Origin of the sequence: Paraburkholderia bryophila, from assembly GCF_013409255.1 — a bacterium.
GTDB lineage: Bacteria > Pseudomonadota > Gammaproteobacteria > Burkholderiales > Burkholderiaceae > Paraburkholderia.
The window spans coordinates 3,444,868-3,533,816 of the sequence record NZ_JACCAS010000002.1 but is presented as its reverse complement, the minus strand read 5'-3'; the positions used below and the strand labels follow the sequence as shown (position 1 = coordinate 3,533,816).

77 protein-coding genes, 1 pseudogene and 1 riboswitch (1 of these 79 running past the window's edge) are annotated in these 88,949 nt (G+C 63.9%); of the genes and pseudogenes, 46 read left to right on the top strand and 32 right to left on the bottom strand.

Annotated elements, in window-relative coordinates; translation table 11 throughout:
• A partial coding sequence (locus tag GGD40_RS36610) for a GNAT family N-acetyltransferase (RefSeq protein ID WP_179746993.1) occupies window positions 1–471 on the bottom strand: 471 nt, incomplete at its 3' end.
• Window positions 472–548: 77 nt separating this feature from the next.
• Entirely contained in the window at window positions 549–1,829 is a 1,281-nt protein-coding gene (locus GGD40_RS36605) for a DUF445 domain-containing protein (RefSeq protein ID WP_179746992.1), read from the bottom strand.
• 201 nt (window positions 1,830–2,030) lie between these two features.
• Here GGD40_RS36605 and GGD40_RS36600 point away from each other — a divergent pair, with 201 nt between their 5' ends.
• Genes GGD40_RS36600 through GGD40_RS36590 form a run of 3 tightly spaced genes read left to right on the top strand, consistent with a single transcriptional unit; the run spans window position 2,031 to window position 6,671 of the window.
• Window positions 2,031–3,173, top strand: a complete 1,143-nt coding sequence (locus tag GGD40_RS36600) for a metallophosphoesterase family protein (protein WP_179746991.1) — start codon at window positions 2,031–2,033, stop codon at window positions 3,171–3,173.
• Window positions 3,170–5,794: an AAA family ATPase gene (locus GGD40_RS36595; RefSeq protein WP_179746990.1), complete on the top strand. Its 2,625-nt coding sequence runs from the start codon at window positions 3,170–3,172 to the stop codon at window positions 5,792–5,794. The genes GGD40_RS36600 and GGD40_RS36595 overlap by 4 nt, the downstream gene beginning before the upstream one ends.
• A 52-nt stretch (window positions 5,795–5,846) precedes the next feature.
• The gene (locus tag GGD40_RS36590; protein ID WP_179746989.1) at window positions 5,847–6,671 is read left to right on the top strand and encodes an alpha/beta hydrolase; all 825 of its coding nucleotides are present in this window, start codon (window positions 5,847–5,849) and stop codon (window positions 6,669–6,671) included.
• Window positions 6,672–6,711: 40 nt separating this feature from the next.
• Here GGD40_RS36590 and cobJ read toward each other — a convergent pair whose 3' ends face one another.
• The 4 genes from cobJ to cobG are packed head-to-tail and all read right to left on the bottom strand — an operon-like array spanning window position 6,712 to window position 11,408.
• Window positions 6,712–8,517, bottom strand: coding sequence for a precorrin-3B C(17)-methyltransferase (gene cobJ / locus GGD40_RS36585; RefSeq protein WP_179746988.1), 1,806 nt, complete (start codon window positions 8,515–8,517; stop codon window positions 6,712–6,714).
• Window positions 8,514–9,245, bottom strand: coding sequence for a precorrin-2 C(20)-methyltransferase (locus tag GGD40_RS36580; protein ID WP_179746987.1), 732 nt, complete (start codon window positions 9,243–9,245; stop codon window positions 8,514–8,516). The genes cobJ and GGD40_RS36580 overlap by 4 nt, the downstream gene beginning before the upstream one ends.
• The gene (locus GGD40_RS36575) at window positions 9,246–9,872 is read right to left on the bottom strand and encodes a precorrin-8X methylmutase (protein WP_179746986.1); all 627 of its coding nucleotides are present in this window, start codon (window positions 9,870–9,872) and stop codon (window positions 9,246–9,248) included. It abuts the gene before it with no gap.
• A gap of 9 nt (window positions 9,873–9,881) precedes the next feature.
• A complete protein-coding gene (cobG, locus tag GGD40_RS36570; RefSeq protein WP_179747174.1) occupies window positions 9,882–11,408 on the bottom strand; it encodes a precorrin-3B synthase in 1,527 nt (508 codons plus the stop codon).
• 118 nt (window positions 11,409–11,526) lie between these two features.
• Window positions 11,527–11,705, bottom strand: a riboswitch (cobalamin riboswitch).
• An 84-nt stretch (window positions 11,706–11,789) separates the two neighbouring features.
• Between cobG and cbiE the strand changes: the two genes are divergently transcribed.
• The 3 genes from cbiE (at window position 11,790) to cobM (ending at window position 14,696) form a co-directional block, all read left to right on the top strand.
• Window positions 11,790–13,103 carry a precorrin-6y C5,15-methyltransferase (decarboxylating) subunit CbiE gene (gene cbiE / locus GGD40_RS36565; protein ID WP_179746985.1) on the top strand — a complete coding sequence of 438 codons (1,314 nt, stop codon included), beginning with the start codon at window positions 11,790–11,792 and terminating at the stop codon, window positions 13,101–13,103.
• On the top strand, window positions 13,100–13,822 hold the full coding sequence (locus GGD40_RS36560) for a cobalt-precorrin-6A reductase (RefSeq protein WP_179746984.1): 723 nt from the start codon (window positions 13,100–13,102) through the stop codon (window positions 13,820–13,822). The genes cbiE and GGD40_RS36560 overlap by 4 nt, the downstream gene beginning before the upstream one ends.
• Before the next feature lie 148 nt (window positions 13,823–13,970).
• The gene (cobM, locus tag GGD40_RS36555) at window positions 13,971–14,696 is read left to right on the top strand and encodes a precorrin-4 C(11)-methyltransferase (protein WP_179746983.1); all 726 of its coding nucleotides are present in this window, start codon (window positions 13,971–13,973) and stop codon (window positions 14,694–14,696) included.
• An 80-nt stretch (window positions 14,697–14,776) separates the two neighbouring features.
• On the opposite strand, the gene GGD40_RS36550 is transcribed toward cobM, so the two are convergent.
• Window positions 14,777–15,877, bottom strand: a complete 1,101-nt coding sequence (locus tag GGD40_RS36550; RefSeq protein WP_179746982.1) for a polyamine ABC transporter substrate-binding protein — start codon at window positions 15,875–15,877, stop codon at window positions 14,777–14,779.
• A gap of 59 nt (window positions 15,878–15,936) precedes the next feature.
• Window positions 15,937–16,899: an agmatinase gene (gene speB / locus GGD40_RS36545; protein WP_257030683.1), complete on the bottom strand. Its 963-nt coding sequence runs from the start codon at window positions 16,897–16,899 to the stop codon at window positions 15,937–15,939.
• A 190-nt stretch (window positions 16,900–17,089) separates the two neighbouring features.
• On the opposite strand from speB, the gene GGD40_RS36540 reads away from it, so the two are divergent.
• From GGD40_RS36540 to GGD40_RS36530, 3 genes are all read left to right on the top strand, one after another.
• Window positions 17,090–17,980, top strand: a complete 891-nt coding sequence (locus GGD40_RS36540) for a LysR substrate-binding domain-containing protein (protein WP_179746981.1) — start codon at window positions 17,090–17,092, stop codon at window positions 17,978–17,980.
• A gap of 137 nt (window positions 17,981–18,117) precedes the next feature.
• Entirely contained in the window at window positions 18,118–18,405 is a 288-nt protein-coding gene (locus GGD40_RS36535; RefSeq protein WP_373565433.1) for a GyrI-like domain-containing protein, read from the top strand.
• A gap of 2 nt (window positions 18,406–18,407) precedes the next feature.
• A complete protein-coding gene (locus GGD40_RS36530) occupies window positions 18,408–19,553 on the top strand; it encodes an alpha/beta hydrolase family protein (protein ID WP_179746980.1) in 1,146 nt (381 codons plus the stop codon).
• 19 nt (window positions 19,554–19,572) lie between these two features.
• Here the strand turns inward: GGD40_RS36530 and GGD40_RS36525 are convergent, their stop codons facing one another.
• Entirely contained in the window at window positions 19,573–21,069 is a 1,497-nt protein-coding gene (locus GGD40_RS36525) for an MDR family MFS transporter (protein ID WP_179746979.1), read from the bottom strand.
• A 218-nt stretch (window positions 21,070–21,287) separates the two neighbouring features.
• Here GGD40_RS36525 and GGD40_RS36520 point away from each other — a divergent pair, with 218 nt between their 5' ends.
• The 6 genes from GGD40_RS36520 to GGD40_RS36495 all read left to right on the top strand — a co-directional run bounded on the left by GGD40_RS36520 (window position 21,288) and on the right by GGD40_RS36495 (window position 26,171).
• On the top strand, window positions 21,288–21,548 hold the full coding sequence (locus GGD40_RS36520) for a DUF1488 family protein (protein ID WP_035557515.1): 261 nt from the start codon (window positions 21,288–21,290) through the stop codon (window positions 21,546–21,548).
• 308 nt (window positions 21,549–21,856) lie between these two features.
• Entirely contained in the window at window positions 21,857–23,008 is a 1,152-nt protein-coding gene (locus tag GGD40_RS36515) for a porin (RefSeq protein ID WP_179713313.1), read from the top strand.
• A 158-nt stretch (window positions 23,009–23,166) separates the two neighbouring features.
• The gene (locus GGD40_RS36510; protein ID WP_179713315.1) at window positions 23,167–23,475 is read left to right on the top strand and encodes a DUF4148 domain-containing protein; all 309 of its coding nucleotides are present in this window, start codon (window positions 23,167–23,169) and stop codon (window positions 23,473–23,475) included.
• A 432-nt stretch (window positions 23,476–23,907) separates the two neighbouring features.
• Window positions 23,908–24,543, top strand: coding sequence for a carbonic anhydrase (locus tag GGD40_RS36505; protein WP_035563251.1), 636 nt, complete (start codon window positions 23,908–23,910; stop codon window positions 24,541–24,543).
• Between the two features lie 186 nt (window positions 24,544–24,729).
• Entirely contained in the window at window positions 24,730–25,413 is a 684-nt protein-coding gene (locus GGD40_RS36500; protein ID WP_179713317.1) for a type 1 glutamine amidotransferase domain-containing protein, read from the top strand.
• Between the two features lie 38 nt (window positions 25,414–25,451).
• Entirely contained in the window at window positions 25,452–26,171 is a 720-nt protein-coding gene (locus tag GGD40_RS36495; protein ID WP_179746978.1) for a carbonic anhydrase, read from the top strand.
• Here GGD40_RS36495 and GGD40_RS36490 read toward each other — a convergent pair.
• A complete protein-coding gene (locus tag GGD40_RS36490; RefSeq protein ID WP_179747173.1) occupies window positions 26,168–26,749 on the bottom strand; it encodes an alpha-ketoglutarate-dependent dioxygenase AlkB in 582 nt (193 codons plus the stop codon). The two genes, GGD40_RS36495 and GGD40_RS36490, sit on opposite strands and share 4 nt — an antisense overlap.
• An 859-nt stretch (window positions 26,750–27,608) precedes the next feature.
• Window positions 27,609–29,930, bottom strand: a complete 2,322-nt coding sequence (locus GGD40_RS36485) for a PA14 domain-containing protein (protein ID WP_373565411.1) — start codon at window positions 29,928–29,930, stop codon at window positions 27,609–27,611.
• A 368-nt stretch (window positions 29,931–30,298) separates the two neighbouring features.
• Here GGD40_RS36485 and GGD40_RS36480 point away from each other — a divergent pair, with 368 nt between their 5' ends.
• Window positions 30,299–31,198, top strand: coding sequence for a DMT family transporter (locus GGD40_RS36480; protein ID WP_179746977.1), 900 nt, complete (start codon window positions 30,299–30,301; stop codon window positions 31,196–31,198).
• A gap of 318 nt (window positions 31,199–31,516) precedes the next feature.
• Complete coding sequence (locus GGD40_RS36475) at window positions 31,517–32,464, top strand: DUF4148 domain-containing protein (RefSeq protein WP_179746976.1); 948 nt, start codon at window positions 31,517–31,519, stop codon at window positions 32,462–32,464.
• Between the two features lie 27 nt (window positions 32,465–32,491).
• Here GGD40_RS36475 and GGD40_RS36470 read toward each other — a convergent pair whose 3' ends face one another.
• Both GGD40_RS36470 and GGD40_RS36465 read right to left on the bottom strand, forming a co-directional pair.
• Entirely contained in the window at window positions 32,492–33,232 is a 741-nt protein-coding gene (locus GGD40_RS36470) for an LrgB family protein (protein ID WP_179746975.1), read from the bottom strand.
• A complete protein-coding gene (locus tag GGD40_RS36465; RefSeq protein WP_179746974.1) occupies window positions 33,229–33,600 on the bottom strand; it encodes a CidA/LrgA family protein in 372 nt (123 codons plus the stop codon). Before GGD40_RS36465 ends, GGD40_RS36470 begins: the two co-directional genes overlap by 4 nt.
• Window positions 33,601–33,740: 140 nt before the next feature.
• Here GGD40_RS36465 and GGD40_RS36460 point away from each other — a divergent pair, with 140 nt between their 5' ends.
• From GGD40_RS36460 to GGD40_RS36450, 3 genes are all read left to right on the top strand, one after another.
• The gene (locus GGD40_RS36460) at window positions 33,741–34,904 is read left to right on the top strand and encodes an epoxide hydrolase family protein (RefSeq protein ID WP_179746973.1); all 1,164 of its coding nucleotides are present in this window, start codon (window positions 33,741–33,743) and stop codon (window positions 34,902–34,904) included.
• A 233-nt stretch (window positions 34,905–35,137) separates the two neighbouring features.
• Window positions 35,138–36,493: a sigma-54 dependent transcriptional regulator gene (locus tag GGD40_RS36455; protein ID WP_179746972.1), complete on the top strand. Its 1,356-nt coding sequence runs from the start codon at window positions 35,138–35,140 to the stop codon at window positions 36,491–36,493.
• Between the two features lie 286 nt (window positions 36,494–36,779).
• Window positions 36,780–37,754 (top strand): hypothetical protein, encoded by a 975-nt coding sequence (locus tag GGD40_RS36450; protein WP_179746971.1) that lies wholly within the window; start codon window positions 36,780–36,782, stop codon window positions 37,752–37,754.
• Window positions 37,755–37,820: 66 nt separating this feature from the next.
• Here GGD40_RS36450 and GGD40_RS36445 read toward each other — a convergent pair whose 3' ends face one another.
• Window positions 37,821–38,594, bottom strand: coding sequence for a YkgJ family cysteine cluster protein (locus tag GGD40_RS36445; protein WP_373565410.1), 774 nt, complete (start codon window positions 38,592–38,594; stop codon window positions 37,821–37,823).
• A 289-nt stretch (window positions 38,595–38,883) separates the two neighbouring features.
• Here GGD40_RS36445 and GGD40_RS36440 point away from each other — a divergent pair, with 289 nt between their 5' ends.
• The gene (locus GGD40_RS36440; protein WP_179746969.1) at window positions 38,884–39,498 is read left to right on the top strand and encodes an HAD family hydrolase; all 615 of its coding nucleotides are present in this window, start codon (window positions 38,884–38,886) and stop codon (window positions 39,496–39,498) included.
• 619 nt (window positions 39,499–40,117) lie between these two features.
• Window positions 40,118–42,292, top strand: a complete 2,175-nt coding sequence (locus GGD40_RS36435) for a M1 family metallopeptidase (protein ID WP_179746968.1) — start codon at window positions 40,118–40,120, stop codon at window positions 42,290–42,292.
• A gap of 134 nt (window positions 42,293–42,426) precedes the next feature.
• Here the strand turns inward: GGD40_RS36435 and GGD40_RS36430 are convergent, their stop codons facing one another.
• The 3 genes from GGD40_RS36430 to GGD40_RS36420 are packed head-to-tail and all read right to left on the bottom strand — an operon-like array spanning window position 42,427 to window position 45,007.
• The gene (locus tag GGD40_RS36430; protein ID WP_179713340.1) at window positions 42,427–43,074 is read right to left on the bottom strand and encodes a glutathione S-transferase family protein; all 648 of its coding nucleotides are present in this window, start codon (window positions 43,072–43,074) and stop codon (window positions 42,427–42,429) included.
• A 44-nt stretch (window positions 43,075–43,118) separates the two neighbouring features.
• Window positions 43,119–44,234, bottom strand: coding sequence for an alkene reductase (locus GGD40_RS36425; protein ID WP_179746967.1), 1,116 nt, complete (start codon window positions 44,232–44,234; stop codon window positions 43,119–43,121).
• 26 nt (window positions 44,235–44,260) lie between these two features.
• The gene (locus tag GGD40_RS36420) at window positions 44,261–45,007 is read right to left on the bottom strand and encodes an SDR family NAD(P)-dependent oxidoreductase (protein ID WP_179746966.1); all 747 of its coding nucleotides are present in this window, start codon (window positions 45,005–45,007) and stop codon (window positions 44,261–44,263) included.
• A gap of 330 nt (window positions 45,008–45,337) precedes the next feature.
• On the opposite strand from GGD40_RS36420, the gene GGD40_RS36415 reads away from it, so the two are divergent.
• The 4 genes from GGD40_RS36415 (at window position 45,338) to GGD40_RS36400 (ending at window position 49,035) form a co-directional block, all read left to right on the top strand.
• On the top strand, window positions 45,338–46,282 hold the full coding sequence (locus tag GGD40_RS36415; RefSeq protein WP_179746965.1) for a metallophosphoesterase family protein: 945 nt from the start codon (window positions 45,338–45,340) through the stop codon (window positions 46,280–46,282).
• A 32-nt stretch (window positions 46,283–46,314) separates the two neighbouring features.
• Complete coding sequence (locus GGD40_RS36410) at window positions 46,315–46,659, top strand: cupredoxin domain-containing protein (protein ID WP_179746964.1); 345 nt, start codon at window positions 46,315–46,317, stop codon at window positions 46,657–46,659.
• A 428-nt stretch (window positions 46,660–47,087) separates the two neighbouring features.
• Window positions 47,088–47,906 carry a hypothetical protein gene (locus tag GGD40_RS36405; protein ID WP_179746963.1) on the top strand — a complete coding sequence of 273 codons (819 nt, stop codon included), beginning with the start codon at window positions 47,088–47,090 and terminating at the stop codon, window positions 47,904–47,906.
• Window positions 47,907–47,973: 67 nt separating this feature from the next.
• Complete coding sequence (locus GGD40_RS36400; RefSeq protein WP_257030681.1) at window positions 47,974–49,035, top strand: GGDEF domain-containing protein; 1,062 nt, start codon at window positions 47,974–47,976, stop codon at window positions 49,033–49,035.
• A gap of 19 nt (window positions 49,036–49,054) precedes the next feature.
• Here the strand turns inward: GGD40_RS36400 and GGD40_RS36395 are convergent, their stop codons facing one another.
• Window positions 49,055–49,264: a DUF1289 domain-containing protein gene (locus GGD40_RS36395; RefSeq protein WP_179714024.1), complete on the bottom strand. Its 210-nt coding sequence runs from the start codon at window positions 49,262–49,264 to the stop codon at window positions 49,055–49,057.
• 240 nt (window positions 49,265–49,504) lie between these two features.
• On the opposite strand from GGD40_RS36395, the gene GGD40_RS36390 reads away from it, so the two are divergent.
• Window positions 49,505–50,383 carry a phytochelatin synthase family protein gene (locus tag GGD40_RS36390; RefSeq protein WP_179746961.1) on the top strand — a complete coding sequence of 293 codons (879 nt, stop codon included), beginning with the start codon at window positions 49,505–49,507 and terminating at the stop codon, window positions 50,381–50,383.
• Window positions 50,384–50,402: 19 nt separating this feature from the next.
• On the opposite strand, the gene GGD40_RS36385 is transcribed toward GGD40_RS36390, so the two are convergent.
• Entirely contained in the window at window positions 50,403–51,050 is a 648-nt protein-coding gene (locus GGD40_RS36385) for a glutathione S-transferase family protein (protein ID WP_179746960.1), read from the bottom strand.
• Window positions 51,051–51,302: 252 nt separating this feature from the next.
• On the opposite strand from GGD40_RS36385, the gene GGD40_RS36380 reads away from it, so the two are divergent.
• Window positions 51,303–53,213: an FAD-binding oxidoreductase gene (locus GGD40_RS36380; RefSeq protein ID WP_257030680.1), complete on the top strand. Its 1,911-nt coding sequence runs from the start codon at window positions 51,303–51,305 to the stop codon at window positions 53,211–53,213.
• Here GGD40_RS36380 and GGD40_RS36375 read toward each other — a convergent pair.
• The 5 genes from GGD40_RS36375 to GGD40_RS36355 form a co-directional block, all read right to left on the bottom strand.
• Window positions 53,202–53,483, bottom strand: coding sequence for a hypothetical protein (locus GGD40_RS36375; RefSeq protein ID WP_179746959.1), 282 nt, complete (start codon window positions 53,481–53,483; stop codon window positions 53,202–53,204). The two genes, GGD40_RS36380 and GGD40_RS36375, sit on opposite strands and share 12 nt — an antisense overlap.
• Before the next feature lie 181 nt (window positions 53,484–53,664).
• Complete coding sequence (locus GGD40_RS36370) at window positions 53,665–54,054, bottom strand: VOC family protein (protein WP_179746958.1); 390 nt, start codon at window positions 54,052–54,054, stop codon at window positions 53,665–53,667.
• Between the two features lie 100 nt (window positions 54,055–54,154).
• Window positions 54,155–55,798, bottom strand: coding sequence for a glycogen synthase GlgA (glgA, locus tag GGD40_RS36365; protein WP_179746957.1), 1,644 nt, complete (start codon window positions 55,796–55,798; stop codon window positions 54,155–54,157).
• A gap of 309 nt (window positions 55,799–56,107) precedes the next feature.
• The gene (locus GGD40_RS36360; protein ID WP_179746956.1) at window positions 56,108–57,580 is read right to left on the bottom strand and encodes a sodium:solute symporter family protein; all 1,473 of its coding nucleotides are present in this window, start codon (window positions 57,578–57,580) and stop codon (window positions 56,108–56,110) included.
• Window positions 57,577–57,795: a DUF3311 domain-containing protein gene (locus GGD40_RS36355; RefSeq protein WP_035557426.1), complete on the bottom strand. Its 219-nt coding sequence runs from the start codon at window positions 57,793–57,795 to the stop codon at window positions 57,577–57,579. The genes GGD40_RS36360 and GGD40_RS36355 overlap by 4 nt, the downstream gene beginning before the upstream one ends.
• A gap of 298 nt (window positions 57,796–58,093) precedes the next feature.
• On the opposite strand from GGD40_RS36355, the gene GGD40_RS36350 reads away from it, so the two are divergent.
• From GGD40_RS36350 to GGD40_RS36340, 3 genes and pseudogenes are all read left to right on the top strand, one after another.
• The gene (locus tag GGD40_RS36350; RefSeq protein ID WP_035557423.1) at window positions 58,094–58,771 is read left to right on the top strand and encodes a MarC family protein; all 678 of its coding nucleotides are present in this window, start codon (window positions 58,094–58,096) and stop codon (window positions 58,769–58,771) included.
• Window positions 58,772–58,862: 91 nt separating this feature from the next.
• A pseudogene (locus tag GGD40_RS36345) lies at window positions 58,863–59,057 on the top strand (class II glutamine amidotransferase); the annotation flags it as partial.
• Between the two features lie 92 nt (window positions 59,058–59,149).
• The gene (locus GGD40_RS36340) at window positions 59,150–60,010 is read left to right on the top strand and encodes an MBL fold metallo-hydrolase (protein ID WP_179747170.1); all 861 of its coding nucleotides are present in this window, start codon (window positions 59,150–59,152) and stop codon (window positions 60,008–60,010) included.
• A 36-nt stretch (window positions 60,011–60,046) separates the two neighbouring features.
• On the opposite strand, the gene GGD40_RS36335 is transcribed toward GGD40_RS36340, so the two are convergent.
• Both GGD40_RS36335 and GGD40_RS36330 read right to left on the bottom strand, forming a co-directional pair.
• The gene (locus GGD40_RS36335) at window positions 60,047–61,795 is read right to left on the bottom strand and encodes a cobaltochelatase CobT-related protein (RefSeq protein ID WP_179746955.1); all 1,749 of its coding nucleotides are present in this window, start codon (window positions 61,793–61,795) and stop codon (window positions 60,047–60,049) included.
• 11 nt (window positions 61,796–61,806) lie between these two features.
• The gene (locus tag GGD40_RS36330) at window positions 61,807–63,030 is read right to left on the bottom strand and encodes an AAA family ATPase (protein ID WP_179746954.1); all 1,224 of its coding nucleotides are present in this window, start codon (window positions 63,028–63,030) and stop codon (window positions 61,807–61,809) included.
• 376 nt (window positions 63,031–63,406) lie between these two features.
• Here GGD40_RS36330 and GGD40_RS36325 point away from each other — a divergent pair, with 376 nt between their 5' ends.
• The 8 genes from GGD40_RS36325 (at window position 63,407) to tkt (ending at window position 72,151) form a co-directional block, all read left to right on the top strand.
• Entirely contained in the window at window positions 63,407–64,516 is a 1,110-nt protein-coding gene (locus tag GGD40_RS36325) for a porin (RefSeq protein WP_179746953.1), read from the top strand.
• A gap of 204 nt (window positions 64,517–64,720) precedes the next feature.
• The gene (locus GGD40_RS36320) at window positions 64,721–65,170 is read left to right on the top strand and encodes a sugar dehydrogenase complex small subunit (RefSeq protein WP_179747169.1); all 450 of its coding nucleotides are present in this window, start codon (window positions 64,721–64,723) and stop codon (window positions 65,168–65,170) included.
• Between the two features lie 2 nt (window positions 65,171–65,172).
• Window positions 65,173–66,807 (top strand): GMC family oxidoreductase, encoded by a 1,635-nt coding sequence (locus tag GGD40_RS36315; protein WP_179746952.1) that lies wholly within the window; start codon window positions 65,173–65,175, stop codon window positions 66,805–66,807.
• 2 nt (window positions 66,808–66,809) lie between these two features.
• Window positions 66,810–68,096: a c-type cytochrome gene (locus GGD40_RS36310; RefSeq protein WP_179746951.1), complete on the top strand. Its 1,287-nt coding sequence runs from the start codon at window positions 66,810–66,812 to the stop codon at window positions 68,094–68,096.
• 279 nt (window positions 68,097–68,375) lie between these two features.
• On the top strand, window positions 68,376–68,621 hold the full coding sequence (locus tag GGD40_RS36305) for a DUF6723 family protein (RefSeq protein WP_111934353.1): 246 nt from the start codon (window positions 68,376–68,378) through the stop codon (window positions 68,619–68,621).
• 205 nt (window positions 68,622–68,826) lie between these two features.
• Window positions 68,827–69,135 carry a hypothetical protein gene (locus tag GGD40_RS36300; RefSeq protein ID WP_218901412.1) on the top strand — a complete coding sequence of 103 codons (309 nt, stop codon included), beginning with the start codon at window positions 68,827–68,829 and terminating at the stop codon, window positions 69,133–69,135.
• A gap of 89 nt (window positions 69,136–69,224) precedes the next feature.
• Complete coding sequence (locus GGD40_RS36295) at window positions 69,225–69,770, top strand: cupin (protein WP_179746950.1); 546 nt, start codon at window positions 69,225–69,227, stop codon at window positions 69,768–69,770.
• A gap of 302 nt (window positions 69,771–70,072) precedes the next feature.
• Window positions 70,073–72,151: a transketolase gene (gene tkt / locus GGD40_RS36290; protein WP_179746949.1), complete on the top strand. Its 2,079-nt coding sequence runs from the start codon at window positions 70,073–70,075 to the stop codon at window positions 72,149–72,151.
• Between the two features lie 103 nt (window positions 72,152–72,254).
• Here the strand turns inward: tkt and zapE are convergent, their stop codons facing one another.
• Both zapE and GGD40_RS36280 read right to left on the bottom strand, forming a co-directional pair.
• Complete coding sequence (zapE, locus tag GGD40_RS36285; RefSeq protein WP_179746948.1) at window positions 72,255–73,319, bottom strand: cell division protein ZapE; 1,065 nt, start codon at window positions 73,317–73,319, stop codon at window positions 72,255–72,257.
• Window positions 73,320–73,508: 189 nt separating this feature from the next.
• Entirely contained in the window at window positions 73,509–75,839 is a 2,331-nt protein-coding gene (locus GGD40_RS36280) for a hybrid sensor histidine kinase/response regulator (protein ID WP_179746947.1), read from the bottom strand.
• Here GGD40_RS36280 and GGD40_RS37180 point away from each other — a divergent pair.
• A complete protein-coding gene (locus tag GGD40_RS37180) occupies window positions 75,833–75,955 on the top strand; it encodes a hypothetical protein (RefSeq protein ID WP_257030679.1) in 123 nt (40 codons plus the stop codon). The two genes, GGD40_RS36280 and GGD40_RS37180, sit on opposite strands and share 7 nt — an antisense overlap.
• 175 nt (window positions 75,956–76,130) lie before the next feature.
• Here the strand turns inward: GGD40_RS37180 and GGD40_RS36275 are convergent, their stop codons facing one another.
• Both GGD40_RS36275 and GGD40_RS36270 read right to left on the bottom strand, forming a co-directional pair.
• On the bottom strand, window positions 76,131–77,033 hold the full coding sequence (locus tag GGD40_RS36275) for a YihY/virulence factor BrkB family protein (RefSeq protein WP_179746946.1): 903 nt from the start codon (window positions 77,031–77,033) through the stop codon (window positions 76,131–76,133).
• A 109-nt stretch (window positions 77,034–77,142) separates the two neighbouring features.
• Window positions 77,143–78,689 (bottom strand): IS3 family transposase gene (locus GGD40_RS36270; protein ID WP_373565409.1). Its coding sequence is split into 2 segments (ribosomal slippage): window positions 77,143–78,224 and window positions 78,224–78,689, totalling 1,548 coding nucleotides; the frame shifts between segments, so codons are not numbered across the junction.
• 344 nt (window positions 78,690–79,033) lie between these two features.
• On the opposite strand from GGD40_RS36270, the gene GGD40_RS36265 reads away from it, so the two are divergent.
• The 3 genes from GGD40_RS36265 (at window position 79,034) to GGD40_RS36255 (ending at window position 82,558) form a co-directional block, all read left to right on the top strand.
• Window positions 79,034–80,227 carry a ligase-associated DNA damage response exonuclease gene (locus GGD40_RS36265; RefSeq protein ID WP_373565432.1) on the top strand — a complete coding sequence of 398 codons (1,194 nt, stop codon included), beginning with the start codon at window positions 79,034–79,036 and terminating at the stop codon, window positions 80,225–80,227.
• A complete protein-coding gene (locus tag GGD40_RS36260; protein WP_179746945.1) occupies window positions 80,224–81,906 on the top strand; it encodes an ATP-dependent DNA ligase in 1,683 nt (560 codons plus the stop codon). Before GGD40_RS36265 ends, GGD40_RS36260 begins: the two co-directional genes overlap by 4 nt.
• Window positions 81,907–82,117: 211 nt before the next feature.
• Entirely contained in the window at window positions 82,118–82,558 is a 441-nt protein-coding gene (locus GGD40_RS36255) for a response regulator (RefSeq protein WP_218901410.1), read from the top strand.
• Window positions 82,559–82,733: 175 nt separating this feature from the next.
• Here the strand turns inward: GGD40_RS36255 and GGD40_RS36250 are convergent, their stop codons facing one another.
• Complete coding sequence (locus GGD40_RS36250) at window positions 82,734–83,138, bottom strand: PRC-barrel domain-containing protein (RefSeq protein WP_179746944.1); 405 nt, start codon at window positions 83,136–83,138, stop codon at window positions 82,734–82,736.
• Between the two features lie 177 nt (window positions 83,139–83,315).
• Between GGD40_RS36250 and glgX the strand changes: the two genes are divergently transcribed.
• From glgX to GGD40_RS36235, 3 genes are all read left to right on the top strand, one after another.
• Window positions 83,316–85,559 (top strand): glycogen debranching protein GlgX, encoded by a 2,244-nt coding sequence (glgX, locus tag GGD40_RS36245; protein ID WP_179746943.1) that lies wholly within the window; start codon window positions 83,316–83,318, stop codon window positions 85,557–85,559.
• A 131-nt stretch (window positions 85,560–85,690) separates the two neighbouring features.
• Entirely contained in the window at window positions 85,691–85,930 is a 240-nt protein-coding gene (locus GGD40_RS36240; RefSeq protein ID WP_179713430.1) for a DUF2934 domain-containing protein, read from the top strand.
• A gap of 6 nt (window positions 85,931–85,936) precedes the next feature.
• Complete coding sequence (locus tag GGD40_RS36235; protein WP_179746942.1) at window positions 85,937–88,051, top strand: AI-2E family transporter; 2,115 nt, start codon at window positions 85,937–85,939, stop codon at window positions 88,049–88,051.
• 79 nt (window positions 88,052–88,130) lie between these two features.
• On the opposite strand, the gene GGD40_RS36230 is transcribed toward GGD40_RS36235, so the two are convergent.
• Window positions 88,131–88,949: the 3' portion of an FAD-dependent oxidoreductase gene (locus GGD40_RS36230; RefSeq protein WP_179746941.1), read on the bottom strand. The gene runs 756 nt beyond the window's last position; only the last 819 of its 1,575 coding nucleotides appear in the window; the start codon falls outside the window, past its right edge — the gene reads right to left on this strand; it ends in the stop codon at window positions 88,131–88,133.

Genomic DNA, 88,949 nt, shown 5'->3' with positions numbered 1-88,949 from the left:
GACTTCCGCGCCCGTTATCCGTTCGTCTGTCAGGTAGACGTAGTGACGATAGCCATGCTCATCGTGCGTATAGCTAAAGCCCGCTTTTTCATACAGACGGCGAGCCGGATTGTCGGCCTTCACGCCCAGCGTTAGTTTGCTAAAACCCTGCGCACGGGCATCGGCGATGAACTGCGCGAGCAGTTGCTGACCGAGCCCATTGCCACGCCGATCCGGGACGACATAAATCGATGCGAGAACCGCGGCCTCACCGTGGATTTCCCAAAAGAAATAGCCCACCGGCGCGTCACCCGATTCGGCGATGAACATGCGATCGAGATCGTTCGTCCATTGTTTCAGATGAAATGGCATCCCACCCACCCAGCGTGTTTCCTGCTGCGGCTCGATCTGCCGGATGTAGTCCAGCTCACCGAGATAGATTGTCGGTAGATCGGTGGGGCGGGCACGGCGAATCGAGTAAAGGCTCGTCATTAGTAGATTGAGTACACATCAAGTGGTGGAAAGAAACAAAGCAACGTCTCTTGCCTGATAAGGTCGCGCTCAGCAAATCACTGAATGTGCGCGCGCAGCACCTCAAACAGCAACGAACTCCCATACAGTAACAAACCAATAAACCCACCGACAATCGTCCCATTGATCCGGATGTACTGCAGATCCTTGCCGATGTTCAGCTCGATCTGCCGCGACATCTCATGCGAATCCCAGTTCTTGACTGTATCGCTGATATGACGCGTGAGGAACTGCGCGAACTCCGGCGCCATCGCGCGTGCCGCGTCTTCCAGGTGATCGTTCAACGATTGCCGCAGCGCAGGATCGTTCGCAAGTTCACGACCGACCCATTGGCCCATTGCCATCACACGCGCATGCAAAGCGGAATCAGGGCTCTGCAGGTCGCGCTTGAGCCACGCGCGCAATTCGCCCCACATGTCTTTCACGTAGGTGCCGAGCGCTTCGCCTTCCACCAGATAGCGCTTCAGGTCTTCGCCTTTCTGCAGGAACGCTGGATCGGTTTTCAGTTTGACGATCAGCTTGTGCGCGGCCTCGTCGAACCGGTTGCGCAATTCGTGCGTGGGGTTGTCGCTGATCTGCTGCAGCATGCGGTCCACCGTATTGGCGATCGCTTCCGCGCCTTTCTCGCCGAGCCACGCGGACGGCAGAATCTTCTCCATCTTCGGATACTCGTTTTTGACCCAGTCGACGATCCGCTCGGCGATAAACTCGCGCGCCTGCGGTTCGCGCAGCAGCATCACCACCTGTTCGATGCCGGCGTCGAGCAACTCCTGGTGACGGCCGTCTTTGGTGAGCGTGTCGAGAATCGAGCCCATCGATTGCGACAGATCCACCTTGGTGAGCACGTCGCGTAGCGCGTCCTTGATGAAGCTCTGAATCCGCACGTCGTCGGTCAATTCCAGAATGCCGCCGGTGAGCTTCACGACGTAGTCGCCGAGGCGCGCGGTATTGGCTGGCTCGGTCAGCCAGCCGGTGATGCTCCGGGCCGGATCGTGCCGCTTGATCAGGCCGACCAGCGAGGACACATCGAGGAATTTGTCCTGCACGAACACCGCGAGGTTGTCGGCGATCTTATGCTTATTGCGCGGAATGATCGCGGTATGCGCGGAGACGATCGGAATCGGCACACGGCGAAACAGCGCGGCCACCGCGAACCAGTCGGCGAGTGCGCCGACCATTGCGGCTTCGGCCACGGCCTTGATGCCATCCACCCACACACCACGCGGCATGAACGCGGTCACCACGAAAACGCAGGCGGCCGCGAGCAACAAGAGTAAGGGCGTGCGCTTGGCCTGTTTCAGTTCGATTGCTTTATTCATCGGCGATTAGGCAGGGTTCGGGTCTGATGCAATGAGACGGCACGGTCGGTACACGTCCGGACACGCGAGTGTAGCGCCGCTCGTGGGTCAATGCGCCAACCGCGCGGCGCGGGACTAGCTTTACTGCGTCGGCGCGGTAACATTCGCGGTTAGACTGCGAGGTCGTGTAATAGAACGCAACGTGAACGCCATGGAGGCACAGTGATCAGGTTTCTGCACACCGCGGATTGGCAGATCGGCACGCAATTCGGCCAGTTCGAGCCGGACGAAGCCGCGCATCTCGCGGAAGCGCGTTTCGAAACCGTGCGCCGCATCGCGACGGAAGCCGCCGCGCGCAAGGTCGACGCGGTGCTCGTCGCGGGCGACGTATTCGATCTGCAGACCGTGTCGGACACGGTTATCCGCCGTCTGTTCGGCGCGCTGCAGGCCTTCAGCGGAACGTGGATCATGCTACCGGGCAATCATGACGCGGCGCTGGTGGAGAGTGTGTGGACCCGCGCGCAGCGTTTGAATTGCATCGCGCCGAACGTGCGCGTAGTGCTCGAACCCGGTGTGGTGCTGCTCGACGATTGCCGCTGCGCGTTGCTGTGCGCGCCGCTCACGCAACGCATCACGTACGACGACACCACCGGCTTCTTCGATACGACCGAGACGCCGCCGGGTTATCACCGCATTGGCCTCGCACACGGCAGCGTGAGCGGCATTTTGCAGGAAGGCATCGACTCGTCGAATCCCATCGCGCCGACGCGCGCCGTGAGTGCGCGTCTCGACTATCTCGCGCTGGGCGACTGGCACGGGCATCTGCGCGTCGACGAGCGCACCTGGTACGCCGGCACGCACGAGCAAGACCGGTTCCGCGCCAACGATCCGGGCTTCATGCTCGACGTGACCGTGAGCGAGCCAGGCGCGGCGCCGGTCGTCGAGGCGGTGCGGGTCGGTCAATATCAGTGGCATCGCTGGGACGAAACGATCGCGGTGCCGACCGACGTGGACGCGCTCAAAACGCGGCTCGCGGCGCTCGGCAGCCATGACGTGCTGCGCGTGGCCGTGAGCGGCACGACCGCGCTGGCGGACGCCGAAGCGATTCATGTCGCGGTCGAAGAAGCCCGCGCCCGCGTGCGCGCGCTGCGCGTCGATCTGAGCGGCCTGCAAGTGCTGCCCACCGCCGACGACCTCGCGGAGCTCGGCGCGCAAAGCGGTTATCTCGCGAAAGTGGTGGCGCGTCTGCGTGGCTTGCAGGAAGACCCGCAGTCCGACCCGCAACAGGTCAAGCGCGCGGCGGAAGCGTTGTTGCTTCTGGCGCGTTTTCAACGTGAACTGCCGCGCGAAGCGAGGTCCGCATGAAGTTGGAACGTATCGCGATTCAGGAATTCAAGCAGTTTGCGGGACGGATTGTTATCGACGATCTGGAGCCGGGACTCAACCTGTTCGTCGGGCCGAACGAGGCGGGTAAAAGCACGATTGCCGAAGCCGTCCGCGTGGTGTTTCTGGAGCGCTACAAGGCTTCGCATCTGAAGGATTTATTGCCGTGGGGCAAGGCGAGCGGACAACCGTCGGTTGAAGTCAGTTTCAATCTGGACGGCACCGCGTGCCGGTTGTCGAAGCAGTTCGTCACGCGGCAGCGCTGCGAGTTGACGATCGGCCAGAGCGTGTTCGGCGAAGACGAAGCCGAAGACAAACTCGCTGCGTTGCTCGGTTTTTCGCGTGCCGCGCGTGGGCCGTTGAAAGCCGAGAACGCGGGCGTGCCCGGTTTGTTGTGGGTGCAACAAGGCGGCACACAGGAAATGCGCGATTCCACCGGCCACGCGGCGCAGTATCTGCGCGACGCGTTGTCGCAACTGTCGGGCAGCAACGAATCGGCCGGCGAGGACGCGTTGATCGTCGCCGTGCAGCGCGAACTCCGGCAATTGCTCACGGCGCGCACGCAGAAATCCACCGGACCGCTGGCCGAAGCGGAGCAGACGCTCGCCGGTTTGACTGAAGATCGCGACGAACTGGAGCAGCAGCGTCTGCAGTTCGAAGAGAACATTGCACGCCTCGCGACGCAGCAGGAAACGTTCGAAGACACGGAGCGCAAGCGTCCGTGGGAACTTCACGAGCAGAAGGCCGTGCTGGCGCAACAGCGCGCCGAGGCCGCCGCGGAACTGGAGCGTGGGCTAGAGGGATTGGTGCACGCGTTGAAATTAGGCGAAGCGGAACTCGCGCTGTCGTTGCAACAGGAGCAGAACGCTGTAGAACTGGAATCGACCGTTGCACGCGAGCGGCAGCAGCTCGATTTGGCACGAGCCGGCGTAGCCTCCATACAAGCCGAATATGCGCAAGCCGCGGCAAACGTCACGCAATTCGAGCAGGCATCCGTAGCGGCCGACCGTGCGCTCGACCTGGCGAACGCGGCGGTGACCGCAGCCGACTTGCGCAATCAGATCGGCCTCTATGAGACCGAAAGCCAGCGGCTCGAAGTGGCCATCCAGGCCGCCGGCCAGGCGAATGAAGCCGTGCTCGAAGCCGCTCGTGCAGCGGCAGCCGTCGAAATCGACGAGACGAAACTGAAACAGCTTGCCACGCTCGACGGCGAATTGACGGTTTTGCGCGCCCGCACCGAAGCGGCGATGACGCGCATCGAATACAAGCTGACCGGCGCGCTGTCCGTCAACGAGACGACGGTGAGTGGCGACGGCGTGCTGCGTGTCGACGAAGAAAAGCTGATCGGCCTCGGCGAACTCGGTGAATTGCGGGTAATTCCGGGCGTCTCGGACCTGTCCGCGCAGTTGACCGAACTGGCGTCGCTCGAAGCGCAGCATACGCAGTTGCTGCAAGCGCTCGGCGTGGCGTCGCTCGTGGAAGGCGAACTCAGGCGCGAACAGTGGAAGACGCTCGTCGCGCAGCAAAAAAGCCACGCTGGGATTCTCAAGGTCCACGCACCGCAAGGCATCGACGCGCTGCGTGCGGCGTTGGCTTCGGCGGCCGCGCGTTGGCAGGCGTCGAACGACCGGCTGAAGAACTTGCCCGACGTGTCCGCTGCGCCACCGCTCGACGAAGCACGCCGCAACGCCGGGATCGCGCGCGACGCGTTGGAAGCGGCGCGCAAGCTGTTGTCGCTGGCAACGGAGAAAAGATCGACCGGCGTCGCCAACGCGGAATCGCTTGCTGTGCAATTGCAGCGCAAGGAAGCGCAGTTGAGCGATGAAACCTTCTGCCGCAACCGCGCGCAATGGCAGACTAAAATCGTCGAACAGCGCGTCCAGGTCGACGCGCAGCGCAAGCAGCACGAAGCACGCGAGCGCGAATTGCAGGCGGCGCGGCTCGACGATCCGGTGGCGGAGGCGAAGCGTTATCGCGCGTCGGCGGATCTCGCGCGTGGAGAACAGCATCAGCGTCAGTTGCGGATCGCGGAGTTGCGCAGCCAATTGGAAACCGTCGGCGCGTCCGGGCTCGGTGAACGGCTGGCGGCGCTGGAGGCGCGCGTCGAACAGGCCACGCGTCGCAAGGAAGAGTTGAGCCTGCGGGCCGGCGCATTGAGTTTGCTCGACGAAGTACTCGTCGACGAACGCGACTCAGCGGTCGCGCAATTGCGCGCACCGTTGACCGAGCGGCTCGGCTATTACTTGCGCCGAATTTTCCCGCAATCGACGATCGCGCTCGGCGACGATCTGAGTCCCGCGACGCTAGACCGCTACGGCCGCGCGGATACGCTCGACGCGCTGAGCTTCGGCACACGCGAGCAACTCGGCATCCTGACGCGGCTCGCTTACGCGGACCTGCTGAAGGCGTCAGGCCGTCCTACTTTGCTGATGCTCGACGACGCGGCCGTGCACACCGACGCCACGCGTCGCGATGCGATCAAGCGCGCGTTGCTCGACGCGGCCACGCGGCATCAGATTCTGGTGTTCACCTGTCATCCGGAGTTGTGGGACGATCTGGGCGTGCGGCAACGGGCTATCGACGATTTGAAGGTGGCGGTCTAGGCTTTTTAAGCGTGTCGTCCGGCACCGAGGCAGTAAATCATTCAGGAACATCATGACCGAGCTTTACCGTGGCATGGATCGAACGGCATTGCGCGCCGCCTACGACAACGTGGCGGCGGTGGCGGACGTCGCCGAGCGCATGCTCAACTTTCAAGCGCGCAGCACGGCGCTGTATGAGGCCGTGCCATGCCGGCGCGATCTTCGTTACGGGCCGCTGCCGCGCCAACGCTTCGACTGGCTACCGTGCGGGCAGGCCGACGCGCCGGTTTTCGTATTCATCCACGGCGGTTACTGGCAGGCCCGCAGCAAGGAAGATTTCGCGTTCGTCGCGAGCGGGCCGCTGGGTTGCGGCTTCAATGTCGTGCTGGCCGAATACACGCTGGCACCCGAGGCGTCGATGACGCAGATCGTCGGCGAGATCGACGCGTTGCTCGCCGCGCTCGCGGCCGATCGCGACGGACTCGGCACGCGCGGTCCGATCTGCCTCGCGGGACACTCAGCGGGCGGCCAATTGAGCGCGCTGTACCGGGCGCACGAATCAGTGGTCCACGCCATGCCGATCAGCGCGCTGGTGGATCTCGAACCGATTGCGCTGTCATGGCTCAACGACAAACTGCAACTCACGCCCGCTGAAATCGCGGCTTATAGCCCGATGCGACACATCGGCAAAGGCGTACCGATGACGGTCACGGTCGGTACTGCGGAGTTGCCGGAACTGGTCCGGCATTCGGAGGACTATGTGGCGGCCTGCCGGCAGGCGGGCGAAACGGTTGCGTTCGTGCCGTTGCCGGCGTGCAATCACTTCACGATTCTCGACGACCTGGCGCGGGCTGACGGCGTACAGATGCGCGCGTTGAACGAAGGGATGAAGCGATGACGCGGCGGCTGGTTTTTTGTATCAGCCAGCGCATCCCGTCTCACTCATACCATCGCGGCGTATAAACCCATTCGCCACCTTCAACACCTTTCGCAAAGCGCCGCGTCGTCGATGAACCGACGATCACCATCGTGCGCATATCCACGTCGGACGAGCGCAGTTCGCCCAGCGTGACCGTACGCAGCGTGCTGCCGGGCCGGCCGATATCGCGTCCCAGCACCACCGGGGTCGCCGCCGCGCGATACGCCCGCACGATATCCAGCGCCTTATCCAGTTGCCACGGACGCGCGCGCGAAATCGGGTTATAGAACGCCATCACGAGATCCGCTTCGGCGGCGTGCCGCAGGCGCGTTTCGATGATGCTCCACGGTTTCAGATTGTCCGACAGCGACAGCATGCAGAAGTCGTGACCCAACGGCGCACCGGCTTGCGCGGCGGTCGCGAGCGCTGCTGACACGCCAGGCACGATGGCGAGTTCGACCGCGGACCACGCGTCGTTCGCAGCGGCTTCGAGCGCTTCGAGCACCGCGGCCGCCATCGCGAATACGCCCGGGTCACCCGACGACACCATCACCACGGAACGTCCCGCGCTGGCCAGTTCGAATGCGTGACGCGCGCGTTGCAATTCCTCGCGATTATCCGTGCCATGGACCCGCTGTTCGGCGCGGAACGGGCCGGCCATTTTCACGTAGGTCTCGTAGCCGAGGATATCGGTCGCATGGTCGAGCGCGAGGCGGGCGGCGGGCACCATCAGCTCGGCGCTGCCTGGGCCCAGGCCGATGACGGTCAGGCGGCCGCGTCCCATGCCGATCGTGTTCGCGTCGATGGCGAGCGGCGTGAGGGCCAGCGCGACGCCCGCGTCGGGGTCGTCGTGCAGGGTTTCGTAGGGGAGGCGCAACGCTGCGTGCAGCAGGTTGCTGGGCGGGGCGCCGTCTTCGGGACGGGTTTGGGCGAAGCGTAGTGGGACGTTCAGGCTCGCGGCGGCTTCGGCCAATGCAGGGTCCGTCATTCGATCCGAGGCGGCGAGCAGGGCGGCTAATGAAAGCGTCGCGAGGCCATGTTCGTTCAATGCGGCGCGTACGTTTGCTGCAATCCCGGCGCTTGATGTGTATGCACTCGCGGCCCCGGTACTAGCAGCCACACCAGCACTCGCGGAACCCGCAGCAGAACCCGCAGCACCATCCGCAGCAGCACCGGCACCGGCCCCGCCACTCACCGCTACCACCACGCTGCGCGGATGAATCACCAACTCATCGTCACGCCCATCCCAAGCACGCGGCGTCACGCGAATGGCGAGACGCGCCGATGCCGAGCGCGGCAATTGCGCGTCGTCGAGCCACGGCGCTTCACCTTCGACACGCGTGCTTTCCCCCGCCAGCAGGTCCGACACGAAGCGTTTGCCTTGCCCGATATCCGCCAGCGCGTAACCTTCCGGCGGATTGAGCACACAGGTACCGAAGCGCAACTCACCACTCGTCGTAATCGCGGGCGACACGTTCAACGCGGCGGCAATCTCGCGCGCCATTACATTGACACCGGCAAGACCGCCGAGCAGCGGCACGACCGCGCTGCCATCTTCGGCCACCGCCAGCACCGGCGGCTCGACACCCTTGTTCGCCAACAACGGCGCGACGCAACGAATCACAATGCCGGCCGCGCACAACGCGACGATCGGCGTGCCGCTCGCATACAGCTCGCGCAATTGCGCGCCGAGTTCGGTGTACGGCACGTCGGCGGCCACACGGCCTTGCAGCGCATACACCTGGCTACCCGCATACAGCATCTGAATTCGCCGCGCGGTTTCCAACGCGCCCGCGCCGAGAATCACAATGGCGGGTGCGTTCATCCTTGCCATTTTTCCCCCGGCACGACCAGCAGCGAAAAATACGGCGACGCCATCGGATCGACGTCGGCGAGCGGCACGATGCGCTGGTTGCCCATCGTCGCGCGTTCGACGTACAGCGCACGATCCGCGAGACCGAGTTCGCCCAGCACGCGCCGCACCTTGCCGAAATTGCGGCCGAGTTTCATCACGACGGCGGCGTCGGCATCGGCGAGACGGCGGCGCAATTCGGCTTCGGGCAGCACGCCGGAGAGCACCGACAAGCTCTGATTCCGGTACACCAGCGGCGCGCCGAGCACAGCCGCGCCACCGAGCATCGAGCACACGCCCGGCACGACTTCGCTCTCATAGCGCGCGGCGAGCCGGTCGTGCAGATACATGTAGGAGCCGTAGAAGAACGGATCGCCCTCGCAGATCACGGCGACATCGCGGCCCGCATCCAGATGGCCCGCGACGATCTCCGCCGCGCCGTCGTAGAACTCGGCGATGATCGCTTCATACGAGAGCGGCGGTTCGAGCGCTTCGGTCGTGACGGGATAGACCAGCGGCAAATGCTGCTGCGTGTCGTGCAAATGCGCTTCGATAATGCTGAACGCGTTGCCTTTCTTGCCCTTCGCGACGAAGTACGCGACCACCTGCGCCGCCTTCAGCAGACGCAGCGCTTTGAGCGTAATGAGTTCCGGGTCGCCGGGGCCGACACCGAGTCCGACTAGACGTCCTCGCACGGTCATTTACTCGACCTCCGTGGCCAGCGCGTTGACGGCGGCGGCAGCCATCGCGCTACCGCCGCGCCGGCCTTCGATCGCGACATAGGGCACACCGCGACTATCTTGCGCGAGCAGCGCTTTCGATTCCGCCGCGCCGACGAAGCCGACCGGAAAGCCGAGAATCAGCGCGGGCTTCGGTGCGCCGTCATCGAGCATGTCGAGCAGATGGAACAGGGCGGTCGGCGCATTACCGATCACGACGACGCTGCCCGCCAGATGCGGGCGCCACAATTCGAGCGCGGCGGCCGAGCGCGTGTTGCCGAGTTCGCGCGCGAGCGACGGCACGTCCGGATGCGTGAGCGTGCAGATCACCTCGTTGTTCGCCGGCAAGCGCGCGCGCGTGATGCCTTGCGCGACCATGCCCGCATCGCACAGAATCGGCGCGCCTTGCGCGAGCGCCGCGCGGCCTGCCGAGCCGGCGCCTTCGGAAAACCGCAGCGCGTCGATTACGTCGACCATGCCGCACGCGTGGATCACTCGGACCGCGAGCTTGTCGAGGTCGGCGGGAATGCGCGACAAATCGGCCTCCGCGCGGATCGTCGCGAAGGATTGGCGATAGATCTCCTGACCGTCGCGGATGTAATCAAGCATCGAGGTTACTCATGGGTTTCGCTCGTGGATGTCGTCAATATGGGCGGGTATGGAGGCGTCTCTTGATGCGTCGATATCGGTCGGGCATGCGAGCGTGTCGGCGGCCTGGTCGATCGTTAGCCGGTGCGCGACGCAGGCGCCGAAGCCGGGCTGGCCGTCGCGTCGATACAGGTCGTAGGCGCCGGGCGCGACCGCCAGCAGCGTGTACGGCGCGCAATGCGCGGCGGCGCACGAACGCGGACAGCCGCTCAGATGCACGTCGATGCCGGCGAGCAGGCGCGGCGCGAGTTGCAGCGCGTCGGCTTTGGTGTCGGCGAGACTTTTGGCGCAGCCGGTCGAACCGGCGCAGGCGATCAGACGCGTGATGGCTTGCGCGGGGTCGGTGGCGAGGCCGAGTTCGGTTAGGCCCGTCAGCACGGCAGGCACGTCGTGTGTTGCGATGTCGGGCAGCAGGACGCTTTGCCAGGGCGTCATGCGCAATGTGCCGTCGCCGTGCTGTTGGGCGAGCGTGGCGAGGCCGTGCAGGGTGGCGGCGTCGAGGCGTCCGAGCGGCGGCTGGCCGCCTGCGTGCCATGTGTCCGGCTGGCTTTGTTTTTGTGCGCCGAGCCGTAGCGTCGCGTCGGCGGCTGTGCCGCGTTGCCAGTCGACTAGCGACGCATCGCGCGACAGCGGGAAATCGACGTAGCGTTGCGCGTGGTGCAGGAGCGCGTCGGCGGAATGGGTGGCGAGCAGGTGACGCATACGCGTGGCATCGGCTGCGGCGAGGTCGAGAAACGTGTGCAGCAACGCGCGGATCAGCGCGCAGACTTGTGACGGGCGGACGGCCGCTAAAGCGCCGGTGTAGTCGGCGTGCTGCGATCCGGCTTCAGGCGGGCAACCCGCTAGGCCAACGACAAACCGCACGCCATCGGAACCTTGCGTCGCCGCCAGCCACACGTCGTGTGGATGATCGATACGCGCAAGCCGTTCGCCACCATCCAGCAACAGTGCGAATTTCGGCGACAGCGCCGCGAAACGCGGTTCGCTTTGCAGTAGCGCGAGTAATTCGGCGCAAAGGGGACCTGTATCGAACAACGCAAACGGATCGCGTCCCGCGGCGGGGCTGATCATCACGTTGCGGACGTCATCGGCGGCGAGGGTGGTCGCTGCGTACGCGGCGGCTGGATCCAGGTGGCCAGTTTCCGCGGCTGCCACGTTCCGCGTCGGCCCAGGCGCCGCCTCGATCAACGCGTCGCTCGGCTCAAGCCCAGCCTCAATCAACGCGCCGGTCGGCCCAAGTCCCGCCTTAATCAACGCCTCGATGAAAGCCGCCTCCTGCCCGCTGCGCACACCACGCACCTGCAGATTCGCCCGATTGGTCACCTCAATCGCGCCTGCGGCGTGCAGCAAGCTCGCATCGGCAATTGCGCGCGCCTGGGCTGCGCTCAACGCGCCGCCGGGCAGCTTGATCCGGCACAGCCCTCCGTCGCGCGCAACAACGATCCGCAGCAGCCCCGGACAGGCCGACGGCCGCAGCGCGAGCGCCGCATGATGCATAACGGGAGAGGACGAAGCTTGCTTCAAAACGGACACCGGGTAGCGTCGCGCGGTGGCCCGAGCAAGCCTGGAAGCGGGCGTTGCTGCGGCATCGGTACACCCCGCCCGATGTTGGCTGGCACGAACAGTCTCGCCGGCAGGTCTCCTGGCTGGCAGGTCAAAGTCCGTCGCGGCCTTCCCGGTCGAACCAGTGGCGCGCAGCGCGGGCGGACTCGCTGCATACAGTTGCGGGGGCAGCCACAGTGACACTGTGTTCCCTCTTAGGCCCCGAAGGGCGCCGGCGGCTGTATTATGCCTTTTTTCGAACAGCATAACGAGGCTGGACGCCTTGATCGGCGTGGCTCAGCGCATTATTTGAAGATACAGAATAAGGATGGTCGGATGCCGGTATGGCTGACCGTGGTAGGCATTGGCGACGACGGCTTCGCCGGTTTGGGGCGGTCCGCGCGACGTGCGTTGCTGGAGGCGTCGGTGGTGTATGGCGGCGAGCGGCATCTGGCGATGCTGCCCGCGCGTCTCGCGGCGCGGCGGGCCGCGTGGCCGCGTCCGTTCGATCTCGCGCCGTTGCTCGCCGAGCGTGGCGGCGCGGTGTGCGTGCTGGCGAGCGGTGACCCAATGCTGTTCGGCGTCGGCGCGACGCTCGCGCGTCAACTGCCGGCGGACGAGTTGCGGGTGCTGCCGGCGCCGTCGTCGTTGTCGCTGGCGGCCGCGCGTCTCGGCTGGCCGTTGCAGGACGTCGCGACGGTGTCGCTGGTGGGCCGTCCGCTGCCGACATTGAACGCGCACTTGCATCACGGCGCGCGCGTCTTCGTGCTGAGCGCGGACGGCCGCACGCCCGCGGCGCTGGCGGCGTTGCTGAACGCGCGCGGCTTCGGCGCGACTCGCATGATCGTGCTGGAGCATCTGGGCGGGGAGTTGGAGCGCCGGATCGATGGTCGCGCGGATCAATGGTCCGCGGGCGAGGTGGCCGCGTTGAATCTGATCGCGCTCGAATGCCGGGCGACCCAGGGTGCGCCGCGTCTGCCGCTCACTGTCGGCTTGCCCGACGATGCGTTTCGCCACGACGGCCAGTTGACCAAGCGCGATGTGCGCGCCATCACGCTCGCGCGTCTCGCGCCGACGCCCGGCGAGTTGCTGTGGGATGTGGGCGCGGGCAGCGGCTCGATCGGCATTGAATGGATGCGCGCGCATCCAACGTGCCGCGCGATCGCGATTGAAGGCCACGCGGAACGGCAGCGCTTTATCGAACACAATCGCGATGCGTTGGGCGTGCCGGGCCTGCAGCTCGTGGCCGGTCGCGCGCCGGATGCGTTACGGGGCTTGCCGGCGCCGGATGCGGTGTTCATCGGCGGCGGCGTAACTGTGCCGGGCGTGCTGGAAGCGTGCTGGGCGAGTTTGCGCGAAGGCGGTCGGCTGGTTGCCAATGTGGTGACGTTGCAGGGCGAGGCGGCGCTGGTCGCGTGGCGCGAGCGGTTTGGCGGCACGCTGACGCGTATTGCGTTGGCGGATGCGCAACCGCTCGGCGGTTTCGATACGTGGCGGCAGGCGTTGCCGATCACGCTGCTGGAGGTGGTGAAGCCGGCGCGTGAGGTGGACGTGGCAAGCGGCGGAAGCCAGGCAAGCGGTGCAAATAGCGCAAGCGATGCCAGCACCACAACCGCAGTCAGCGCGTCAAACAGCGGAGCCGCACAATGACGCGAATCCTGTTGCTAGGCGGCACCGGCGACGCATTGCGCATCGCGCGTCAACTCGATTCCACGCACGTGTACAGTCTCGCGGGTCTCGGCAAGGTGCCCGACGATCTGGCGTGCGCGGTGCGTGTCGGCGGTTTCGGCGGTAGCGAGGGCATGGCGCAGTACATCGCGGACGAACGCATCAGCATGGTGATCGACGCGACCCATCCGTACGCCGCGCAAATCAGCGCGAACGCCGCGCACGCCAGCCGTGCAGCGCATGTGCCGTGTTGGGCGCTACGCCGCCCGGCCTGGCAGCCGCAAGCCGGTGACGATTGGCGAATGGTCGGCAATTGGAACGAGCTCACGGCGGCGCTCGCACCGTTCAGAAAGCCGCTATTCACGCTCGGCCGCGAACCGCTCGCGCACCTCGACGAAATTCCTGTGCATCAGTTCTGGACCGTACGTTGTCTCGATCCGCACCAGGACGCCACGCGCGCGAGGATCATCGCGACGCGCGGCCCATTCACGCTCGAAGGCGAGCGCGCGTTGTTCGCGCTGCAAGCCTTCGATGTCGTGGTCAGCAAAAACAGCGGCGGCGGCGCGACGGAAGCGAAACTTGAGGTAGCGCGCGAACGTCGCTTGCCGGTCGTGATGTTGCGCCGGCCCGACTTGCCGGCGGTGGATCGTGAGTTCGACAGCGTTGACGATCTGCTCGACGCGTTGAGAGTGCTCGCGTGAGCCGTGCCCTTAACGGCGGCTTGAGCCGTAGCGCGAGCCGCAGCCGCAGCTCAAACAGCGGCCTGAGCCACAACATGAACTTGCACCGCGCACACGGAACCGGCCACCCAAGCGGCACACGCCACCCCAACCAATCACGGAGCAGTAAATGACGGTGTTTTTCATCGGCGCGGGTCCAGGCGACCCGGAACTGATCACAGTAAAAGGCCAGCGCCTCGTACGCAGTTGCCCAGTGATCCTGTACGCCGGATCGCTCGTGCCCGACGCAGTGCTCGAAGGTCACACGGCCGAACTCGTGGTCAACACCGCCGACCTCGATCTCGACCAGATCATCGCGCTGCTCAAGACCGCGCACGACAACAACCAGCACGTCGCGCGCGTGCACTCCGGCGACCCGTCGTTATACGGCGCGATCGGCGAGCAGATCCGTCGCCTGCGCGAGCTGAACATTCCGTACGAAATCGTGCCGGGGGTGACGGCAACCGCTGCCTGCGCCGCGACGCTCGGTTGCGAACTCACGCTGCCCGATGTTTCGCAGACGCTGATTCTCACGCGCTACGCGAGCAAAACCCGTATGCCCGAAGGCGAACAACTCGCCGACCTCGCACGGCACCGCGCGACGATGGCGATCCACCTGGGCGTGCGGCACCTCGCGCGGATCGTCGATGAACTGCGGCCGCATTACGGCGGCGCGTGTCCGATCGCGGTGATCTATCGCGCGAGCTGGCCCGACGAGGAGAAGATCGCCGGCACGCTCGACGATATCGTCGGCAAGGTGCAGTCGACATCGATCGAGCGGACCGCGTTGATCCTGGTCGGCCAGGTGCTGGCCGCCGAAGGTTTCGCGGACTCGACGTTATACGCGAAGGATTGAACCGGCCGCGTCGTCATCCGACGGCACGAGTCAAACGCGAAGGCGGCCCATAAAAGAGCTAAATAAGCCGCCGTCCGCCTCTACGACCCCGACTTCAACTGCGCCCACAACCTGCCTTCCAGCCGCTTGATCGGTGCAGGCAACGGCTTCAGCAGAAACAGCGTTTTCAACACCGGCTCAGGCGGATACACGGTCGGATCGTTGAGAATATCCGCGTTCACGAATTTACGCGCGGCCGCATCCGCGTTCGGATAGAACACCGTATTCGTAATCGCCGCGTGAACCTCGGGGCGCTCGATATAGTTGATCCACTCCAGCGCCGCCTGCGGATGCGGCGCATCTTTCGGGATCGCCATCATGTCGAACCAGACCGGCGCGCCGCCTTGCGGAATGAAGTACTTGACCTGGTAGCTCTTGTTGGCCTCGCGCGCGCGATGGCTCGCCATCGACACATCCCCCGACCAGCTCAGCGCGAAACAGATATCGTCGCCCGCGAGGTCGTTGATGTAGCTCGTCACATTGAACTGCGTGATATACGGGCGAATCTTCTTTAGCGCTTCATACGCGGCCTGATAGTCGGCCGGATTTTCGCTGTTGGGGTCGCGGCCGAGATAGTGCAGCGTGACCGCGAACACGTCGGTCGGTGCATCGAGCATGGACACGCCGCAGCTCTTCAGCTTGCTCAGATATTCCGGTTTGAACAGCACGTCCCAGCTATCGAGCGGCACGTTGTCGCCGAGAATCTTCTTTACCCGCGTGACGTTGTAGCCGAGCCCGGTCGTGCCCCACGCCCACGGCACCGCGTACCGATTGCCGGGATCCGCGTCGGCGACGAGTTTCATCAGCGTTGGATCGAGGTTCGCCAGATTCGGCAGCTTCGACTTGTCGAGCTTCTGATAGATACCGGCTTCGATCTGCTTGGCCAGAAAGTTCGAGGTTGGCACTACGACGTCGTAGCCGGTCGAACCGGTCAGCAGTTTCGCCTGCAAGGTCTCGTCGCCGTCGTACTCGTCGTAGCGCACCTGAATGCCGAACTCCTTCTGGAAGTTCGGTACGGTGTCTTTCGCGATGTAGTCGCCCCAGTTGTACAGATTGAGCTGCTTGTCGTCGGCGTGCGCCGCAGTGCCGAAAGCGCACATCAGTAAGGCGGTCAGGATCGGTTTCGTGGCGGTGTGGGGCATGGTCGTCGGATCGTCCGCTAGGGGTTCGTGAGGGTTTTTCGTCAATGCGTGTGAGGGGGCTACCCGCGCTGCTGGCGTTGCAGCTTCTGGTTGCGCATCAGGCACAGCATGTCGGACGCGAGGTGCGCGGCGGCGAGCGCGGTGACGTCGCTGTGATCGTAGGGCGGCGACACTTCCACCACGTCGGCGCCCACCAGATCCACGGCGCCGAGCTCCCGCACGATCTCCAGCGCCTGCGCGGAACTCAGGCCGCCCGCCACCGGCGTACCCGTGCCGGGCGCGAACGCGGGATCGAGGCAGTCGATGTCGAAGGTCAGATAAGTCGGCGCGGCGCCGACGATCTTCAGCACTTCGTCGATCGTGGCCTGAATGCCGTTGCGGTGAACCCACGGCGCGTCGAGAATGCGCACGCCCATGAAGTCCTCATTCCACGTGCGAATACCGATCTGCACCGAGCGCGCCGGATCGATCAAGCCCTCGCGGATCGCCTTGTAGAACATCGTGCCGTGGTTCAGCGAGGCGGGGTTGTCGTCGGGCCAGGTGTCGCAGTGCGCGTCGAAGTGGATCAGGCTCAGCGGCTTGCCGTATTTCTCGGCGTGCGCGATCAGCAGCGGATACGTGATGTAGTGGTCGCCGCCGAGCGTCAGCATGCGCGTGCCGGTCGCGAGAATGCCGCGTGCGTGCGCGACGATCGCGTCGCGAATCCCGAGCGGGTTGTGCGCGTCGAACCAGCAGTCGCCGTAGTCGACCACGTTCAACTGGTCGAACGGATCGACGCCCCACGGAAACGCGCCGAGTTCGGCCAGTTGGACCGAAGCGGCGCGCATGGCGGCCGGCCCGAAACGGGTGCCGGGGCGGAACGTGGTCGCGAGGTCGAGCGGCACGCCTGAGACGGCGACGTCGACGCCCGTGAGGTCGCGCGTATAGGGACGGCGCATGAACGACAGCACGCCGGCGTAGGTGGGGGCGGCAGACAGTTCGCTGCCGGGCGCGTGCGGATTGGGGTAGAGATCCAGAGTCATGCTTGTCGGTCCAGTGGGTTCAGCCGATTTAAGTGGGGCGCCCGTCGCACAAATATTTCTCATGTCTGCTGAAACGAGAAAACGTGTGGAGGGCAACTGGAGCTATGATTGCGGGGAAAAATTCCCGCGAAAAGCGAAGAATCTTGCTGGAAGTATCGATATTTTTAATATCTGACTAGGACCGCCGCCCATGCGTAGACTGCCCCCGTTGCAAGCCTTGCTCGCCTTCGACGCCGCCGCGCGCGTCGGCAGCTTCACGCGCGCGGCGCAAGAACTCGCGCTGACCCAGTCGGCGATCAGCCATCAGATCCAGCAACTGGAGGAGTGGACCGGGCAGCCGCTGTTTCGGCGGATCGGCCGTGGCGTCGCGTTGACCGCCGCCGGGGTGCTGTACGCGCAAACCGTCACGACGGCGCTCGCCACGCTCGCCGACGGGCGCGACCGGATCGAACCGTACGGCAATCCGGATTCGGTGATCCTCGTCTGCGCGCCGCAGTTCGCCTCCGGCTGGCTGATGCCGCGCATGCGGCAGTTCGCCGAGGCGCTGCCGACGCTCGAAATCTGGCTCGTGACCGACGAGGAGGTCAACGAGATCGATCGCGTCGATGTCGACCTGGTGGTGTCAGCGAGGCCGATCCGCACGCCGGAAGTAGCGTGCGAGCTGTTGCTCGACGAAGAGGCGGTCGCGATCTGCGGACCGGAAACGGCAGGCCGTCTGCGCGACGCGCCGTTTCCCGAGGTGCTGACGCAAGCGCCGCTGCTGGTTCACGAAGCGCGTCCGGAATGGGCGCCGTGGCTGCCGGAACTCAGGCGCGGCGGTTTGCGCACGCGCCGGGCGCTGACGGTCAGCGATCCGCGCTTCGTCGTGGCGGCGGCGGAACAGGAGGCGGGCATCGCGATGGTGTCGCGACTCACGGCGGGAGACGCGTTGACGAGCGGCCGCGTGGAAGTCTTGCCGCAGGTTCCGGGCTTCGCGTTGGCGCCGCTCTGGCTGATGCGCTCGGCGCAACCGGCGCGTTCGGCCGCGGTCGACGCCGTGCATGCGTGGATGATCGGTCTGTGCCGGCCCGCCGAGCTATAAAAACGATTCGATCGACATGAACCTCACGTCGAGCCGACTAGTGGCATGACGCGCGGCAGCGTCACCGTGAGCTCGCAATGAAATTTCGCAAGCTCTGCACCGTATTGTGGCGACGAGGCCGCTATCCTAGCGCCATGATGAAAGCCAGCACTGAACTCGATTATCGTCGGCGGATCGCTCGTGTGATCGAGGCGATTCTGCTCGAACCGGGCGCGCCGCATACGCTCGACAGTCTGGCGGCGGTCGCGCATCTGTCGCCGTATCACTTTCATCGCATTTATCGCGCGCTGTACGGTGTCTGGCTGCCGCAAAACGGCTATGCGCTCGATACCCGTCCGGCGCTCGAGTTGTACCGCAGTGCGCCGCGCGCCGGTTTGCAGCGCGCCTGTGTCACGGATCTGATGATCCCCATTCGAAAGGACTGACCATGTTTCGCAGATGCGGTGCCGCGCTCCTATGTGCGGCGGCTTTGTCGTGGGCGGACGGCGCTGTATCGGCGGAGGCTGCCGGCGCCGGCTGGCATGTGGGCGAGACAGTGCGGATCATTCATCCGCCTGTCACGCGCAATTGGCGCGGCGCGGCCACCGAGGCGCTGGTGACGCGTATCTGGTATCCCGTCGATCCGTCCGTGCCGGAGCAGCCGCATGACGTCGGCGCGCCCGGCGATCCGTTGTTCGTGGGGCATCCCATCGCCGACGGCGCGCCGCTGTCAACCGCGCGTGCCAAGTATCCGTTGCTGGTGCTGTCGCACGGCACCGGCGGCAGCGTGGACAGTCTCGACTGGCTCGGCGCCGCGCTCGCCGCTCACGGCTATATCGTGGCGGGCGCCAATCATCCGGGCAACAACGAACTCGAACCGCTGACCCGCGACGGTTTCATGCTGTGGTGGGAACGCGCGACAGACGCCAGCGAAGTGCTCGATGGCGTGCTGGCGGACCCGAAGCTGGGGGCGCATGTCGACCGCGACAGGATCGGCGCAGTGGGCTTTTCTCTGGGCGGCTATACGGTTCTGGAACTGGCGGGGGCGCGCACCGATCTGGCGGGCTTCGAGCGGTTCTGCACGTCGCCGGCGGCCGATGCGATCTGCCATCCGCCGGAAGCGGCGCGGATTCGTGATGCGTCCGGCGCGGCGGTATCGTTGCTCGACAGGTCTGCGGACGATGCGGCGTCGCCGGAGACGAAGGCGTCGCGCGCTCGCTCGGGTGCGTCGTATCGCGATCCACGTGTCAAGGCGGTCTTCGCGATCGCGCCCGCGCTCGGCGAGGCGCTGACCGCCGAGTCGCTCGCCGCCATCGCGATTCCCGTTTCGCTGGTGGCAGGTGGGGACGATGTGACGGCGCCAGTGGACACCAACATCGAGCGCATCGCGGCATCGATGCCCAAGGCCAGCGTGACGCTCGTGCCCGGCGCGTGGCACTACACGTTTCTCGACACCTGTTTGCCGGCGGTGGCCAAGCGTCTTGCGCACATCTGCCGGGACAACCCCGGCGTGGACCGTGACGCGGTGCATGCGAAGACAGCGGCGCAGGCGATTGATTTTTTTGCCGCGACGCTGCCGGCGAAACAACCTTAAAAGCAGCCTTAGCCGACGGTCAATCTTCCAACGGCGACAACGCTTCGAGCGGCATGGGTCTCGCGGTGCGAATGCTGACCGGCGGCACGAACGCAAACAGCACGACCACAAAAATCGCGATCACGAACAGCGAGATGAACGTGAGGTGCAGCGACTGATGCAACACCATGCGGATCATGTCGCTGTCGCCGAGACTCGCTGCCTGATTCTGCAGCAGCGCCTTCAACTGATCCGACGTGACCACCACCAGACTCTTCGAATGCGTCAGCCCGAAGTTGAGCACGGCGCCGAACAGCGTTGCGCCCAACGTACTGCCGAGATTGCGCGAGAACAGATTCGACGCGGTGGCGCTGCCGCGTTCGTCCATGCCGACGATCTCCTGAATCAACACCAGCGAGCTGACGCTGGACGTGCCCATGCCGAAGCCCATGATCAGCGAGCCGAATGCCGCGATCAACGGCGACGCGCCGGGCGACAGGAACAGCAGCAGCGCCGCGCCGATCGGCACGAACGCGCTGCCACCGATCAGAATGCGCCGCAAGCCAAGGCGATGAAACGACTTCGCCGCGAGCGTGGCGCCGGTCGGCCAGCCGACCATCATCATCGTGAGCGCGAGGCCGGCGACCACCGGCGAGCGATGCAGCACGCCCTGCACGTACATCGGCAGAAACGTGGTGGCGCCCATCAGGATCATGCCGGACAGCAGCGTCGAGCCGTTGCAGGCGGCGATCGGCCGGCGGCTCCACAGCGCGAACGAAATCATCGGCTCGGCCGCGCGACGCTCCTGCGCGACGAACAACAGCACGCACAGCAGGAAAGCGCCGCCCGCCAGCGAGGCGCGCGCGATTTCGTCGTCGCCCGCGTAGGTCAGCGCCATCATCAACGCGGCGATTGCCGCCATGAATAGCGCCGCGCCGGCGAAGTCGATGGACGGTCGCGCGTGTCGCTCCGACTCGCGCAGGAACGCAATAAAGCCCGCTGCGGACGCGAGGCCGATCGGAATGTTCATCCAGAAGATCCACGCCCACGACAGGTTATGGATGATGAAGCCGCCGACCATCGGTCCGACCACTGCTGAAATCGCCCAGACGCTCGCGAGATAACCTTGCACCTTGCCGCGTTCATGAGCCGGATAGAGATCGGCGACGATGGTCAGCGTGACCGGCTGGATCGCGCCCGCGCCGACGCCTTGAATCAGGCGGAACACGATCATGGCGGGCATCGACCACGCGAAGCCGGCCAGCACCGAGCCGATCAGGAAGATCGCGATACCGATCAGCATGATCGGCTTGCGACCGTACAGGTCGGCGAGCTTGCCGAACACCACCGTCATAGCGGTTTGCGTGAGCAGGAACGACGAGAACACCCAGCTATACAGATGCAGGTCGCCGAGTTGCGCGACGATTTGCGGCATCGCGGTCGAGACGATGGTGGCTTCAATGGCGACCATCGCCATTGAAGCCATGACCGCGGCAATGACTAGAGGACGCGACGATTGTGGGTTGCGGGAGGACATGGGGCGTTAGTATTAGGATGTCAGGCACGTCGCACGGCAGGAACGGCGGCCATGCCGCGACGCATCAGCGCGGCCGCGCGAAAGCGGCCGAGGGTCGAGTATGCACCTTGCGGAGAAAGCGCGCAGCGCTTCAATCGCGCCGGCAGGGCCTGACGGTTGGTCCTGGTTTGGCACGGCGTTTGCGCGTTCAACGCTACTTTCACACATGGAGGGTCACTATGAGGATCGAATTCACCGGACGCCGCGAAGTGGTAGCCGCGGCGCGCGTCGCCTTCGAAGCCAATGTCGACGGGGCCGACGTCTGGTGCAGCGTGTCGCTGGATGCGCTGAACAATCATTTCGGCAACGACGGCCCATCGGCCCATCATCTGGTCAATACGTTCGAGGCGAATCGCGCAAGGATTGAAAACGCTACGCGCCGGGTCCTCGAAAAAAACGGCGGACAGTCCGTGGAACTCGAGACGGACGACTTCAACTAGGGCAAGGAGAGTCCGGCGCTTGCGCGCCGGGCTTTTTTTCGCGGCATGCTTGCCGCTCGCGTTCCTCACCGTTCCTCGCCGTTGTTCACACACCACCCCGCGCGCCATCCCGGCACGCCGCGCATGCCGATCACCCCGTCGAAACATCGCGTCAAGGCGCACCGCGCCACGATTGCGACTTCTCCGTGACCGATTGTTCCTGATTCGATAAAGGACTCCTCCAGGCCGCGGGCATTCGTTTTCGAAGGCCGCGTTTTTATACTCCGCGTCGCTGTTCAACCCCACACTCAGCTACGTAGGAGCATCAAGTGAAAAAGATTTCGGCCGCGGTCGCGGCGTTCGCAGGACTCGCCGGTACGCTCGCGCATGCGCAAAGTTCGGTCACGCTATACGGCCTCATCGACGCCGGCGTGATGTACACCAACAACGTCAAGAAGGGCGGCACGCAAGGTGCGCTGGTGCAGGCGACCAGCGGCAACGTCAACGGCAGCCGCTTCGGTTTGCGCGGTGGCGAGGATCTGGGCGGCGGCCTGCAAGCGGTATTCGTGCTTGAAAACGGCTACAACGTACAGAACGGCAAGCTCGGCCAGAACAGTCGTCTGTTCGGACGTCAGGCGTATGCGGGCTTGAGCAGCCAGCAGTTCGGCACACTCACGCTCGGCCGTCAGTACGATTCGCTGGTCGATTTCGTCGCGCCGCTGTCGGGCACAGCGGGCACGTTCGGCGACACCGGCTTCGCGCATCCGTTCGACAACGACAACCTGAACCACTCGGTGCGGATGAGCAACGCCGTCAAATACACCAGCGCGAACTACGCGGGTCTGAAGTTCGGCGGCCTCTACGCGTTCTCGAACAACAGCGATTTCGCGGTCAATCGTGCGTACAGCGCGGGCGTGAGCTATAGCAATGGGCCGTTCAAAGCGGCCGCGGGTTATCTGCAGATCAACGGCTCCAGCTCCACCACGAACACCGCGGGCGCGGTCGATCTCGGCGAATCGACGGCGAACGGCACGGGTGGCTTCCAGCTCGGCGCTGATGTTCAGCGCACGGCCGGCGCCGCGTTGAGTTATGGCTTCGGTCCCGTGACGGCCGGCTTCGTCTATACGCATAGCCAGTTTCAGAACACCGCGTCGTTCGGCGCCACGCACGGCTCGATGCGCTTCGACAACTACGAAGTGAACGGCAAGTACAAGGTGACGCCGGCGTTCAGCCTCGGCGCGGCCTACACGTACACAGACGCGCACGTGGGCGGCACGACGAGTTTCGGCACCGATCCGAAATGGAACCAGGTGAATCTGCAAGCCGTCTATGCGCTCTCGCTGCGTACCGACGTGTACGCCGAAGCGATGTTTCAGCACGTGACCGGGCAGGGTTATACCGCGTTCATCAACACGGCGGGCGGCGCGTCGTCGACCGGGAATCAGGTGGTCGGCACCGTGGGGTTGCGTACCCGCTTCTAAGCACCAGCCTTGAGCGCGACTTCTCCAGATCCAACAACAATCCCTTCGATGAGCGCCCATTATTCTCCGACGAATCGACGCCTATATTGAGTCCTGCGGTGACGGCGAGTCCGACTCGAAGCACCGCAAACCATCAATAACCGGAGGTTGTTTTTATCATGAAGTCTTTGCTCAAGGCCGTTGTTATCGTCGCTTCGCTCGCGGCTTCCGCCACGGTGTTTGCCCAGTCGAGCACCCGTATCACTCGCGAGCAGGTTCGCGCCGAACTGGTTCAACTCGAACAGGCCGGCTATCACGTCGGCGACGGCGATCAGGCGCATTATCCCGACGCGATTCAGGCCGCCGAAGCGCGCGTGGCCGCGCAAAACAGCAACGTCAGCGGTTATGGCGGTAACGCGATCGGCGCGTCGGAAAGTGGTCGCCCGGCGGTGTCCAAGGCGGATTGGAATGCGATGTATAGCCGTTGATTCAGCGTGCTTTATCCGACGAGGCGCGATGCAATCGCAGTGAATGTCGAGCGGCCTGGTTGTGTTGCGCTTATGCGTGTCCGGTGTTGAAACCGCGCATTAGCGCAACGCTTCGAGAGTGAGCCGCGATGGAAATGACTCTTCCAGCGCGGCACCTATATCCGCTTCGTCGACCCAGATACAGTAGTCATGCACGCACGGTTCCGGTGTGCGAGCGAGAGAGTTGGCCCCGGCTGGTAACAGTCGGGGCTTTTTTTATGGGCGCGGCCGTCAGATCAAAACGCTGTGATGGTTGCGCGCACGATGCGCCATCTCGCGAGGCCGGTGAGCCGGACGCCGGCTGCGGTATAGTCCCGCCAACAGACAGCCGACTCGCGCCGCTAAACCGGTGCGGGCGCTGCAGACCTAAGCTTCGACTATCTGGAGATCATCGTGCAGGAAATCATCGAAGGTATCATCCGCTTTCAACGTGACGTCTTTCCGCAGCAGAGTGCGTTGTTCAAGCGCCTATCGGCCGCGCAAAGCCCGAATACGCTGTTCGTGACCTGTTCCGACAGCCGCGTCGTGCCGGAGTTGCTGACGCAGACCGAGCCGGGCGCGCTGTTCGTGATCCGCAATGCGGGCAACATCGTGCCGTCGTATGGTCCGGAGCCGGGCGGCGTGTCGGCCACGGTCGAATACGCGGTGTCGGTGTTGGGCGTGCGCGATATCGTGATCTGCGGGCATTCGAACTGCGGCGCGATGACCGCGATCTCGACCTGCACGAATCTGGATCATCTGCCGGCGGTGGCGAGCTGGCTGCGTCATTCGGATGCCGCCAAAGCGATCAACGCGTCACGCACGTATCACTCGGACGCCGAGCGGCTGTCCGCGCTGGTGAAGGACAACGTGATTGCGCAGTTGTCGAATATCCGCACGCATCCGTCGGTGGCGGTCGGGCTCGTGAATAAAACGCTGCAATTGCACGGCTGGATCTTCGACATTGAAAGCGGCACGATGCTAGCGCTCGACGGGCGCACGGGCCAATTTTTGCCGCTGGTCGACAACCCCAATATTTACGCGGTCTGACATCGCGTTTTTCGATGCGAGCGGCCTGCTGACGCGGCCCGCTCGCGCGGCAAGAAATCCTCTTCGGCGCCACGCAACGTCACCCGGCGCCACCTATACTGCCAGAGCGCCTGGAGCGGGTCACGCCACTCCAGCGCCGTCTGGCGCGCGCAAGCCGGGCGAACCGAAACCGCTTCCGAGGTCGATATGGAAATTCTGGTGGTCTTGACGTCCCACGATCAGCTCGGCAACACCGGCAAAAAAACCGGTTTCTGGCTCGAGGAATTTGCCGCGCCTTATTACGTGTTCAAAGACGCGGGCGTCGCGATGACCTTGGCGTCGCCCAAAGGCGGGCAGCCGCCGCTCGACCCCAAGAGCGACGATCCCGACGCGCAGACCGACGCGACCCGGCGCTTCGGCAAAGACGCCGATGCGCAAGCCGCGTTGGCGAATACGGTCAAACTCTCCAGTGTCTCGGCGGCGGATTACGACGCGGTGTTTTATCCCGGCGGTCACGGGCCGCTGTGGGATCTGGCGGAAGATCCGCAGTCGATCGCGCTAATCGAAGCGTTGTATGCCGCGGGCAAACCCGTCGGCGCGGTCTGCCATGCGCCCGCGGTGTTTCGTCATACGAAGACGCCCGACGGCACGCCACTGGTGCGCGATAAACCGGTCACGGGCTTTGCGAATACCGAAGAGGCCGCCGTCGGGCTCACCGACGTCGTGCCGTTTCTGGTGGAAGACATGTTGAAGAAGCACGGCGCGAGTTATTCGAAAGGGCCGGACTGGCTGTCCCATGTGGTGGTCGCGGGGAATCTGATCACCGGGCAGAATCCGGCTTCGTCGGAAGCGGCCGCGAAGGCGTTGCTTGCAAAGCTTGGCGTAGCGTAAATACCTACCGTAGCGCACCAGCACATAGGAGACCTGCCATGTGCGAACACCATCCGATTTCTTCCACGCGACGTGACTGGCTGCTGGCCGGCGCGTCCGCCATCACACTGGCGGCATTATCACCGCACGATGTCATGGCGGCCGATCCGCCTGCCGGCAATGCGCCGAATTCGATTCCACCGCAAGAAGCGCTCGACCGGATCATGCAAGGCAACGCACGCTACGCTGCGAATAGCCCTTCAAACAAGGACTTTTCTGCAGGCCGGGTGGCGCGCGTGGACGCGCAGTATCCGATTGCGGCAATCGTAGGCTGCGCGGATTCACGCGTGGCGCCGGAGCTCGCTTTCGATCAGGGCCCGGGCGATCTGTTCGTGGTGCGCGTGGCCGGCAATTTCGTCAACGACGATATGCTCGCGAGCCTCGAATATGGCGTCGAGTTTCTCGGCGTGCCGCTGATCATGGTGCTCGGGCATACGAACTGTGGGGCGATTACAGCGACCGTCAAGGTGATTCAGAAGGGCACACTATTGCCGGGTCATTTGCCCGATCTGGTGCGCTCGCTCAAGCCGGCGGTGCAATTGGCCGGTTCAGTTCACGATGACGATCTGGTTGCGCGCGCCACGATCGAGAACGTGAAGCTGAACACCAATCGGCTGTTGGTATCGAAGCCGCTGATCGGCCAGTACGTACGACGCGGCAAGGTCAAGGTAGTGGGCGGTATTTACGATCTGGCGACGGGCAAGGTCGCGCTGATCTAAGGTGCGAAACAGCGGAACGCGAGACTGATGCGTGGCCCGACGACATCCGCCAGCTTGGGGATGCCGTGCTCGTGCGTGAATTGCGACGCGTAGCTCATCACCAGACAGCTTCCCGGTTCGAGTTCGATGTGAACGGTTCGGCCGGGGCCTGTTTTTGAGCGGATCGACATGCGGCGGCTCACGCCGAGCGAGACGATTGCAATCGGCTGGCCCGGCACGAGCTTGTCCGTTTTGTCGCTGTGCGGCGCGACGCTGTCGCTGCCGTCGCGATAGAGATTGAGACCGACGCGATTGAACGGTGCGCCGATCAGCGCGCGCACTGCTTCGAATGCCTCGCCGAGCGGCTCGGGCAGATCGGCCGATTCCCGAGCGAAAGTGGCGAGCAGGCGCGGAACGGCGACCTCGCGTTCGTACATCATGCGCTGCTGGCTGAGCCAGCCGATGTTGCGCTGTGCCTCGTTGAACCAGCGCTGCGCGATGGCTGTAGGAATCGAGTCGGGTAGATAGCGCGTTCCGCCTTCGTGGTCATGAACGAGGCAGACAGGCTCGGGGGCGAAGAGGGCTTGCTGGGCAGACATCATTCCAACGGCAGGTAACGAGGGCGCGGGGACGCGCGGATCTGTGCTGCCGTTGATTGTACTGTGTTTTTATACAGTAGTTGTGGGCTTGGGAAGGCCGGCTGCCTTCGCTGGCGAGATGCCTGCGGCAGCGTGTCGACGAAGTGCACTTCGCGGAAGAAGTTAGTCGCGATAGGCCTAAAAATAATCTTTATCGTATGGATCATCAATTGGGATGAGTTTTTCTTAGGTTGGTATCAGAGAATATAAGAATCGAAAGGGTCGAGTTATTTTCGCTACCTCGAAACGGTTGCGCATAACGTCATCATGTTGTAATGTGCCGGACAATATGATTAATTGTTTGAATTGACATTTAATGCCTTGAACACATCAGCAAAGTACCGGCGACCTCCGTTTTAACAGTGTGTACGTTGAAAGCGGGTATTCTTGAAAATCGGCATGGAAAAATCATCCTGAGTTTCAGGGTTTTAATGATAAAGGCCCGATTCCGCGCGGCCGCTATACGATCGGCGCGCCATTCAGCCATCCGCATACCGGTGTATATTCACTGCGATTTATATCAACAGGTTTATCACATGACTTTTTATGGGGCAACAGGAAAGACCATAGAAGTCATCACCAATAACCAGGCTTCCTCCGTTGAATGCTCGATCTCAGCGGTCGATGTTTATGTCACGGGCAAGAATATCGGGAGGCGGCAGTGATCGTCGCTGATCGGCTTTACGCGCCCTACAACGCGCGCTCAGCGTAAATCACCCGGCAAAGCCGCCTTCCACAACGTAAATCAATCTGGCTGACGAGATTGATGGACGAGTCCTCCAGCAGCATTGCACTGCCGGACGACTCCTTCACCCCCTGATCAATTCGCCGTCACCAGCGAATCCGACGGCACGATCCGCAGCGCCGACGGATTGCGCGCCGCCGAACTCGACCACAGCAGATGCATGCTGGCCGGCCCGGTCCCATGCACGTACTCGACCTTGATCGACGCACGTTGCTTCGCGGCGAGCCAGGTCTTGCCGCTCAAGGTGCCTTGCGACGCACTCTTCTTGTCGATGATCTTCACGCCGTTGATCCACAGCCTTGCGACGTTGTCGCTATCGATCGAGAACGTGTAAAGTCCCGCCTGCGTCGCCTGAATCGCCCCGGTCCAACGAACGCCATAACCCGTCGCATTGACTCCGGCGGACGCGTCAGGCGAATCGGTGCCGCGCTCGGTGTTCAGATCGAAGTCGATCAACGGCGTAACCGACGTCTTGACCGGCGCGCTTTGGAAGGTCGGATCGTTGTAATAGCCAACCTGCAGCACCGGCAGCTTCACATCGAAACCACCTGTCAGCGCCTGAGTCTCCGAGGTCTGCCACGGGTGGCCGTCCGGATAGATCGTCCCCTGGAACGGGATGGCCGGTTCGACCGTAGCGGGTGCGCTCGGCACTTGCCCCCAATGGAAGCGCGTATTGGTGCGCCCAATCATCAACTCCCACACGATAAAACCGGTGCTGCCGCCGTAGTTCGAGACGATGCCCGGCATGGTCTGCCCCGTGGTGCCCGGAAAGCCGCGCTGCAGCGTTTCGGAATTCAGCGCGCTCACCGAGCTGCCGTTCACCGGACCCGTGTACGGATTGCCGTACGGATGGAACGCGTAGAAGTCCGAGAAGTACGTGCCTTCGTCCTCCTGCACTTGCGGCGCGTTGATCGGCTGCGTGGCGCCGGCATTGAGGATCGCGATACGCGCGTCGTTCATCAACACCGCGCGGGTTTCCTGCAGCGCGCCATTACCGCTGCAACCGGGCTCGTTCATCGTCTCCCAGAAAATAATGCGTGGATCGTTGCGATGCGGCGCGACGAAGTCGGTGATGTAGCTCGCCAGACTCGTCTTGTACGTAACAGCCGCATTCGACGCGCTCGGCTGGAAATACGCCTGTTCGACCGGCGTGCCGGGAGACTGCACCCACTGGCTGTTATGCACGCCCCAGACCGGCGCGGCTTGCGGGCCGTATTGCGGCGTGGGATTCCAGCAGTCGTCGTAGAAAATCGGCGAGACCTTGATGCCGTGACGCGCGGCGATTTTCAGCAGATTCTCGAACTTGCTCAGGAACGCGACCCGATCGTTCGCCCACACCAGGTAGTGCAGATACACGGCGATGGTGTTCATGCCGTAGGTCTGCGCGTACGTCAGTTCACGATTGACGATGTCCGGATCGTAGTTCTCCCAGAAGTCGATCGCGTTCACCGCGTTCGACGGCGTGTACACCGCGCCGACCACCTTGGAAAAATCGTAGCTCGGCGAGGTCACGGTGGGATAGGTGCGAATCGTGACGTTGCTGAAGCTCGCGCCGACGCCGAAACGCCGCAGCCCGAAGCTGCCCGACTGGAACACGGCGGGCAGGGCATTGGTGGCGTCGTTGACGCTGATCACGCGTTGCTGGTCGAGGTCGACGGTGATCGCGGTGCCGCTCGTCGTGACCTTCAGGTGATGCGTGCTGCCACCCACCACCGAGCTGACCGGATACGCGATGAAGTTGGTCCAGTTGTTGTTCTCGCGTCCCACCACGACCGAGTGCGTACCGGTGTCGAGGCCGATGTAGTAGCCGGTCAGGCTGTCGGGGCCGCCGGCCGTCGGGTTGGTGGTGCGAACGAGAAAGCCCGCGTTGGCCGCGCCGTTGCCGACCGGTGCGCTGACCGTCAGGTCGGCTTCGTACGACGCGGTGGCGTAACTGCTGGCGAGCGCGACGGTCTTGTCGCCGGCGCCCGTGCCGTTGGTCGGCGGCGCGGGAATCGCGATCGTCGAGCTGTTGGCGCCGGCCTGCCAGCCTTGATTCGAGCCAGGCGCGAGGTAGCTGGTGAAGTCGCCGAACGAGAGCGTGGTGGTGGAGACCGGCGCGGGCGGCGCAGGCGGTGTGTACGGCGGAAGGTTGAGCGTTGGATCGGCGATCACCAGCGGCGGGGTGGTCGTTTTCATGCCGAGCGGAACGGTCTTCGCGGCCCGGAATTCGTTGTCGACGCTGGCCAGGTCAGCCGCCGAGGCAGCGGATGCCGCGGCCGCCGCGGAAGAGGCCGAAGCCGAAGGATCGGCCGCGACGGTCTGTTTGTTCGCCGATGCGGCCGCACCGGGCGAACCGTCATTGCCACCGCAAGCGCCGAGCATAGCCAGCGCCGCAAGCACAAGGTAATTGCGCACCTGTATCTCCTGATGTCCCCGCTTAGTAGATGGTCATAATTATTATTAAAACTGCATGAGGCCATGGACAGATAGCCTTGGCGTCACGATGCGGAAATCGATATGAATAATATTATTACTTTTGCTTACCTGTATCGGGACTTACCCGGAATCGTCGGTGGAAAGTTTCCGGACGGCGAGGGCGGTGATGCGATGCGCATTGGGTGAGTCGCTGGGCTGGGGTCGACCTGCCTTCCGGACAGCGGGCATAATCCGTTTTTCGACGGCACGCGCTTCATAAGCGCCGCACGAACGCCATACGAACGCCGCAAGAACGCCACGCAAAACCCAGGCGCCGCAGTCGTCACGTGCGCTTCCCAGGAACCCTCATGCCGCCCATCACCGCCGTTCGGACGACCGCCGTACCGCCGCGCAGCATCGCGCTGATCCTCGTTTCGATGTTCTGTTTCGCGCTCGTCGACGCGCTGGCCAAATCCGTGGCGCTCGCCTATCCGGCCAACGAAGTGACGTTCTTCCGCATGCTGTTCGGGCTCGTGCCCGCCGTCGCGGTATGCCTGCGCGGCAAGCCGCTTGCCGAACGTCTCAGACACATGGACGTGCGCGGTCAGACGCTGCGCGCGCTGACGTTGCTCGGCGCTTCGGGTCTGTTCTTCGCCGGTTTGCCGTACATGCCGCTCAGCGAGGCGGTCGCGATCGTCTATTCAGAGACCTTGCTGGTGATCGTTCTGGCGCCGCTGCTGCTGAAGGAAACGCTCAAGCCGCGTGACGCGATTGCGGCGGCCGTCGGGTTTATCGGCGTGCTGTTCGTGGTGCGCCCGGACAGCGCGCATTCGAGCTGGCTCGGACCGGTGCTGCTGATGTCGAGCGCATTTTTCGGCGCGTTGTCGATCGTTCAGATCAAGCGCATTCGCGCCACCGACGATTCGGGCACCACGGTGTTGTACTTCACGGTAATCGGAACGCTCGTCACTGGCGCTTCGCTGCTGTTGGCATGGCGCACGCCGTCGCTCGAAGCGCTCGTGACGATGGCCCTGCTCGGCGCGTTCGCCACGGCCGGGCAGTTGCTGATGACGATGGCGTTTCGCGAAGCCGACGCGGGTGCGCTCGCGCCGTACAACTACACCAGCATCGTCTGGGCGGCGCTGTTCGCGTACGTGGTTTGGGGTGAGACGATCGGCGCGATGGCGCTGCTAGGCATTGCGTTGATTGTCGGCAGTTCGATCGCGGTGGCCATGCGCGGCAAGCAGGCTGAAGGACCGCTGGTGTAGTTGGGTCTGCCTGGCCTGCCGAGATGTTTTCATGTCGGTGGATTGCCTGGCAGTTCCAACACGGTTCGGAAGAAAACCCCGCTGCCGCAGGCCTTTTCGGACAACTGGCAGGCCCATTCCGACGTTTCGGCGTTTCAAACGCGGAAACCGAGATTTCCTCGCATCCAGTTCAATCACACTTTCGTACGTGACTGGATCGGCCCCGAACTCGTGGTCGTTGCGGTGGCATCGATCTGTCGGTCGCCGCGAACCTTCTGATGAGTTCGGACACGTTTGCGACGAGCGCGGCGTGCGGCCACGATCGGAGGGGGACAAGGTATGTATGGCGAACCCAGGAAAGTCGTTCTGAGCGGACTCGTGGTCGGGGCGGTGGCGATTGCGGCCTACGTCTCGCCGTCCGGCAGGCAGTGGCTGTCGGCGGATGAGCCCGGCGTGGGCAGCGGCGGCGAGTCGGCCCGGCACACGCGCGGCGACATCATGAGCGGGGCGATCACGTCCGGTCCGGTGGTGGTTCGCGGTGCACCGGATGCCGTGTTGTCCAGCGAGTTGCAAGCCGCGCGCAGTAGTTTGCAGCGCAACGACTTCGGCGCGGCTCAGGCGCAACTCGACGCGGTAGCGGCGACGCACAAAAACGATGGCCAGGTGGCCGCGCTGCAACGCGAGGTTCAGGTGCGCGCGCAAGCCTCGCAGCAGGCGCAGGTCGTGGCGCAAGAGGATCCGAAAGCGACGCGCACGTCGCCGTCGTTGCCGGCGAAGGGGCATCATTCGCGTGAACGCCACTATGCGGCTCGCGATTATTCAGGCCGTGCGTCCGGTTACGCGACCAAACGACGCGCTGTGGAAACCCAGGCGACGAACGCTTCAAGCGATCGCTTGGCGGGCAGCAACGTGCCGCTTGATGAGCCCGCTGTGATGACGTCGCGAGCGCGTGCCGTGGCGCCGACGATCAGGGTGGGACAGGGACTCTCCAGCGCGCCGGCCGTGCCGCCGCTGATTGTGCAGACGCCACCTGGGGTGAGCGTCGAGCAGGTGTCGCCGTCGAACCGCCAGGCCGAACTGACGGCGCAAGCGCCGCTTCAGTCGACGTCGCTGCAACCCACCGCGCCGGGCGGGACGTTGTTGAAATCGGATGGGCCGAAGACGCGCGAGCAAGTGCGCGAGGAGATTGTGCGAGCGCGAAGCAACGGCAGCCTGCCGGCGTTCGGTAATCCCGACCCGGCGGGTCCGGGTGGCGCGCCGAGTTTGGTCAACGCGCAGCGTCCCTGAGATTGCGCCTATCGCCCCGTCAACCCATCACCCCATCAACCACCGTGCCGCCAGCGGCATCAACACCGGCACGACGAACGCGGTGAAGATGCCGTTGAGACCCATGCCCAGACCGGCAAATGCGCCCATTTCCTCGCTGACCTGAAACGCCCGGGCCGTACCGATTCCATGCGACGCAATGCCGAGCGCGAAGCCCCGCACCTCCGGTTCCACGATCCGCAGCGCGTTGAGAATCGCGCGCGCGAACACGGCACCGAACACACCGGTTGAAATGACGAGCACCGCGGTCAACGAAGGAATGCCGCCGATTTCCGACGCCACCGCCATGGCGATCGGCGTGGTGGCCGATTTGGGCGCGAGCGAGGCGACCGTTTGATGCGACGCGCCGAACAACGCCGCCACGCCCACCGCCGAAACGATCGCCGTCAACGATCCGGCGACCAGCCCGCCGATCAGCGGCAAGGCCGAGCGGCGCAGTTTGGGCCACTGCCGGTAGAGCGGGAGGGCGAGCGCCACCGTCGCGGGGCCTAGCAGAAAGTGGACGAACTGCGCGCCTTCAAAGTACGTCGAATACGGCGTGTGGGTGATTTCGAGCAGCGCGACCAGCAGCGCCACCGCGATCAGTACCGGATTGGCGAGCGGATTGAAGCGCGCTTTGGTGTAGAGCATCTGAGCGATCAGATACGCGATCAACGTGATGGTCAGCCCGAGCAGCGGGCTCGCGGCGAGATAGACCCAGATCGCGCCGAGCTTCGGGATAGCGGTCACGAGGCGGCCTCCGGTGCGACCGGATCGCGACGCTGCCGGCGCATCAACGCACGCGTGACGAGCGCGGCCACGGCGATCGCGAGCGTCGTGCTGACCGCAATGGAGACGATCACCGCGACCGCGTCGCCGCGAATCCGCTCGGCCGATACCATGATGCCGACGCCGGCCGGCACGAACAGCAAGGACAGATGACGCAGCAATTCGAGCGCGGTCGGCTCGATCGCGTCGGCGGCTTTCGGACGCAGCATGAGGAAGCCGAATAGCAGCAGCATGCCGATCACGGGTCCGGGTACGGGCACATGGAACAGGTACGAAATGCCTTCTCCAAGGCATTGAAACGTGAGAAGAGCAGCGAGCGCTCCAAGCATGACGGTCTCCGGAACGGGCAGGGGGAAACGGAAAATGCGCCCATTGTGTACCATGGCCCCTGCTTCGTGTTCGTAGCGTGCGCAAGGTGCGCCGTGGGGCATCGCACGTGATTTCCCAGCCTCCAGCAGATGAGTTTGCCATGCGGATAGACACGTTTCAGATCGCCATTCCCGACGCCGACATCGACGATCTGCGCCGGCGGATTCGCGCGACACGCTGGGCGCCGGCCACGCCGTCTCCCGCGTGGCAGCAAGGCGCCGACACCGCGTGGCTGCGCGAACTGGCCGCCTATTGGGCCGACGGTTTCGACTGGCGCGCCGCGGAACGCAAGCTGAACGCGCAGCCGCAATACCTCGCCCACGTCGGCGGTCAGCGCGTGCACTTCGTGCATCGGCGCGGCGAAGGCCCCGCGCCGTATCCGCTGGTCGTGACGCACGGCTGGCCGGGTTCGTTCTTCGAGTTCCACGCGTTGCTCGACCACCTGTGCAATCCGGCCGCATTCGGCGGCGACCCCGCGGATTCGTTCGACGTCGTCGCGCCTTCGCTGCCGGGCTTCGCGTTTTCACCGGCGCCGGCTCAGCCAGGCTGTTCGGCGTTTCAGGTGGCCGACTTGTGGGCGTCGTTGATGCAGGGGCTCGGCTACGAGCGTTTCGGCGCGCAGGGCGGCGACCTTGGCGCGGGCATGTCGGTGGCGCTGGCCGCGCGGCATCCGCAGCGGGTCGACGGGATTCACCTCAACTTTCTGCCGTCTTCGTATGAGCCCGCGATCGGCGCGGACCGGCAGCCGCTCACGCCCGCCGAGGAAAGCTATCTGCGCTCGAAAACCGAATGGGCCACGCTCGAAGGCGGCTACGCCCACCTGCACGGCACGAAGCCGCTGACGCTGGCGGCGTCGCTCAACGATTCGCCGGTGGGACTCGCCGCCTGGATCGGCGAAAAATTTCGTGCGTGGAGCGATTGCGGCGGCGAGATAGAGCGGCTTTTCTCGAAAGACGATCTGCTCACTGACATCTCGCTCTACTGGTACACGCAAAGTATCGGCCCGTCGATCCAGATGTACTGGGAGAACCGTTTGCAACCGATGCGCTTCGCCGCGAACCAACGCGTCGTGCCGCCGGTTGGCTTCGCGAGTTTCCCGAAAGAGATCAACCATCCGCCGCGTAGCTGGCTCGAACGTACCTTCGACGTCCAGCAGTGGACCGAGATGCCCAGCGGCGGCCATTTCGCGGCCATGGAACAGCCCGCTTTACTCGCCCACGAGATCCGCACGTTTTTCAGACCCTTGCGGCATAGCGTCAAATAGCGCCGATATCTGTCTGGACGGACACAAAAGGAACGCAAAACAGCCCGGCCGCCACACCATTAAATTTCATCGGACTCGGCCTGAATGGGGGCCGTACCGCGTATCATCGACGGTCCTCACCGTATCCGGGACACACATCGGCATAGCGCATCGGCATAGCGCAGCGCCGAGGGGTCTGGGCTCGATACAGTCCAGTGCAGACAGTGCGGGACACTCAAAAAACAATGCATAAAATGAAGGCCACTACGCGGCGCGTTATCTATTTCACCCGGGATCCAGCAGCGGATCTGCTCGCGAGCTTCCAGGCGCGCGACTGGAACGTCGAAGTCATCGGCTCGGTTCAGGAAGTGCGGCAAGTCATGCAAGACGGCTCGCTGGCGGGAGGTCTCGTCGATTTTTCGAGCGTGTACGAGCCGCGCGACGTGGCCATGCTCGAAGCCTGTCTGGCCTTGCCTACCGTCGGCTGGGTGGCGATGGCCGCGGCCACTCAACTCGACGACGCGAATTCACGCCGGCTGGTGCGGGACTACTGCTTCGACTACATCACGCTGCCGGCCGCCAACGAAAGAATCGTCGACACCGTGGGCCACGCCTGCGGCATGATCTCGCTCGGCGAACCGGCGTTCATCGACACTGCCGAGGCCGAAGGCGAGATGATCGGCACCTGCGACGCCATGCTCGCGTTGTTTCGCTCGATCCGCAAAGTCGCTACCACCGACGCACCGGTGTTCATTGCCGGCGAGTCCGGCACCGGCAAGGAGCTGACCGCCGCCGCGATCCACGCGCGTTCGCCGCGCCGCAAGGCGCCGTTCGTCGCGATCAATTGCGGCGCGATTCCGCCGCATCTGCTGCAATCCGAGTTGTTCGGTTATGAGCGCGGCGCGTTCACGGGCGCGAATCAGCGCAAAATTGGGCGCGTCGAAACGGCGAACGGCGGCACGCTGTTTCTCGACGAAATCGGCGATCTGCCGTTCGAGAGCCAGGCGAACCTGCTGCGTTTTCTGCAGGAAAGCACCATTGAACGGTTGGGTGGGCAGGGTTCGATCGACATCGACGTGCGCATTATCTGTGCGACTCACGTGGACATGGAAGCCGCGATCGAAACCGGCCGGTTTCGCGCCGACCTGTATCACCGTTTGTGCGTGTTGCGAATCGACGAGCCGCCGTTGCGCGCGCGCGGCAAGGATATCGAACTGCTCGCGCTGTCCACGCTCGACCGCTATCGCAAGGACGCAAGCCGCCGTTTGTACGGCTTCTCACCGGACGCGATCACGGCCATGCATCAATACGATTGGCCCGGCAACGTGCGGGAACTGATTAACCGGGTGCGTCGTGCAATCGTGATGTCGGAAGGGCGCACGATCAGCGCCGAAAATCTCGAACTGTCGAGCTATGCGACGACACTGCCGGTGACGCTTGCGCAGGCGCGCGAAACGGCGGAACGCCAGGCGATCGAACTCGCGCTATTGCGTCACCGCGGACGCCCCGGCGACGCCGCGCGCGAACTCAGCATTTCACGCGCTACGTTGTACCGTTTGCTGGCCGCGCACGGCATGCGCGAAGGCGTGGAAAGCGAAGCGCGCGCCTGATTCACCGCATTGATCAGTAAGTTGTTCACGCGCGCCCAATAGTTAGCCTGCAATTATTGCGCAGAGCCGCGACGCCGAAACACGATCGATTCTCGCTGCGTTATGTCTCGCTGGTTTTTGGCGGAAAGGTAATGCAAGGACGTGAAACGATTGGGCATACCTGATGCCTGCGCCCCGGTTCATCCGACTCCATCCCCGCAGATCAGACTCACACCGATTCGACTTCCGAACAATTGCGGCAGCGCTGGAAAAAGCGAACCGTCTCTCACGCATGGTGAGGAGCAACGTGAACCTTTTTCCTTGCACGCTCGTTTATGTGGATGATGATGCGAAGCCCGGTCCGAATTCCACGAACCGCGATCCGCTGTCGTACGTCAGCCAGGCGATCTGCCTGAACAACAGCTTGCGGCGCGTCGGCATGCCGACGCTGACCATCATGACGAACGCGCCGGCACTCGTCGAACAGCGGATCGGCAGCATGCCGGCGGAGCATCGGCCGGTGGTGACGAAGCTGGCCGCGACGATCGAGTTGCCGAAGAACACGCCGTTCTACGCTGCGCATTTCAAGCTCGACCTGATGGACCAGGTGGCCGCGAGTTTGCCCGAAGACACGATGATGTTGTTGCTCGATGCCGATATGGTGGCGCTGCTGCCGCTTGACCGGAGTCTGGTCGAACGTTGCGCGGAGGCGGGGCTCGGTGTGTTCGATATTTCTGATCAGGTGTTTCCGGCGTATGGCAGCGAGAGCGTGGTCGAGGATCTGGAAATCGTCGCGGATCGGCGTTTGAAAAATCCGCGCTGGTACGGCGGCGAATTCCTGCTCGCCACGCCGGCTTCATTGCGCCGGTTAGTGCCGCGTGCGCGCGCCTATTACGCGCGTTATCTCAGCGAAAGCGGGCGCCTCAAACATCATGGCGACGAAGCGTTCATCTCGGCCGCGCTCAATACGCTGGTCGACGAAGGGCAGGTACTGATCGAGGTCGGCGCATACCAGGCCGTGGGCCGCCACTGGGCCGGCAACAACTATCGCGACGTGCGCTGGTTTCGCTGCTGCTCGTTCGTTCATTTGCCGGGCGGCAAGGCGCTGCTCGAAAAGGAAGCGCGGTTCGGCGAATTTGCGCCGGACCGTTTCTGGCGGCATATGCGCGTGGCGCATCTGCGTGGCCGCGTGCGGCACGCCGTGAAGCGGATTGCCAAGATGCTGAGTGTCGGGCGGCTTGCCACGTGGTCCGCGTATGCGGTGCGTAGTGTGAAGAGTTAGACGCGCAGGCGGCGCGGCCAACTCTTCACCTGAACTTTCCTCACGCGACTCAAACGCGACCCACCATCACGCCGGCTCGGCCGGGAAATAACCGTGATAGCGGAAGTGCGTGTCCGTCGCCGGTTCGTTGAGGCGACCGGTCGCGCCGACCGACAGCAGCGTTTCCACGGTCACCGCGCGGTTTGACACGAAGGTCCACGGCTCGGCTTCGACAACGGCGTCCGGCGTCGTGCGAATCTGTTCGAGCGCGGTGCGCAGCGCGTCGCTATCCGGTGCGTAGATGACGAAACCTTCGTTGGCCAGCGCCGCTTCGTTCATGCCCAGCGCGAGACACAACTTCACGCGCGCCGCAGCTTCGAGCTCGCTCATACGGCGCGATTCGCCGACCAGTTCACGCGTCGTTTCATCGACCAGCACGCCGTGCCGTTGCAGCGGTGTGTGCTGCCAGGCTTCCGGCGGACAGCCCTTGTTTTCCGGTGCAAGCGGCACGAAAGGATTAATTTCGGCGGGATAGATCCGGCATACCAGCGGCCGCTGTTCGTAGATACGGCAGCGCATGTCCGCGTCCAGATTCGGACAGGGGCCGGCGAACGCGGCGACGAGCAGGACCGAGACGCGCACCGGCAACGTGCCGCTCATGGTCGGCGCGGAACGCGCCTTCTTGTAGGCGGCCTGTTCGTTGCCGGCTTCGGGTTCGACTGGCCACGGAATGGCCTCGCACAGCAGCTCCATCTGGCCGCCTCGCGCGAGCCACGCAGCGGCTTCCGTCAGCGTCAGCGGCAGGCGCAAATCGTGGCAGCAGTTACCGCAGGCCGTGCATTCGAAGTTGATATCGTCCACCCGGTGATTCCCTCTACAAAAGTCGGTGTCGTGCTTGGTCGGGAAGGGCGCAAGATTCTGACAGCGGGTCGAAAAAAGATCTGGCGGGTCGGCCGCACGGCATGGATGATGCATCCGGCCGTGCGGCAAATGGCAGGTCGGGGCGATTTTTTTGATTTTTGCCGCATGGGCTGCCGAAAGTCGGGCTGCCGAAAATCGGCGGGGCACAATCGAAAACGGGCAGATGTGCGGCGTAACCGCATTATGGGCTGCCTTCATTTCTGAAAGCTTTCGAAGTGAGGCCGTCAGCATGAACGCACCGATCGCGCTGGTTCTGTTCGACATGGAAGGCGTTCTCTCGCACTACGATCGCGCCGAGCGGGTCGCTCGTCTCGCGGCGATTTCGGGGCGCACGCCGGACGCCGTGCGTGACGCGATCTGGACCTCGGGCCTCGAAGGCCGCGTTGACGCGGGCCAGATCGGCGACGACGACTACCTGCGTGAATTGAGCGCGCTGCTGGCTTATCCGGTCAGCCGCGAAGACTGGCTGACGGCGCGCCATGCGTCGATCACGCCGAACCTCGACGTCATCGCGCTAGCCGCGAGCGTCGCGCAACATCGGCGCATTGCGGTGCTGACGAACAATTGCCGGATGCTGGCCGAGAACATCGGTTATCTGAACCCGCCGGTGGCGCGGCTGTTTGGTCCTGACGTTTACGCTTCGGGGTCGTTCGGTGCGGCAAAACCCACGGCGCAGACGTATCTGCGCTGCCTCGAACAACTCGGTGTGCCGGCTGCGGAAACGCTGTTCGTCGACGACACCCAGGCCAATGTCAACGGTGCGATCGACGCCGGTTTGCAAGGCTATCTCTTCGTCAGCGCGGCCGAACTGCGCGACGAGTTCAAGCAACGCGATCTGATCTAGCTGCAGGGCTCGCTCGTTCCCGCAAAACATTCCGACGATAGCCGCATCACCACGCCGCATGGTGGCGAACTCAATTACCGGTTCAAATTGAAATCGCACTGAGCGCGATTGATGTTGGCGACGCTAATAACACATTCCAGACTCATGGGAAATAAAGTTTCCCCGTAGTGTCGCCATGTATGCCGCGATTTAGAAGATTAACTCTCGCGATTACCTAATCCATTCGATAGGCATACACCGGCACCGGTGCATGAAATATTTTGAAAGAAAGTTGACATGATAACGTCTGCCAAACTAGGCTACGCACTGTCGTCAAAACTGATCCCGCTTTGATGCACCTGCCCGGAGACGCAGGTGAGGCGCCGCTGTGCCGGTCAGGTGGACGATTGCGTGAAAGCCGAAGAAAACGGCTCAAGCCGACATTCTGAAAGCATTGTAATGAATCGAAGTCGTCATTTGAAAATCAGCCGTTAGTGCTGAGGGTGTAACACGTCCATATATTCTCGCTAGCAATTCGGTGCTAGTGCGGGAGACCTTTTTCGCTGAAAAAAACAGAGAAACACAGCTCAAGTACTCATCGCACATTCTTTATGCCGATATTGTCAGTCGAGGATTAAAAATGCGTATAAATTTCCGATTGCAGATACAGTGCCTCGCACTTGCCGGAATCGTGGTTCTGGCGGGATGCGGCGGTAGCGACGGTTCGCCTTCGCCGAGCAGCAAGGCCGCGCAACCTCCCGTCGCCGCGTCCGAAGCCGCGCTGACGCCGCCGACCGCACCGGTCGTTGCCGATACATCGATCAACAAGGGCGTGCCGCCGGTCGAGTTGCCGGACACCGTCACGCCGATCAACTACAAGCTGTGGTTCCGGCCGAACCCGGCGCTGTCGTCGTTCGACGGCCGTGCCGACGTGCAGATCAAGGTGCAGAAAGCGGTCAACGCGATCACGATCGCCGGCCACCGGATCAAGTTCACCAACGGCACGATTACGCTGCAGCCGGGCAATATCTCGCTGATCGCCACGCCGCAGGACGACGGCGATTTCTACCAGCTTCGCCCGGTCAGCGGCCAGATCGCCGCTGGCAACTACTCGCTGCATATGGAGTGGAGCGGCATCATCAACTTCAAGACCTACGACGATCCCGTCGCGAAGACCGGCGGCAGTTGCGGCGACGATCCGTATCCGGGTTGCTCCGCCGCCGAAGGCGTGTTCCGCGTCGATCTGAAGTCGACCGACGGCACCACCAGCGGCGCGATTCTCACGCAGGGCGAGACGAATCTGTCGCGGCAATGGTTTCCCGGCTGGGACGAACCGGCCTTCCGGCCCACCTATGAGGTGAGTGCGGAAGTCCCGCAGAACTGGAACGTCGTCTCGAACGCGGCCGAAAAACCGGCGGTGAACGTGGATAGCGGCTACAAGCTGGTGTCGTTCGAGAAGACGCCGCCCATGCCGTCGTATCTGCTGTTCTTCGGCGGCGGTCAGTTCGATATTCTCGACGACGACTTCACGAGCCCGCTGCCCGACGGCAAGGGTCTGCATCTGCGCATCTTCACGCCGCCCGGCATGCGTGACTGGGCCAAACCGGCGATGCAGCAGACCAAGCAGGCGCTCGATTACTACTATCGCTACACCGGCATTCCGTTGCCGCTCACCAAGTTCGACACGATCGCCGCGAACGACGCGTTCAAGGATCAGAAGGACCTGAACTTCGGCGGCATGGAGAACTGGGGAGCGATTCTGGAATTCGCCGACGACATTCTGCCGGCGCCCGGCACGCCCATGTCCGACTACGGCGTGACGGTGCTCACGCATGAAGCGGCGCACCAGTGGTTCGGCGATCTCGTCACGCTCGACTGGTGGGACGACGTGTGGCTCAACGAATCGTTCGCGACGTTCTTCGAGAACAAAACCAAGGTGCGTTTCTTCCCGGACCGCTTCAACTGGGTCGACAACGTGAAGGAAAAGTACGCGGTGATCAACGCCGACCTGAAGTCGACCGCGTTCCCGGTGCAGCCGAACTTCAATGGCTGGGCGTCGAACGACTTCGTGCTGAGCGCGAGCGCCTTCACGTACAACAAGGGCGGCCACGTGCTGAAGATGCTGGAGAACTATCTCGGCGAAGACGTGTTGCGTAAAGGCCTGCAGTCGTATCTGGCCGATTACTCGCTCGGCAACGGTACGCCGAAGCGCCTGTGGGACGAACTGAGCAAGGCGAGCGGCCAGCCGATGGGCGCGATCGGCGACAGTTTCGTGCGGCAAACCGGTGTGCCGTTGATCTCGCTGGATACGCAGTGCGATCTGACGACCAACCAGACGGTCGTGACGCTGAAACAGTCGCCGTTCCCGAACCAGAACCAGTATCCGGGCACGCAGTGGACGATTCCGTTGACGCTCGCGTATGGCGACGGACTCACGGCGCGCAAGACGATTGCGCTGAAGGACACGCAAACCCAGGTACGTCTGAACGGCTGTTCCGCGGTGCTCGCCGATCCGAGCGGTCTCGACTACTACGTGACCAACTACAGCAACACCGCGTGGAGTCAGTTGCTCGCGCAGGGTAATGCGCTGAAGGATCCCGTGCTGCTGACCAGCCTGCAACTCGAGGCGAAGCTGCTCGTGAAGAACGGGTTAGCCGATCCGTCGAGGGCGACGAGTATCGGTTCGCTCAGTCCGACGGCCGCACCGCTCGCGCGTCAGATGCTGATGACGGCGCCGACCACGCAGTCGCAGCGTCCGACGATCCGCTATCAGGGCAAGTTCCGGCTGAAGCAACAGGCGCAGCAGGCGCAATAAGCGGTAGGAGTGGGTAGCAGCGGGTAGTAGGGCGGCCCGCATCGCGATGCAGCAATCCAGCGATGTGGGCCACTGTTGCAGCTTGATTTTCGACGTCGCCTCGAACGAGGCGACGCCTCACGCGCAGCGAGCCATCACGCCGAGGCACTCGCTCGCACCGACACGCCGTCATACCAGCGCTTGACCGACTGCAGCGCCGTCGGCACTGGCAGATCGATCGCCTTCGCCGCGAAATCGATCGTGACTAGCGCGGTAATGTCAGCCACCGAGAAGCGATCGCCCGCGACGAACGCCGTCTCTCGCAGACGCTCGTCCAGATCGGCCAGGAAATTGATCGTGCGCTGCCGGCTACGTTCGACCAGCTCCGGAATCTGCGCGTAATCGTGCGGCCCGGCAATCGCGCGGCCCTTCAATCCAGCGGCGAGATTGCGGATCGCTTCCATCACCGACGCGAAACCTTCCTGTTCCACGCGCCGATCCCACATCGCGATCAACGCCCTGTCTTTCGCCGAAGTGCCGAGAAGCGGTGCGTCCGGATAGATTTCTTCGATGTAGCGCTGAATCACCGGCACCTCGCCGATCGACGTACCGTCTGCAAGCACGAGAGTCGGGACGACACGCCGTGGGTTAATCGCGCGATAGGCGTCGCCGTGCTGCTCGCCTTTGCCGAGGTCGACCGCGACGAGCGGGACCGTGAGGCCTTTCTCAGCGAGAAAGACGCGGACACGGCGTGAATTCGGCGATGAAACGCCGTGGTACAGCGTCAATGTTTCGGTAGTCATGACAGGCTTCCTTTGAACGATGTTGAAGATGCCGGCGGCGCGCGTTAAGCCGCGACGCCTTCCGCGTAAGTGGAAAAGTCGAGATAGCCGCGTTCGTCGCCACCCCAGAACGCTTCGCGGTTGTAGTGAGTCAGCGGTTGTCCGAGCCGGAAACGCTCAGGCAAATCCGGGTTCGACGAAAACCACCGGCCGAATGCCACCAGATCGGCGTCACCGCGTTGCAGAATCTGCTCGGCGCCGTCGCGATCGAAACCACCCGCGGCGATGATCGGTCCGCTGAAAAACCGGCGCAGGAACGCGGATGCAACCGGCGTTTGCCCTTCAACTATCGTTTCCGTGCCCATCACACGCGGTTCGATCACGTGCAGATACGCGAGACCGTACTCGTTCAGCCGTTGCGCGAAGTAACCGAACGTCGCTTCCGGATCGCTGTCCGAAATGGCGCCCCACTGGCCGCTCGGCGACACCCGCACGCCCACGCGATCCGCGCCCCACACCGAAGCAAATGCCTCGACGGCTTCCAGCGAAAAGCGCGCGCGCTTTTCGAGCGTGCCGCCGTAGGCATCGGTGCGTTGGTTGGTGCCGTCCTGCAGGAACGTATCGGCGAGGTAACCGTTGGCGTTGTGTAATTCGACACCGTCGAAACCGGCATCTTTCGCACGCGCCGCTGCGTCGCGGAACGAGCGGATCAGCGCGGGAATTTCGTCGAGTTCGAGCGCACGGTGCGGCGAGTTCGGCACCCAGCCGTTCTGCGTGAACACGGTCGTGTCATAGGGCACCACCGAGGGCGCTACCGGCGCATTGCCCCCGCTCAGGTCGACGTGCGATTGCCGGCCGTCGTGAGCGATCTGCATGACAATGCGCGCGCCGCGCGCGTGGACCGCGTCGGTGATCTTGCGCCACGCCTTGACGTGCTCGTCCGTGTAGATGCCCGGTGCGCCGAGATAGCCGCGGCTGTCGTACGACGGATGCGCGCTTTCGGTGATCATCAGGCCGCCTTCGGATGCGCGCTGCCGGTAGTACTCGACCATCATCGCGCTGGGGCTGTCGTCCGGATCGGCGCGCAAGCGTGTCATCGGGGCGAGCACCACGCGATGGGCCAGCGAGATCGGGCCGACGTTGGTCGGCGATAGCAGTTTCAGTTCGGAAGAAGCGCTCATTTTTTAGCTCACGTTATGGAATGGATTCAGCCTGCGGTCTTGCCGCCATCGACGCTGACGATCTGCCCCGTCACGAACGACGCGGCCTCCGAGGCGAGAAAGACGATTGCGCGCGCCACGTCATCCGGCTTGCCGATCCGGCCGAGCGGCACCTTCGCCGCGAGCGCCGCCTTGTTTTCCGGCGTGCCGGTGAAGCGGTCGAGCATGCCGGTGTCGGTCGGTCCCGGCGCAACCGCATTCACGCGCACGCCGAGCGACGCCACTTCGAGCGCGGCCGATTTGGTCATGCCTTCCACCGCATGTTTGCTGCCTGCGTAGACCGACGCGAAGGCGGCGCCTTCGTGACCGTAGGTCGACGACACGTTCACCACGCTGCCGCTTTTTTGCGCGGACATGACACGCAGTTCGTGCTTCATGCTGAGCAGCGTGCCGAGCACGTTGGTATCGAACGTGGCGGCGTAGCTCTCGGCCGTCTGGCTCGTGATCGCGCCGGGTTGGCCTTCGGTGCCGGCGTTATTCACGGCGGCGTCGAGGCGACCGAAGCGGGCGACCGTCTGGTCGACGAGGCTCGCCACTTCTTCATCGCGGCGCACGTCGGCCTGGATGAAGTGGGCATCCGCGCCGAGATTGCGGAGTTCCTGTTCGAGTGCGCGGCCTTCGGCCGCGCGGCGACCGGAGACGACAAGGCGGGCGCCGCTTTGCGCAAAAGCGACGGCGGTGGCGCGGCCGATGCCGGTGAGAGCGCCGGTGATCAGAACGACGGGCTGGTTCATGTTCAACTCCTGGCTGGGTATGTGTTTGCGGTATGGGGCCGAGTTGTTCGCCCTCGCGGTTGGTACGTTGCGAGAGACGTCAAATCGTTGGCTTGAATGCAATTTAGTGGTTCGGCAGCCGGAGGAAAAAGACTTTATAAGCTGGTAGGCATGCTCACCAGGCATGGGGATATATGGGAAAGGGCACTTCGTCGAGGTCGCCGTGCGGCGCGCCGTCAATAAGTTGGAATAAAACCGACACCCCGCCAGTCATGCGTGACGAACCGAGTCGCGACACCCGCCGGATGATCCGGCGGTGCGTTCGCGAGTCTTTACCCTGAAGGGGTCACCATGTCGTCACATCATCCGTTCGACGCGTCACGTCGCAACGCGCTCAAATGCCTGGCATTCGGCAGCGTGGGTACCGTGTTCGTGCTGGCAGGCGGGATTCTCACGCCCATGGAACTGGCGCTCGCCGCCGACGCTAAAACGTCCGGCGCCATGTCCGGCGTGCCGCTCTTTCTGCAGATCAGCGACTCGCATATCGGCTTTAACAAGGAGGCCAATCCGGACGTGGCGGGCACGCTGAAGCAGACCATCGACTTCGTCAACGCGATGCCGGTGAAACCGGCGCTGACGATCCATACCGGCGATATCACCCACCTGTCGCGGCCCGCGGAATTCGATCTCGCCGCGCAACTCATGTCCGGCCTGAACATCACCGAGTTGCACACGGTGCCCGGCGAGCACGACGTGACCGACGGCGCCGGCACGGAATACTTCAGCCGTTTCGGTCAGGCCTCGGACAACAAGGGCTATTACAGCTTCGATCACCAGGGCGTGCATTTCGTCGCGCTCGTCAACGTGATGCATTTCAAGCCGAACGGTCTGGGCGGACTCGGCGACGACCAGCTCGCGTGGCTTGAAAACGATCTGAAAGGACGCTCGTCGAGTACACCGATCGTGGTGTTCGCGCACATGCCGATGTGGACGATCTACGAGCCGTGGGGCTGGGGCACCGGCGACGCGGGCCAGGCCATGAGCTATCTGAAACGCTTCGGCTCGGTGACGGTGCTCAACGGTCACATTCATCAGATCGTCTCGAAGGTGGAAGGCAACATCACGTTCCACACCGCGCGCTCCACGGCCTATCCGCAGCCGACCGCAGGCAACGGCCCCGGTCCCGGCCCGCTGACGGTGGCGAGCGATCAACTGCCCCGAATGCTCGGCGTGACCAGCATCAAGATTGCGCACCATCCGCTCAAAGCAACGCTCGACGATACGACGCTGGTCTGATCCAGCGCACTTTCGAATTCAGGAGATCCACTATGCAAATCCCTACCCTTCGTCGCGTGTCATGTGTGCTGTTTCTGGGCGCTAGCCTGTTTGCGGCGGCGGCCGGTTCGTCGGTTGCGTACGCGCAAACGCCGGGCGCTGTCACCATCAAGAATTTCATGTTCTCGCCGATGGCAATGACCGTTAAAGCCGGTTCAACGGTGACGTGGAAAAACCTCGACGGCGAGCCGCACACGGTGGTGAACGACGCGGGCCTGTTCCGTTCCGCCGCGCTCGATCAGAACGACACGTACCAGTTCAAATTCGATAAGCCGGGCGTGTACAAGGTTTTCTGCGGCATTCATCCGACCATGAAGGAGACGATTACGGTCGAGTAATGTCGCGGTGTCGGTCGGGTCAACATGCGTTCGCGGGTCTGTCTTTCGCCACTGCGTTTCAAGCAGTGCCCGCGAAGCTTCACGGGTCGGCACGGCGCCAGTCTGGCGCAGGCCTGGTTGTTGCGTCTACGAATCCCATCGAACGCAGTCGAGAGCCGTTCGTCACGCCGGGCCTTGTTCCGGCGGGCGCAAGCGCGCTGGGCGGCTTTCCGGCGGCGCGTCCGGCAACGGGTAGCCTGGCAGGTTTTACCTGAATGCCCGGCGCGAATAGCTCTCGCAACGATGGCGTTTAAAGCGCAGCATTGCCGTGTTGTCGCTATCCGTTAAGCGGGGTAAATTCTTCGAACGACCTTGCGTCGGCTCGGCAAGGTCGCGCGAAACCCCAGTCTGTTTACACGTCAGACATAAGGATTCCGGAGCGTATTGCGATGTACCACGATACCGACTTGCCCAATCCCCCCGTTCCTTCAATCGACGGCCTCGCGCCGACTCGCGAAGCGCACGGCTGGCCGGCGCCGGCCGTCGCGCCGCCTCGTTTTGGCCGGCTGGCGATGGGCGTCGCCACGGCCGGTGCGCTGGCCCTCGGCGTGATGGGGACGCTCGCGTACGGCGTCTGGTTCAATCACGATCAGCAGGCTTACGCCGAAGCGATTGCGGGCGCGCGGCAGGCGCTGGGTGCTAGTGCGGCAGTGAGGGCGGGCGGAGCGGTGGGGCGGGCGGGTAGGGGCACGGCAAACGCGGCTACGGCAAATGCGGCTACGGCAAATGCGGCTACGGAAAATGCGGCAATCGCAGCCCCTGCAACTGCCGCAGCGCCGACCCCGACGTGGGTTGCACCCACAGCGGCCGAAACGTCCAGCGAAGCACAGAGCGAGCAGGGTGGCCGCCTGGCATCGTGGTCCGGCCAGGTGGCACGACCGTCCATGCCCGACCCGGAACTCGCTCGCGCCACGAACATCACGAACACCACGGACGCCACGCCAACCGCATCGCCGTCGTCATCATCATCATCGTCAGCGAGCCGCCGCTCAACCGCCGCAGCCGATTCGCCGACCCAACAACTCATCGCCGCCAGGCCCGCCAAAGACCCACGGTCCGCCGACACGCGCGCCGCTTCGCCCTCCGGGCGCCACGCCGCGAACACCCGACCCCCAAGCCTGTTCGCCCGCATGGGGCAGTTCTTCCATCGTGTGAGCTATCGGCAGCATGGCAACGCAAGTCAACAAGACATCTACTCCCACCCGTGAGCGGCACCGCTCGTGGCGCGGTAGCACGGCACGCGCTTTCGCGACCCGCTTCGGGCCGGCGCCGGCCATGCTGGCCGCCGTATCGCTGCTGTGCCTGCTGATCGGCCTGCTCTATCTCGCGCTGCAGATCAGGACCATCTTCTCCGATCAGTTGAAACAGGACTACGCCGGACTCGTGCTCGACGCGGTGCAGCGCGCGGAAGGCGCGCGTGCTGTCGTCGGCGTGTGGCAGCAGGCACCCGGGGAGAGTCGGCGCACGGCGCAGGGCGTCCGGCTCGCGCGCGCCGAGCTGACGCAGCGCCTCGATTCGCTCGCGGCGCTCGTCAACGCCAGCCCGGTCCCGGCACCACGCATGCCGCCCGCGGCGCTCGCGCCCGACGCGCCGCTGAACGGCATCGACGCATGGCTCGCCACGGCATCGGCATACTGGCGCGCTCAACACGATGTGGATAGCGCCGACGTGCGGCTGCGGATCGCGCACGTCGCGAATCTGCTGATCGCGCTGGCCGCGTTGCTGTTCTGCTTGCTGCTCGCGGCGCTGGGTCTGTACGCCAAACGCAACCGTCAACTGGTCGGGCAATCGCAGGAGTTCGAGCAGGCGGCCTTGCACGACCCGATGACCGGACTGCCGAACCGCCGCAAGCTGTTCGCCACGCTCGAAGACGCCGCGGAAAATTGGCATGAGATTGCAAGGCGAAATGACCCAGCGGCTTCACCGCCAAACAAGATCGCGGTGCTGTATGTCGACCTCGACGGTTTCAAGCAGATCAACGACTCGCTCGGCCATCGCGTCGGCGATGAATTCCTGATTGCGGTGTCGCGACGCTTTCGTGTCTCGGTGCGTAAAGGCGACGTCGTCGCGCGGATTGGCGGCGACGAGTTCGCGGTGCTGGTGCGGGAGTTTTCAAAAGCCGCGGAATTGGGCGAGATTGCCCAGCGGCTGATTGCGTGCGTGATCGAGACCGATACGCAGATGGGCATCGGCTCGGTCAGCGCCAGCGTCGGCATTGCGAGCTTTCCCGATCTCGTCGACGATTATCAGCGGCTGGTCGCCGCCGCCGACGAAGCGATGTACCACGTCAAGCGCAGCGGCAAGAACAGTTTCGCGTTCGCGGTGCCGCCCGAATGAGCGCTGCCGATCAGGACGTTCAGGACGTTTGCGCCGCCGCGCGAGGTCCGTGAATCTGCGCTTTCGCCGTCACTTCCCGGTGGGTTTTCTGAGCGATCACCTGCACGCGCAGGTCGTCGGTCATGGTTTTCCACTCGCGAATTTCGTCGCGTGTGCGCAGGCATCCGATACAGAAGCCGGTCGCGCCGTCGAGTCTGCAGACGTCGACGCAAGGTGACGGGATAGTCATGCTCAAGCTGTTGATTCCGTTGGATTGATTTCGATGGCGACGGATCTTACCGTACTTGGCCGTTGAACCGGACACGGCCGCGCAGCGTGCCGCTCATGCTCGCCCAAGGCTCGGTCCGGGCCCGCTGCGCGATTCACGCGCAGTTTCGTTTCGTGTTACAAAACCGGAGCCTGACCGCGCCTGTCGAGATGCGTCGGCGGCGGCGCAGTCGTTCCGAGTTCATCCGCAGTGGAAGGATCCATGTCCAGATACTCCTTGAAGCGTACCGTTGGGCGCGCCAGTCGGCCCACGTGGATTGCCGTGCTGCTGATGACGGCCGCGCTCGCGGCCTGCGCACCGGCGCCGGTAGCGACCAGCCAGGCGCCGAGTCAGACCGCGAGTCCGGTCGCCAATCAGACCACGACGCAGAAGTCCGTTGCGCAGCCCTCAACTCAAGCGCCGCCCGCCACTGTGCAGTCCGCCGACGGCCCGCTGCCCGTGCCGTCCAACCTCGTCGCCCTCGCGCAGCCGGCCGGTCAGAAGCGCCTGATCGGCGCCGCGGCCAACCAGTCGTACTGGCCGCTCTCGCAGTATTTCGAAACCCAGCGCAACGAAGCGTATTGCTCGGTCGCGACGTCGGTAATGGCGCTCAATGCGTTGGGCATCCGCCGGCCCGCCTCGACGCTCTATCCGGACTTTCCGTATTTCTCGCAGGAAGATTTCTTTCGCGGCGTCGATCCGCAGGTGGCCAACGCGGCGCGCGTCTCGCACGAGGGCATGACGCTCGACCAGCTCGGAGAGGCCTTAAATGCGTTTCCGGTCGTCGTGCAGCCGTACCATGCGGCGGACCTGACGCTCGCCCAGTTTCGCGATCTGATTCGCGAGACCACGCGCCGTGGCGATCGCTTCGCGCTGTTGAATTTCCGGCGCGTCGAGATCGGCGAGACCGGTGGCGGACACTGGTCGCCGCTCGCTGCGTACGACGCGGCGAGCGACAGCGCCTTGCTGCTCGACGTGGCGCGCTACAAGTATCCGGCGGTGTGGGTGCCGGTAGCGCAGTTGTACGCGGCGGCGCTCGCGGTCGACAACGTGAGCGGGCTGTCGCGCGGCGTCGTGGTGATCGGTAAGCGGCAGGGCTGAAGGCGGCCGGCCGTGCCGGTCAATCGTTCGGGTTAAGCCACTCGGTCAGCCCTTCGCGCGCATTCAGTTCGATAAACGACGGTAGCGCGCGCAGCCTGTGGATATAGCCGGCGAGATGCGGCCACCCGGTCGCGGGCCGTGGCTGATTGCGGGTCCAGCGCATCAGCATGAGCGCCATGAAATCCACCGTGCCGAGCTGGCCGCCGATCAGGTAACCCGGCTTGTCGGCGAGTTGCGCGTCGAGCCGGTCCCAGGCTTGCGCGAGCCGGCGGTCCGCGAGCGCGCGCACCGCGTCGGCGCCGGCCGCTTCGCCGTCGACATCCGCGTAAAACCAGTCGCGCATGGCGGGCAGCACCGTGTTGGCGAGAAAGATCATCGTTTCGAGCCACTCGGCGCGCTCGGCGGAACCGGGCGCGGGCGCGAAGCCGGCCTCCGGATGCCGTTCGGCGAGCAGCATCAGCAACGCGGCCGATTCGTGACGCGGCACGCCGTCGACCACCAGCGTCGGCACCCGACCCGAGGGATTGAGCCGCAGATAGTCCGGTTCGCGCTGCTTGCCGGAATCGATATCGACGAGGTGGGCTTCGAATGCCACACCCAGTTCGATCAGCATCCAATGCACCGCCATGCTGGCCGCGCCGGGCGAATAGTAGAGAACGTAAGGCATCGATGCGCTCCGGATAGTTATGCGATTTTTGTGGGTCGATCCGGCGGTAGTCTAGCGTCATTTATCGCATCGGCGGCGCGGCAACGCGCGTTCTCGTAGTAGCGGATGCGGGGGTTCGCGGCTACTATCCTCCGACCGTTTTATTGGCCGGAACGGGCGTGCGGTTCGATCACACCGCAGCGCAAAGCATTTACCTGATGCCGCGCCATACGGGCGTTGCGCAGCGCGGTCGTTTGGGAGACAGGCAAGCGTATGTGCGCATTCGACCGGCGGACTCTGCTCAAAGGCGCACTCGCCGCGCCGTGGTTCGGTGCAAGCTGGCGAGCGTTAGCGCAAAAGCAAACGCTCGCGCAGGGGGCGGCCAATGCGCAGGCCGACAAGACGATGGAGGTGAGCGAGGCGGCCGGCCCGACACTGCGCCGCGTGCGACCCGGCGATCCAGCGTGGCCTTCCACGGATGCCTGGCAACAACTGAATGTGGCCGTGAACGGGCGCTTGAGCGTGGTTCGTTCTCCACTCGCGGTATGTGCCGAAGCGCCCGCGAGCGAGGCGTGCGCGGACGAATTCAAGCGCCTGAAAAACCCGTTCTATATCGGCGATACCCCGGCGCTAACGCAGACCTGCGGATGGCTCGACGCGTGGACTTCCGCGCCGAGTGCGTACGTCGTTGCAGCGGGCGAGGCGCAAGACATTGCGAGCGCCGTCGACTTCGCGCGCCGGCATCGCTTGCGGCTGGTGGTCAAAGGCGGCGGCCACAGCTATCAGGGCACGTCGAACGCGGCCGATTCGCTGATGGTCTGGACGCACGCCATGCGCGGCATCACCTCGCACGACGCTTTCGTACCGGACGGTTGCGCGGGGCGCGTCAAACCGGAGACCGCCGTAACGATCGGCGCGGGCGCGCTGTGGGGGCATGTCTATGCCGCTGTCAGCGCACAAAGCGGCCGCTATGTGCAAGGCGGCGGCTGTCTGACGGTCGGCGTCGCCGGGCTGGTGCAGAGCGGCGGCTTCGGCAGCTTTTCGAAGCGGTTCGGCTCGGCGGCAGCGGGTTTGCTGCAGGCTGAAATCGTGACGGCCGACGGCGAGGTGCGCACGGTTAACGCCTGCACGCACCCGGAGCTGTTCTGGGCGTTGAAAGGCGGCGGTGGTGGAAGCTTCGGCGTCGTGACGCAGTTGACGCTGCGCACGCACGAACTGCCCGATCAGGTGGGTGTCGTGAACGCGACGGTGAAGGCGTCGTCGGAAACGGCATTCCGGGCGCTGGTGGGCGAGTTCATTGCATTCAGCGCGGCCAGTCTGATCAACCCGCATTGGGGCGAGACGGTGGCGTTCCGCAGTGACAATACGCTGCGCATCTCGATGGTGTTCCAGGGACTGGATCGCGACACGGCTACACGCGTCTGGCAGCCTTTTTTCGATTGGGTAGCGAACGGCGATCATGGCTGTACGACGACGCCGCCCCAGGTGCTGACCGCCTCGGCACGGCATTTCTGGGACCCGGCCTTCCTCGCGCAACACGTCCCCGGCGCGCTAACGGTCGACGACCGCCCCGGTGCCGACCCCGGCAACGTCTTCTGGACAGACAACCTGGTCGACGCCGGTCAGTACCTGTACGGCTACACCTCGACCTGGCTGCCGGCCTCGCTGCTGGCGCCCGTACGGCGCGGCGATCTCGCCGACACGCTGGTGCAGACCAGCCGGCGCTGGTCCGTCACGTTGCACTTCAACAAAGGACTGGCGGGCGCACCGGCCGATGCGTTGAATGCGACCCGGCAGACCGCGACCCATCCCGCGGTACTCGATGCCTTTGCGCTCGCGATCATCGCGGACCTGGGCGCGCCGGCGTTTCCGGGCATCGCGGGACACGAGCCGGATGTGCGCAACGGGCGGCGCAGTGCCACGAGCATCGCCCAGGCCACGCAGATCCTGCGCACCATCGTGCCTGACCCGGGCACGTACCTGTCCGAGAGCGACTTCTTCGAAAGCGACTGGCAGCGGGCTTACTGGGGAAAGCATCACGCGCGGCTCGCGGCGGTGAAGCGCCAGTACGATCCCGACGGCCTGTTTTTCGTTCACCACGGCGTGGGCTCGGAAGCCTGGAGCGCCGATGGAATGACGCGGGTCGACGGCGCGCGCACCGAACCCACTAGTTCACGCGTTTGACCACTGGCGTCTTCCACTTGCCATCGAGCAGCACCTGCTTCGGCCAGTAATAGCGCAGGGTGATCGTGAACGGCCCATCCGGCGCCGGCAACAAACCGCGGCCTTCTGCTCGGCCGACAGCGCGTTCACGTCGAACCGCTGACCGGGCACGATGCCGGTCTGCGCGAAGCGGCTGCGCAGTCCGGCTTCGTCCGGATTGACCGGACCTTTGTATTGCGGGTTGCCGCTGTCCACGGAAAACGCATACATCGTGCTGTACACAGCGACCATGGGCGTGCCGTAGAGATACGCGTCTTTGGCGATCGAACGGAGCCGAAGCTTGCCTTGCGTGCTCGCGAGCTGTCAAGCGGCGTTCAGTTCTCCGCGATTGTCAGGAAGCGTTCAACGTCAGGCGAGCGTGCGCGGTGTGAATCATCGCTTTGCGCGTGCTATGCGTGATGAATTGTCGGACTCAGCCCCACGCGGCATGCTGCAGGACGATTCGATAGCCGTCCGGGTCTTCGAAGGTTTTGCCCTCGCGATCCCAGTAGGGATTTTCGGCTCCGCACGGCGTGACGCCGAATGCCTGAAGCCGCTCGACCGCGGCGGTCCACTCGTCGAGGGCGGGCAGATAGAGTACGAGAAGATGTTCGTGAGTCGGCGCGCGTTCGACGGTGACGCCGTGCTGATGCGTGAATTCGATGTGCCACGGACAGTCGCGCCGTCCGACGACGATACCGTCGAAACCTTCGTGATCGTCGAAGCGCGCCAGCACCTCGAAGCCTAGTCCACGCGTGTAGAAATCGGCGACCTGATTGAGCTGGTTGGTGGGACGGGCGACGCGCAGAACGGGTGACGACATCGGCAACTCCAGGAAAGACGAGTGTGCCGGCGAGCTTAACTTGCGGGACGCGGCGTCGGGTCGTTCAACCGTTGCCGCGTGGGGTTATTCGAAGCGCGGGTCACGCACTGCGCGCCATCTCCCCGACGCCCGCGTTGAACCCCTCATCCGCACGAGCAGCCTGGCGCGTCCCACCCGAGGTACCCGCCGCGCGAGCCCGAACCGGTGTCTTGCGAACCCGCGTCTCGCGCAGCGCCGGGCGCGCATCGACCATCTCCGCATACAACGCGAGATAGTTCGCGGTCGACGCTTCCCAGCCGAAATCGCGGCTCATCGCATTGCGCTGCAACGCGTGCCACGACGCCGGCTGCACGAACGCGGCGAGGGCTCGTCCGAGCGCATGCACGACATCGTCCACTTGCTCGCCGTCGAACAGAAAGCCGGTCGCGCAGGCTTCACCGTGCATGAGCCGCACGTCACGCGGCTCACGCGGATCGGGCGCCTCGAGCGGCAGGTAATCGACGATCGTATCCGCCAACCCACCCACGCGCGACGCCACCGGAATCGTGCCGTAACGCATCGCATAAAGTTGGGTGAGTCCGCAGGGCTCGAAGCGGCTGCCATGCAGCAGCATGTCCGCACCCGCGTGCAGCCTATGCGCGCGCTGTTCGTCATAGCCGATCTGCACGCCGACCCGTCCAGGCCACGCCGCCGCCAGTTGCTGCAGCGCCAGTTCGAGCGCGGGCTCGCCCTGACCGAGAATCGCGAATTGCAGACGCGGATGCCGTTCGAGCAGCGTGGGCAGCGCCCGCGCCACGACGTCGGCGAGCTTCTGTTCGGTCAGCCGGCTGCCGATCGCGACCAGCGGCGCGAACGGATCGCGCGTCAGCCCGAACGCCTGTTGCAACTCGCGCTTGCAGGCCTGCTTGCCGGCGGTGTCGTCGACGGAATAGGGACGGGCAATCTGTGAATCGGTCGCCGGATTCCATGCGACCGTATCGATCCCGTTGACGATGCCGGACAGCTTGCCCGCCTGCGCCTGCAACACGCCTTCCATGCCGTGACCGAAGCGGGACGTCAGAATCTCGCGCGCATAGCGCCGGCTGACCGTGTTGACGCGGTCGGCGTGGACGATGCCCGCTTTCATCATGCTCAGCGAGCCGTAGAACTCGATGCTGCGTTCGTCGGACAGCGCGGGTGTCAGCAAGTCGGACGGCACGCCGATCCAGCCGCCCATTGCGAGCGGATGGTTGCCCTGGAAGGCGAGGTTATGAATCGTGAAGACGCTTCTCGCGGCGACGCCCGCGAGCCGCATATAAAGCGGCGTGAGGCCTGCATGCCAATCGTGCGCGTGCACGATGTCGGGGCGCTTCAGATTACGCACGCCGCGTGCGATACGTGTGGCCGCCGCGGCGAGCGACGCGAAGCGCGTCAGGTTGTCGAGGTAGTCGCGCCCTTGCGGATCGCGGTACAGACCTTCGCGGGCGAACAGGTGATCCATTTGCAGCAGCAGCACCGTGACGCCGGTGTCGGGCATCCGCGCGCGCAGCAGCCGTGCGTCGCCGCCGGGCAGGCCGGTCATGCGCGCAACGGGCGCGACGTCGAGGGCGCGTTCGAGCGCCTCGGGATAAGCAGGCATCAGAATCGACACATCGACGCCGGCATCGCGCAGCGCGGCGGCGTAAGCACTGACCATGTCGCCGAGGCCGCCGGATTTGGCGAGCGGCAGGGCTTCGGAAGCGACAAGAAGAACGTTGAGCGACAAGTTGGCCCCCAGGGACGCAAATTTTTGCACTTGCACAGTGCGGCGGGATTCGGCGACATGTCTGTTCAGCAAGGGGTGTGCCCGGCGCGGGCGGAAGATTCGCGCGACGGGCGCGGGTTTGTGTTGCAGTGCGGGCCGCTGTATTTCGCCGTGACGTTCGCGCTGGAACGCGGGCGGTTTTTTCATTCTTATGTAGATTTGACATTCCGCGCGCGGCTGTCTTCGCGACAACTCGCGCAGAAGCCGCGTAAACGGGAAAGGGCCGTCGCCGACGGCGACAGCCCTTTCAAGTCCTGCTCAACGCGAGGTTTAATGCACCGGCGCGTGCGTCTGTTCGGCCGGATGCGGCTGCGTCAGCGCACTGACTACCGCGAACACGATGATGTTCACCGCCAGCGCCAGGAAGCCGATGTTGACGTCCTTCAGCGCGTCGGGCAGGAACGGCATCAACTGGCCCACGCTCAGGTGCATCGTGGTCGTGATCGTGACCACCGCCACCCCGGCGAGAATCCCGCAGAACGCGCCTTGCTTGGTCGCGCGGTTATGCGGCCGCAGGCTGCAGATCACCGCCGGGAACAACTGCGTCACGAAGCTGTAACCCATCAGCAGCAGGGCCACGATCGTTTCGCCGCCATGCAGCGTGAAGCCGACCGCCACCAGCGCCACCACCGGTACGAGCAGCCGCGCCAGGTTGGTCACCGTGGCGTCCGACGCGTTGCGGTTCACCATGCCGCGGTAGACGTCGTTGGCAAGCAGCGTGGAGGCCGAGGTCAGGATCATGGAGCCCGGCACCAGCGCGGTCAGAATGCCGGCCCCGCCGATTACGCCGACGAACCACGGGTCGAAGGTTTGCAGCGACAGGCGGAACAGCGACAGGTCGATGTCGCCGCCCTTGAGGCCCGGCACCTTCAGCGTTGCGGCGAAGCCGACGAAGAACACGAACAGCAGGATCAACTGGTATAGCGGCAGCACCATCGCGTTGCGGCGGAAGATGCGTTCGTCCCGTGCGGTGAAGATCGAGCCGAACGAGTGCGGCCACATGAAGAAGCCCAGCGCGGTCAGCAGCACCGTCGACTGGAACCAGGTCACGCTCGAGCCCTTGGCCGGGAACGTCAGGAAGCCGGGGCGGGCGGTGTCGATCGCGCGGAACATGTCGCTGAAGCCGCCGTAGTAGTGAATCGGCAGATAGATGCCGAGGAACAGCACGATCGCGAGGATCAGCGTGTCCTTCACCACCGAATTCCACGCCGAGCCGCGCACGCCGGAGACGATCACGTAAGCGGTCACGACGGCGGCGCCGATCCAGATCGCCGTGGTCGACGAAATCGCGCCGTACGACGCGGTCGCGACGATAATGCCGAGCCCCTTGAGTTGCAGCACGAGGTACGGAATCAGTGCGGCGACACCCACCAGCGCGACCAGGGTGCCGAGCGCCGGGCTGTCGTATTTGCGCGCGAAGAAGTGCGGTTGCGACACGAGCCGGTGGTCTCTCGCATAACGCCAGATGGGCGGCAGCATCCAGTACGAGATGATGTAAGCGAGCGTGCCGTACGCGAGAATGTAGTAGACCGGCGCGCCCTTGCCATAGGCGAAACCGCTGCCGCCGAGGAAGGTAAAGGTGGTGTAGATCTCGCCGGCCATCAGCAGGAACACGAACGCGGTGCCGAAGCTGCGGCCGCCCACCGTCCATTGTTCGAGGCTCATGTCGTGGCCGCGCCGCGCGCGTATGCCGAGGTACAGCGCGAACAGCGTAATCGCCGCAATGATCAGCAGGGCGCTCATGGGCGGACCTCCTCGCCTTCGACGGCGGCGAGTTGACGGTTGGACGGGTCCAGACGGTAGACGACCGCCATGATGATCGCACTGAGCACGACCCACATGACGATCCAGGCCAGCACGAACGGCATGCCGAGCATCAGCGGTTCGACGCGATTCACGAACGGAACACCGAGCAATATGCCGACGAACGGCAGCGCGGCGAGTACACGAAGCAACATGGGGGCGACTCCTCGAACCGGTAAGTACGTCTCGTTGAAAGTGCGGCTTCGCTGGGGACTTTATGCCTGATGCTTTGGGTACGTAAAGTAAGTCAAAAAAGTGTAGGCTTTCCGAAAGTTGCGCGTGCATCTTTTTTGCGTGTTTTTCGCGCGGCTTGCTGCGCTGCAATGCGCAGCGTCCGCGGTGACGAGACAGTGGCAAGCGTGCCGCTAGCGCACTTTATGCGGTGCTGGCTGGCGCGGCGCGATATCATCCCGGTCACGCGACGCGAGCAGTCGTTCATCACGGAAAACGCATATGGTCGAAAGTCTGATCTCGGACATTCTGTTTGGCTTCACCGGGCTGATCAGCATCATCAACCCGATCGGCATTGCATTTGTCTTCCTTGACCGGACTGCGTCGTTGACCACCGAGGAGCGCACCGCGCTCGCCCGCAAGATCGCCATCAACGTGGTCTGCGTGCTGCTGGTGGCGTTCTTTATCGGCACCCCGATCCTGCATTTCTTCGGCATTTCGATGCAGGCGCTGCGCATTGGCGGCGGCCTTGCGGTCGCGGTCGGCGGCTGGCAGATGCTCAATGCGCCCGACACCCAGCCGGCCGAACAACCGGCGGTGAAACGCGTCGACGCGGACAACGCCATGTCGAAGGCGTTCTTCCCGTTCACCATTCCACTGACTACCGGGCCGGGCTCGATTGCCACGGCGATCGCGCTGACCGCGAACCGCACGCACAAGCTGTCCGAGTTCGTGTTGTCGAGCGTTGCGTCGGTGGTTATCTCCCTGCTGGTGGCGCTCAGCGTCTATCTGGTATACAGCCGTGCAGTGATTTTCGCCCGTTACCTTGGCGTGGAAGGCACCAAGGTCGCGATGCGCGTCTCGTCGTTTCTGCTGTTGTGTATTGGCGTGCAGATCATGTTGACCGGCTTCTCCGAATTCCTGATTCCGATCGCGACGTTGCAGCCGGTGATCAAGTAGTGTCGGGCCGGGCGGCAGCCTGCCGCGCCGGAGCGTTGTGTCGCAGCAGAGCGCAACCGTCGCCAGGTTGCATCGGACCGGAGAGAACCCAATGTGCCGCTGGCTCGCTTATACAGGTAACCCGCTTCAGCTCGAAACGGTGCTGTTCAACGCGAAACACTCGCTGATCGATCAGAGCCTGCATTCGCGGCTCGGCCATACCACCACGAACGGCGACGGCTTCGGCATCGGCTGGTACGGCCACCCGACCGACATTCCGTTTCGTTACCGCTGCATCCAGCCGGCGCGCGGCGGCACGATCGAGCAATATCCGTTCAAGCCGCAACTGGCGTGAACCTCAGGAGCAGGATGAGCAGGATCAGTCGCATGGAGCAGAGCATGAGCCCGTTGATCGAAGCGTTCTACGACACCACGACCGGCACGTTCACGTATGTGGTGTTCGCCGCCGAAGGCTCGGCCTGCGCGGTGATCGACCCGGTGCTCGACTACGACCCGAAGTCCGGGCATACGTCGACGGCGTCGGCGGAACGCGTCGTGGACTTTGTCAAAGCCCATGGCTTGCAGGTCGAATGGTTGCTGGAAACACACGCCCATGCCGATCACGTTTCGGCAGCGCCGTATCTGAAGGACACGCTGGGCGGCAGGATCGCCATCGGCGCGGACATTTGCGTCGTGCAGGGCGTGTTCAAACGTGTGTTCAATCTGGCCGACGAGATGCGCACCGACGGCCGCCAGTTCGATCATCTGTTCGCACCGGGCGAGACCTTCAGCATCGGCGGATTGCGCGGCGAGGCGCTGCATGTGCCGGGTCATACGCCCGCCGACATGGCATACCGGATCGGCGATGCGGTATTCGTCGGCGATACGCTGTTCATGCCGGACCTCGGCTCGGCGCGCTGCGATTTTCCGGGCGGCGACGCGGGCACGCTGTACGAGTCCGCGCGCGCGTTGCTGGCGCTACCGCCGCAAACGCGGCTGTGCATGTGCCACGACTATCCGCCGCCGTCGCGCGAGCCGCGCTGGCAGACCACGGTGGCCGAACAGCGCCGCGACAATATCCATTTGCACGACGGCGTGAGCGAGGAGGCGTTCGTCGCGCTGCGCACCGCGCGCGACCGCACGCTCGGCATGCCGACGCTGATTCTGCCAGCCATCCAGATCAATATCCGCGCGGGCGCGCTGCCGGAGCCGGAGGCGAACGGCGTGCGCTATCTGAAGATTCCGCTGAACGCGTTCTGAGCGGGTGAGGGTAGTGCTGAACGGAACGGAACCGCGCTAGCGCTTCAGCAGCATCGTGCTCAGCACGGAAAACACCGTCGACGGTAGTTCCGCGAGACGGCTCACCACCACGTTGTGCGGATAGAAATCCTCCACGGCGTCGGTCAACACGCCGATCCCCACCAACTCGATGCCGCGCTGGCCGATCGCCGCCACGCGTTCGCGCAGATCGCTGCGCAGCACTTGCGGGTCGCCGTCGCCGGTCGAGGGATAACCGTCGGAGAACACCATCAGAATGCGCCGGCTGGCCTGATGATCGGCCAGACGCGCCGCGGCCCACGCGAGCGCTTCGCCGTCGGGGTTCTCGTGTCCGCAGTCGATCCGCGCGATACCGCTCAGATCCGTCGCACCGAAGCGTTTGTAGACTTTCAGATCGAGCCGCTCGACGAAGCGGTTATAGCGCCGCAAATCCGCACCCGCCGCAAGCTGCCGCTGATAAAGCTGACGCATCGGCTCCGATTCGACCGAGCAATAGCCCAGCACCTCGCAATCGAACGACAACTGCGTCAGCGCATCGCACAACGCGGTCGCGCATTGGCGCGCGAGTTCGATCTTGCGTCCGGCCATCGAGCCGCTGCGGTCGATCAGCAACGTGACCGCCACGTCGCGCCCTTTGTGCGCCCGCTGCGTGCGAAACGGCGTGCGGTAACCGGGCGAGGTGGCGAGTTTCGCGAGCGCGGTACGGTCGATCTCGCCGCGCTCCTGCTCGCGGCGCCAGCGTGTGCGTTCGTCGGCGCTCAGCGCACGTTCGAGTTTTTCCTTCAGCGGCGCGGTGTCCGCGCGGGCTTGCGCGCGAAGTTCACGCCACGCCGCGCTGTCGTCCTGGCCGGTGAGGTCGGCGATCTCATCGAATTCGGTGGCGAGTGGAATGGACAGTTGTGCGCGCACCGTGTTGGCTACCGCAGCGCCGGCTTCGCCTTCGCTATTCGCCGAAGGCTGTTGCGCGTCGCCGAGCGATTGGCCCATGCCGACCGCGTTCTCCGCCTGAGCGCCGCCGCTGCGATCCGACGGCGGCGAATTCGCGCTGTCGTGATCGGGCAGCACGGTGTCGTCTTCGTCGTCGAGCGGCGCGGACGAACTCGCGGCCGTTTCCGTGTCGATGTCTTCGACCGGGTCCGCGGTGAAGACCATGCTGTTCACGTCGCCCGCCGACAACGCACGCACCCGCGACACCAGCGCTCGCGCCGTCGCGATGCTCTGCGCGGTCGAGCGGCTGCCGTGCGCTTCGTGCAGCAGATCCTGCGACGCATGCAACGCGGCCAGCAGCGAATGGACCGCTTCGGTTCGCGTCGGCGGCTCATCCCACAGCGCGCGCTCCACCAGCCAGACCAGCCGGTCGCGCCAATGCAGCTTCGACCAGCGCTGCCGCACACGTTCGGCTGCATGCACGCGCAGTTTGCCGATGAACCAGCGTGCGCCCGGATACTCGTCGAGCAATTCACCGCACACGCGACGGTCGTCGATCACTTGCGCGAGTTTCGCTTCGATACCGGCTGGCAGCGCGTCGAGCTCCGCGAGCGACGCATGTTTCGCGCGCGCCACCAGCAGATCCAGATAGCCGATCAGCACATCGCGTTCGATGCCGCCGTTCAGCTCGTAATCGGGAATCACGATCCGGCCAGGTTCAACGCGCGGCCCGTCCGGACTGAACGCGACCGTCACGCCGTATTGCCCCGTCAGCACACGGGCGACTTTGCTGAGCGTGGATTCGAAGGTGAAGCCGCGCGTGTCGTGCGGAGCGTGCATCGTGCCCACGTTCAGGCGGCCGGCGCGATGTGATGGCGAATGATGCCGCGAATCAACGCGGCGTCTTCCGGACTCACCTTCGCATAGATGGCCGGCCCGGCCGCGCGTTCGGGGTCGCCGGTGCGCAGCATCAGTTCGGCCCAGTCGAGCAGGCGCCGCGTCGAGAACGCGCTCGACAGATCTTCGCGCGAGAACGCCGCGCGGCAGTCGGCGGCAATCGCAGCGAGCGTGGTGGCGAGCGTGCGCGTCATGTGCGGGGCGAGCGTGCGGATCAGCACGTCGGCTTCTTCGGCGGGCGACAGATAGTCGAGCAGATATACGCGCCAGCGATCGAGAAACGCCTCGTTCATCAGATTGGCGCCCTGATACAGATGACGGAACTGGCTCATCGCGCCGACGGCGTTCGCGGTGGCGAAGAGCCGGAACGCCGGATGCGGCGCCACGATCTCGTTGCCTTTCTCCTTCAGCACGAGGCGGCCGTGCGGTTCGAGCACGGCGGTGAGCGCGGCGAGAATCGACGGTTCGGCGAAGTCGATTTCGTCGACGATCAGCCACAGGCCCTCGCGCATCGCGGTGGGCAGCACGCCGTCGACCCATAAAGTCTCGCCGCCCTTGACTGTCCAGAAGCCGACGAAATCGCCGACGGTGGTCTGCCCGTTCATGTTCGAGCGCAGTACGCCGTGCCGCGAACGCGCCGCGACCTGTTCGATCAGGCTGGTCTTGCCGGCGCCAGTGTGGCCGATCAGCATGACGCGGCGGTTCTCGACGATATCTTCGACGATGTCGTTGAAGCGCTCGGAAAACAGATAGGCGGGATTGATGCGCGGCACCAGCGGACTATCCATGCCGCAGGGCACGTCGACATGACCGATGCGCACGCTCTCGCTTACGCCTTCCACGTGCCGCTGTTTCGCCGCCGCCGCGAGCGCCGCGGCGCGCTGCAAGGCGGGCATGAAGGCGATCCGTTCGGCCGCGCCGTGCTCGGCGCCGGTGTCGCCGGTATCGATCGCGAAGCCTTCGCGGCGCCACTTCTTCAGCTTGGCGCGCAGATTTTCCGCATCGACCACCAGATCGATATCGACCGTGCCGGTACGCTCGCCGTCGTCCGCGCCATGTTCGAGGCGATAGTTTTCCGGGCGGTCGGCGACGCTGACGCGCCACCATTCAGCGCCGTTCTCCGTTGCGCGTTGGTAAAGGCCAAGGTGTTCGTCTTCGGTCAGTTCGGGCGCATTCATGGCAAGAGGTAAAGGATCGATAACGGTTTATACGTTTCTATTTGGCGCGGACGTAATGAGCATCTATCTTATCTTGAGCAGCTTTCGATCGCCCTTTTCGGTTGCCCACTCAATGTCGAGTCCGCTGTCCGCAAAAGTTTATTGCGTCAAACGGATAGGCTATCAGCCGCGTATCCCCTATAGTTCGACCGCGCTGGATGTAGTTTTGCAACATCTATCCATCGTTCTATCCATCGTCGTTTTCGAATCCCGCTTTAAACCGGCGTTGTCCGGGTGGTCGCAGCATGAGCGCCGCCGACGCTGCACCGAGTAGTTTTGAATCATCCGCAATCCGCTTTGCCCTCCCTCGCGATACAAAACAACTCACGGCAAGACAATGAGACTACCTACTAAATTAATGGCGGCCCTTGCGGTAGCGGCTAGTCCGCTGGCTTATGGTCAAACCAGTGTGTCGTTATATGGTCGCCTGGACGCGGGTCTGGAATACCTGAATCACATCAACAATGCCGCGGGCGGCAGTTCGAGCCGCTGGAGCGCGGAGGGCGGCGATTGGGGCACCAGCATGCTGGGCCTCAAAGGCAATGAAGATCTGGGCGGTGGCCTGAATGCGATCTTCAACCTGGAAACCGGCTTGCAGGTGATGAACGGCACCACCAGCGGCGGGCGCCTCTGGTCGCGGCGCGCATTCGTCGGCTTGAAGAGCCAGGAGTGGGGCACGCTGCAGGCGGGCCGCAATCTGTTTATCGATAGCGACGGCGTGTGGGAATTCGATCCGTTCGTGCAGCAGGCGTTTTCGTCGGCCTCGCTGGTGCGCGGGCGCAACTGGCAGCAAACCAGCAACAACGTCGAGTATCACAGCCCGGTGTTCTGGGGCTTCGACGTGCAGGGGCAATACTCGTTCGGCAATCAGCCGGGCTCGTTCAATAGTGGCGCGAACGGTGAGTTCGGCCGCTCCGACGGCGTCATGCTGAGCTATCACTCCACGCTGTTCGACGTGCGCGGCATCTACGACGAACTGCGCGACAGCAATGGCCGCTTCAGCAATATCTTCCAGGCGTCGCGCGAATATTTCGTGGGCGCCAACGTGCATTTCGATGCGGTGAAGATCCAGGGCGCCTATACGCACTACTCGGCGCCGGACTCGCCGGTCGGCGTGGCCGATAGCGCGGATCACTACTGGCTCGGCGCGACCTACAACTTCCAGCCGCGCTGGGCGGTGACGGCGGGCGGCTACTACGTGAAGGTCGGCGACGGCAGCGGCGACGCCGCGCACGACCCGTCCGGCCACGCGATGATGTACGTGCTCGGCACCACCTACAACCTGACGAAGCGCACCTTTCTGTATGGCACGGTGGGTTACGTGAACAACGGTGGCAACTCGAACTTCTCGCTCGAAGCGTCGCCGCGCGACTCGACCAGCAACACGAGTCCGCTGGTCGGCGAATCGCAGACCGGCGCTTATGTCGGGATGCTGCATCAGTTTTGACGCTGCGCGATAAGCGGCATGGAACGTGCTACGAGCGAACGGCGCTCGTGATGCCGCTCGTGCTGCATTCGGCAGGTCTCGTATCACCCCGCAATAAGTTTTGAAGAACGCCTCACAAGGGATAAACAACAATTGACTCCACACGATACTCACGGCGAGTCCCGCGACGGGACAGCCTTCGCCGCGAGCGGTGAAGCGTCGAGCATGACGCGCCGCCGCTGGCTCCAGGGCGCACTCGCGTTGACCGCCGCGGGCCTGACCGGCTCGCTCGCGCTCAAGGCACTCGCCGCGAACCCCTCCGCCGCGCCCATCGACGCGTTCATGAGCCTGTCGCAATCGCTGACCGCGCGAGCCACGCTGAATCGCGACGTCGGCACGCGCCTGCTGGCCGCGTTGCAGACGTCGTCGCCCGCTTTCGCGCAGCAGTTGCCGAAGCTGGCCGGCGCGCTCGCCGCCGGTTCCGCCGACGCCTCGCAACAGGCGCTCGCGCTGAAGATCCTCGAAGCGTGGTACCTCGGCACCGTCGATACGACCGTGGTCACGTACGAACAGGCGCTGATGTACGACGTGGTTTCCGACACGCTGATCATCCGTTCGTACTGCCCCAACAAGCCCGGTTTCTGGGCTGCCAAACCGATCGAAAGGCAAGCCTGAGCATGGCCGATTCACAAAATCAAACCCAACCCAAAACCCAGCAGGCCGATATCGTCGTAGTCGGCTCGGGCGTCGCGGGCGCGATCGTCGCGCATCAGATGGCGCTGGCCGGCAAGTCCGTGATTCTGCTCGAAGCCGGGCCGCGCATGCCGCGCTGGGAAATCGTCGAACGCTTCCGCAACCAGTTCGACAAGTCGGATAACTCGGCGCCGTATCCGTCGAGTCAATGGGCGCCGCATCCGGAATACGGTCCGCCGAACAATTATCTGATCCTGAAGGGCGAGCACAAATTCAACTCGCAGTACATTCGCGCGGTGGGCGGCACAACGTGGCACTGGGCGGCGTCCGCGTGGCGCTTCATGCCGAACGACTTCCACATGAAGACGGTGTACGGCGTGGGCCGTGACTGGCCGATGGCGTACGAAGAGCTGGAGCCGTACTATCAGCGCGCCGAAGAAGAACTCGGCGTGTGGGGCCCGACGGACGAAGAACTCGGTTCGCCGCGCAGCCAGCCGTATCCGATGGCGCCGCTGCCGCTGTCGTACAACGAGCAGACTATCAAGGGCAAGCTCAACGCGTTCGACTCGCGCTATCACGTGGTGACCGAGCCGGTGGCGCGCAATAGCCGTCCGTACGACGGCCGCCCGACCTGTTGCGGCAACAACAATTGCATGCCGATCTGTCCGATCGGCGCGATGTACAACGGGATTGTGCACGTCGAGAAAGCGGAGCAGGCCGGTGCGAAACTGATCGACAACGCGGTCGTCTACAAGCTCGAAGTGGGCGCGGACAAGCGCATCGTCGCGGCTTTGTATAAAGACCCGCAGGGCAACGAGTATCGCGTGGAAGGCAAGTACTTCGTGCTGGCCGCGAACGGCATTGAAACGCCGAAGATCATGCTGATGTCCACCAGCCACGATTTCCCGAACGGCGTGGGCAATAGCTCCGACATGGTGGGCCGCAATCTGATGGACCACCCGGGCACCGGCGTGACGTTCTACGCCGACGAAAAACTGTGGCCGGGCCGCGGACCGCAGGAAATGACCTCGCTGATCGGTTTCCGCGACGGCGCATTCCGCGCGACCGAAGCTGCGAAGAAAATCCATCTGTCGAACCTGTCGCGTATCGATCAGGAAACGCAGAAGATTTTCAAGCGGGGCAAGCTGATCAAACCGGCCGAGCTGGACGCGCAGATTCGCGACCGCGCGGCGCGTTTTGTCGAGTTCGATTGCTTCCACGAAATCCTGCCCGCACCGGAAAACCGCATCGTGCCGAGCAAAACGGAGACCGACGCGATCGGTATTCCCCGTCCGGAGATTACGTATCGTATCGACGATTACGTGAAGCGCGGCGCCGTGCATACGCGCGAGGTTTACGCCAACGCGGCGAAAGTGCTGGGCGGCACCGAGATCGAGTATCAGGACGAGTTCGCGCCGAACAATCACATCACGGGCGCGACCATCATGGGCAGCGATCCGCGCGATTCGGTGGTCGACAAGCATTGCCGTACCTTCGATCACCCGAACCTGTTTATCTCGAGCAGCGCGACGATGCCCACCGTGGGCACCGTCAACGTGACGCTGAGCATCGCAGCGCTGGCGCTGCGCATGGCCGACCAGTTGAAGAAGGAAGTTTGAACGTGCTGAAGAAAACCTTTTTCTGGCTACTGGCCGGTGCCTTGACTCTGCCCGCGTTGGCGCAGGCGGAGTCGTCGGTGAGCGGCAACGACACCGCATTGATTAAACGCGGTGAATATCTCGCGACGGCCGGCGATTGCATGGCGTGTCATAGCACGGTAAAGGGCAAGCCGTTTGCGGGTGGCTTGCCGCTGAAAGTACCGATGCTCGGCACGATCTACTCAAGCAATATCACGCCGGATCCGCAAACGGGGATCGGCACGTGGTCGCTTGATGATTTCGACCGCGCGCTGCGCAAAGGCGTCTCGAAGGACGGCCACAATCTGTATCCGGCCATGCCGTACGTCTCGTACGCGAAGGTCAGCGACGACGACGTGAAGGCGCTGTACGCGTACTTCCGCTACGGCGTCGCGCCGGTGAATCAGGCCACGCATGCAAGCGATATTCCGTGGCCGCTCAACATGCGCTGGCCGCTGACCGCGTGGAACTGGCTGTTCCTGACGAGCGGTTCGTATCAGGCGAAGTCGAACCAGAGCGTCGAATGGAATCGCGGCGCGTACCTCGTGCAAGGCCTCGCACATTGCAGTACGTGCCACACGCCGCGCGGCTTCGCAATGCAGGAGAAAGCGCTCGACGAAACTGGCGGCGATTTTCTCGGCGGTTCGGTGCTGGCGGGTTGGGATGGCTACAACATCACGTCGGCGACCAACAGCGGGATTGGCGGATGGACCCATGCGCAACTCGTCCAGTATCTTCAGACGGGCAGCGTGCCAGGTCTCGCGCAAGCTGCTGGGCCGATGGGCGAAGCGGTGGAGCATAGCTTCTCGAAGATGACGGACGCCGATATCAACGCGATTGCTACCTACGTGCGCACGGTGCCTGCGGTCAGCGACGGCAGCCGGCAAGCACGCGGTACTTGGGGCAAGCCGGCCACGGACGTGACGCGGTTGCGTGGTGTTGCGATGAGCGACGGTACGCTCGATCCGGCGCGTTTGTACCTCGGTAATTGCGCGACTTGCCATCAGGCACAAGGCAAGGGCACGCCGGATGGGTACTATCCGCCGTTGCTGCATAACACCACGGTGGGGGCGTCGAATCCGGGTAACCTGGTGCAGGTGATTTTGCACGGTGTGCAGCGCAAGACCGCGGGCAATGATGTTGGGATGCCGGCGTTTGCCGTGGAGTTGAATGATGCGCAGATTGCTGCTCTGACTAACTACGTGACGACGCAGTTTGGTAATCCGGCGGCTGTGCAGGTGACGGAGAAGGATGTGGCGAAGCTGCGGTGAGTTGAGTACGAGGTGAGCGCTGGGCACAGTTGATCGACGTGTTCGGCGTTAGAAAAAGGGCATGCCGGGTTTATCCGATATGCCCTTTTTTGCGTTTGACCGATGAGTCGCACTCGGAGTCGCGCGTGAGGCGCTTCAAGCTCGGCGGACTTAGACCGGCGTCGTGTGGAACGGGGCTTGCTCGACCTCGGTAAGCGCGCGGCGGCGTCCATAGCTATAAACGCCGCACGATGACACGGAATATGACGCACCACGAGTGCAGGGATAAGGGAAAGACAAATGGCGCGACATAAGGCCGACGTTGCTGACGATGACTTCGAGATTTACGCGAGCTATCACGGAACAGGCGACGGCCGTTACGTAGGTGGGCTGAAGGTAGTCAGAAAAGCAGACAGGAAGCTTCTGTTTCCATTCGATGGCGCGCCCGAGATCGGGCCTTACGCGACTGCCGACGAGGCGCGCCGCGCCGCGATCGATTACGGACGCGAGATCGTGGCAGCGGATCGCGCGGCCCCGGAGCAGTGACGCTGGACACGCGAATCGACGCGATCGTTATGACGTTCCCCTTTTTACAAAAAATGGCCGTGACCTCCGCTTTCGGCGCCGCAACGGCCACGCCTACCGGGTTGGTGGAAACGTTGCGCGAGGCCTCTTGGCGCGCGGTTCACAGACAGGGACCGATTGTTGCTGCAGAGATCAGATAGCCGACAGGCCAGTCAAGGAGAGCGACATGGATCAGATCGACGCACAAAATCGCGAGAGCGACAACAGCGACCCCCAGCACGGCAAATACGGCGCTACCGCCAACGTGTGGGACATCTCGCCGGAAACACGACAGCGCAACAAACCGAGCGGCACGCATTACGTCGAACCAAGTCCGCTTGGCATCGAACCGGTCGAGCAGACCGGCGTCGACAAGGCCACCAATCCGCCGCGTTCGACCGAGCATCCCGCGCAGACTGCCGAAGTGCCGCTCGGCACTGGCGCGCAAAGCGAGCCTCCGGGCGGTGGTGGCCGCGAATCACAGCGCAAGGAGTGAGTGGTGCTGCAAAGTTGCGAAGTTGAAAAGTTGTGAAGTCGCACCGCACACCATCGGCGACCACCCGGCACCACGCACAGGAGCGAACCATGCTCAACGATTCGAAGCACGGTTTCGACGCGGCGCAGACCGAGTACGAAGCCTTCATGCTGGAGCCGCACGACTGGGTGCCGAACAACCGCAAACTACCGGTCGTGATTTATCGCCGGGCACTTTTGCCCGATAGCGGCGACCTTGCCGCCGCATTTGAAATTCTGTTCGAACGCAACGACTGGCCGCCGCAATGGCGCGACGGCATTTTCGACTATCACCATTTCCACGCGAGCGCGCATGAAGTGCTCGGCATCGCGGATGGGTCCGCGCAGGTGATCGTTGGCGGTCCGGGCGGAAGGGTGGTGACCGTATCTGCGGGCGATGCGTTGCTGCTGCCCGCCGGCACTGGCCATTGCCTGCAATCCTTCGCGCGGCATTTCCAGGTGGTGGGCGGTTATCCGGACGGGCAGCAGTGGGACATCCACCGCGAAGCGCTCACACCGCAAGAACTGGCAGCGATGGACGCGTTGCCGTTCCCGCCCATGGATCCGATCGACGGCAAGCTCGGCCCGTTGGTCGAGTTCTGGCTGCATGCGGCTTGAAGCGGTAGATGCGCGCCATTCCTCTCTTTGGGCCGTGCGTTGGCGCTGATACCGCAAGCGTCCTGAAAGATCCATCGTCTGTAACGTAGCCGGTACGGCGCTAACCAACCAACGCCACCCGCCACGCGCGCCGCTGCCTGGCAACTAGCGTGCAGAATCGCGCGCATCGGCGCATCATCGGTGAGCTTGTGCGGTTTCCCTGCGTTATCCCCTGAACACCACCACCGGCCAAGCTCGCCGAATCGCTGAATGAGGCGCGGCATGCCGGCCAGGTTCCCAACCGCCGAACAAGGAGTGTCCCCATGCAAAACGATCCCGCCCTCGACCAGTTGTGCATCAACACGATTCGCACGCTGGCCATGGACGCCGTGCAAAAGGCCAATTCCGGTCACCCCGGCACGCCGATGGCGCTGGCGCCGGTTGCTTACCATCTGTGGCAAAACCATCTGCGCTACGATCCGGACGAACCGCTGTGGCCGAATCGCGACCGCTTCGTGCTGTCGGTCGGGCATGCGTCGATGTTGCTTTATGCGCTGCTGCATCTGGCCAACGTCAAGGCCGTGGACGAAGAAGGCAACGCGACCGGCGGCCCCGCGGTATCGCTGGACGACATCGAGCATTTCCGCCAGCTCGACAGCAAGACGCCGGGCCACCCCGAGTACCGCATGACCACCGGCGTGGAGACGACCACCGGACCGCTCGGCCAAGGACTCGGCAACAGTGTCGGCATGGCAATGGCCGCGCGCTGGTACGAGAGCCGCTTCAACCAGCCGGACGTGCCGCTGTTCGACTACCGCGTGTACGCGTTATGCGGCGACGGCGACATGATGGAAGGCATCTCGCACGAAGCGGCATCGCTCGCGGGACACCTGAAACTGTCGAACCTGATCTGGATCTACGACAGCAACCGCGTGACGATTGAAGGCCACACCGATCTGGCGTACAGCGACGACGTGGAGAGCCGCTTTCGCGGTTACAACTGGCACACGCTGCACGTCAACGACGCGAACGACGCCGCCGCGCTCGAAGCCGCCTTCGTCGAGGCGAAAAGCATTACGGACCGGCCCACGCTAATCGTGGTGCACAGCATTATCGGTTTCGGTTCGCCGCATAAGCAGGACACGTCGGCGGCGCACGGCGAGGCGCTCGGTGTCGAAGAGGTCGCGCTGACCAAGAAGGCGTACGGCTGGCCCGAAGACAAATTTTTCTACGTACCGGACGGCGTGCACGAGCGTTTCGCGCAAGGCATCGGCGCACGCGGCAAGGCGGCGCGCGACGCATGGCTGGCGAGGCACGAGGCGTACGGCAAGCAGTATCCGCAACTGGCGCGCGAACTCGCGGTGATCGAAGCGCATGAATTGCCCGACGGCTGGGACAGCGACATTCCCACCTTCGACGCGGACCCGAAGGGCGTCGCCTCGCGCGATTCGTCGGGCAAGGTGTTGAATGCGATCGCCGCGCGCGTGCCGTGGATGATCGGCGGCGCGGCGGATCTGTCGCCGTCCACCAAGACCAATCTGAAATTCGAAGGGGCGGGCAGCTTCGAAGCGGATAACTACGGCGGCTGCAATCTGCACTTCGGCATTCGCGAACATGCGATGGGCGCGGCGGTCAACGGCCTCGCGTTGTCGAATCTACGGCCGTTCGGCTCGACCTTCCTGATTTTTAGCGACTACATGAAGCCGCCGATCCGTCTGTCGGCCATCATGGAAGTGCCGGCGATTTACGTCTTCACGCACGATTCGATCGGTGTCGGCGAAGATGGCCCGACCCATCAGCCGATCGAGCAACTGGCGTCGCTGCGTGGCGTGCCGGGGCTGACGGTGCTGCGTCCCGGCGACGCGAACGAAGTCGCCGAGGCATGGCGCGTGGCGCTTTCGCATCCGCGGCGGCCGTCGTGCATCGTCGTATCGCGCCAGGCATTGCCGACGCTCGACCGCAGCCGTTATGCGTCCGCGAAGGGGGTGCAGAAGGGCGCCTATGTGCTCGCCGATGCAGCCGATGGGCAGAAGCCGCAAGTGATTCTGATGGCGACCGGCAGCGAGCTGTCGGTGTGCGTCGACGTCTACGAAAAGCTCAAGAGCGAGGGCATCGCGGCGCGCGTGGTGTCGATGCCGTCATGGGATGTGTTCGAGCGTCAGGACGAGGCGTATCAGGAGTCCGTGCTGCCGGATGACGTGGTTGCGCGTGTGGCGGTCGAGCAGGCGGCGTCGCTGGGCTGGGACCGTTATGTGGGCCGGCATGGCGCGCAGGTGGTGATGCATACGTTTGGTGCGTCCGCGCCGCTCGCCGATCTGAAGAAGAAGTTCGGCTTTACGCCGGAGCATGTGTATGACGCGGCGAAGCAGCAGATTGCGAGGGCGCAGGGGAAGCGGAGTTAGGCGTTTTTTAACGCGGTGATTTGGTTCGCTTCGAACCGCATGATGTGTAGAACAAAACCGGCGGCGTAAAAACCGCCGGTTTTTTTATGTCACGCCGATAACCTCAATCGGCCGCCTCTTCAAGCGTGCTGCGATACGCGCGCGATTGCATTTCCGCGAGCCGGCTCAGCGTTCTCGACAGATCGTGCGCGCCCTCCAGCCCGGCAAGCGCCGCTTCGATCGGCTGATCGGACGCGATAAACAGCGCCCGCTTGCGGTCATAGAAAATATCAACGAGCCACACCAGCCGCTGCAACGTATGCGATTTCTTGAGCCGGTCGGTGCGCAGGTTGTCGAGAATCAGCCCCTGCCATTGCCCGGCGAGATCGAGATAGTCGAGGTGCGAACGGCTCGCCACGCACACGCTGTCGAAGTCCGCCCACAGCAGCGCCGCGCCCGCCGCGCGCGCAGTGAGCGGCCGGCCTGCCGCGCTCAGCGTGACCGGTTCGAGGCTAGCGTCGCCGCCTTCATGGCGCACGAAAATCTGCCGCAGCGCGTCGCGATTCGACGGGTCGAGCGGCGCGAAAAAACGCGGCGCCTCGGCCTCTTCACCACCGAAACGATAGTCGCGCGCGCCGTCGAAATGGATCACCGTGAAGCAGCGCTCGATCTGTTCGATGGTCGGTAGAAAACGTTCGTGAAACTCCGGGTCGGACAGCAGCGCATCCGGTGCGTAGTTCGAGGTCAGCACGATGCGTGTGCCGAGGCTGATCGCGGTATCGAGGAAACGGCCCATCAGGAACGCATCGGCGATATCGTGCACATGGAATTCGTCGAAGCACAGCAAGTCGACGCCGTCGAGCCACTGTCGCGAGACCGAACCAAGCCGGTCGTCACCGCGAGGTTCGCTGACGAGTCGCCGATTCATCTCCCGCAGAAATTCGTGGAAGTGCAATCGCCGCTTGCCGCACGTAGCCAGTTCGAACACCGTATCGACCACGAGGCTTTTGCCGCGGCCTGGCAGGCCGTGGCAATAGACGCCCTGGCGCTCAGACGCAACGCTGAGCTTCTCGCGCCGGGCCTGCGGATGCAGCAGCGCGACGAGCGCCGCGATCGCGTCGCGCTGGCTGGCGTCGGGCTCGATGCCGCGCGCGGCGAGGCTGCGGGTGATCTGAGCCTGATCAAGCATGAGCGAGCGTCCCGCAGCATGACGGGACCGCGGAAACAGCGGCGATGAGCACAGCGGCGAAAACGTTGAGCATGGATAGCGGGCGGGGAATGAGCGCGTCAGTTTAACAAGGACTGCCGGTAGGGCTCAGTCGCAAGCTTCCAACCCATGCCTTAAACCTTCGCTTCCAACGCATAGCGCGAAGCCCCTTCAAACCCGCTGCCGCCCCAACACCTGCTGCAACTCGCGCGGATCGACCGGTTTCGTGAAGTGATGATCGAAGCCCGCTTCCACGGCGGTCTGTTTGTCCTGCTGCTGACCCCAACCCGTCACCGCAATCAGCAGAATGCTCGCGTCGCCATACTCGCGACGAACCCGTCGCGCGACCTCGTAGCCATTGAGCCGTGGCAAACCGATATCGAGAATCACCGCGTGCGGCGCGAATTCACCGATCAACGCCAGCCCCGCGAGACCGTCGCCGGCCGTGCGCACTTCGTGGCCTTCGAGTTCGAGCACCATCGCGAGACTCTCGGCGGCATCCGCGTTGTCGTCGACGATCACGACCCGCAGGCCGGCCGCCTGCGCGGGCTCGGGCGCCGCGCGATCCGTCGGTGCGGACGCGGCACGCGATAGCGGCAGGCGGATCATGAACTCGCTGCCCGTGCCCGCGCCGTCGCTGAAGGCTGCGACTGTGCCGCCGTGCAGTTCCGCGAGCCCGCGCACCAGCGCTAGACCGATGCCGAGGCCGCCTTGCGAGCGGTCGAGTGCGGGCGCCAGCTGCGAGAACATTTCGAAGACGCTGTCCAGATGCTCGCGCGGAATGCCAATGCCGGAATCGCGCACCACGATCACCGCCTCGTCGCCTTCGCGCTCCGCCGCGAGCGAAATGCGGCCGCCCGGCGGCGTGTACTTGGCCGCGTTGTTCAGCAGATTCAGGATCATCTGCGAAAGGCGCGTGGGATCGGCGTCGAGATAAAGCGGTTCGCGCGGCAGCGTCACGCTCAGGTGATGCGATGAAGCCTGCACCGTGGGCCGCGCCGCTTCCATGGCCGATTGCATCGCGCGGGCGAGTTCGAGGCGTTGCTTGCGCAACTCCAGCTTGCCCTGGGTGATGCGCGAGACCTCGAGAAGATCGTCCACCAGATGCGTCATATGCTGCAACTGGCGGTCGAACACGTCGCGCGACCAGTTCAGCTGCGGATCGGCGAACTCCTTGAGCCGCAAAATCTCGAGCACGTTGCGCATCGGCGCGAGCGGATTACGCAACTCGTGCGCGAGCGTGGCGAGAAATTCGTCCTTGCGACGATCGGCCTTCGAGAGTTCGAGGTTCAACCGCTGCAGTTGCTGCTCGGCGCGTCGTCGCTCGGTAATGTCACGGCTCACGCAAACCGCGCCGTAGATGTCGCCGCGCGCGTTCGCCAGCGGTTTGACGACGGTGTCGCACACGCCGCGCGAGCCGTCGCGTCGCACGAACGGTAACTCGCCACGCCAGGTGCCATCGGCGGCGAGCGCGGCGAAGGCTTCGCGGCGAACCCGCAACGCGTCTTGCTGCGGGTGGAACATCGTGACGGGCTTGCCGAGAATTTCGCGTCGCCGATAACCCAGCATGCGCTCGCCGCCAACATTGAAGTCGGTGATGTTGCCGCGCAGATCGGTGATCACGATCGCGTCGCTCAGGTGCTCGAAAATCGCCGCCTGACGCAGCAGCACGGTCTGCGCTTCCTTGCGCTCGGTGATGTCGGTGCCGAGGCCGTAGACGGTCAGCGGCTCGCCCTGGCGGTCAAAGGTCGCGCGGCCGCGGCCTTCCATCCAGCACCAGTCGCCGCTCGCATGCAGAAAGCGGAATTCCACGACGTAATCGTCGCCGCTCGCGAGCGCACGCTCCACCGCCTCGTTGAGCGCGATCAGGTCGCGCGGATGAATCAGTTCGAAGAAGCCGCCGGGCATCTTCGCGAAGCGTCCTTCGGCGTAGCCCGCGAGCGCCTCCAGTTCGCGGCTCCACCAGAACTTGCCGGACTTCGGCTCGTGCGACCACGCGCCCATGCGCGCGCCGCGCATCGCCAGACTCAGCACGTCGCGGCTTTCCTGCAACTCCTGTTGCGCGCGTTGATGCGCGGCCACCGAAGCCTCCGCGTTACGCCGTGCCAGCAACAATTCCCGCTCGTACTTATGACGATCCTCGACGATCAGTACCGCGATCTCGATGAAGTCGGCTTCGCCGTGACGGCGGCATGCCGCGTTGAGCAGCATCGGCACCATGTGGCCATCGCGGTGAACCATGTTCAGTTTGATCTCGGTCACCGAGCCCTGCGTTTGCAGCAGCGGCGCCCAGTGCGTCTGATAGAACACCTTGCCGCCGGCGCTCAGCAGATCCTGCAGGTGCTTCAGGTCGACGAGTTCGACTGCGTCATAACCGAGCCAATCGCAGAAGGTCGCGTTGACGCGCAGGAGGCGGCCGTGGTGATCGGTCAGCAGCAGGCCGCAGGCGGCGTGCTCGAATAGTGCGTCGGCGGAAGGCTGCGGGCGGTCCGTGCTTGACATCGCGTTATCGGACCCGTGGCCCGGTCGAGGCGTGGATGGCCGGCGTCGTGATGCGTTTGCCGCCGGCGGTAGTCGGTAAGTCGTTGCGCTGCGCGATGCTCATCGTGGTGTCCTGAGGCCTGCTGGGCATGAAGCGGCGAATGCGCCAGGCCCGCCGGCTTCGAGGGATGTTACCGCAGTCTCGTGGCAAGTCGCGATTGGCGTGAGGCATCGGAGCGGTAGGCGAATGACAGGCGGCGCCGGTCATGCGATACGCATTGACGACGCCAGACAGTTCGTCATGAAACGGCTTCAACCGGTTTTAATTTTTGGCAACGGCGCGCCGGGCGGTTCGAGTCCGAAGCGTTCGTATTGGGAGATCACCTGGGCGCCGAACAGCAGTAGCGTCGCGAGCCATTCGAGACTGAACAGGATCACGATGGCCATGGTCAACGAGCCGTACACCACGCTGACCTGCGAGAGTGTGGCGAAATACCAGACCAGCACATGGCGAGTGATTTCCCACAGCACGGCCGCGACCACGCCGCCGAACAGCGCGTGTTTGAGCGACGGCTTGCCGACCGGCATGACCAGATAGATCGAGGTCAGCACGAAGATTTCACCGCTGAGACCCAGCAGATACAACACCACCCGCGAGAGCCCTTGCAGCGACACGTGCAGGCCGAACAGATCGACACCTTCGGCGCCGATCGCCTCCAATCCGCTCGACACGAACGTGACGATCAGCAGGCCGACGCCGAGAAACAGGATGTAGCAATACGGCAGCAACGCCGACAGCAGAAAGTGCCGCCGCCTGACCACCACGCGATGAACGAAGATCAGCGACATCGCGTTTTCTAGCACGGTGAACGCGAGCGAACTGAAGAAGATCATCGTCACCAGCAGCACCCAGCCGATCACCGCGCGGTGTGCAAGAAAATTCGCGAGCTCGCGCACCAGCGCACTCGATTGCCCCGGCACGAGCCATTGCAGCAGATGCCCGAGCGCGGTCAGCAGCACATGCTGCGGGACCAACCGCGACAGCACGATCACGATCAGGATCAGCAACGGCACGATGGAGAGCAACGCGTAATACGCCACCGCGCCCGCGAGCAGCAAGCCCTGGTTCGCGCGGAACGCCTTCAGCGTTTGCAGCACGAAGCTGCCGGGATGTTTCGCGACATAGAGCGCGTGTTCGTCGATGAGCGTTTGCATGGGGCCTCGCGGCGCACGTGGCGGACGGCTAAGGGGAGGCCGTCTGGGCCGACGTGCCTGTTTCTGTTGCGTGAACCGGTGTGTGTCAAGGTAGTTGTCGCGTGAACCGTTACGCTGCGTGCTTATACATGTCGGCCGAAGCCTGGGTTCGCTCAGGATTCAGATAGACCGAATCCGCGAGGTGCCAGTTGCGGATAGCGCCTGACCAGCGTGCGGGATTGCGCTGGCGCGAGGTTTGGTAGAGTGCACGCCGTCGGACCAGCAGCTCGTTCGCTTCGGCGCGATGCCGTTGCGCCGGACTGACATATTTCAGGCCACTGTGACGGTGCTCCTCGTTGTACCACTGCACAAAGCGCTGAACCCAGACACGGGCAGCGTCGAGCGTATCGAACGGCTGCTCGGGCCACATCGGACAATACTTCGCCGTGCGGAACAGCGACTCGGCAAACGCGTTGTCGTTGCTCACGCGCGGCCGGCTGAATGAAGGCTGCACGCCCAGATCAATCATGGCCGCGCGCATCGTGGCGCCCTTCATCGCACTGCCGTTATCCGAGTGCAGCACCAGCGGACGACCGGCAATGCCTTCGCGCAGACACCCCTTGGCCAGCAGCACGCCCGCGTGCTCGGCCGACTCCTGCTCCCACACCTCGTTCATCACCAGCTTGCGGCTGTAGATGTCCTTCATCATGTACCAGTAGAAGTAGCGCCCCCGCACCGTGCTGGGCATCCACGTGATATCCCAGCACCACACCTGGTTCGGGCCGGTGGCGCAATGCGTCGTGAGCGTGCGTCGTTGTGGGGCCTGCGCGCGACCGCGACGCTGCCCCTGACCGGCTGCTTTCAGGATCCGGTAGAACGTCGATTCGGACGCGATATACACGCCCTCATCAGCCAGTTTCGGCACGATCTGGTGGGGCGTCAGACTCGCATAACCCGGGCGGTTGGCCACCTCCAGCACGGCCTCACGCTCGGCCTCAGTCAGCCGGTTCGGCGGCGCCTTCCGGATGGCCAGCGTCCGGCCATCCTGCCGCGTTTCGCGCCAGCGCTGCACGCTGCGCACGCTGATCCCCAACTGCTCACACGCAAGGGCACGGCGCGCCCCCTGCTGCACCGCTTCGTCGATCAACTGCATGGCTTCATCGCGATCCGGGCGGCTGATCAGTCTTCCTCTTCCTTGCCCCAGATCGCGTCGGCTTTTTTTCGCAGGTTCAGCAACGCCGCCGCCTCCGCACGTGCCGCATCGGCGCGCTTGAGCTGACGCTCCAGTTCACGGATGCGTTTCTGCTGGGCCTTCACTTCCAGGCGCTGGGCCAGCGTGAGTTTTACCTCCGGCGGGTTGGCCTGCTCGCACGCCTCGCGCCACTGCCGGATCTGCTCCGGATAGATGCCCTTCCTGCGGCAGTACTCTGAAGTCTCCACCTCGCTCAGCGACGCCGTCTCCAGCACCACCCTGAACTTGTCGGCGCTCGACCATTGATCGCTTGTCTTGCCATTACCCGGCATGAATTCCCCAGCCTGTCTTGCGCTCTGCCGCCAGGCGCGTAGCGTCACCGTCGTGATGCCCGTCGCTCCCGCCAGCTCGATGACCGCACGATTGAACGGCGGCATCATCTGTTGGACTACCCATTCCCGCGTCTCTGCTGAATAGCGTTGCATCTTCCTTTCGCTGTCCGCCCTCCATCTTTACATCAATCGGTTCGGGCGACGCGACAACTAGGCTGACATGGAGGGGAACTGAAGCAAGAACGCAGCCATACTGGGGGTGGGTGGCTCGATTGAGCGTGGATAGCTGCCTGGCGGCGGTTCGCTTGCGCGATACGACCTTGCAACGCGCGCGGCGTGCGTGTCAGGAATACATCAGGAATACAGTTTGCTTGACGCTGCGCAGCAAGGCTTACCGGTCGGCAGCGAGCGCAGGGTTTTCGCAACGGGCCGATGGGGCCACCGCAACGGAGCCGCCATTGACTATCGCGTCAGACAATCAGGATCGGAAGCAGGATGTGAAGCCGGACCGCAATCAGGGCGACCGTGAGGGCGACAGTCAGGACCTCGTCATCGCGCGACCCGAAGGTTTGTATTGCGCGGCAGGTGACTTCTACATCGATCCATGGCGGCCGGTCGAGCGCGCCGTGATCACGCATGCGCATTCCGACCACGCACGCTTCGGCCATCGGCATTATCTTGCTTCACGACCTGGCGCAAACGTGCTGCTGTCGCGCTTGCCCGGCATTGCGCTGCAGACGCTCGCTTACGGCGAGCGCCTCGCGATCGGCGGCACGGTCGTCTCGCTGCATCCCGCCGGGCATGTGCTGGGTTCCGCGCAAGTGCGGATCGAACACGCCGGCCGCGTGTGGGTCGCCTCGGGCGACTACAAGCTCGACCCCGACCCCACCTGCGACGCGTTCGAACCCGTGCGCTGCGAGACCTTCATCACCGAATCGACCTTCGGCTTGCCGATTTACCGATGGGACCCGCCGCAAAACGTGTTCGACGGTATCGACTCATGGTGGCGCCACAACGCCGCCGAAGGACGCGCGTCGGTGCTGTTCTGCTATTCGTTCGGCAAGGCGCAGCGCGTGCTGGCCAGCGTCGACGCGGGCATCGGCCCGATCTTCTGTCATGGCGCCGTCGAACCGCTCAATCGCGCGTATCGCGACGCCGGTGTACCTTTGCCGCCGGTCAGGCTGGTCAGCGAAATCGAGCGCAAGGACAAGGCGATGTTTCGCCAGGCGTTGATCGTGGCGCCGCCGTCCGCGCAAGGCAGCGCGTGGCTCAAACGCTTCGGCGACTATAGCGATGCGTTCGCGTCGGGCTGGATGCGCCTGCGCGGCGCGCGGCGCAGACGCGGCGTCGATCGCGGCTTCGTGCTGTCGGATCACGCCGACTGGCCCAGCTTGCAAAGCGCGATTCAGGCGACGGAGGCCGGCCGGGTGATCGTCACACATGGTTCGGTCGAGCCGATGGTGCGTTGGTTGCGCGAGCAAGGACTTGAAGCCGGCGCGTTTGAAACGCAATACGGCGACGATACGGTCGAAGCGGACGCGGCGGTCGCGGACCAAACGGCGTCCGCGCAGGACAGCGACGTCGCATCTCACGCACCCGCCGAGCAGGCTGACGAGCGCATCGATCGCATCGATCGCATCGACCAGCCCGAAACGCGCGACGAGTCCATCCCCGGCGCGAACACATCATGAAACGCTTCGCCGCCCTCTACACCGCGCTCGACGCGAGCACCTCCACGCACGACAAACTCGACGCGCTGACCGCCTATTTCTCCGTGGCCGCGCCGGAAGACGCCGCGTGGGCATCGTACTTCCTCGCCGGCGGCAAGCCGCGCCAATCGGTGCCCACCCGTCAGTTGACCGAGATTGCGCGCGAACGGGCCGGCCTGCCGCCGTGGCTATTCGAAGAGTCCTATCACGCGGTCGGCGATCTGGCCGAGACCATCGCGCATATCTTGCCGCCCGCGCAACGCAGTTCCGAACTGGGCCTCACGCAGTGGATCGAGCAACGTGTGCTGCCGCTGCGCGGTATCGCGCCCGACGAACTGCGCACGCGTTTGCTCAGCTATTGGGACGAACTCGACTGGAGCGGCCGGTTTCTGCTGACCAAACTGATCGGCGGCGGCTTTCGGGTCGGCGTGGCGCGGCAACTGGTGGTGAGGGCATTAGCGGAAGTCGCGGGCGTCGACCATAAGCGGATCGCGCAACGCATGGTCGGCTGGACCGACTCGCAGCAGAAGCCCGACGCCGCGCGCTATCTGCGTCTGATCGCGCCACAAGCCGCGGACGAAGACGGCGACGCGCAGCACGGCGAGCTTAGGCACGACAGCGATCTCGGCCTGCCGTATCCGTTCTTTCTCGCGCATCCGTTGCAGGCCGATCCGGCGACGCTCGGTGCGCCGTCGCTGTGGCAGATCGAATGGAAGTGGGACGGCATACGCGCCCAGTTGGTCAAACGCGATGGCCGCGTCTGGCTGTGGTCGCGCGGCGAGGAGTTGATCACGGACCGCTTTCCCGAAGTCGCGGCGCTCGGCGACGCGTTGCCGGACGGCTACGTGATCGACGGCGAAATCCTCGCATGGCAGCCGGGCGCGAGTGCGCCTTTGCCGTTCGCGCGGCTGCAACCGCGTATTGCGCGTAAAACGCTGACGAAAAAGATTCTCGCCGATTCGCCCGCCACCTTGCTCGCCTACGACCTGCTCGAAGCGCAAGGCAAGGATCTGCGCACCACGCCGCTCGCGCAACGGCGCGCGCAACTCGATGCGTTGGCCGTGTCGATAGACGGCACGCTGGCGCGCGATCTGCTGCGCGTCTCGCCCTTGATCGATGCGCCGGACTGGCAGACGCTCGCCACACTGCGCGACGACAGCCGCGCGCGTGGCGTGGAAGGTCTGATGCTGAAAGAGCGCGACTCGATGTACGGCGTAGGCCGCACCAAAGCATCAGGCACCTGGTGGAAGTGGAAAATCGATCCGTACGCGGTAGACGCCGTGCTGGTCTACGCGCAACGCGGTCACGGCCGCCGCGCGAGTCTCTACACGGACTTCACGTTCGCGGTCTGGGACGAAGCGAACGGCGTGCGCACGCTCGTGCCGTTCGCAAAGGCCTATTCCGGTCTCACCGACGACGAGATGCGCCAGGTCGACGCGATCGTGCGCAAGACCACGATCGAAAAATTCGGCCCCGTGCGCAGCGTCACGCCCACGCTGGTGTTTGAAATCGGCTTCGAAGGCATTCAGGCGAGCCCGCGCCATAAATCGGGCGTGGCGGTCCGTTTTCCACGCATGCTGCGCTGGCGTACCGACAAAACGATCGACGACGCCGACACGCTCGCTATGCTCAAAGGATTTATCGACGATCGAACGGGATAACCCTCAGAGCGGAAACCCTGGAAAACCCGCTGTCTTTTATTGACGCGCCCCCAGTTGACTGCATGCTATCAACGTGACCCGCGTCTGCGAGTTCATCCGATGAGAGACGCATATTTGCCGGATCGCGGGAGCGAATCTTGCGAATACGCCGCGGGTTGCGCGCACAGGGCGCCGGAAGAATAAGGAGAACAGGGTGAGGCTCGATGACCGAATGGACGACAACGACGACGTCGTAGTGTGGCGGCCGATTCAGTACGCCATGGCTTCGCATCGTCGCGTGCTGGTGGTGGACGACTACCGTGAAGCGGCGGAGGCTTTGCAGATGCTGCTGAACGCGGACGGCTTCGAATGCCGCGCGCTGGAAGATCCGCACGCCGTGTGCGACATGGCGTGCGAATGGCAGCCGTTTGCCGTCGTACTGGACATCAAGATGCCGGGGCTGGATGGGCTGGAACTGGCGCGGCGTCTACGCGCGCATCCGGCCACCTCGCATATGTTGCTGGTGGCGTGTACGGCTTTCGCGTCACGCGATGATCGGGCGCGCGCGAAGGCGGTCGGTTTCGATGCGCATTGCGCGAAGCCGTTGACGCCTGAGCGCCTGTTGCGGGTGCTGGAATCGGCGGCCGCGCTGCATGCGGCCGGGCCGCCGTGAAGGTCTCGCCGAAATTTTCCCGGACGACAGCATTCTCTCCGCAGTGAGGAGAGAATTGAGTTGGACGAATATCAAGACCCTGCAGGCCAAGCTCCATCAGTCGATCGCGGCAGCCCGATTGCGCCTGAACATCAAGCACGAAGAATAATGCCCGACCGCGATTCTCGCGGATCGATCAATCCGGCGCGTACTTAAACTCCGGCAACGCCTCAAGCGATTTCTTGGTGGCATCCGGCAGCACAACCCGCCGGTTATTGATCTGCAGATCATTGAACGGCACGGCCACCAGATGCTTGCCCATGCCAAGAAAACCGCCGACGGAAAGGATTGCGTAGGTGCCGCGATCGCCGCTCGGCGACACGATCAGGTCGTCTAGCGTGCCGATGGTGTCTTTATTCCTGTTGTAGACGTCAGCGCCGTTCAACTTTGACGCCCGATATCCACTCGCGAGCTGAACCACGTCTGTGCGTTTTTCCGTAATCGCCTGGGGTGCCCCTTGTGCGTAGGCATTGCCGTAGCCTGTCAGCGTGCCGAACAGCAGCGCGGAGGCGACAAGCGGTTTGAGATGAAGTCGGCGCATGATGTGTTTTCTCCCTGATGTAGTGGGCGCTCGTTGCGGCGCGTGATGGATCGGATTCCACCTTGCCGGCTGCAAGAGTTGTGCCGCGGCTGTGCCTTAAGACCGCTCAGGTCTGGAAGTTGCTACATCAGCGAGCCCAATTCGCGCGCAAGCGCCCATGCTTTCACAGGAAACGCTATGTCATCCCAGGCCAACTTCTCGACGCGCATTGCCGAAGGCACGCCGTTCCCACTCGGCGCGACATGGAATGGCAGCGGTGTGAACTTTGCGCTGTTCTCGGCGCACGCCACCAAGGTCGAACTGTGTCTGTTCGACGACACCGGCACGGACGAAATCGAACGCATCGAACTGCCCGAATATACCGACGAGGTGTGGCATGTCTTCGTGCCCGGACTCAAGCCCGGCGCGATCTACGGTTACCGCGTGCACGGCCCTTACGAACCGGAACAGGGCCACCGTTTCAATCCGAACAAACTGCTGCTCGATCCGTATGCCAAGGCGCATATCGGCGAACTCAAATGGGCGCCGGAAATCTTCGGCTATACGCTCGGTTCGGAAGAGGGCGATCTATCGTTCGACGAACGCGACAGCGCGCCGTTCGTGCCGAAGTGCAAGGTGGTCGACGCTAATTTCTCCTGGAGCCACCCGGAACGCAACGCGTTGCCGTGGGAGCGCGTGATCTTCTACGAAACCCACGTGCGGGGTTTTACCAAACGTCATCCGGACGTGCCCGAGGCTTTGCGCGGCACCTTTGCAGGCCTCGGCCAGCAACCCGTGCTGGACTACATTCGCAACCTCGGCGCGACGTCGATCGAATTGATGCCGATCCAGACCTTCGTCAACGATAGTTATCTGCTCGACAAAGGTCTTACCAACTACTGGGGTTACAACACGATCGGTTTTTTCGCGGCCGATCCGCGTTTCTTTGCATCGTCGGCGGATTCGGTGGCCGAGTTCAAGGAAATGGTCGACCGTATTCACAACAACAATCTCGAAGTCATTCTCGACGTGGTCTACAACCACACCGCCGAAGGCAACGAAAATGGCCCGACGATCTCGTTCAAGGGCATCGACAACGCGTCGTACTACCGCTTGATGCCCGACGAGCCGCGCTATTACATCAACGACACCGGCACCGGCAATACGCTGAACCTGTCGCATCCGCGCGTGCTGCAAATGGTGACCGACAGCCTGCGCTACTGGGTGACGGAAATGAAGGTCGACGGTTTCCGCTTCGACCTCGCGACGATTCTCGGCCGCGAAACCCACGGTTTCGACGAAGGCGGCGGCTTTCTCGATAGCTGCCGGCAAGACCCGGTGCTCTCCAGCGTGCGGCTGATCGCCGAGCCGTGGGACTGCGGCCCCGGCGGTTATCAGGTGGGCGGTTTTCCGCCGGGCTGGGCGGAGTGGAACGACCGCTTTCGCGACACCGTGCGCGAATACTGGAAGGGCGACGAAGGCAAGGTCGCCGATCTCGCCACCCGGCTGACGGGTTCGGGCGACAAGTTCAATCATCGCGGACGGCGTCCGTGGGCGAGCGTGAACTTCGTCGCCGCGCACGACGGCTTCACGCTGAACGATCTGGTTTCGTACAACGACAAGCACAACGAGGCCAACGGCGAGGACAACAAAGACGGCCACTCGGACAACAAGTCGTGGAACATGGGTGCGGAAGGTCCGACCGACGACGCCGAGATCCGTCAGCAGCGCGAGCGCCAGAAACGCAATCTGCTGGCTACGTTGCTGCTGTCGCAAGGCACGCCGATGATTCTCGCCGGCGACGAATTCGGCCGCACGCAACAAGGCAACAACAACGCCTATTGCCAGGACAACGAGATCAGTTGGGTCGACTGGGAGGCGATCGACGACGACGGCCGCGCGCTCACCGAGTTCGTCAAGAATCTGACCACCTTGCGGCATCGTTTGCCGGTACTGCGGCGCGGGCGTTTTCTGAGCGGCGAATTCAACGAAGCGCTGGAAGTGACCGACGCGCGCTGGCTGTCGCCCGACGGCACGGATCTGTCGCAGGAACAATGGGACGATCCGTCGATGCGCTGCTTCGGCCTCGTGATCGACGGCCGCGCGCAGGCGAGCGGGATTCGCCGGCCGGCCTCGGATGCGACCTTGATGCTGGTGCTGAACGCGCATCACGATGTCGTCAATTTCACGCTGCCCGACATTCCCGAGGGCGATCAGTGGACCTGTCTGCTGGACACCAATATGCCCGTGCGCGCCGAGTTGCCGCAGTTCAGCGCAGGCGACGCGTACCAGGTGACGGCGCGCTCGCTGCTGCTGTTCGCGCTCGAAGCGCCGAGCCGCGCGACGCAACGCGTGTTCGACCGCCTCGAAGAACAGCTCACCACGGACGAAAGCGAAACACCCAACGCGGCGTCAATGGACCGACGGAGCGCACGACCGTGAAGCATTTGAATAGCCGGGTATAGCGCTTGCTCGATTGCCTGCAACTGCGCGTGTGGTCGCCGATGTTTTTGTGCGGCCGGCGCGCAGCACAACCGATACCGGTTTTCGTCAGGTCTAACCGAGGTGATCAAATGGAACAGGAACCCAGCTCTCTAGAGGAGCAGATTCGCGAGCGCGCCTATTACTTGTGGGAGCAAGCCACCGGCGCGAAAGGCCCGCCTGACGAGTATTGGGAACAGGCGCGTGCCGAAGTGGAACAGAACACGCCGCAGGGCAAGAGTAAGCCGGTCGCGGGACACGGCGATGAAGGCGTGGAAGAACCGCCCAGCAAACAATCCGCCAAAGAGGCGGCCAAGGAGCCCGCCAAGTAGTTGGCAATGAAAGACCTACCCGACCCACGCGGCGTGCGGCCCGCCACCCGGATTCAGGCGCCGCCCGCCGCCTTCGGCATCGACAGCCTGATCGCGCTCGCGGTCGGCATGGCGGTGGTCGCCTGTCTGTACTTCGCGAGCGCGGTGCTGATTCCGATCACGCTCGCGATTCTGCTCAGCTTTCTGGTCGCGCCGCTGGTCGATGCGCTGGCGTGTCTGCGGCTGGGACATGTCGCGTCCGTCTTCGCCGCGGTGCTGGTGTCGGTCTCGGTGATCGGCCTGCTCGGCACGTTGATCGCCACCCAGTTGAGCGATCTGGCGGCCGGCATGCCGCGCTATCAGGCGACCATCCAGCACAAGATGGAAACCGTGCACAGCGTGACGATCGGCAAGCTCGACCGTTTTGCGGGCGCGGCCGGCCAGGCCCTGCAACGCGTGACCAGCGATCCGCTGCCAGCGGAACCGCCGCGCGGCAGCGCATCGCCCGGCACGGCGCACGCGCCGGCCGCCGTGCCCGTCGAAGTGCGCGAGCCGATGCCGACGCCGTTCGAACTGGCGCGCCGGGTGTTGTCGCCCGCGATCAGTCCGCTTGAAACGGCGTTCATCGTGTTCGTCGTGATGATCGTGATCCTGTTGCAGCGTGACGATCTGCGCGACCGCGCGATCAGGCTGTTCGGCTCGCGTGATTTGCATCGCACGACGACGGTGATGGATGAAGCCGCCGGGCGCCTAAGCCGCTATTTCGTTTCGCAATTGGGGGTGAACGCGGGCGTCGGGGTGGTGATCGGTACCGGGCTGTTTCTGATCGGCGTGCCGAGTCCGATTCTGTGGGGCATTCTCGCCGCGTTGCTGCGGCTCGTGCCGTATGTCGGCATCTGGATTTCGGCGACGCTGGCCACCGCGCTCGCCGCCGCGGTCAGTCCCGGCTGGGCGATGGCGATCGGCTCGCTGGCGCTGTTCGCGACCGTCGAGCTGCTGGTCGGGCAGGTGGTCGAGCCGCTGCTGTACGGACATAGCACCGGACTCTCGCCGTTTTCCGTGGTGGTCGCGGCCATTTTCTGGAGCTGGATCTGGGGGCCGATAGGACTGATCCTGTCGACGCCGCTCACCTTGTGTCTGCTCGTGCTCGGTCGTCATGTGCGGCGTCTGGAGTTTCTCGACGTGCTGCTCGGCGATCAGCCGGCGCTGACACCCATCGAGAATTTTTACCAGCGTGCGCTCGCGGGCGATCCGGACGAGGCGATCGAACAGGCCGAGATTCTGTTGCGGGACCGGTCGTTGTCGACGTACTACGACGAGGTGGCGATCAAGGGCTTGCAGCTCGCGGCCAACGACGTGGAACGCGGCAGCGTGACAGCGGCGCAACTCGCGCGGATCGAATCGACGACCAACGATCTGGTGGACGGCCTCGACGGTTACGAAGACGAACAGCCTGCGCAGCCGGTGGTGGAGGAGGCATGGAGCGCGATAAGTCCAGTCGTGCCGCCGAACGATCCGGAGACCGCCGACGCAGCGTCCGTCGAAGCTGAGGTGGACCGGGGCGACGGCGTGCAAGGCAACGTGGCGCGGCGAGTCGAGCCGCTGAAGATGCAAGGGGTCTCCATCGGCAATGTGGCAACGGACAAGCCGCTCGCCAATACCTTCGAGGTGCCGGCAAAGTCTCCCTCCGGACGCGAAAGCAGCACCTCTCAGCCAGCGCGAGACCGTGTGCTATGCCTACCCGGTCGCGGGCCACTCGATCCGCTCGCGGCCACGATTCTGTTGCAGCTACTCGGCAAGCACGGTTTCGTCTCGCGGACCTTGCCGCACGACGCCGCGTCGCGGGCCGCGATAGAACGGCTCGACGCGGACGACGTCGATACCGTTTGCCTTCTCTACCTGCAGATCGACGGCATTCCGTCGCATTTGCGCTATCTGGTCAGGCGGCTTCGCGCGAGGCTGCCGCATGTGCATATCGTCGTCGGCTTGTGGGGCGCTCAGGATACGGGCAAGTGGAGTGCCGATCTGCAAAGCGCCCTGGGCGCGGAGTGTTACGCGAGTTCGTTGCGGGAAATGCTGGCCGCGTGCCGGCGTATTGAAAGCGCGAACGAAGAGGAGGCGCTGGCGGTGGTGAATGCCTAACCGCCAGATCTGTCTTCGACCTGTTTGTCGATCTCTTTCTCGCTCTTGTTCGAGTGCGGAGGCTTTTCCTTGTGTTCCCTCATTGCGGCGTCTCCTTCGAAGAATCGACTTCTTCGATAATCGCCAACGCGTCCGCGCGCGACAGACCGCCGCGCATCGCATCGATCAGACGCGCGGTGTGCGCTTCATGCTCGCAGGCAAGTACGGCGGCAACCTGCCCATCCTTCACATACAGCGCGATGAATTGCTGGCTTTCCAACTCGCCATGGACGACGAACTCGTCCCACTCGCTCGCATGGCCGAGGTATTCAAAGTTTTTGCCGAAGTGATAGGTCCAGAAAAACGGCACGCCGCGATAACGAAGCCGCGCACCGCACATGTTTTGCGCCGCGATCCGCGCGTGCTGCTGCGCGAGCCGCCAATGTTCGATACGCAACGGCTCGCGGTCCTCGACCAGCGGAAACGCCGCGATATCGCCGGCCGCATAGAGTCCGGGCGCGGCCTGCATGCCAGCATTGACGATCACGCCGCCGTCTTTCTGCAACGGCAATCCTTCGACAAAACCGGTAGCCGGTGCGACGCCCGTGCCTAGCAACACGAGATCGGCGGCCACGTGTTCGCCGCCTTCGAGCATCACTTCATGCACGTTGCCTTCTTCGCCTTCGAGCGAGGCAACCTTTGCGCCGAGCCGGAACACCACGCCATGACGCTCATGCAAATCGCGGATCATCGCGCCGGCGCGTTCGCCGAACTGCTTCGCGAACGGCACGCTGTCCGGTGCGATCACGGTGACCTGCACATTACGCGTGCGCAACGCGGAGGCCGTTTCCAGACCGATAAAGCCGCCGCCGATAATCGCGACCCGCACTTGCGACGGGTCGTCGCCGAACGCGTCGAC

What these genes read in the sequence shown, in the direction of transcription:
- GGD40_RS36605 (WP_179746992.1), bottom strand. Translation starts at nt 1,829, where the DNA reads ATGAATAAAGCAATCGAACTGAAACAGGCCAAGCGCACGCCCTTACTC.
- GGD40_RS36595 (WP_179746990.1), top strand. Translation starts at nt 3,170, where the DNA reads ATGAAGTTGGAACGTATCGCGATTCAGGAATTCAAGCAGTTTGCGGGA.
- GGD40_RS36590 (WP_179746989.1), top strand. Translation starts at nt 5,847, where the DNA reads ATGACCGAGCTTTACCGTGGCATGGATCGAACGGCATTGCGCGCCGCC.
- cobJ (WP_179746988.1), bottom strand. Translation starts at nt 8,517, where the DNA reads ATGAACGCACCCGCCATTGTGATTCTCGGCGCGGGCGCGTTGGAAACC.
- GGD40_RS36580 (WP_179746987.1), bottom strand. Translation starts at nt 9,245, where the DNA reads ATGACCGTGCGAGGACGTCTAGTCGGACTCGGTGTCGGCCCCGGCGAC.
- GGD40_RS36575 (WP_179746986.1), bottom strand. Translation starts at nt 9,872, where the DNA reads ATGCTTGATTACATCCGCGACGGTCAGGAGATCTATCGCCAATCCTTC.
- cobG (WP_179747174.1), bottom strand. Translation starts at nt 11,408, where the DNA reads ATGCATCATGCGGCGCTCGCGCTGCGGCCGTCGGCCTGTCCGGGGCTG.
- cbiE (WP_179746985.1), top strand. Translation starts at nt 11,790, where the DNA reads ATGCCGGTATGGCTGACCGTGGTAGGCATTGGCGACGACGGCTTCGCC.
- GGD40_RS36560 (WP_179746984.1), top strand. Translation starts at nt 13,100, where the DNA reads ATGACGCGAATCCTGTTGCTAGGCGGCACCGGCGACGCATTGCGCATC.
- cobM (WP_179746983.1), top strand. Translation starts at nt 13,971, where the DNA reads ATGACGGTGTTTTTCATCGGCGCGGGTCCAGGCGACCCGGAACTGATC.
- GGD40_RS36550 (WP_179746982.1), bottom strand. Translation starts at nt 15,877, where the DNA reads ATGCCCCACACCGCCACGAAACCGATCCTGACCGCCTTACTGATGTGC.
- speB (WP_257030683.1), bottom strand. Translation starts at nt 16,899, where the DNA reads ATGACTCTGGATCTCTACCCCAATCCGCACGCGCCCGGCAGCGAACTG.
- GGD40_RS36540 (WP_179746981.1), top strand. Translation starts at nt 17,090, where the DNA reads ATGCGTAGACTGCCCCCGTTGCAAGCCTTGCTCGCCTTCGACGCCGCC.
- GGD40_RS36535 (WP_373565433.1), top strand. Translation starts at nt 18,118, where the DNA reads ATGAAAGCCAGCACTGAACTCGATTATCGTCGGCGGATCGCTCGTGTG.
- GGD40_RS36530 (WP_179746980.1), top strand. Translation starts at nt 18,408, where the DNA reads ATGTTTCGCAGATGCGGTGCCGCGCTCCTATGTGCGGCGGCTTTGTCG.
- GGD40_RS36525 (WP_179746979.1), bottom strand. Translation starts at nt 21,069, where the DNA reads ATGTCCTCCCGCAACCCACAATCGTCGCGTCCTCTAGTCATTGCCGCG.
- GGD40_RS36520 (WP_035557515.1), top strand. Translation starts at nt 21,288, where the DNA reads ATGAGGATCGAATTCACCGGACGCCGCGAAGTGGTAGCCGCGGCGCGC.
- GGD40_RS36510 (WP_179713315.1), top strand. Translation starts at nt 23,167, where the DNA reads ATGAAGTCTTTGCTCAAGGCCGTTGTTATCGTCGCTTCGCTCGCGGCT.
- GGD40_RS36500 (WP_179713317.1), top strand. Translation starts at nt 24,730, where the DNA reads ATGGAAATTCTGGTGGTCTTGACGTCCCACGATCAGCTCGGCAACACC.
- GGD40_RS36495 (WP_179746978.1), top strand. Translation starts at nt 25,452, where the DNA reads ATGTGCGAACACCATCCGATTTCTTCCACGCGACGTGACTGGCTGCTG.
- GGD40_RS36490 (WP_179747173.1), bottom strand. Translation starts at nt 26,749, where the DNA reads ATGTCTGCCCAGCAAGCCCTCTTCGCCCCCGAGCCTGTCTGCCTCGTT.
- GGD40_RS36480 (WP_179746977.1), top strand. Translation starts at nt 30,299, where the DNA reads ATGCCGCCCATCACCGCCGTTCGGACGACCGCCGTACCGCCGCGCAGC.
- GGD40_RS36475 (WP_179746976.1), top strand. Translation starts at nt 31,517, where the DNA reads ATGTATGGCGAACCCAGGAAAGTCGTTCTGAGCGGACTCGTGGTCGGG.
- GGD40_RS36465 (WP_179746974.1), bottom strand. Translation starts at nt 33,600, where the DNA reads ATGCTTGGAGCGCTCGCTGCTCTTCTCACGTTTCAATGCCTTGGAGAA.
- GGD40_RS36460 (WP_179746973.1), top strand. Translation starts at nt 33,741, where the DNA reads ATGCGGATAGACACGTTTCAGATCGCCATTCCCGACGCCGACATCGAC.
- GGD40_RS36455 (WP_179746972.1), top strand. Translation starts at nt 35,138, where the DNA reads ATGAAGGCCACTACGCGGCGCGTTATCTATTTCACCCGGGATCCAGCA.
- GGD40_RS36440 (WP_179746969.1), top strand. Translation starts at nt 38,884, where the DNA reads ATGAACGCACCGATCGCGCTGGTTCTGTTCGACATGGAAGGCGTTCTC.
- GGD40_RS36435 (WP_179746968.1), top strand. Translation starts at nt 40,118, where the DNA reads ATGCGTATAAATTTCCGATTGCAGATACAGTGCCTCGCACTTGCCGGA.
- GGD40_RS36430 (WP_179713340.1), bottom strand. Translation starts at nt 43,074, where the DNA reads ATGACTACCGAAACATTGACGCTGTACCACGGCGTTTCATCGCCGAAT.
- GGD40_RS36425 (WP_179746967.1), bottom strand. Translation starts at nt 44,234, where the DNA reads ATGAGCGCTTCTTCCGAACTGAAACTGCTATCGCCGACCAACGTCGGC.
- GGD40_RS36420 (WP_179746966.1), bottom strand. Translation starts at nt 45,007, where the DNA reads ATGAACCAGCCCGTCGTTCTGATCACCGGCGCTCTCACCGGCATCGGC.
- GGD40_RS36415 (WP_179746965.1), top strand. Translation starts at nt 45,338, where the DNA reads ATGTCGTCACATCATCCGTTCGACGCGTCACGTCGCAACGCGCTCAAA.
- GGD40_RS36410 (WP_179746964.1), top strand. Translation starts at nt 46,315, where the DNA reads ATGCAAATCCCTACCCTTCGTCGCGTGTCATGTGTGCTGTTTCTGGGC.
- GGD40_RS36405 (WP_179746963.1), top strand. Translation starts at nt 47,088, where the DNA reads ATGTACCACGATACCGACTTGCCCAATCCCCCCGTTCCTTCAATCGAC.
- GGD40_RS36400 (WP_257030681.1), top strand. Translation starts at nt 47,974, where the DNA reads ATGCTGGCCGCCGTATCGCTGCTGTGCCTGCTGATCGGCCTGCTCTAT.
- GGD40_RS36395 (WP_179714024.1), bottom strand. Translation starts at nt 49,264, where the DNA reads ATGACTATCCCGTCACCTTGCGTCGACGTCTGCAGACTCGACGGCGCG.
- GGD40_RS36390 (WP_179746961.1), top strand. Translation starts at nt 49,505, where the DNA reads ATGTCCAGATACTCCTTGAAGCGTACCGTTGGGCGCGCCAGTCGGCCC.
- GGD40_RS36385 (WP_179746960.1), bottom strand. Translation starts at nt 51,050, where the DNA reads ATGCCTTACGTTCTCTACTATTCGCCCGGCGCGGCCAGCATGGCGGTG.
- GGD40_RS36380 (WP_257030680.1), top strand. Translation starts at nt 51,303, where the DNA reads ATGTGCGCATTCGACCGGCGGACTCTGCTCAAAGGCGCACTCGCCGCG.
- GGD40_RS36375 (WP_179746959.1), bottom strand. Translation starts at nt 53,483, where the DNA reads ATGGTCGCTGTGTACAGCACGATGTATGCGTTTTCCGTGGACAGCGGC.
- GGD40_RS36370 (WP_179746958.1), bottom strand. Translation starts at nt 54,054, where the DNA reads ATGTCGTCACCCGTTCTGCGCGTCGCCCGTCCCACCAACCAGCTCAAT.
- GGD40_RS36360 (WP_179746956.1), bottom strand. Translation starts at nt 57,580, where the DNA reads ATGAGCGCCCTGCTGATCATTGCGGCGATTACGCTGTTCGCGCTGTAC.
- GGD40_RS36355 (WP_035557426.1), bottom strand. Translation starts at nt 57,795, where the DNA reads ATGTTGCTTCGTGTACTCGCCGCGCTGCCGTTCGTCGGCATATTGCTC.
- GGD40_RS36350 (WP_035557423.1), top strand. Translation starts at nt 58,094, where the DNA reads ATGGTCGAAAGTCTGATCTCGGACATTCTGTTTGGCTTCACCGGGCTG.
- GGD40_RS36340 (WP_179747170.1), top strand. Translation starts at nt 59,150, where the DNA reads ATGAGCCCGTTGATCGAAGCGTTCTACGACACCACGACCGGCACGTTC.
- GGD40_RS36335 (WP_179746955.1), bottom strand. Translation starts at nt 61,795, where the DNA reads ATGCACGCTCCGCACGACACGCGCGGCTTCACCTTCGAATCCACGCTC.
- GGD40_RS36330 (WP_179746954.1), bottom strand. Translation starts at nt 63,030, where the DNA reads ATGAATGCGCCCGAACTGACCGAAGACGAACACCTTGGCCTTTACCAA.
- GGD40_RS36325 (WP_179746953.1), top strand. Translation starts at nt 63,407, where the DNA reads ATGAGACTACCTACTAAATTAATGGCGGCCCTTGCGGTAGCGGCTAGT.
- GGD40_RS36320 (WP_179747169.1), top strand. Translation starts at nt 64,721, where the DNA reads ATGACGCGCCGCCGCTGGCTCCAGGGCGCACTCGCGTTGACCGCCGCG.
- GGD40_RS36315 (WP_179746952.1), top strand. Translation starts at nt 65,173, where the DNA reads ATGGCCGATTCACAAAATCAAACCCAACCCAAAACCCAGCAGGCCGAT.
- GGD40_RS36305 (WP_111934353.1), top strand. Translation starts at nt 68,376, where the DNA reads ATGGCGCGACATAAGGCCGACGTTGCTGACGATGACTTCGAGATTTAC.
- GGD40_RS36300 (WP_218901412.1), top strand. Translation starts at nt 68,827, where the DNA reads ATGGATCAGATCGACGCACAAAATCGCGAGAGCGACAACAGCGACCCC.
- GGD40_RS36295 (WP_179746950.1), top strand. Translation starts at nt 69,225, where the DNA reads ATGCTCAACGATTCGAAGCACGGTTTCGACGCGGCGCAGACCGAGTAC.
- tkt (WP_179746949.1), top strand. Translation starts at nt 70,073, where the DNA reads ATGCAAAACGATCCCGCCCTCGACCAGTTGTGCATCAACACGATTCGC.
- zapE (WP_179746948.1), bottom strand. Translation starts at nt 73,319, where the DNA reads ATGCTTGATCAGGCTCAGATCACCCGCAGCCTCGCCGCGCGCGGCATC.
- GGD40_RS36280 (WP_179746947.1), bottom strand. Translation starts at nt 75,839, where the DNA reads ATGTCAAGCACGGACCGCCCGCAGCCTTCCGCCGACGCACTATTCGAG.
- GGD40_RS36275 (WP_179746946.1), bottom strand. Translation starts at nt 77,033, where the DNA reads ATGCAAACGCTCATCGACGAACACGCGCTCTATGTCGCGAAACATCCC.
- GGD40_RS36260 (WP_179746945.1), top strand. Translation starts at nt 80,224, where the DNA reads ATGAAACGCTTCGCCGCCCTCTACACCGCGCTCGACGCGAGCACCTCC.
- GGD40_RS36255 (WP_218901410.1), top strand. Translation starts at nt 82,118, where the DNA reads ATGGACGACAACGACGACGTCGTAGTGTGGCGGCCGATTCAGTACGCC.
- GGD40_RS36250 (WP_179746944.1), bottom strand. Translation starts at nt 83,138, where the DNA reads ATGCGCCGACTTCATCTCAAACCGCTTGTCGCCTCCGCGCTGCTGTTC.
- glgX (WP_179746943.1), top strand. Translation starts at nt 83,316, where the DNA reads ATGTCATCCCAGGCCAACTTCTCGACGCGCATTGCCGAAGGCACGCCG.
- GGD40_RS36240 (WP_179713430.1), top strand. Translation starts at nt 85,691, where the DNA reads ATGGAACAGGAACCCAGCTCTCTAGAGGAGCAGATTCGCGAGCGCGCC.
- GGD40_RS36235 (WP_179746942.1), top strand. Translation starts at nt 85,937, where the DNA reads ATGAAAGACCTACCCGACCCACGCGGCGTGCGGCCCGCCACCCGGATT.